This is a genomic window from Bradyrhizobium arachidis, from assembly GCF_024758505.1.
GTDB classification, from domain to species: domain Bacteria; phylum Pseudomonadota; class Alphaproteobacteria; order Rhizobiales; family Xanthobacteraceae; genus Bradyrhizobium; species Bradyrhizobium manausense_C.
In genome coordinates, this window is the sequence record NZ_CP077970.1 from 5,621,074 (window position 1) to 5,734,235 (window position 113,162).

105 protein-coding genes, 1 tRNA gene and 1 pseudogene (2 of these 107 only partly in view) are annotated in these 113,162 nt (G+C 63.0%); 43 read left to right on the top strand and 64 right to left on the bottom strand.

Annotated elements, in window-relative coordinates:
- A protein-coding gene (locus KUF59_RS26105; protein WP_212458969.1) for a PaaI family thioesterase crosses the window boundary here: on the bottom strand, positions 1-171 show its 5' end (the start). It extends 357 nt beyond the left edge of the window; only the first 171 of its 528 coding nucleotides appear in the window; the start codon lies at positions 169-171; the stop codon falls past the left edge of the window.
- A gap of 155 nt (positions 172-326) precedes the next feature.
- Here KUF59_RS26105 and KUF59_RS26110 point away from each other — a divergent pair, with 155 nt between their 5' ends.
- The 3 genes from KUF59_RS26110 (at position 327) to KUF59_RS26120 (ending at position 4,083) form a co-directional block, all read left to right on the top strand.
- Positions 327-1,097, top strand: a complete 771-nt coding sequence (locus tag KUF59_RS26110) for an enoyl-CoA hydratase (RefSeq protein ID WP_212458970.1) — start codon at positions 327-329, stop codon at positions 1,095-1,097.
- A 289-nt stretch (positions 1,098-1,386) separates the two neighbouring features.
- Positions 1,387-2,577, top strand: a complete 1,191-nt coding sequence (locus KUF59_RS26115) for an acetyl-CoA C-acyltransferase (protein ID WP_212458971.1) — start codon at positions 1,387-1,389, stop codon at positions 2,575-2,577.
- Between the two features lie 222 nt (positions 2,578-2,799).
- Positions 2,800-4,083, top strand: coding sequence for an MFS transporter (locus tag KUF59_RS26120; RefSeq protein WP_212458972.1), 1,284 nt, complete (start codon positions 2,800-2,802; stop codon positions 4,081-4,083).
- Positions 4,084-4,125: 42 nt separating this feature from the next.
- Here KUF59_RS26120 and KUF59_RS26125 read toward each other — a convergent pair whose 3' ends face one another.
- The 3 genes from KUF59_RS26125 to KUF59_RS44390 form a co-directional block, all read right to left on the bottom strand.
- Complete coding sequence (locus KUF59_RS26125) at positions 4,126-6,162, bottom strand: molybdopterin-containing oxidoreductase family protein (RefSeq protein WP_212458973.1); 2,037 nt, start codon at positions 6,160-6,162, stop codon at positions 4,126-4,128.
- Positions 6,163-6,261: 99 nt separating this feature from the next.
- On the bottom strand, positions 6,262-7,344 hold the full coding sequence (locus tag KUF59_RS26130) for a transporter (RefSeq protein WP_212458974.1): 1,083 nt from the start codon (positions 7,342-7,344) through the stop codon (positions 6,262-6,264).
- 129 nt (positions 7,345-7,473) lie between these two features.
- Positions 7,474-7,920, bottom strand: a complete 447-nt coding sequence (locus KUF59_RS44390; RefSeq protein WP_408918123.1) for a DUF2946 family protein — start codon at positions 7,918-7,920, stop codon at positions 7,474-7,476.
- Between the two features lie 163 nt (positions 7,921-8,083).
- On the opposite strand from KUF59_RS44390, the gene KUF59_RS26135 reads away from it, so the two are divergent.
- On the top strand, positions 8,084-9,559 hold the full coding sequence (locus KUF59_RS26135; protein ID WP_212458976.1) for an FAD-binding oxidoreductase: 1,476 nt from the start codon (positions 8,084-8,086) through the stop codon (positions 9,557-9,559).
- A 31-nt stretch (positions 9,560-9,590) separates the two neighbouring features.
- Here KUF59_RS26135 and KUF59_RS26140 read toward each other — a convergent pair whose 3' ends face one another.
- Positions 9,591-11,150, bottom strand: a complete 1,560-nt coding sequence (locus KUF59_RS26140) for an acyl-CoA carboxylase subunit beta (RefSeq protein WP_212458977.1) — start codon at positions 11,148-11,150, stop codon at positions 9,591-9,593.
- Positions 11,080-12,057 carry an IclR family transcriptional regulator gene (locus KUF59_RS26145; RefSeq protein ID WP_212458978.1) on the bottom strand — a complete coding sequence of 326 codons (978 nt, stop codon included), beginning with the start codon at positions 12,055-12,057 and terminating at the stop codon, positions 11,080-11,082. The genes KUF59_RS26140 and KUF59_RS26145 overlap by 71 nt, the downstream gene beginning before the upstream one ends.
- Before the next feature lie 96 nt (positions 12,058-12,153).
- Here KUF59_RS26145 and KUF59_RS26150 point away from each other — a divergent pair, with 96 nt between their 5' ends.
- The 4 genes from KUF59_RS26150 to glsA all read left to right on the top strand — a co-directional run bounded on the left by KUF59_RS26150 (position 12,154) and on the right by glsA (position 17,831).
- Positions 12,154-12,375 (top strand): acyl-CoA carboxylase biotin carboxyl carrier protein subunit, encoded by a 222-nt coding sequence (locus tag KUF59_RS26150; protein ID WP_212458979.1) that lies wholly within the window; start codon positions 12,154-12,156, stop codon positions 12,373-12,375.
- A gap of 170 nt (positions 12,376-12,545) precedes the next feature.
- Complete coding sequence (locus tag KUF59_RS26155) at positions 12,546-13,709, top strand: TAXI family TRAP transporter solute-binding subunit (protein ID WP_212458980.1); 1,164 nt, start codon at positions 12,546-12,548, stop codon at positions 13,707-13,709.
- Positions 13,710-13,758: 49 nt separating this feature from the next.
- Positions 13,759-15,987: a TRAP transporter permease gene (locus KUF59_RS26160; protein WP_212458981.1), complete on the top strand. Its 2,229-nt coding sequence runs from the start codon at positions 13,759-13,761 to the stop codon at positions 15,985-15,987.
- Entirely contained in the window at positions 15,984-17,831 is a 1,848-nt protein-coding gene (gene glsA / locus KUF59_RS26165) for a glutaminase A (RefSeq protein WP_212458982.1), read from the top strand. The genes KUF59_RS26160 and glsA overlap by 4 nt, the downstream gene beginning before the upstream one ends.
- A 6-nt stretch (positions 17,832-17,837) precedes the next feature.
- Here the strand turns inward: glsA and KUF59_RS26170 are convergent, their stop codons facing one another.
- From KUF59_RS26170 to KUF59_RS26230, 13 genes are all read right to left on the bottom strand, one after another.
- Positions 17,838-18,365: a carboxymuconolactone decarboxylase family protein gene (locus KUF59_RS26170; protein ID WP_212458983.1), complete on the bottom strand. Its 528-nt coding sequence runs from the start codon at positions 18,363-18,365 to the stop codon at positions 17,838-17,840.
- 470 nt (positions 18,366-18,835) lie between these two features.
- A complete protein-coding gene (locus KUF59_RS26175; protein ID WP_212458984.1) occupies positions 18,836-19,195 on the bottom strand; it encodes a Zn-ribbon domain-containing OB-fold protein in 360 nt (119 codons plus the stop codon).
- The gene (locus KUF59_RS26180) at positions 19,192-20,328 is read right to left on the bottom strand and encodes a thiolase family protein (protein WP_212458985.1); all 1,137 of its coding nucleotides are present in this window, start codon (positions 20,326-20,328) and stop codon (positions 19,192-19,194) included. Before KUF59_RS26180 ends, KUF59_RS26175 begins: the two co-directional genes overlap by 4 nt.
- 125 nt (positions 20,329-20,453) lie before the next feature.
- A complete protein-coding gene (locus tag KUF59_RS26185; protein ID WP_212458986.1) occupies positions 20,454-21,653 on the bottom strand; it encodes a CaiB/BaiF CoA transferase family protein in 1,200 nt (399 codons plus the stop codon).
- 131 nt (positions 21,654-21,784) lie between these two features.
- Entirely contained in the window at positions 21,785-21,985 is a 201-nt protein-coding gene (locus tag KUF59_RS26190; protein ID WP_212458987.1) for a hypothetical protein, read from the bottom strand.
- 125 nt (positions 21,986-22,110) lie between these two features.
- Entirely contained in the window at positions 22,111-23,280 is a 1,170-nt protein-coding gene (locus KUF59_RS26195) for an acetyl-CoA acetyltransferase (protein ID WP_212458988.1), read from the bottom strand.
- Positions 23,281-23,335: 55 nt separating this feature from the next.
- Positions 23,336-23,986 (bottom strand): bifunctional 4-hydroxy-2-oxoglutarate aldolase/2-dehydro-3-deoxy-phosphogluconate aldolase, encoded by a 651-nt coding sequence (gene eda / locus KUF59_RS26200; protein WP_212458989.1) that lies wholly within the window; start codon positions 23,984-23,986, stop codon positions 23,336-23,338.
- Positions 23,987-24,011: 25 nt separating this feature from the next.
- A complete protein-coding gene (locus tag KUF59_RS26205; protein WP_212458990.1) occupies positions 24,012-24,992 on the bottom strand; it encodes a sugar kinase in 981 nt (326 codons plus the stop codon).
- Positions 24,993-25,022: 30 nt separating this feature from the next.
- Complete coding sequence (denD, locus tag KUF59_RS26210) at positions 25,023-26,009, bottom strand: D-erythronate dehydrogenase (protein ID WP_212458991.1); 987 nt, start codon at positions 26,007-26,009, stop codon at positions 25,023-25,025.
- Positions 26,010-26,074: 65 nt separating this feature from the next.
- Complete coding sequence (locus tag KUF59_RS26215) at positions 26,075-26,995, bottom strand: carbohydrate ABC transporter permease (RefSeq protein ID WP_212458992.1); 921 nt, start codon at positions 26,993-26,995, stop codon at positions 26,075-26,077.
- 75 nt (positions 26,996-27,070) lie between these two features.
- On the bottom strand, positions 27,071-28,027 hold the full coding sequence (locus tag KUF59_RS26220) for a carbohydrate ABC transporter permease (protein ID WP_212458993.1): 957 nt from the start codon (positions 28,025-28,027) through the stop codon (positions 27,071-27,073).
- Between the two features lie 56 nt (positions 28,028-28,083).
- Positions 28,084-29,403 (bottom strand): ABC transporter substrate-binding protein, encoded by a 1,320-nt coding sequence (locus KUF59_RS26225; RefSeq protein WP_212458994.1) that lies wholly within the window; start codon positions 29,401-29,403, stop codon positions 28,084-28,086.
- 32 nt (positions 29,404-29,435) lie between these two features.
- Entirely contained in the window at positions 29,436-30,503 is a 1,068-nt protein-coding gene (locus tag KUF59_RS26230) for an ABC transporter ATP-binding protein (RefSeq protein WP_212458995.1), read from the bottom strand.
- 203 nt (positions 30,504-30,706) lie between these two features.
- Between KUF59_RS26230 and gntR the strand changes: the two genes are divergently transcribed.
- The 7 genes from gntR (at position 30,707) to KUF59_RS26265 (ending at position 37,133) form a co-directional block, all read left to right on the top strand.
- Positions 30,707-31,774 carry an HTH-type transcriptional regulator GntR gene (gene gntR, locus KUF59_RS26235; protein WP_212458996.1) on the top strand — a complete coding sequence of 356 codons (1,068 nt, stop codon included), beginning with the start codon at positions 30,707-30,709 and terminating at the stop codon, positions 31,772-31,774.
- Between the two features lie 195 nt (positions 31,775-31,969).
- Positions 31,970-33,796, top strand: coding sequence for an IlvD/Edd family dehydratase (locus KUF59_RS26240; RefSeq protein ID WP_212458997.1), 1,827 nt, complete (start codon positions 31,970-31,972; stop codon positions 33,794-33,796).
- Positions 33,797-34,017: 221 nt separating this feature from the next.
- Positions 34,018-34,749, top strand: coding sequence for an SDR family oxidoreductase (locus KUF59_RS26245; RefSeq protein WP_212458998.1), 732 nt, complete (start codon positions 34,018-34,020; stop codon positions 34,747-34,749).
- 19 nt (positions 34,750-34,768) lie between these two features.
- Positions 34,769-35,515 (top strand): SDR family NAD(P)-dependent oxidoreductase, encoded by a 747-nt coding sequence (locus KUF59_RS26250; RefSeq protein ID WP_212458999.1) that lies wholly within the window; start codon positions 34,769-34,771, stop codon positions 35,513-35,515.
- A gap of 7 nt (positions 35,516-35,522) precedes the next feature.
- On the top strand, positions 35,523-35,915 hold the full coding sequence (locus KUF59_RS26255) for a GFA family protein (RefSeq protein WP_212459000.1): 393 nt from the start codon (positions 35,523-35,525) through the stop codon (positions 35,913-35,915).
- Positions 35,916-35,957: 42 nt separating this feature from the next.
- Positions 35,958-36,638, top strand: a complete 681-nt coding sequence (locus KUF59_RS26260) for a site-2 protease family protein (protein WP_212459001.1) — start codon at positions 35,958-35,960, stop codon at positions 36,636-36,638.
- Positions 36,639-36,704: 66 nt separating this feature from the next.
- Positions 36,705-37,133 carry a hypothetical protein gene (locus tag KUF59_RS26265; RefSeq protein ID WP_212459293.1) on the top strand — a complete coding sequence of 143 codons (429 nt, stop codon included), beginning with the start codon at positions 36,705-36,707 and terminating at the stop codon, positions 37,131-37,133.
- 24 nt (positions 37,134-37,157) lie between these two features.
- Here the strand turns inward: KUF59_RS26265 and tolA are convergent, their stop codons facing one another.
- The 6 genes from tolA to KUF59_RS26295 form a co-directional block, all read right to left on the bottom strand.
- Complete coding sequence (tolA, locus tag KUF59_RS26270; protein WP_212459002.1) at positions 37,158-37,961, bottom strand: cell envelope integrity protein TolA; 804 nt, start codon at positions 37,959-37,961, stop codon at positions 37,158-37,160.
- A 13-nt stretch (positions 37,962-37,974) separates the two neighbouring features.
- Positions 37,975-38,448, bottom strand: coding sequence for a TonB system transport protein ExbD (gene exbD / locus KUF59_RS26275; protein ID WP_212459003.1), 474 nt, complete (start codon positions 38,446-38,448; stop codon positions 37,975-37,977).
- A 3-nt stretch (positions 38,449-38,451) separates the two neighbouring features.
- On the bottom strand, positions 38,452-39,381 hold the full coding sequence (gene exbB, locus KUF59_RS26280) for a tonB-system energizer ExbB (protein ID WP_212459004.1): 930 nt from the start codon (positions 39,379-39,381) through the stop codon (positions 38,452-38,454).
- On the bottom strand, positions 39,378-40,067 hold the full coding sequence (locus KUF59_RS26285) for a Fe2+-dependent dioxygenase (protein WP_212459005.1): 690 nt from the start codon (positions 40,065-40,067) through the stop codon (positions 39,378-39,380). Before KUF59_RS26285 ends, exbB begins: the two co-directional genes overlap by 4 nt.
- Before the next feature lie 2 nt (positions 40,068-40,069).
- On the bottom strand, positions 40,070-42,493 hold the full coding sequence (locus KUF59_RS26290; protein WP_212459006.1) for a TonB-dependent receptor: 2,424 nt from the start codon (positions 42,491-42,493) through the stop codon (positions 40,070-40,072).
- A 235-nt stretch (positions 42,494-42,728) separates the two neighbouring features.
- Entirely contained in the window at positions 42,729-42,968 is a 240-nt protein-coding gene (locus KUF59_RS26295) for a hypothetical protein (protein ID WP_140977170.1), read from the bottom strand.
- A gap of 347 nt (positions 42,969-43,315) precedes the next feature.
- On the opposite strand from KUF59_RS26295, the gene KUF59_RS26300 reads away from it, so the two are divergent.
- The 3 genes from KUF59_RS26300 to KUF59_RS26310 are packed head-to-tail and all read left to right on the top strand — an operon-like array spanning position 43,316 to position 48,240.
- Entirely contained in the window at positions 43,316-44,488 is a 1,173-nt protein-coding gene (locus KUF59_RS26300; RefSeq protein WP_212459007.1) for an efflux RND transporter periplasmic adaptor subunit, read from the top strand.
- Positions 44,485-47,631, top strand: coding sequence for a multidrug efflux RND transporter permease subunit (locus KUF59_RS26305; RefSeq protein ID WP_212459008.1), 3,147 nt, complete (start codon positions 44,485-44,487; stop codon positions 47,629-47,631). Before KUF59_RS26300 ends, KUF59_RS26305 begins: the two co-directional genes overlap by 4 nt.
- 51 nt (positions 47,632-47,682) lie before the next feature.
- Complete coding sequence (locus KUF59_RS26310; protein WP_408918033.1) at positions 47,683-48,240, top strand: invasion associated locus B family protein; 558 nt, start codon at positions 47,683-47,685, stop codon at positions 48,238-48,240.
- A 63-nt stretch (positions 48,241-48,303) separates the two neighbouring features.
- On the opposite strand, the gene KUF59_RS26315 is transcribed toward KUF59_RS26310, so the two are convergent.
- Positions 48,304-48,660: a DUF1428 domain-containing protein gene (locus KUF59_RS26315; protein ID WP_212459010.1), complete on the bottom strand. Its 357-nt coding sequence runs from the start codon at positions 48,658-48,660 to the stop codon at positions 48,304-48,306.
- A 294-nt stretch (positions 48,661-48,954) separates the two neighbouring features.
- Here KUF59_RS26315 and KUF59_RS26320 point away from each other — a divergent pair.
- The 3 genes from KUF59_RS26320 (at position 48,955) to KUF59_RS26330 (ending at position 50,783) form a co-directional block, all read left to right on the top strand.
- A tRNA-Gln gene (locus KUF59_RS26320) sits at positions 48,955-49,028 on the top strand.
- Positions 49,029-49,223: 195 nt separating this feature from the next.
- Positions 49,224-49,856: a DUF2939 domain-containing protein gene (locus KUF59_RS26325; protein ID WP_249140398.1), complete on the top strand. Its 633-nt coding sequence runs from the start codon at positions 49,224-49,226 to the stop codon at positions 49,854-49,856.
- 150 nt (positions 49,857-50,006) lie between these two features.
- Positions 50,007-50,783, top strand: a complete 777-nt coding sequence (locus tag KUF59_RS26330) for a hypothetical protein (RefSeq protein ID WP_212459011.1) — start codon at positions 50,007-50,009, stop codon at positions 50,781-50,783.
- A 304-nt stretch (positions 50,784-51,087) separates the two neighbouring features.
- Here the strand turns inward: KUF59_RS26330 and iolE are convergent, their stop codons facing one another.
- The 5 genes and pseudogenes from iolE to KUF59_RS26355 form a co-directional block, all read right to left on the bottom strand.
- A complete protein-coding gene (gene iolE / locus KUF59_RS26335) occupies positions 51,088-51,984 on the bottom strand; it encodes a myo-inosose-2 dehydratase (RefSeq protein WP_212459012.1) in 897 nt (298 codons plus the stop codon).
- Positions 51,985-51,993: 9 nt separating this feature from the next.
- Positions 51,994-53,825 (bottom strand): annotated as a pseudogene (gene iolD / locus KUF59_RS26340) (3D-(3,5/4)-trihydroxycyclohexane-1,2-dione acylhydrolase (decyclizing)).
- Between the two features lie 124 nt (positions 53,826-53,949).
- The gene (iolG, locus tag KUF59_RS26345; protein WP_212459014.1) at positions 53,950-54,936 is read right to left on the bottom strand and encodes an inositol 2-dehydrogenase; all 987 of its coding nucleotides are present in this window, start codon (positions 54,934-54,936) and stop codon (positions 53,950-53,952) included.
- Positions 54,937-55,137: 201 nt separating this feature from the next.
- Complete coding sequence (locus tag KUF59_RS26350) at positions 55,138-55,842, bottom strand: hypothetical protein (RefSeq protein WP_212459015.1); 705 nt, start codon at positions 55,840-55,842, stop codon at positions 55,138-55,140.
- Positions 55,843-55,858: 16 nt separating this feature from the next.
- On the bottom strand, positions 55,859-56,230 hold the full coding sequence (locus KUF59_RS26355) for a hypothetical protein (protein ID WP_212459016.1): 372 nt from the start codon (positions 56,228-56,230) through the stop codon (positions 55,859-55,861).
- Positions 56,231-56,760: 530 nt separating this feature from the next.
- Between KUF59_RS26355 and KUF59_RS26360 the strand changes: the two genes are divergently transcribed.
- The 3 genes from KUF59_RS26360 to KUF59_RS26370 are packed head-to-tail and all read left to right on the top strand — an operon-like array spanning position 56,761 to position 60,806.
- Positions 56,761-58,785 (top strand): BTAD domain-containing putative transcriptional regulator, encoded by a 2,025-nt coding sequence (locus KUF59_RS26360; RefSeq protein ID WP_212459017.1) that lies wholly within the window; start codon positions 56,761-56,763, stop codon positions 58,783-58,785.
- Positions 58,786-58,827: 42 nt separating this feature from the next.
- Positions 58,828-59,787, top strand: a complete 960-nt coding sequence (locus KUF59_RS26365; RefSeq protein WP_212459018.1) for a phosphatase PAP2 family protein — start codon at positions 58,828-58,830, stop codon at positions 59,785-59,787.
- 32 nt (positions 59,788-59,819) lie between these two features.
- The gene (locus KUF59_RS26370) at positions 59,820-60,806 is read left to right on the top strand and encodes a G1 family glutamic endopeptidase (protein WP_212459019.1); all 987 of its coding nucleotides are present in this window, start codon (positions 59,820-59,822) and stop codon (positions 60,804-60,806) included.
- Between the two features lie 77 nt (positions 60,807-60,883).
- On the opposite strand, the gene KUF59_RS26375 is transcribed toward KUF59_RS26370, so the two are convergent.
- From KUF59_RS26375 to KUF59_RS26410, 8 genes are all read right to left on the bottom strand, one after another.
- Complete coding sequence (locus KUF59_RS26375) at positions 60,884-61,348, bottom strand: hypothetical protein (protein ID WP_212459020.1); 465 nt, start codon at positions 61,346-61,348, stop codon at positions 60,884-60,886.
- Positions 61,332-62,261, bottom strand: coding sequence for a DUF2950 domain-containing protein (locus tag KUF59_RS26380; protein ID WP_212459021.1), 930 nt, complete (start codon positions 62,259-62,261; stop codon positions 61,332-61,334). The genes KUF59_RS26375 and KUF59_RS26380 overlap by 17 nt, the downstream gene beginning before the upstream one ends.
- Entirely contained in the window at positions 62,258-63,982 is a 1,725-nt protein-coding gene (locus tag KUF59_RS26385; RefSeq protein ID WP_212459022.1) for a DUF3300 domain-containing protein, read from the bottom strand. Before KUF59_RS26385 ends, KUF59_RS26380 begins: the two co-directional genes overlap by 4 nt.
- A gap of 124 nt (positions 63,983-64,106) precedes the next feature.
- Positions 64,107-65,996: a sensor histidine kinase gene (locus KUF59_RS26390; protein WP_212459023.1), complete on the bottom strand. Its 1,890-nt coding sequence runs from the start codon at positions 65,994-65,996 to the stop codon at positions 64,107-64,109.
- Between the two features lie 88 nt (positions 65,997-66,084).
- Positions 66,085-66,381, bottom strand: a complete 297-nt coding sequence (locus KUF59_RS26395) for a hypothetical protein (RefSeq protein ID WP_212459024.1) — start codon at positions 66,379-66,381, stop codon at positions 66,085-66,087.
- The gene (locus tag KUF59_RS26400; RefSeq protein ID WP_212459025.1) at positions 66,378-67,163 is read right to left on the bottom strand and encodes a DUF2092 domain-containing protein; all 786 of its coding nucleotides are present in this window, start codon (positions 67,161-67,163) and stop codon (positions 66,378-66,380) included. The genes KUF59_RS26395 and KUF59_RS26400 overlap by 4 nt, the downstream gene beginning before the upstream one ends.
- 127 nt (positions 67,164-67,290) lie before the next feature.
- A complete protein-coding gene (locus tag KUF59_RS26405) occupies positions 67,291-68,526 on the bottom strand; it encodes an HlyD family secretion protein (RefSeq protein WP_212459294.1) in 1,236 nt (411 codons plus the stop codon).
- Positions 68,519-68,935 carry a hypothetical protein gene (locus KUF59_RS26410; protein ID WP_212459295.1) on the bottom strand — a complete coding sequence of 139 codons (417 nt, stop codon included), beginning with the start codon at positions 68,933-68,935 and terminating at the stop codon, positions 68,519-68,521. Before KUF59_RS26410 ends, KUF59_RS26405 begins: the two co-directional genes overlap by 8 nt.
- A 179-nt stretch (positions 68,936-69,114) precedes the next feature.
- Here KUF59_RS26410 and KUF59_RS26415 point away from each other — a divergent pair, with 179 nt between their 5' ends.
- Both KUF59_RS26415 and ppk2 read left to right on the top strand, forming a co-directional pair.
- Positions 69,115-69,567 (top strand): hypothetical protein, encoded by a 453-nt coding sequence (locus KUF59_RS26415; RefSeq protein WP_212459026.1) that lies wholly within the window; start codon positions 69,115-69,117, stop codon positions 69,565-69,567.
- 45 nt (positions 69,568-69,612) lie between these two features.
- On the top strand, positions 69,613-70,413 hold the full coding sequence (gene ppk2, locus KUF59_RS26420; protein WP_212459027.1) for a polyphosphate kinase 2: 801 nt from the start codon (positions 69,613-69,615) through the stop codon (positions 70,411-70,413).
- A gap of 42 nt (positions 70,414-70,455) precedes the next feature.
- Here the strand turns inward: ppk2 and KUF59_RS26425 are convergent, their stop codons facing one another.
- From KUF59_RS26425 to KUF59_RS26450, 6 genes are all read right to left on the bottom strand, one after another.
- Positions 70,456-70,890, bottom strand: a complete 435-nt coding sequence (locus tag KUF59_RS26425) for a hypothetical protein (RefSeq protein ID WP_212459028.1) — start codon at positions 70,888-70,890, stop codon at positions 70,456-70,458.
- Positions 70,891-70,921: 31 nt separating this feature from the next.
- Positions 70,922-71,587, bottom strand: coding sequence for an aspartate-alanine antiporter-like transporter (locus KUF59_RS26430; protein ID WP_258767227.1), 666 nt, complete (start codon positions 71,585-71,587; stop codon positions 70,922-70,924).
- Positions 71,505-72,620, bottom strand: a complete 1,116-nt coding sequence (locus KUF59_RS26435) for an aspartate-alanine antiporter-like transporter (RefSeq protein ID WP_258767228.1) — start codon at positions 72,618-72,620, stop codon at positions 71,505-71,507. Before KUF59_RS26435 ends, KUF59_RS26430 begins: the two co-directional genes overlap by 83 nt.
- 16 nt (positions 72,621-72,636) lie before the next feature.
- Positions 72,637-75,387, bottom strand: coding sequence for a decarboxylase (locus KUF59_RS26440; RefSeq protein ID WP_212459030.1), 2,751 nt, complete (start codon positions 75,385-75,387; stop codon positions 72,637-72,639).
- Between the two features lie 189 nt (positions 75,388-75,576).
- On the bottom strand, positions 75,577-77,268 hold the full coding sequence (locus KUF59_RS26445; RefSeq protein WP_212459031.1) for a SulP family inorganic anion transporter: 1,692 nt from the start codon (positions 77,266-77,268) through the stop codon (positions 75,577-75,579).
- The gene (locus KUF59_RS26450) at positions 77,265-77,948 is read right to left on the bottom strand and encodes a YoaK family protein (RefSeq protein WP_212459032.1); all 684 of its coding nucleotides are present in this window, start codon (positions 77,946-77,948) and stop codon (positions 77,265-77,267) included. The genes KUF59_RS26445 and KUF59_RS26450 overlap by 4 nt, the downstream gene beginning before the upstream one ends.
- A gap of 136 nt (positions 77,949-78,084) precedes the next feature.
- On the opposite strand from KUF59_RS26450, the gene KUF59_RS26455 reads away from it, so the two are divergent.
- From KUF59_RS26455 to KUF59_RS26465, 3 genes are read left to right on the top strand one after another with little or no spacing between them, the layout of a single operon-like run.
- On the top strand, positions 78,085-79,773 hold the full coding sequence (locus KUF59_RS26455; RefSeq protein ID WP_212459033.1) for an aspartate:alanine exchanger family transporter: 1,689 nt from the start codon (positions 78,085-78,087) through the stop codon (positions 79,771-79,773).
- Between the two features lie 11 nt (positions 79,774-79,784).
- On the top strand, positions 79,785-80,666 hold the full coding sequence (locus tag KUF59_RS26460) for an alpha/beta hydrolase family protein (protein ID WP_212459034.1): 882 nt from the start codon (positions 79,785-79,787) through the stop codon (positions 80,664-80,666).
- A 24-nt stretch (positions 80,667-80,690) separates the two neighbouring features.
- Positions 80,691-81,275, top strand: coding sequence for an invasion associated locus B family protein (locus tag KUF59_RS26465; protein WP_212459035.1), 585 nt, complete (start codon positions 80,691-80,693; stop codon positions 81,273-81,275).
- Between the two features lie 13 nt (positions 81,276-81,288).
- On the opposite strand, the gene KUF59_RS26470 is transcribed toward KUF59_RS26465, so the two are convergent.
- A complete protein-coding gene (locus KUF59_RS26470; protein WP_212459036.1) occupies positions 81,289-81,663 on the bottom strand; it encodes a response regulator in 375 nt (124 codons plus the stop codon).
- Positions 81,664-81,826: 163 nt separating this feature from the next.
- Positions 81,827-82,459 carry a response regulator transcription factor gene (locus tag KUF59_RS26475; RefSeq protein ID WP_212459296.1) on the bottom strand — a complete coding sequence of 211 codons (633 nt, stop codon included), beginning with the start codon at positions 82,457-82,459 and terminating at the stop codon, positions 81,827-81,829.
- Between the two features lie 339 nt (positions 82,460-82,798).
- Here KUF59_RS26475 and KUF59_RS26480 point away from each other — a divergent pair, with 339 nt between their 5' ends.
- Entirely contained in the window at positions 82,799-83,482 is a 684-nt protein-coding gene (locus KUF59_RS26480; protein ID WP_212459037.1) for a helix-turn-helix domain-containing protein, read from the top strand.
- Here KUF59_RS26480 and KUF59_RS26485 read toward each other — a convergent pair.
- From KUF59_RS26485 to KUF59_RS26505, 5 genes are all read right to left on the bottom strand, one after another.
- Positions 83,460-83,918, bottom strand: a complete 459-nt coding sequence (locus tag KUF59_RS26485) for a potassium channel family protein (protein ID WP_212459038.1) — start codon at positions 83,916-83,918, stop codon at positions 83,460-83,462. The genes KUF59_RS26480 and KUF59_RS26485 overlap by 23 nt on opposite strands.
- A 120-nt stretch (positions 83,919-84,038) precedes the next feature.
- Positions 84,039-84,206 (bottom strand): hypothetical protein, encoded by a 168-nt coding sequence (locus KUF59_RS26490; RefSeq protein WP_212459039.1) that lies wholly within the window; start codon positions 84,204-84,206, stop codon positions 84,039-84,041.
- Positions 84,207-84,215: 9 nt separating this feature from the next.
- Positions 84,216-84,566, bottom strand: a complete 351-nt coding sequence (locus KUF59_RS26495; RefSeq protein WP_212459040.1) for a phasin — start codon at positions 84,564-84,566, stop codon at positions 84,216-84,218.
- A gap of 18 nt (positions 84,567-84,584) precedes the next feature.
- Positions 84,585-85,448, bottom strand: a complete 864-nt coding sequence (locus tag KUF59_RS26500; RefSeq protein WP_212459041.1) for an alpha/beta fold hydrolase — start codon at positions 85,446-85,448, stop codon at positions 84,585-84,587.
- 9 nt (positions 85,449-85,457) lie between these two features.
- Positions 85,458-87,965, bottom strand: coding sequence for an alpha/beta hydrolase (locus KUF59_RS26505; protein WP_212459042.1), 2,508 nt, complete (start codon positions 87,963-87,965; stop codon positions 85,458-85,460).
- Positions 87,966-88,096: 131 nt separating this feature from the next.
- Here KUF59_RS26505 and KUF59_RS26510 point away from each other — a divergent pair, with 131 nt between their 5' ends.
- From KUF59_RS26510 to KUF59_RS26530, 5 genes are all read left to right on the top strand, one after another.
- Positions 88,097-89,020 carry an alpha/beta fold hydrolase gene (locus KUF59_RS26510; protein WP_212459043.1) on the top strand — a complete coding sequence of 308 codons (924 nt, stop codon included), beginning with the start codon at positions 88,097-88,099 and terminating at the stop codon, positions 89,018-89,020.
- Positions 89,020-89,622 (top strand): hypothetical protein, encoded by a 603-nt coding sequence (locus KUF59_RS26515; RefSeq protein ID WP_212459044.1) that lies wholly within the window; start codon positions 89,020-89,022, stop codon positions 89,620-89,622. Before KUF59_RS26510 ends, KUF59_RS26515 begins: the two co-directional genes overlap by 1 nt.
- A gap of 112 nt (positions 89,623-89,734) precedes the next feature.
- Entirely contained in the window at positions 89,735-90,382 is a 648-nt protein-coding gene (locus tag KUF59_RS26520) for a CoA transferase subunit A (protein WP_212459045.1), read from the top strand.
- A 4-nt stretch (positions 90,383-90,386) separates the two neighbouring features.
- Positions 90,387-91,037 (top strand): 3-oxoacid CoA-transferase subunit B, encoded by a 651-nt coding sequence (locus KUF59_RS26525; protein ID WP_212459046.1) that lies wholly within the window; start codon positions 90,387-90,389, stop codon positions 91,035-91,037.
- Between the two features lie 13 nt (positions 91,038-91,050).
- Positions 91,051-91,509: a MaoC family dehydratase gene (locus tag KUF59_RS26530; RefSeq protein WP_212459047.1), complete on the top strand. Its 459-nt coding sequence runs from the start codon at positions 91,051-91,053 to the stop codon at positions 91,507-91,509.
- A gap of 107 nt (positions 91,510-91,616) precedes the next feature.
- Here the strand turns inward: KUF59_RS26530 and fabI are convergent, their stop codons facing one another.
- The 5 genes from fabI to KUF59_RS26555 all read right to left on the bottom strand — a co-directional run bounded on the left by fabI (position 91,617) and on the right by KUF59_RS26555 (position 97,998).
- A complete protein-coding gene (fabI, locus tag KUF59_RS26535; RefSeq protein ID WP_212459048.1) occupies positions 91,617-92,405 on the bottom strand; it encodes an enoyl-ACP reductase FabI in 789 nt (262 codons plus the stop codon).
- Positions 92,402-93,616: an acetate/propionate family kinase gene (locus KUF59_RS26540; RefSeq protein ID WP_212459049.1), complete on the bottom strand. Its 1,215-nt coding sequence runs from the start codon at positions 93,614-93,616 to the stop codon at positions 92,402-92,404. The genes fabI and KUF59_RS26540 overlap by 4 nt, the downstream gene beginning before the upstream one ends.
- Positions 93,617-93,621: 5 nt before the next feature.
- Positions 93,622-94,584 (bottom strand): phosphate acetyltransferase, encoded by a 963-nt coding sequence (locus tag KUF59_RS26545; RefSeq protein WP_212459050.1) that lies wholly within the window; start codon positions 94,582-94,584, stop codon positions 93,622-93,624.
- Positions 94,585-94,613: 29 nt separating this feature from the next.
- The gene (locus KUF59_RS26550; RefSeq protein ID WP_212459051.1) at positions 94,614-96,842 is read right to left on the bottom strand and encodes a DUF3141 domain-containing protein; all 2,229 of its coding nucleotides are present in this window, start codon (positions 96,840-96,842) and stop codon (positions 94,614-94,616) included.
- Between the two features lie 64 nt (positions 96,843-96,906).
- Positions 96,907-97,998, bottom strand: coding sequence for an AI-2E family transporter (locus KUF59_RS26555; protein WP_212459052.1), 1,092 nt, complete (start codon positions 97,996-97,998; stop codon positions 96,907-96,909).
- A gap of 156 nt (positions 97,999-98,154) precedes the next feature.
- Here KUF59_RS26555 and KUF59_RS26560 point away from each other — a divergent pair, with 156 nt between their 5' ends.
- Positions 98,155-98,676 (top strand): GNAT family N-acetyltransferase, encoded by a 522-nt coding sequence (locus KUF59_RS26560; protein WP_212459053.1) that lies wholly within the window; start codon positions 98,155-98,157, stop codon positions 98,674-98,676.
- Positions 98,677-98,681: 5 nt separating this feature from the next.
- On the opposite strand, the gene KUF59_RS26565 is transcribed toward KUF59_RS26560, so the two are convergent.
- The 5 genes from KUF59_RS26565 to KUF59_RS26585 form a co-directional block, all read right to left on the bottom strand.
- Positions 98,682-99,176 carry a hypothetical protein gene (locus KUF59_RS26565; RefSeq protein ID WP_212459054.1) on the bottom strand — a complete coding sequence of 165 codons (495 nt, stop codon included), beginning with the start codon at positions 99,174-99,176 and terminating at the stop codon, positions 98,682-98,684.
- 116 nt (positions 99,177-99,292) lie between these two features.
- On the bottom strand, positions 99,293-99,748 hold the full coding sequence (locus KUF59_RS26570; protein WP_212459055.1) for a MaoC family dehydratase: 456 nt from the start codon (positions 99,746-99,748) through the stop codon (positions 99,293-99,295).
- A 373-nt stretch (positions 99,749-100,121) separates the two neighbouring features.
- Positions 100,122-100,937 (bottom strand): lytic murein transglycosylase, encoded by an 816-nt coding sequence (locus KUF59_RS26575; RefSeq protein ID WP_212459056.1) that lies wholly within the window; start codon positions 100,935-100,937, stop codon positions 100,122-100,124.
- 112 nt (positions 100,938-101,049) lie between these two features.
- A complete protein-coding gene (locus KUF59_RS26580) occupies positions 101,050-101,853 on the bottom strand; it encodes a shikimate dehydrogenase family protein (RefSeq protein ID WP_212459297.1) in 804 nt (267 codons plus the stop codon).
- Positions 101,853-103,703, bottom strand: coding sequence for a flavin-containing monooxygenase (locus KUF59_RS26585; RefSeq protein WP_212459057.1), 1,851 nt, complete (start codon positions 103,701-103,703; stop codon positions 101,853-101,855). The genes KUF59_RS26580 and KUF59_RS26585 overlap by 1 nt, the downstream gene beginning before the upstream one ends.
- Positions 103,704-103,866: 163 nt before the next feature.
- Between KUF59_RS26585 and KUF59_RS26590 the strand changes: the two genes are divergently transcribed.
- From KUF59_RS26590 to KUF59_RS26610, 5 genes are all read left to right on the top strand, one after another.
- Positions 103,867-105,492 (top strand): long-chain fatty acid--CoA ligase, encoded by a 1,626-nt coding sequence (locus KUF59_RS26590; protein ID WP_212459058.1) that lies wholly within the window; start codon positions 103,867-103,869, stop codon positions 105,490-105,492.
- A gap of 123 nt (positions 105,493-105,615) precedes the next feature.
- The gene (locus KUF59_RS26595) at positions 105,616-106,746 is read left to right on the top strand and encodes a glycoside hydrolase family 172 protein (RefSeq protein ID WP_212459059.1); all 1,131 of its coding nucleotides are present in this window, start codon (positions 105,616-105,618) and stop codon (positions 106,744-106,746) included.
- 118 nt (positions 106,747-106,864) lie between these two features.
- A complete protein-coding gene (locus tag KUF59_RS26600) occupies positions 106,865-108,076 on the top strand; it encodes an acyl-CoA dehydrogenase family protein (RefSeq protein WP_212459060.1) in 1,212 nt (403 codons plus the stop codon).
- A gap of 123 nt (positions 108,077-108,199) precedes the next feature.
- Positions 108,200-109,342 (top strand): asparaginase, encoded by a 1,143-nt coding sequence (locus tag KUF59_RS26605; protein ID WP_212459061.1) that lies wholly within the window; start codon positions 108,200-108,202, stop codon positions 109,340-109,342.
- Between the two features lie 383 nt (positions 109,343-109,725).
- A complete protein-coding gene (locus KUF59_RS26610; protein ID WP_258767229.1) occupies positions 109,726-110,070 on the top strand; it encodes a hypothetical protein in 345 nt (114 codons plus the stop codon).
- A gap of 60 nt (positions 110,071-110,130) precedes the next feature.
- Here the strand turns inward: KUF59_RS26610 and KUF59_RS26615 are convergent, their stop codons facing one another.
- Positions 110,131-111,042: an amino acid ABC transporter substrate-binding protein gene (locus KUF59_RS26615; RefSeq protein ID WP_212459063.1), complete on the bottom strand. Its 912-nt coding sequence runs from the start codon at positions 111,040-111,042 to the stop codon at positions 110,131-110,133.
- Positions 111,043-111,156: 114 nt separating this feature from the next.
- A complete protein-coding gene (locus KUF59_RS26620) occupies positions 111,157-112,080 on the bottom strand; it encodes a LysR family transcriptional regulator (RefSeq protein WP_212459064.1) in 924 nt (307 codons plus the stop codon).
- A gap of 105 nt (positions 112,081-112,185) precedes the next feature.
- Here KUF59_RS26620 and KUF59_RS26625 point away from each other — a divergent pair, with 105 nt between their 5' ends.
- Both KUF59_RS26625 and KUF59_RS26630 read left to right on the top strand, forming a co-directional pair.
- Positions 112,186-112,509 (top strand): Dabb family protein, encoded by a 324-nt coding sequence (locus tag KUF59_RS26625; RefSeq protein WP_212459298.1) that lies wholly within the window; start codon positions 112,186-112,188, stop codon positions 112,507-112,509.
- Positions 112,506-113,162, top strand: partial view of a maleylacetate reductase gene (locus tag KUF59_RS26630; protein ID WP_212459065.1) — the 5' portion only. The gene runs 423 nt beyond the window's last position; the window shows 657 of its 1,080 coding nt (coding positions 1-657); the start codon lies at positions 112,506-112,508; its stop codon lies beyond the right edge, outside the window. Before KUF59_RS26625 ends, KUF59_RS26630 begins: the two co-directional genes overlap by 4 nt.

A 113,162-nucleotide genomic window follows, 5' to 3' on the forward strand; every position in this document is an offset into this window, starting at 1 on the left:
CAGCATCGCCATCGGCGGCGGCGGCAGTCGTCCGTCGCGGATCGCCTGCATGGCCTCCATGCCCGACAGGCCCCGAGCGGCCTTGACCACCGGGCCAGGCGCCTGCCAGTCCACCACCCGCTCGCGGCGGAGCGCTGATGAAAACAGGTCGAGCGTGTCTGTCACGGTCATGTCAGCCTCTTTTATATGATGATAATCATACTATACGACGCACTTCATGCCGGCAACCCGATAACCTCCGAGGCTTGACAAGGGTCCGGTTTCGGTCCGGAAGTGGCGCGACTTCCGCGCCCGCCGGGCGCACAAAAATGTCGGGACGAAGCGCGATGGACATGCTCAATCATCACTGCGGCGTGACGCGCGATGTGCGCGGCGTCGTCCATGTCACGATCTGCAACGCGGGCTCGCTCAACATTCTGGGCTCGCCAGTCACCGACGCGATGCGCGAGGGACTGACGCGGCTCGCCGCCGACCGCAGCATCCGCGTGGTGGTGCTGCGCGGCCAGAGCGAGAAGAGCATGATCGGCGGCGCCGATATCAAGGAGATGGCAAAACTCGACCAAAAGTCGGCGGAGGCGTTCATCTCGCGCCTGCGCGATCTCTGCGAAGCCGTGCGCGCCTTCCCTGCCCCCGTGATCGCGCGCATGCCGGGCTGGTGCCTCGGCGGCGGGCTCGAAGTGGCAGCAGCCTGCGATTTCCGGATCGCGGCGCATGATGCAATGTTCGGCATGCCCGAGGTCCGCGTCGGCATTCCCTCGGTGATCCACGCTGCGCTGTTGCCGCGCCTGATCGGCTGGGGCCGCGCACGCTGGCTGGTGATGACGGCGGAAAATATCGATGCGCCGACTGCGCTGGCCTGGGGCCTGGTCGACAAAGTCGCGCCCGCGGGCGGGCTCGACGACGCGGTCGAGCACACGGTGAAGGCGCTGCTCGAATGCGGTCCCGAAGCGCTGCGGTCGCAGAAGGCGCTGTTGCGGCAATGGGAGGAACTGCCGCTGACCGAGTCGGTCAATCTCAGCGTCAAGGTGTTTGGTGAGTCGTTTTTGACGGACGAGCCGACGCGGCTGATGCAGGGGTTTGTGAACAGGAAGCGCTGAGGACTGCTCTCGGGCAACGAGGCCCTCACCTCCCTGCAGGTGTCATGCCCCGGCTTGACCGGGGCATCCAGTACGCCGCGACTTAGCCGTATCCCTTCACGGCCTCTGGGATACTGGATCGCCCGCCTGCGCGGGCGATGACAGTTGTGGATACGGCACGACTTCCCTATCGGCACTCGTAAATCTCATCCCACACACGACAATTTATCATGACGGGCGCGGTTGCATTTTTTGCGGCGCATCATATGATGATCATAATCTTACAATCTTCATTGCAGGGAACCCCGCCATGGCCGCCGATCCCGTCGTCATCGTCTCCGCCGCCCGCACCCCGCTCGGCCGTTTCATGGGCGAGCTGTCGCCGCTTCCTGCCCACAAGCTCGGCTCTCACGTGATTCGCGCGGCGCTGGAGCGGGCAAAGCTCGCACCGGAGAAGGTGGACGAGGTTTTCATGGGTTGCGTGCTGCCGGCAGGACAAGGCCAGGCGCCTGCCCGTCAGGCGGCGCGCGCGGCCGGCCTGCCCGACGCCACCGGAGCGACGACGGTCAACAAGGTCTGCGGCTCCGGGATGAAGGCGACCATGCTGGCACATGACATCATCCGCGCCGGCTCCGCGGACATCGTCGTCTCCGGCGGCATGGAGAGCATGAGCAATGCGCCCTATCTGTTGGCGAAGGCGCGCGGCGGCTACCGCGCCGGGCACGACCGCATCCTCGACCACATGATGATGGACGGCCTCGAAGACGCCTACGAGACCGGTCGCTCCATGGGCGATTTCGGCGAAGCGACCGCGGAAGCCTATCAGTTCACCCGCAAGGATCAGGACGCCTATGCGATGGAAACCCTGAGCCGCGCGCGCAAAGCGGTGGAGAGCGGCGCGTTCAAGGCAGAGATCGCGCCGATCACGCTCACCGAAAAGGCCGGACCGCGAATCATTGGCAACGACGAGCATCCGCTGAGGGTCGATCCGGCGAAGATCCCCGGACTGAAGCCGGCGTTCCGCGCCAACGGCACCATCACGCCCGCGGCCTCTTCGGCGAACGCCGACGGCGCGGCTGCGCTGGTCTTGACGCGGCGCGCGCTGGCCGACCGCAACGGCCTGCCCGTGCTGGCGGAGATCAAGGGCCATGCGACGCACAGTCAGGAACCGCAATGGTTCACGACCGCGCCGATCCCGGCGATCCGCAAGCTGCTCGACAAGGTCGGCTGGAGTGCCGGCGACGTGGACCTGTTCGAGATCAACGAAGCCTTTGCGGTGGTCGCGATGGCCGCGCAGCGCGATCTCGGCATCAACAGGGAGAAGCTGAACGTGAACGGCGGCGCCTGCGCGCTCGGCCATCCCATCGGCGCCACCGGCGCGCGGCTGATCGTGACGCTGTTGCATGCGCTGGAAGCGCAGAACCTCAAGCGCGGCGTCGCCGCGCTCTGCATCGGCGGCGGCGAAGCTACCGCGATCGCCGTCGAACGCGTCGCGCATTAGCTCTTTGTTTGAGCATGATCTCCGCGCAAATGCGTTCCGCGTTTGTCGCGAGGGGAAAACCGCTGCACACTTTGCGCTCACGCGGCCCTTCGGGTCCGGATCATGCTCTGGGCGAATGTCCGAAAATGAGGGAACTTTGCCATTTCGGCCGTGACGCCGGCATGGCATAGAGTGAAGCTCGATCAGGTCTATCAAGATCTCCCAATCAAGGTTGACGCACAGATGATTTCGAACTGGCTTTCGGTCGCCCTCACCCGCCGCAACATACATTACGGCTGGGTGATGGTCGGCGTGACCTTCCTTGCTGCGCTGATCAGCGCAGGCACGGTCGGCGCGCCCGGCGTGTTCATCGTTCCCCTGCAAAAGGAATTTGGCTGGACCACCGCGGAGATTTCGTCGGCACTGTCGATCCGCTTCATCCTGTTCGGACTGATGGCGCCGTTCGCGGCCGCCCTGCTCAACCGCTACGGCCTGCGCAACGTCACGCTGACGGCGCAACTGATCGTGGTGTCGGCGCTGGTGGCCTCGCTTGCGATGACGCAGGTCTGGCAGCTCATGCTGCTGTGGGGTGTGGTGATCGGCATCGGCACCGGCATGACCGCGCTGGTGCTAGGGGCCACCATCGCCACACGCTGGTTCGCCGCCCGGCGCGGCCTCGTCGTCGGCATCATGACCGCCAGCGTCGCAACGGGTCAGCTCGTGTTCCTGCCGCTGCTCGCGGCCGTCACCGAGCGTTTTGGTTGGCGCCTTGCGCTCACCTTCGTCTGCATCATGCTCGGCGTCTCCGCGATCGTCGTGGCGCTCGCGATGTGCGACCGCCCGAGCGACGTCGGCCTGCGGCCCTTCGGTGACGAAGGCAGCGAGCCCCTGCCCGTCCCGCCGCAAAGCACCGCGCCGATCACGGCCGTGGCACTCGGCACGCTGCGCGATGCATCGAAGAGCGGCGCGTTCTGGATCCTGTTTGCGACCTTCTTCGTCTGCGGCGCTTCGACCAACGGCCTCGTCCAGGTGCATCTGATCCCGATGTGCCTCGATTTCGGCATCCCGCAAGTGCAGGCAGCGAGCCTGCTCGCCGCGATGGGCATTTTCGACTTCTTCGGCACCATCATGTCGGGCTGGCTGTCGGACCGCTACGACAATCGCTACCTCCTGTTCTGGTACTATGGCCTGCGGGGACTCTCGCTGATCTTCCTCCCCTTCAGCGACTTCTCGTTCTACGGCCTTTCGCTGTTTGCGATGTTCTATGGCCTCGACTGGATCGCGACCGTGCCGCCGACGGTGCGGTTGACAGCGCAAAAGTTCGGCCCGGAGCGCGCCAATTTGGTGTTCGGCTGGATCTTTGCCGGCCACCAGCTCGGCGCCGGCACTGCGGCGTTCGGCGCTGGCCTGTCGCGCACGCTGCTGGCGAGCTACCTGCCCGCCTTCTTCGTCGCCGGCGCGCTTTGCGTCTTCGCGGCGCTGATCGTGCTTGCGATCTCGCGGCAGGCGAAGCCGGCGATGGCGTAGGTCCGCCGTCCCGGAGAAAGCGCGAGGCCTGGCGTGGCCCCGCTATGGCGACGCTTGCCTTCGCGCGATCTCCACGCGGGCGCCATAGTCCGACTGGCCAACGGAAAAATGAAAAAGACTGAGAGCGTCTCCGCTCAGGACCGCGCCTCCAGATGTGAGATGGTTCAGGCCAACCCAGCCATCGCGCATCCAGACCACCCCGGGCTTGACGTCGCCGGTGACACAGGCCTTTGCCGCGAACTCACCCCGCTCATTGTAGATCCTGATCGCATCCCCGTTGGCGACCTGGCGCGCCTCGGCATCAACGGGCGATATCAGGAGTTGCGGGGCGACATTGTGCTTTGCCAATGATGGAAGCGCCTGACCCTCGTCATAGAACGCATGAAAGTGCGTCAGCGTCCTTCCGAAGCTCAGCGATAGCGGATAGGGCGAAGCCTGGTTGTCGCTGTGCACCGGGAGCGGCGGAAGTCCGACCCTTGCCGCTTGCGGCGAGCTGAATTCGATCTTGCCGGACGGTGAATCGAATTTCCGGTCCGCATACGCGATCGCTGATACGTTCAGAGGCAGGAAGCCACCCGCAGCGCGCAGAGACCCAACGGTCGCATGGCCGGTTGTCGCATCATTCAAGATGGCATCGATCACCTCTTCCATCGAAGCCCACGGAAAGAAGTCGGCAACCCCAACAGACTCTGCCAGGGATTTCAGAATTTCGTGGATCGGACGGGTCTCGCCCTCGCGCTCAAGTGCACGTTCCATCAGATAGAGGTGCGTGTTCGTCACCTTGAATCCCAGCTCCTCGAGCCAGGCGGTTCCAGGCAGCACGACATCCGCGAAACGCCGCGCAGTCTCATTCATGAACAGATCAACGCAAACGACCAGATCCGTCTTGTCGAGGCCATGCGAGATTTGACCGGCGTCCGCGAAAGACGACAGCATGTTGGTGCCCAGAAGGAGCAAGACTTTGAGCCGCCCGTCGGACAAGGCCTTCGCAATATCGGGCATTTGGTCGGGAACATAGTTGCCCGGCGGTCGCGCCATACCCGCGTTCAGATTGCGCAAGGTCGCGCTGTGGGCGCCATGACGTGGGCCGAGACCGCCCCCAGCGATCCCAAAATTGCCGGTCAAAGCCGGCAGACAACTGATCGCACGCGCCGCGTTCCAACCATTGGCACTCTTGTGCATCGAGCTGCCGCCGAGGAGGATCATGGCCGGTCGCGTGGACGCGTAGGCTCTCGCGAACGAAGCAATCTGGCCTTCCTCAAGGCCGGTCTGTGTTGCTGCCCAAGCGGGCGTAAAGGGCAGAACGTGCGACGACAATTCCTCGAACCCAACGGTATGTGCTTCGACAAACGCGGCGTCGTAGAGTTTTTCGGTAACGATGACGTGCATCACGGCCAGGGCGAGCGCCGCGTCCGACCCGGGTCGGATCAGGAGTGCTTCGTCCGATTGAGCTGCGGCTTCCGTTCTCCTCACATCGATCGCGACGACCTTGGCCCCGCGCCGACGCGCCGCGACGATGTAGCGGGCGGTATTGGGCTGGCTCGCAATGTTCGCGCCCCAGAGGACGATCATGCGCGAGTTCTCAGCCATATCCTCCTTGGTATTGACCTTGAGTGCGCCTGACAAACCCACGCCAAAACCGCCAAGCCCCCAACAGACCATCGCGGGGTGCCAATTCTGACATCCATACATATTCGCAAAACGCTGCATCAACTGGACTGTCATGGCACTGCCCGCCGTGAAGCCGCCATGTCCTGCCCATAGACCCACCGCCTCGGGTCCGGCCGACCGCATCCGCTTCGCCATGAAATCCAGCGCCTCGTCCCAGCTTACGCGGCGCCAAGTGTCGGTGCGGCGATCGTCGCGAATCTGGGGGTAGAGCAGCCGTTTCGAATTGCCAAATATCTCGGCGGTCGCGCGCCCGCGAACGCAGAGAAACCCGGCACTGTCCGGATTGTCCTTGTCTCCGCTCAGCGACTTCAGCCGACCGCCTTCGACCTCAACCTGCATTCCGCAGAACGTCGGGTGGCAATTCATCGGACACATGGTGCGGACGATCTTCGCATCGACAGCCGACATGAGCGAACCCTCCCGGTCTCATTCTCGCGACGATCCTATCAGAGACGGAATAGAGCGGCAGCCCCAATGAGGCCGCGTTCTCGTCTCTGGGACCTTGCGTCAGGGACCAAAGACGGCGGACACTCCGCCCAGAACCCGCCATGAGGGCGTTGCCTGGACGCCGTTGTAATTGTTGGTGACGGGCAAGCCGACCAGCACATAGCCTGACCAGTTTTCGACGGTGACCCGCAGTCCCGGCGAAACGTAGATCGTATTGCCGCCGGAGTTCGGATCAGCCACGCCTGCTATTCGCTGCTTGTCGTGCCATTCGCCGTTGATCTCGAGGATTGCGTCGAGTGCAACGTGCTTATGGGGGGCAGCCACCGGCTGAGCCTTGGTTGCCAGTCGATGATCGTGGCCAGCATGTGCATACGCATCCGGAGGGCCGTGCGAATGCGGCTCGGTCGCGGTTTCGCCGAACAACCGGTAGGAAAGTGCCGCATTGTAGAGAAGGCGATTGCCCAGGTTGGTATCCTGCGTGCCGGTCCCGGTCACGATTGCAAGCAGGTTGGCATGGAAACTCAATGCTGGGGTCAATCGCTGGCTGAAGGCGGCTCCAAACAGGCCATCCCAGGAACCTGATCCCGGCTGAAATTCAGCCTCAAACGTTTCACCGAACGGGTCCACCAGGTTGGTTCTTCCCGTCGGAGCTTTGAATCCGAACAGCACTGCCGCTTGCGTTCCTCTCACCGAGTCATTCAAGAAGCGGTATTGACCAAGCACGGTGACATCTCCGAACCCGGAGGTATCGCCACGGTCCCGCACCGTCGCGGGGTCGGCCGGGTCTTCCTGTACGCCTTCGAGAATGCCGGTGCGGCGTACCCATGGCAGGCGCAGCGACACGGTCAGATCATTAGTGACGCCGTAGGACAGCGCCAGAACCCGGCTCTCTACGGTTTGCAAGCCGTGGACATCGTTGCCGATGTTGGCCAGCAAAGTCTGATCGCTGAGCTGCTTGAGCCGGAGATATTCGACGTACGCAGAAACAGCAAATTGTCCCTGATCCAATGTCCCTGCACCGATCGTGAAAATGCCGCCGGCCCCACCGACGCCGCCAACGCCTGGATGATGTGCCGATGCAGCAGTCGCAGTGATCGCGGTCGATGCGACCAAAGCCGCGGTGAAAAGGCGTCGATAGATCATGTCTGCCCCCTACTGACCTTGCCGGCACACACCTGCCGCGAGTCCTGCGCGCTGTGTGGTTGCAATACGTCGGGTACGAAGTCGTCCGGACCGACCACCACGACAGGCAGCCTTAAGGACGTCGCCGGATCAGACAGCAATTGCTGGTGGAGCGCGACTCTGGGGGCGGGTCAGAAAGCGATCAACGTGACGATCGTTCCGAAGTTCGAAAGCGAGAGTTCGAGCCAACATGAACGCAGAACCCAGGGCCACCCGTTCCACGACGGCAAAATGGCTGCCTGCCCAGTTCGAGCATATTGGACACAATCTGCAGGCAGGGTTCTGGTCGCCAGGCGTCTCGTCAGCGGGGGCTTCGGTCGCGCCGTGACTGGAGCAGATTATGCTCAGGACAACGTCGATCGCATCGTCATGTTGCGCGATCGGGATCGAAAGCGGCGGCCCGGCCAGAGCGGGTTGCAGCAGACCTGCTATCGCAAGTCCCACAAGCAGGGCTCTGAGTATCCAGCGCGGAGTCACCTTGGTTAACCCCCAATACGCATACGTCCACGATCCGATGCTCGATCCGGGACTAACCATCGTCAATACCAGCGTCGCAATTTTGGGGATATGTAGCCTGGAGGACACGCGCGTGTCAGGCAGGTCCGGGGCATATTGCCGTTAGACTCCACGGCACAAACGTGGACAATACTGAAGCGTTTCACGCGCTCAGTACACGCCAAGATGTGCCCAGGGGAAACAAATGCCGGCTTCCGTACCGTCGTCCATACCCACCATCCCGACCGTTCCTTTGACTGCCGAAATGCGCGATTCGCTGCGCGCGATCGTGGGCGAGAAGGGCCTCATCGAGGACGAACATGGCAAGCAGCCGTTCGTGACGGATTGGCGTGGATTGACGGTCGGACGTGCCGGGGCCGTTGTTCGTCCCGCCAGCACCGAGGAAGTCTCTGATGTGGTCCGGCTTTGCCATGAGCACGGCATCGCGATCGTGCCGCAGGGTGGAAACACCGGGCTGATGGCCGGGGCCACGCCCTGGCCGTCACATACGGGCATCGTGTTGTCGCTTGGCCGCATGAACCGCGTCCTTGGCGTCGATGCCGTCGGCTACACGATGACGGTCGAGGCCGGCTGCGTCCTGCAGACTCTCCAGGAGATTGCGGCCGACCACGACAGGTTTTTGCCGCTCAGCCTTGGCGCCCAGGGCTCCTGCATGATCGGTGGCAATTTGTCGACCAACGCCGGCGGCGTGCAGGTGCTCCGCTATGGCAATGCGCGCAATCTCGTCCTGGGGCTCGAGGTCGTATTGGCCAACGGCGAGGTCTGGGACGGATTGCGCGCGCTCAAGAAGGACAACACGGGCTACGACCTCAAGCACCTCTTCATGGGCGCCGAAGGTACGCTAGGTATCATCACCAAGGCCGTCCTCAAGCTATGGCCGGCGCCCAAGGACGTGTGCACGGCGTGGCTGGCGATCCGCGATCCGCAGGCGGCCGTGGAGATACTGTCCGAGGCGCATGCGGCGTCCGAGGACAATGTCGGCTCCTGCGAGATATTGAGCCGCGCCGCCGTTGACCTGGTGCTCCGCCATATTCCCGGCACCCAGGATCCAATCAAGGCGGACATGCCATGGTACCTGCTGCTTGAATGGGCGTCTTCGCGCCCACGCCAGGACGGGGCTGACGGCATGTCCGAGAAGATGGAGCAGTTTCTCGAAGGTCAGCTCGAGGCCGGCCGCGTGCTCGATGCGGTGATCGCCCAGACGGTCAGCCAATCGCGCAACATGTGGCGCATCCGGGAATCCATGGCCGAGGCCCACCGAGCCGAGGGGCCGGGGCTGAGCTTTGACGTCTCGGTGGCGATCTCCAAAATTCCTGAGTTCATCGACAAGGGGTTGAAGGCTGTGCTCGACATTCTTCCGACGATCAGACCCTATCCGTTGGGACACATTGGCGACGGCAATCTGCATTTTTCGTTCATGGGGCCCAAGGGCATGGATCAGCAGACGCTGACCCAATACAAGGCCGCCATCACGCGTGCCGTGAACGATCTCGTCACCTCCATGGGCGGCTCGATCTCGGCGGAACACGGAATCGGCATGGACAAGCTCGACGAGCTCAGTCACTACCGATCGAAGACCGAGCTCGACATCATGCGAACGATCAAGCGAGCGCTGGATCCGCAAAACATCATGAATCCCGGCAAGGTGCTGCGGCTCTGATCGACGCCGGGGCAGAACACGCGCCTCACGCTTACGGCCGGATCGTCATGTTCTCCGGCGGCCCTACCTTGCGCAGCGGCTCGGCCAGGCGCGCGAACTCGCACAGCAGCGAGCGCGTCTTGCGGGGGTCGATGATCTCCTCGACCCAGAATTTTTCAGCGGAGCGGAACGGCGAGCGCAGCTTGTTGAGGCGATCCTCGATCTCCTTCAGCTTCGCAGCCGGGTCCTCCGCCGCATCGATGTCGGCGCGGTAGGCGGCTTCGATGCCGCCTTCGAGCGGCAGCGAGCCCCAATAGGCCGACGGCCAGGCGTAGCGGATCGAGAAGCGGTCGGCTGGCTGATGCACCACGCCGGCGACGCCAAAGGCGTTGCGCAGGATCACCGTGCACCATGGCACCGTGGTCTGGTTGACGGCGGCCATGGCGCGGACGCCGTGGCGGATGGTTGCGGCCTTCTCGGCGTCGAGGCCGATCATGAAGCCCGGGCAGTCCATGAGATAGACGATCGGCAGATGAAAGGTTTCGGCAAAGTCGACCCAGCGCACCACCTTCTGGCAGGCGTCCGCCGTCCATGAGCCGCCATAGTGGAAGGGATCGCTGGCGAGCACCATCACCGCCCTGCCCTCGAGCCGCGCGAGGCCAACGATGATCGGCTTGCCAAAGTTGCTGGCGACCTCGAAGAACGAACCCTTGTCGACGACGGCATCGATGATCGGCCGCATCTTGTAGACCTGGCGGCGGCCGCGCGGCACCGCTTTCATCAGGGCTTCCTCGGTGCGCTCCGGATCATCCTGGCATGGCAGCGTCGGCGGCAATTCGTAGACCGACGACGGCAGGTAGGACAAAAAGCGCCGTGCGCAGACAAACGCCTCTTCCTCGGTCTCGACCGCATGGTCGATCGCGCCGGCCTTCGTCTGGATGTCAGCGCCGCCGAGATCCTGTTTTGACAAATCCTGCCCGAGCCGTTTCACGACCGGGGGACCTGCGACAAACATCGCGGACGTCTTGGTCATGATGGAGTAATGGCTCGCCGCAAGGCGCGCCGCGCCAAGCCCGGCCACGGAGCCGAGGCCGAGTGCGACGACCGGCACGCGGGACAGATTCTCCGTCGTGAAGCGATACCAGCGGGTGCCGCCGATGCCGCCAGGCAGATTGGCCGCGCCCTTGGTCTCGATCGTCTTGACCGAACCACCGCCACCCGAGCCTTCGATGATGCGGATGATGGGCAGGCGGAAATCGTGCGCCATCTCCTCGGCCATCAACGGCTTTGCCGAGATCGAGGCGTCGGCCGAGCCGCCGCGCACGGTAAAATCGTCGCCGACTACGACGATTGTGCGGCCGTCGACGCGCGCGCGGCCGAACACGCAGTTCGCCGGCGTCACATGCTTGAGGTCGCCTTTCTGGTCGTATTCGCCGATGCCGGAGACCGCACCGATCTCGTGAAAGCTGCTCTTGTCGACCAGTTTTCCGATGCGCTCCCGAACCGTCAGCCGGCCCTGGTCATGCTGTCGCTTGACCTTGTCAACGCCTCCCATCTCGCGCGCGAACGCTTCGCGCCGAGCGAGCTCGTCGAGTTCCGGCTTCCAGGTCATTCACTCCCTCCGACGTGATGGGCTTGTTATTGTTATGAACCGCCACCGCAATCGGCTTCCGTTCGAGGCGAGAGTTGAGGAAATCGCCTTCGGCACCTTCGAGCAGGCCACCCACGGCACGGCCGAGCTCGATCATCAGCGGCGCGACTTCGCGATGCAGCCGCTCTTCGTCATACATCGCCGCCAGCAGGCCGATCGTGACCACGACGACGGTCTGGTATTGCGGCGACCACAGCGGCACCGCGAGGCCGTTGATGTGCGGGCTCCACAGCCCGCAGGTCACGACATAGCCATGCTCGCGCAAAAACTGGCGATTGGCCTCGATGCGCGGCTTCAACAGCTTTGCGGAATCTGGGACCTCGCGCTCCATCTCTGCAATCAAGGCATCACCGATCTCCGGCTGAAGCGCCGCCGTGTAGGCCGCGCCCGCCGCGGTGGAGGCCATCGAGATGCGGCTGCCCGTGACCTCGTGCAGGCCGAGCGCGCTCGCCGAGCGTGCGAACTCGAAATAGACCAGATGGAAACGATCGGGGATGACGAAGCCGACGGTGCCGGGCAATTGCTCGGCGACGTCAGCCAAGCGCTGGCGGATCAGGTTGCGAAGCTGAAGGCCCTTCATCATCGAGGAGCTCATCGCCACCGCGCTCGGGCCGATGCGGTATTTCTGATCGCGCGGCAGATAAACGAGCTGGCCCATCCGGGTCAGCGTGTGGGTCAGGCGCGATACGGTCGATCGCGGCAGGCCGCAGCGATTTGAGATTTCGAGATTGCCGAGCCGGGCTTCGTGGCCCTCGAAGCATCGCAACACATCGAATGCGCGCGATACGACCTGGATGACATCACCCTCGCCTGATCCATCACCGGCGAGCATTCCTTGCTTACTCAAGCGCTCCGAACGTCGTCCCATGTTCCCTACCAGTTGTTCCGCTGTGCGGAATTAAATTCCGCTTGAAGGACACGCTACATCAGGCATTTTGCGACCACAAACAAAAAGGCGAATGGCATGCCAGATATCAAGATTGTCACGGAGGTCGCAGGACGCGTCTGCGCGCTTCCCGTTGAGGTTGGAGGAAGCGTCGCAGATGGCGACGAAATTGCATTCGTCGAAGCCATGAAGATGGAGATCCCGGTTCCCTCGCCTGCGGCGGGCACGCTCACATCGCTTCTCGTCCAGCTCGACGATGTCGTTGCCGAAGGTCAGGCGATCGCGATCCTGAGGCGCTGATCAAATATCGTCTTGCGAGCAGACGCCGCGACAAACTGTCTGCGGGATTGGGGTCGCGGTACGGCGTTGCCATCGCCTGATCGCGGTGACATGATCGATCCAAGCAAAAAATCCTCGTGAAAAAGCGAGGAACTTCGCTGCGAAATGCGAAGGACACTGGAGGGAGAAACATGCTTCGTGGGCTGTTCGTGCTTGCGCCTGCCTTGGTGGCAGGCATTTCTTTTGCGTCTACACGCTATGCCGTCGCTGACGACGTCAAGCTTCCGCCGACACTGACATTCACGGCCTACGACACTGGCACCGCCGGCTTCAACATCGCCGTCGGCGTCGGCAAGATGATGAAGGACAAATACGCGACCGACGTCCGCGTGCTGCCGGCCGGCAATGACGTCGCGCGGCTCGCGCCACTGCGCGCCAAGCGCGCGGCCTCCGCGGCGATGGGATCCGGCACTTACTTTGCGCAGGAAGGCGTGTTCGAGTTCGGCGCTAGGGAATGGGGACCGCAGGCGCTGCAGCTCATGCTGTCCTCGGTCGACTGCAATTGCGGCTCGCTCGCCGTTGCGGCCGATGCCGGCGTCAAGGAGCTGAAGGACCTGAAGGGCAAGCGCGTCGGCTTCGTCGTCGGCTCGCCTGCGCTGAACCAAAACTCGCTCGCCGTGCTCGCTTTTGCAGGACTGACGCAAAGCGACGTCAAGGTCGTCGAGTTCGCAAGCTATGGCGCGATGTGGAAGGGCCTGATCAACAACGACACCGACGCCGCCTTCGGCACCACCATTACCGGCCCCGCCAAGGAAGCCGAGACCTCGCCGCGCGGCCTGGTCTGGCCGCCGCTGCCCGCCAGCGACAAGGAAGGCTGGGCGCGCATGCTCAAGGTCGGCTCGTTCTTCTTCCCGCAGCTTGCGACCTGCGGCGCCGGCATCTCGAAGGAGAAGCCGGTCGAGCTCGGCAACTACCCCTACCCGATCTTCGTCGCCTACGCGGCGCAACCCGCCGACCAGGTCTACGCCATGACCAAGGCGATGATCGTCAACTACGACACCTACAAGGACTCCGCACCCGGCGCCGGTGGTCTGGCCGCCGACCGCCAGACCAAGAACTGGGTGGTGCCGGTGCACCCGGGTGCCGTGAAGGCGCTGAAGGAAGCCGGGCAATGGAGCGACGCGCAAGAAGCCCATAACAACGCGCTCTACAAGCGCCAGGACGTGCTGGCGACGGCATGGGCTGACTACGGCAAGTCCAATCCGCCCGCCGACGAGAAGGCTTTTCTCGACGGCTGGATGAAGGCGCGCGCCTCTGCACTCGCCAAGGCCAACATGCCGAACGGCTTTGATTGACAACGGCTAGCTTGCGGCGAAACTCGGTCAGGATGCGGGGGAAACGGTGATGTCCGAAAACACGGCAGCGCCGGCGAAGAAGATCGAGTTCGAGGACCCGCATCTCTCCGCCGCCGCCGACTTGCAGGAAGCCGAGGTCACGCGCGTGCGCGCCTTGCGCGGCGCGTGGCGCTGGGCGCTGATCGTGCTGACGGCGGCGACCATCCTGCTCTGCGTCAACCAGCAATTCTCGCTGCGCTTCTTCATCGACTACACCCAGCTCAACACCGAATATTTCTACCTGCTGATCGCGCTAATGCTGCCGTTCACGTTCCTGATGTTCCCGGGATCGCAGACCGCGCCGCTCGACCGCATCCCCTGGTACGACCTGCTGCTGTTCGCGCTGACATTCGGCTCGGCGATCTGGCTGATGCTCAACATCCGCAAGGCGGCGCAATTCGGCTGGGAGTTCGACGGTGCTCCGACCAACGTCATCGTCGCCGGCCTCATCATGTGGTTTGTGCTGATGGAGGCGCTGCGCCGCACCGGCGGCTGGAGCCTTTTGCTCAGCGTTCTGCCGTTCACCCTCTATCCAATGTTTGCGGACGCCAAATGGCTCGGACCGTTCCGCGGCACGCAGTCGACGCTGCAGCAGACCACCGCCTATCACATGCTTTCGGGCGAGAGCCTGCTGGGAATCCCGATCCAGGCGTTTGCCGACACCGTCATCGGCTTCCTGGTGTTCGGCACCGCGCTGATGATGACGGGTGCCGGAAAATTCTTCATCAACATCGCCTTTGCGATGTGCGGCACGTTCCGTGGCGGCGCGGCAAAGGTCTGCGTGTTCGCCTCCGGCCTGCTCGGCACCGTGGGCGGCAGCATCGTCTCCAACGTGCTGACCGCCGGTACCATGACCATCCCGGCCATGAAGAAGACGGGGTTCACCCCGTCCTATTCCGGCGCGATCGAGGCTTGTGCATCGACCGGCGCGGTGCTGGCACCGCCGGTGCTTGGGGCCACCGCCTTCGTGATGGCGCAGTTCATGAACACGGGTTATGCGGATGTCGCACTCGCCGCGACCATTCCGTCGGTGCTGTATTATGTCGGCCTGTTCGCGCAGGTCGACGCCTACGCCGCCCGCCACAAGCTGAAGGGCATACCGCGCGCCGAGCTGCCGCGCTTCTGGGACGCGTTCAAGGATGGCTGGTACTACCTCTTCGTCATCGTCGTGCTCGTGGTCATGCTGCTCTATTTCAAGCGCGAGAGCCACGCACCGTTCTACGCATCGGTGCTGCTGGTGATTTTGCACCAGTGGTCGGGACCTGCGCCGTGGAAGCTCGGCAATACGGCCGTGTTGATCCTCTCGATCGTCGCGACCGCCGCCATGTTCTGGTTCGGCGTTCTCAATGCCGCGCTCTGGGGCATGTGCCTGCTCGCAGCGCTCAACGAGTTCTTTCCGGGCAAGAACTGGGGCGGCGCGCGCTGGCTGCACTTCCTTGAGCTGAACGGCAAGACCTTCGTCGAGCTGATCGCGATCCTGGCCGGCTGCGGCCTCCTGATCGGCGCCTTTTCGCTCACCGGCGTGATCTCGAGCCTCGCGAACGACCTCCTCAACATCGCCGGCGGCGACGCTTTCCTGCTGCTCATCATGTGTGCCGTCACCAGCCTGATCCTCGGCCTCGGGCTGACCACGACGTCCTGCTACATCTTCCTCGCCATTTTGGTGGCGCCGGCGCTGGAGAAGCTCGGGCTCAACAAGATGGCCGTGCACATGTTCATCTTCTACTGGGGCATGCTGTCCTCGATCACGCCGCCGGTCGCGATCGCTTCCTTCGCGGCGGCCGGCATCGCCGGTGCGCCTGCGATGAAGACGGGCTGGGAGAGCATGTGGGTCGGCAGCATCATCTACTTCATTCCGTTCTTCTTCGTGCTGAACCCGGCGCTGCTGCTCCAGGGCAGCAACCCTTACCCTGAGGCGCTCGGGCTCACGGCGCTGGCGTGTTTCGGTATCGTCTTCATCTGCGGGGGCATCCAGGGCTACCAGGCCTATGTCGGCGATCTCCGCAACGCCGGGTTCATGGAATGGCCGATCCGCATTCTACTGGTCATCGGCGGCTTCGTGATCGCGACACCCGGCGGCGGGATCATGCCGCTGTCGCAGATGCAGGTGACGTTGCTCGGGCTCGCAATCCTGCTGCCGACGCTTCTGATCGCGCTGCTGCTGGTTCGGCGGCAGGCTGCCTGCCCTACCGGACGGGTTGCGCGTGCGCTGATTGCGTTGCACAACAGGAGGCGATGAAACCGCAATCGCCCGCCGCCGACGCCTGGACCCGCTCGAACCCGCCCTTGCTGCGGTTTCTCAACACTTGCCTCAATGAATTCTCGGCGGAGACGTCCGGCACCGTGGCCGACTACATCCCCGAGCTCGGCAAGGCCGACCCTGCCCATTTTGGCATCAGCCTCGCGACCCTGGACGGTCATGTCTACGAGGTCGGCGACAGCCGGGTCCCCTTCACCATCCAGTCGATGTCAAAACCGTTCGTGTTCGCCCTGGCGCTGGACATGCTGGGCGCCACCAAGGTGGAAAGCGCGATCGGCGTCGAGCCCTCGGGCGACCCCTTCAACTCGATCCGCCTCAACGCCGACAATCATCCCTTCAATCCGATGGTGAACGCCGGCGCGATCGCCTGCACCGGGCTGATCCACGGCAGCAAGGGCGATGCCGCGTTCGAGGAGATCCGCAAGGCGCTCGGACGCTTCGCCGGGCGCGAGCTCGACGTCGACGAGGCCGTCTACACCTCGGAAAGCCAGACCGGCGACCGCAACCGCGCCATCGCTTATCTCCTGAAGACCAATTCGGTCATCGCCGACAATGTGGCTGCCGTGCTCGACGTCTATTTCCGGCAATGCGCCGTTTTGGTCACGGCGCGCGACATTGCCGTGATGGCCGCAACCCTCGCCAATCGTGGCATCAATCCCGTCACCGGCGAACAGGTGATGACGCCCTACGCTATCTCGCGCACGCTGTCGGTAATGACCTCGTCGGGCATGTACGACTACGCCGGCGAGTGGATCTACCGCATCGGCATTCCCGCCAAGAGCGGCGTCGGCGGCGGCATTTTGGCCGCGCTCCCCGCCCGGCTCGGGCTCGGCAGCTATTCGCCAAAGCTCGACAAGCACGGCAACAGCGTGCGCGGCATCAAGGTCTGCGAGGCCCTGTCCTCGCACTACGACCTTCACATGCTCAATCGCAGCGACGACGCGCGCAACGCCGTTATCGCCGACTACGACATCGGCAAGAGTCCGTCACGGCGCGTCCGCCGCCCGCAGGAGCGCGAAATCATCGCCGCGCATGACCAGGATGTGCGGATCATCGAGCTGGTCGGCACGCTGTCGCTCTCCGCGGTAGATTATGTTTCGCGGCGACTCGCGGCCCGGCCGCGGCCGCAATTCGTGATCTTCGACCTTCACCGCGTCACCTCTACCACCCGCGCCGGCGCGCGGCTCATCGCCGAAGCCTTTGCGGAGCTCGCAGCGCTTAACATCACCGTCGTCATATCAGGTGTCAAACGCGCATCGAGGGAATGGGATAGCTTGCGGGAATGGACGGCAGAGCTGAGGAACGTCCGCGACTTCTATTTGCTCGATACCGCCATCGAATGGGTCGAAGACCAGATCGTCTACCGCTACGGCGGCTCGATCGATTTTCACGAGACCACCGAGCTTGCCGAACAGCCGCTGCTCGCCGGCCTTACCGACGAAGAGCTGACCGACCTCGCCTCGCTCTGCACGATCAGGAACTATCAGGCCGGCGAGAAGATCGTCGCCACCGGCGATCCCGCCAATTCCCTGTTCTTCCTGCGCTCGGGTGCCGTGCATGTCACGCTGACGGACGGCGTGCGGCTGGCGACGCTGACCGCGGGCATGGCCTTTGGCGAAATGGCGCTACTCGAATCCACCCGCTCCGCCGACGTGCTGGCTGATATATCGGCCACCGCTTACGAAGTCGCGCTCGGGGACTTTGAGCGCTTCCGCAAGCAGCATCCACGCGCCGGCGAGCGCATCATGCGCAACCTCGCGCAACTGCTCGCCGACCGCCTGATCGTAGCGAATGCGAGGGTGGATATCCTGACGTCGATGTAGCCTCGCCTAGCCGACGACCTCCGTCACCGGCTGGAGGTCGATCTCAAACGTCTCGAGGAATTTCGATGTCATGATGTAGAAGCCGACCGAGAGCTGCAATTCGACCAGTGCGCCGGGCGTCAGCTTTGCCGCGATCGCCTTGAACGTCGCGTCAGTCGTCTTGTTCAATTTGACGATCTCATCGGTGAAGGCGAGTGCTGCGCGCTGCGTTTCGGTAAAGCAGGTCGCGGACTGCCAGTTTACAAGCGCCTCGTTCTGCTCGTCGGTGACGCCGACATTCTTGCCGATGCGCTTGTGGGCGATGACCTCGTAGGGCGCCTCGCAGAGGATCCCGGTGCGGGTGATAGCAAGTTCCCGCACGATCGGGTCAAGCTCGCCCCTGCTGCGGATCGCGCCGCCGAGCCGGCAATACTGCACGAAGTAGTCGGGCGAATGCGACATCATGCGAAAGATGTTGGCATTGCGATTCTTGGCGAGAATCTCGCGTGTTCGGTCGGATGCTATCGCGGGATCGGCGTAGTCGATACGAGCCATCAGTCACCTTGGGTCTTGGTTTTATTGTCGTTTTGTCCTCGAATTCCCGAGACTATTCGTGCGTAGACGCAAGAGCAACATCATCTCTCCAAATTGCCGCCGCATTACTGATCGACCTTGAGACAGTGCAGTGTTCGCTGAGTGGGGACTCATCGAAGCGAATGCTCGCCGTGGGGTGTTCCGAGTAAAAAAACTTGACCGTCGGCTGCGCAGCGCGCGCAACGATGAGTCACGCCCAGGTTTAGGGAGAGAACGGCATGAAGGAAGCCACCAGGAGGGCGGCCTCGGAAGCGCTCGCGCATATGCTGGCGGTGACGGCGATGCTCGTCATCGCCAGCATATTGTTCTACGGGCGTTAGTAGGCGTTTGGGAGTATTCGTCATTCAGGGGTGGCGCCTCGCACAGCGCCAGACCCAGAATTCCCGTTCCAGGCTCGGTCCCTTGGACCGCCCCCGAATGACGAAATCCCGCTAATTCTTCTTGGTGAAGAACGGCACGAGCCTTCCGGCGAACGGCACAAAGCTCGCGGTGACTTCGTCGCCGATGGCGAGATCCTTCTCGCCATGCGCCATCATCCGAAAGCCCTCGGCGCAATCGACCAACAGGATGTTGTAGGGCGCGTGCGCCTTCGTTTCCGGCGTCGCGGCCCGGCACACCAGCGAAGTCGCGTAGACCCTGCCCTTGCCGCTCGCACGCTGTTCGCTTGGATCGGCCGCACCGCAGGCCGCGCAGAAGGCGCGATGGAAGTATTGTACGCGGCCGCAGGCGCGGCAGGCCTGATAGACGATCACCTGCTCGCCTTTGGTCCAGTCAGCTGGCCGCTCGCTCATCGCACCCGCTCCAGAAACATGGTGACGTGAGAGGACAACACACCGCCGTCGCCATGCAGCAGCGCCATCGAGGCATCGCGCACCTGGCGACTTTGCGCGCGTTCCGTCATCTGCAAATGCGTTTCGACCAGATGTGCCATCGCACCGCCGACGCCGCAATGGCCATAGCTCAACAGGCCACCATGGGTGTTGAGCGGCATGGCGCCGTCGCGGCTGAAATGTCCGGAGCGCACACGCGCCGCCGCCTCGCCCCGCCCCGCGAGACCGAGATCCTCGAGCAGCATCGCGAGCGTGATGGTAAAGCTGTCGTAGACCGCGGCGTAACGCACATCCGATATCGCGACACCAGCGGCCTGCTTGGCGCGCGCAATCGAGATCTCGGCGCCGAGCTCGCTCAGCGCCGGCGCAGCCGTAACGTGCTGATGGGTGTGAGCCTGCGCGCAGCCACGCACCTTCACGCCAGCGCCGCCGGTTCGCTCACGACTGATCACGAACGCCGCACCGCCGTCGGAGACCGGGCAGCAGTCGAGCAGTTTGAGCGGCATCGCGACCGGTTTAGACGCCATGACATCTGCAACCGTGATCGGCTCGCGGAATTGCGCACCGGGATGGGTGCAGGCGTACGCCCGCATCAATACCGCGAATTCGGCGAGGTCCTCTTCAGTCACGCCGTATTCGTGCATGTAGCGCGAGGCAACGAGGCCGTAATAGGCGGGGATGGTCGGGCCCAGTGGCACCTCATAGTCGGGATGGCCGACCTGCGCCAGCGCCTGGATGGAGGCGTCGCGGCTCTGACCGGTCAGGCGGTTCTCGCCGGCAACGACCAGCACATGCCTGACGACGCCGGCTTCGACGAGTTGATGCGCCAGCATGGTCATCGCAAGCCCGGTGGCGCCGCCGACCTGTACCGCATGGGCATAGCTCGGGCGGATGCCAAAATGCTCGGCGAAGACGGTCGCCAGCATGATGTGCGGCGAGACGGTCGAGTAGCCGCAGAGGATTGCGTCGATGTCAGCGCGCTTCAGCCCGGCATCGTCGATCGCAAGCTGCGCGGCCTTGCTCATCAGGTCGAGCGACGACGAGCCTTCATGCTTGCCGTAAGGTGTCAGCCCGACGCCGGTGACGAAGCTCATGATGTTCCCTCCACGTCGTCATTCCGGGGCGATGCGCCAGCATCGAACCCGGAATCTCGAGATTCCGGGTTCGGTCCTGCGGACCGCCCCGGAATGACGGATGAGAGAGTCATCGTGCTTCCCCCCTATTCCGGCGGCGAGCGGGTGACGCCGTCGCGGATCAGCGCCGCGATCTCGTCAGCGGTATAGCCGATCTCGCGCAAGATCTCATCGCCGTGCTCGTTGAGCCGCGGCGCCAGCCGCACTGGCTCGGCCTCGGTCTCCGACCAGGCAGCGGTCACCTTCATGCTGCGGATCGGCCCTTCGGTCGGATGATTGACGACAGGAAAGAAGTCGGTGGCGACCAGATGCTCGTCGCCCAGAATGGTCTGGAGATCGTGCATGGGCATGACCGGCACGTCGGCCTTGGTGAGCAGATCGATCCACTCCGCCGTCGAACGGGTCTCGAAGATCCGCGCGAGCTCGGCGTAGACGAAGTCGATATTGGCGGCGCGGCCGGCGAAGCTGGCGAACCGCTTGTCCGCCCGCAGGTCATCGCGGCCGGTGGCCTCAAAGAAGTTCTCCCACTGCTTGTCGTTGTAGACGATGACGCTGAGATGGCCGTCTGATGTCTTGTAGGGCCTGCGGTCGCGCGACAGATGGCGGGCATAGCCGCCCTTGTCGAGCGGCGGCTCGAAGGTGAGCCCGCCCATGTGATCGCCCATGACGAAGCCAGCCATGGTCTCGAACATCGGGATATCCACGCGCTGGCCGCGTCCGGTGCGGTCGCGGTGCACGATGCTCGCGCAGATCGCGCCGACCGCGGTCAGGCCGACGATGCGATCGACCAGCGCATTCGGCACGTAGCGCGGCACGCCGTCGCCGGTTTGCGCCATCAAGGCGGGAAGCGCGGTCGCGCCCTGGATCAGATCGTCATAGGCGGGCTTTGCGGCGTAGGGACCGTCCTGGCCGAAGCCGAACACGCCGGCATAGACCAGGCGCGGATTGATCGCGGAGACGACGTCATAGCCGAGCTGGAGCCGCGCCATCGCCTGGGGGCGGACGTTGTAGACCAGCACGTCGGCATCCCTGATCAGGCGCAGCACGGCCTCGCGCCCCGCCGGCTTCTTCAGGTCGAGGCAGATGCAGCGCTTGCTGCGGTTGGTGTTGAGGAACACCGGGCCCATGCCGGTGTGCCGCATCGGGCCGATCAGGCGGGTTACGTCACCATCAAGCGACTCCACCTTGATGACGTCGGCGCCGTAGTCGCCGAGCATCTGGGTGGCATAGGGCCCCATCAGCACGGTCGTCATGTCGATGACCTTGATGCCCTGTAGCGGCCCCATCGTTCTCTCCCGATTGCGCGGGCTCACAAGCGAGCCTTGCGATTTCGGTCAGCTAACGGCAGCGCTCTGTCGCAAGCAAGGGCGGCCGGCGTATGGCCGCATGCGCGGCGCGGACCGCCGCGATCGCCCGCTTATTTCTTCTGGCGGGCTTCGCGGATCTTGAGCAGCCGGTCGAGCTCGTCGTTCTGCTGGTTGATGCGGTCGGCGATGCGCGCCTCGTTCTGCTCGCCCGAAGCGGCCGCGGCCTGCTCGATGAGCTGCCTGATGTTGCTTTCGAGGATCGCGATGCGATCGTTGATTTCGTCCAGTGATAGCGAGCTGTCATTGCTCATGATGCATTCCCTGCAAATCAATCAAGAGCAGCAGGGTGGGCAAAGCGAAGTGTGCCCACCTTGATTTAACGCAAAGCGGAAGGTGGGCACGGCGCTATGCGCGCCTTTGCCCGTCCTACGCAACCTTACTTCAGCGGCTCCAGGATGGAGACGTAGTTGGCAACGGCCGCACCGCCCATGTTGAAGATGCCGCCGAGCCTGGCGTTTTTGAGCTGCATGCCCTCGGGCGCCTGTCCCGCAAGCTGCATCGCGGTCATCACGTGCATCGAGACGCCGGTGGCACCGATCGGATGTCCCTTGGCCTTCAGCCCGCCGGACGGATTGACCGGCAGCTTGCCTTCCTTGAGCGTCCAGCCTTCCTTGATGGCGCGGGCGCCCTGCCCCTTCGGCGTCAGGCCCATCGCTTCATATTCGATCAGTTCGGCGACCGTGAAGCAGTCATGGGTCTCGACGAAGGAGAGGTCGGACAGCGTGACGCCCGCCTTCGCCAGCGCGCGCTGCCAGGCAACCGTGCAGCCCTCGAACTGGAGGATGTCGCGCTTGGACATCGGCAAGAAGTCCTGGGCGTGCGCGGTGGCGCGGAAGCCGATCGACTTCGTCATGCCCTTCGCGGTCTCGGCATCAGCCAACACCAGCGCCGCGGCGCCGTCGGACACCAGCGAGCAATCCGTGCGCTTCAGGGGACCCGCAACATAGGGGTTCTTCTCGCTCTCGGAGCGGCAAAAATCGAAGCCAAAATCCTTGCGCATCTGGGCAAAGGGATTGGCAACGCCGTTCTTGTGGTTCTTGGCGGCGATCAGCGCCAGCGCATCGGACTGGTCGCCATATTTCTGGAAATAGCCACTCGCGATCTTGCCGAACACACCGGCGAAGCCGCCGACCGTATCGCCATCTTCCGGCAGATAGGATGCCTTGAGCAGGTTCTTGCCGATCTCGGGACCCGGGGTGCGCGTCATCTGCTCGACGCCAACGACCAGCACGATCTTGGCCGCACCGGCCGCGATCGCACGGATGCCCTGGTGGACGGCGGCCGAACCCGTCGCGCAGGCGTTTTCCACCCTCGTCGCCGGCTTGAAGCGCAGATGCGGATCGGCCTGGAGCACCAGCGAGGCGGTAAAATCCTGCGGGGAGAAGCCGGCGTTGAAATGGCCAAGCACGATCTCGTCGACGTCGGAGGCGGCAATGCCGGCATCCGCGAGCGCCTCATTGGCGACGCGCGTGACGAGGCTCTCCACTGTTTCGGTGTCGAATTTGCCGAACGGCGTATGCGCCCACCCGACGATGCTGGCGGTCATGGTTGTTCTCCCTAGTCTTGCCTGGACCGATTCTTAGCCCATCGATGGCAAGACTTCACCCGGCTTTGAGGCTTTTCAGGGTGCGCTGGCAGATGGCAGTTATGCCGGCCCAGTTCCCGGCCTTAACTTCCGCCGTCGGGCATAGCCAGGAACCGCCAACCGCCAGCACGTTGGGTTCGGCGAGCCAGGTTGCCGCGTTGGCTTCGCCGACCCCGCCGGTCGGGCAGAACCGCACGTTCGGAAACGGACCGCCAAGGGCACGCAAGCCCTTGATGCCGCCCGCCTGCTCGGCCGGGAAGAATTTTGCCAGATCAAAGCCGAAGGCCAGTGCCTGCATCAGCTCGGACGCCGTTGCAATGCCCGGCGCGAACGGCAAGGCACTGCCGGCCGCAGCCTTCAGGAGGTCGGGCGTGCCGCCGGGGCTGATACCGAATTTTGCGCCCAGCGCCTCGGCCCGCGCGAGATCGGCCGGATTGAGGATCGTCCCGATGCCGACGATTGCCTCGGGCACCTCCGAAATCATCGCCTTCGCCGCATCAGCCGCGACCGGGGTACGCAGCGTCACCTCGAGCGTACGGACGCCGCCCGCGACCAGCGCACGCGCCAGCGGCACCGCATCCTCGAGGCGCTCGATGGTGAGCACGGGAATGACGGTCGCGGCCTTGAACAGTGCGGCGAGTTTTTCCTGCTTGGCGGTCATGGTCATGGTGCAGCAATCTTATTTGGAAGTTTTACTTAGATGCTTGGCGCGAATTGGCCGAACGGTGCCGCCGCTTCGGCGGCATGGCATAGGGCGGGATGATGGCGCCGGGATAGCAGATCACGAGACCGGCGAGACGATGGCCGGCATGCGCGGCCTCGACCGGGTCGGCATCGGCAAGCCGGGCGGCGATATAGGCCGCCGCAAAACTGTCGCCGGCAGCCGTGGTGTCGACCACAGGCTTCGTCACCGGCTCGGCCCTCACCTCGCTGGAGCCGCCGGGAAAGCGCAACAGGCTGACGGGCTCGGCGAGCCGCAGCACCAGCTCAGGCGCGGGAATGCGCGCCATGAGTTGGGTGTGGCTTTCGCCGGGGTAGAGCGTGGTCATGTCTTCGGTCGAGCACAGGACGATGTCGGCCGTCTCGAAGGCGGCAGCAAACGCCCGGCGCGCGACGTCGAGGTCGGGCCAGCCACGCGCGCGGAAATTGGTGTCGAACACGAAGCGGGTGCCGAGCAGGCGCGCGCGCTTCACCGCGGCCAGCAGGCGCTCGCGGCCGCTCTCGGTGTAGATCGAGAGCGTGATGGCCGAGAGGTAGACGATGTCGTAGCCCATCAGCGAATTCAGGATCTCGTCCGTCTCCGGCACGTCCATCAGCCGGCGCGCGGCGGAGTTCTCGCGCCAGTGAAAGAACTGCCGCTCGCCCCTCGCATCGGTCTGGATCATGTAGAGGCCGGGCAGCTTGCCGGGCAGCCGCAGCACCCGCCGCGTGCCGACGTTCTCCGCGGTCCAGGCCGCGATCATCTCGTCGCTCAGGGCGTCGTCACCGAGCGCTGTGAGATAGTCGACCTTGACCTCGAGGCGCGCGAGATAGACGGCGGTGTTGAGCGTGTCGCCGCCAAAGCCGCGCGAATACAGGCCGCCGCCCTGCCCGGCGGACTGTCCTGATGACTGTCCGCCTTGAGCCTGCCGGAGCTCGATCATGCATTCGCCGATGCAGGCTACGTTCGCCATGGCTTCACCTGCGCCATTCAACAGTTCGAGCTAAGCAACGAAATTACCGCCGAGCTCGTCTTCGATGTGAATGCGGATGATGTCGTCGAAGGTCTTTTCGGCGGTGGTGAAGCCGAGCTCGCGCGACCGCCGCGCATCGAAGTTGCGCGGCCAGCCGCCGACGATGCCGACGATGAAGGGGTCCGGTTCGCGCTTGATGCGCGCGGCGACCTTGTCGCCCGCGACCCGCTTCAACGCCGCGATCTGCTCGCCGACGGTCGCCGACAGGCCCGGCATGGTGAGGTTGCGGCGCGGGCCGACCGCGGCGAGATCCATCGTGCCGGCATGCAGCAGAAAGCCGACGGCCGAGCGTGGCGTCGCATGCCAATGACGGACGTCCTCGGACACCGGCAGCACCGCTTCATTGCCCGCGAGCGGCTCGCGCAAGATGTTGGAGAAGAAGCCGGATGCCGCCTTGTTGGGCAGGCCCGGCCGGATGCAGATGGTCGGCAGGCGGATGCCGATGCCGTCGAGGAAGCCGCGGCGGGAATAATCGGCCAGCAGCAATTCGCCGATCGCCTTCTGCGTGCCGTAGCTGAGCAGCGGCGTGTGGAAGAATTCATCGCCGATCGCATCGGGGAACGGCGCGCCGAACACTGCGATCGACGAGGTGAACACCACGCGCGGCTTGTAGCCGCCCCCAGTGAGCCTTATGGCGTCGAGCAGCATCCGCGTGCCGTCGAGATTGATGCGGTAGCCCTTGTCGAAATCGAGCTCGGCTTCACCGGAGACGATCGCGGCGAGATGGAAGATCACATCGGGGCGGCCGGCGATCAGCTTCTCGGCTGCGCCCGGAACGGCGAAATCGCCCGACACGGTGTCGACGGGGAAGCCGGCCTTCTCCGGCTTCTTCGGCTCGACCACGTCATGCATGGTCAGGCGGGTGATGTCGCCCTTGCCGAGGCGGCCGTCGCGCAGCAAACGTTCGCACAATTTGCGGCCGACCATGCCGGCAGCGCCGAGAACCAGAATGTGCAAGAGCCAGACTCCTTCTTATTGGTCTTGAGCGCGCCGCCTCGACGCGAACTGTATCCGGCCCGCCATCATTCCTTCACCGCGCCGGTCATCGCCGACACATAGTGCTCCACGAAGAAGGCGTAAAGGATAACCAGCGGCAGCGAGCCCGCCAGCGCACCGGCCATCAGCGAGCCCCAGCGGTAGATGTCGCCGTCGACGAACTCGTTGACGATCGCGACCGGGACCGTCTTGTTGCTGACCGATTGCAGAAACGTCAGCGCGTAGATGAACTCGTTCCAGCACAGCGTGAAGCAGAAGATGAAGGCCGAGATCAGGCCGGGGATCGCCAGCGGCAGCACGATCTTGACCAGGATCTGCCAGCGGCTGGCGCCGTCGATCAGCGCGCATTCCTCGAGCTCGAACGGGATGGTCTTGAAGTAGCCCATCAGCAGCCAGGTCGAGAATGGGATCAGGATGGTCGGATAGGTCAGGATCAGCGCCATCGGCGAGTCGAACAGGCCGTACTGGAACACGACCGTGGCGAGCGGAATGAACAGGATCGAAGGCGGCACCAGATAGGCGAGGAAGATCAACCCGCCGACGAGGTTCGCGCCCTTGTAGCGCAAGCGCACGATGGCATAGGCCGCCAGCACCGAGGCGATGATCGAAAGCACGGTCGCGCAAACCGCCACATACATCGTGTTCCAGAGCCAATGCGGATAATAGCTTTCGAACAGGAGCTTGTAGAAGTGCTTGAACGTGGGATTCCAGGTCCAGAATGGATTGTACTTGTCGAGGTCGAGCAACTGCTCGTCCGGCTTAACCGAGGTCAGCGCCATCCAGTAGAACGGAAACAGCAGGACGACGACGATGATGGTCAGCGGCAGGTACAGCGTCACAATTCGGCGCGGCACCGACTGAAGATAGCTCATGCCTTCGCTGTGATCGACAGCGGGCGTCGACAGGATCGATTTGAGGTCAGTTTTCGCGGCAGGAAGATCAGTCATTGCTTTCCTCCCGTTGCCAGTTGCGAGCGCGGGGCTTGCCCCGTCCGCGCAAAGTAAGCCGAGACAATCTGGGGATCAGTCATTGCTCTCCCCCTGTTGCCACTTGCGGCGCTGTAGGCCAAACCAGGACACCATGATCGCGGCGAGCAGGAACGGGATCATGGCGCTGGAGATCGCAGCGCCCTCGCCTAGCTGACCTGCGATGATCGCGCGCTGATAGGACAAGGTCGCCATCAGATGCGTCGCGTTGACCGGACCGCCGCGAGTCATCGCCCAGATGAGCTGGAAGTCGGTGAAGGTGAATAGGACCGAGAACGTCATGACGACGGCGATGATCGGCGTCAACAAGGGATAGGTGATGTACCGGAAGTTCTGCCAGCGCGTCGCGCCGTCCAGCGTTGCGGCTTCATAGAGCGAGGGCGACACGGTCTGGAGGCCGGCGAGCAGCGTGATCGCCACGAACGGCACGCCGCGCCAGATGTTGGCGAAGATCACGCAGATCCGCGCCCACGTGGTGTCGCCGAGGAAGTTGATGTTCTGGCTGATCAGGCCGAGATGCTTCAGCGACCAGGAGATAATCGAGAACTGGGAGTCGAAGATCCACCAGAAGGCCAGCGCGGAGAGCACCGTCGGCACGATGAAAGGGATCAAGACCATCGCGCGCAACATCGCCTTGAACGGCATGTTCTCGTTGAGGAGCAGCGCGAGATAGAGCCCGATCGCGAATTTGATGGCGCTCGCGAGGAACGTGTAGAGTAGCGTGTTGAAGACCGACAGCCAGAAGATGGCGTCGTCCCATAGCCATTCGTAGTTCTCGGTCGCGACGAAATGCCCGACCCGGCCGATGCGGGTGTCGGTGAAGGACAGCCAGATGCCCAGGCCCAGCGGATAGGCCAGGAAGAAGATCAGGAATCCCATAGCCGGCAGCATGAACCAGAGGCCAAGCCAGTTGCGGTTGTGCTTGAGCTGGTCCCAGGCGCTCGCCTCGCGAAACTGAGGCTTGGCCCGGGGAGCAACTGCGATATCAGCCATGCCCGACATCCCTAAGTGTTGATGAGCGGGCGGCCGAAACCGCCCGCCTCGTGATGTTAGCGGTAGATGCGCTTCAACTGCCGTTCGGCCTCAGCCATTGCGCCCTTTGCGTCCTTCGAACCGGTGCAATAGTTGGCGAACATGTCAACGACGATGAAGTCGGCGATCGCGGTGGCTGCCTTCTCGCCGGGCGTGCCGATGCCGGACGCCGGCAGCGTGCGCTTGGAGGCTTGTGCGAACACGGCGTTCTTGGGATCCGCACTCCAGACCGGCGCATTTTCGTAGGCGTTCAGCGTCTGCGTCAGATAGCCTTGCGCGCCGTCCAGCCACTTGTCGAAGTTTTCCTTCTCCAGCATGAACGCGACGAAAGCCTTCGCTGCGTTCGGATACTTGGTGAAGTTGAACGCCAGGATCGGTACGGCGAGCTGAAGTTCGGTCGGCTTGCCGACCGGCCCGACCGGATGCAGCGCGTGGTAGGTGTCCGCGGTGAGTTCTTTCTTGGTGGGGTCCGTTTTGGCGGCGACATAAATCGAAATGCCGTTGAGGGTGCAATAGAGCTCACCGGCCAGGTACGCCTTGTTGTTGGAGGAATCGTTCCAGGACGGGGTTCCCGGGATGAAGGTTTCGGAGAGCGCCTTGCAGTACTCCAGCGCCTTCGCCGTTTCGGGCGAATTGATGATGACTTTGTCGTTCTGGTCGACGGTATAGGCCCCGTGCCCCCAGAGCAGCCAGTGCAGCCATCCGTTGGCATCGCCGCTGGCATGGCCGAGCGCAAATCCGGCCGGTGTGTTATTCGCCTTCAGCGCCTTGCACATTTCGAGGAAGCTGGGGAAGTCCTTCGGAAATTCCTTGAAGCCAGCCTTGTCGGTCGCCGACTTTCGGTAGGTCATGTAGCCGCCGTTCGTCGCGACCGGGATGCCCAGCCAGTCGTTGCCGAGCTTGCAGGTCTTGGCGGCCGCATCCGTCCACCCGCCGTACTTCTTGCCGAGATAGTCGGCAACGTCGTTCATCTTCAGGACCTTGGTCGGGAAGAGCTGCGGCAGCGTGTGCAGACCCCAGGCAAGATCGAGACCCGAGCCGGTGTTGGCGGCGACCGACGCCTTCGGCTGCACGTCCTCGAAGGACTCGCTGAACACATTCATTTCGACGCCAGTCGCAGTCTTGAATGCCGCCACGATGGCGTTGAACGCCTCGTCTTCCGCCGGCACGAAGCGCTTCCAGCGCATCACCGTGAGCTTGGCGCCGGCTTCCGGTTTCCAGGGCGATTCCTGCGCCCAGGCTTTTGCGAATTCGAACAGTGCCGGCCCAGTCAGTGCGCCGGTGGCAGCCAGCGCCGTTCCGCCTTGAAGCAAAGCCCGGCGGGTAAAGTCGTGCATGTCATCCTCCCTGTGATGCTTTTTAGTCTGCTTTATGCATTGAGCCGTTTGCCCGTCGCATCGTCGAAGAGATGGACGAGCGACGGATCTGGCTTCAACCGGATCTTTTCGCCCGGATTGAACTGGTGGCGTTCGCGGAAGACGGCGACGACCTGCTCGCCGCCGAGCTTGGCAAACACCTGCGTTTCCGAACCGGTCGGCTCGACCACGATGATTTCGGCCTCGGCGCCGTCATCGGCGATGGTGAAGTGCTCGGGCCGGACGCCGTAGACCGCGGGCCGGCCGTCGGACGCCGCCGGCGCGCTCTTCAGCGGCAGCTTCACGCCGTTCGGCCCCTCGAAGGTGGCGACGCCGTTCGAACGCACATTGCCTTTCAGGAAATTCATCGCCGGCGAACCGATGAAGCCCGCGACGAACTGGTTGTCCGGCTTGTCGTAGAGCTCGAGCGGCGAGCCCATCTGCTCGACGATGCCGTCATGCATGACGACGATCTTGTCGGCCATGGTCATGGCCTCGATCTGGTCGTGGGTGACGTAGACGGTGGTCGTCTTGAGCCGCTGATGCAGCTCCTTGATTTCGGTGCGCATGGCAACGCGCAGTTTGGCGTCGAGGTTCGACAGCGGCTCGTCGAACAAGAACACCTGCGGATCGCGCACGATCGCGCGGCCCATGGCGACGCGCTGGCGCTGACCGCCCGAAAGCTGACGCGGATAACGCTCGAGCAAGGGCGCCAGCGCGAGGATTTCGGCGGCGCGCTTCACGCGCTTGCCGATCTCGTCCTGGCTTGCGCCGCGCAGCTTGAGCGAGAAGCCCATGTTGTCGGCGACGGTCATGTGCGGATAGAGCGCGTAGTTCTGGAACACCATCGCAATGTCCCGCTCCTTGGGCTGGACATTGTTGACCACGCGGTCGCCGATCGAGATGGTGCCGGAGGTGATGTTCTCGAGACCGGCGAGCATGCGCAGCAGGGTCGACTTGCCGCAGCCGGATGGACCGACCAGCACGACAAATTCGCCATCCTCGATCGGAACGGTCACGCCGTGCAGGACTTCAAAGTTGCCGAACGATTTCCGCACGTCGCGGATTTGCACAGACGACATCTAGCTCCCTCCTCATGGGTCGCGACGCCAGTCGAGCGCCGCTACCGTCTTGTTTTTCTGAAACTTCGCCGAGCGAAGCCCGAACTATCGGGCGGCATTGTCGGCAGTTTGTGCGGTTTTTGCAATTTGTCTTTGGTTAGTCTGGTCTGGTAGCGCTGTCAATGTTCCTTTGTTTGCACAGACGCCTGTGGTAAGAGCAACACATGGGACGAAAGCGCACCAAGTCTGGCAAGATCCGGCTGGCGGAAGTCGCTGAGCTCGCTGGCGTAAGCCCCATCACTGCGTCCCGCTTTTTCAGAAATCCGGAGGCGCTGTCGGTCGCCAAGCGCGCGCGGGTCGAGAGTGCCGCCAAGGAACTGGGCTACGTGCCGAATCTCGCGGCGCGTGCGCTTGCATCGCAGCGCACGGAAGTGATCGGCGTTCTCATCCCCTCCTTGACCAACAATGTGTTCTCCGACGTGCTGCGTGGCATCTACGATGCGTCCGAAGGCAGCCGCTACTCGATCCAGCTCTCCAATACCCGCTACAGCATCCTCCAGGAGGAAAAGCTCCTGCGCCTATTTCTTGCGCAGAAGCCGGCCGGGCTGATCGTCACCGGAATCGACCAGACCGCGGAATCGCGCCTGATGCTGGAGGCCGCCGATTGTCCGATCGTGCAGATCATGGAGATCGGCCCCAATCCCGTCGACATGATGATCGGCTTTTCCCACTATGACGCAGCGCGTGCAGCCGTTGCGCATCTCTACGCGCAAGGCTGCCGTAAAATCGGATTCGTCGGCGCGCGGATGGACCCGCGGGTACAGCGGCGGCTGGACGGCTATGTGTCCGCCGTGAAGGACGCGGGGCTGTTCGACCAGCGGCTGATCGTAACGACGGGGACGCCCACCTCGGTCACGCTCGGCGGGACATTGTTCACCGACCTGCTGGCGCGCCAGCCCGACATCGACGCGGTGTTCTGCGCCAATGACGACCTTGCGCTCGGCGTGCTGTTCGAGTGCCGCAGGCGGGAGATCGCGGTGCCCGAGCAGATCGCGATCGTGGGCTTCAACGATCTCGAATTCATGGCCTCCTCCGTCCCGACTCTAACCAGCGTGCGTACCAATCGCTACGAGATGGGCAAGACCGCTGCCACAATGCTGATCGAGGCCATCGACGGACGGCGTCCCGAGCAGGCGGTTCTCGATCTCGGATTCAAGGTGATCGAGCGCCAGAGCTCGGTGTTGCGGCGTGCGGACAGCCAGCCGGCGGTTTCCGGAATGGTTGCCGGATGAACAAAATGATAGCGTTACCAAGCGGCCATGACTAATATCGAACTTATGAGGAAACGGTCCGCCGACAGGCCCGTCGCAGACACGCGCTGGCGCTGTTGGGCATCGCATAAGCCGATCGCCTGAGAGCCGAGAGCCGTTAGAGCGCAGAGCCCTTGGAGCCCAACTGTCCGCGCGTTTGCATTGCAGGAGACACCAATGACAAAAAACAAAACCAACGGGCAGCACCCCGCCGCCCCCGGCAAGCGTCGGCTTCGCTCCCAGGAATGGTTCGACAATCCACATAATCCGGGCATGACCGCGCTCTATATGGAGCGCTACCTCAATTTCGGGCTCACCCGCGAGGAATTGCAGTCCGGCAAGCCGATCATCGGCATCGCGCAGACCGGCAACGACCTCTCCCCCTGCAACCGCCACCATATCGAGCTGGCCCACCGGGTCCGCGAGGGCATCCGGATGGCCGGCGGCATCGCGATGGAATTCCCGACCCACCCGATCCAGGAGACCGGCAAGCGGCCTACCGCGGCGCTCGACCGCAACCTCGCCTATCTCGGCCTGGTCGAGATCCTGTTCGGCTATCCCCTCGACGGCGTGGTGCTGACGACCGGCTGCGACAAGACGACGCCCGCCCTCATGATGGCGGCCGCGACCGTCAACCTGCCGGCGATCGTGCTGTCGGGTGGCCCGATGCTCAACGGCTGGCATGGCGGCGAGCGCACCGGCTCGGGCACCATCGTCTGGAAATCCCGCGAGCGGCTCGCCGCGGGCGAGATCGACTACGAAGAGTTCATGGAGATCGTGGCCTCATCGGCGCCGTCGGTCGGCCATTGCAACACCATGGGCACCGCCTCGACCATGAACTCGCTTGCGGAGGCGCTCGGCTTCTCCCTGCCCGGCTGCGCGGCTATCCCGGCGCCGTATCGCGAGCGCGGCCAGATCGCCTATGAGACGGGCAAGCGCATCGTCGAGATGGTCTGGGAGGATCTGAAACCTTCGGACATCCTGACCCGCAAGGCGTTCGAGAACTGCATCGTGGTGAACTCGGCCATCGGCGGCTCGACCAACGCGCCGATCCACATCAACGCGCTGGCGCGCCATATCGGCGTCGAGTTGACGATCGACGACTGGCAGAAGTACGGCCATGACGTGCCGCTGCTCGTCAACCTCCAACCGGCCGGCTTCTATCTCGGCGAGGAATTCCATCGCTCCGGCGGCGTGCCGACCGTGGTGCGCGAGCTGATGAAGCACAAGCGCATCCACGAGGACGCGCTCACCGTCAACGGCCGCGGCATCGGCGAGAACTGCGCCAACGCGTCCCAGCCCGATCAGGACGTGATCTGGGCCTACGACAAGCCGATGGTGAAGGATGCCGGCTTCCTGGTGCTGCGCGGCAATCTATTCGATTCCGCGATCATGAAGACCTCTGTGATCTCCAAGGAGTTTCGCGACCGCTATTTGAGCAATCCCAAGGACCTCAACGCGTTCGAGGGACGCGCCATCGTATTCGAGGGACCGGAGGATTATCACGAGCGGATCGACGATCCCTCGCTCGACATCGACGAGCGCTGCGTGCTGTTCATCCGCGGCACCGGTCCGATCGGCTATCCCGGCGGCGCCGAGGTCGTGAACATGCAGCCGCCGGCGGCGCTGATCAAACGCGGCATCCTGTCCCTGCCCTGCATCGGCGACGGCCGGCAGTCCGGCACCTCCGGCTCGCCCTCGATCCTCAACGCCTCGCCGGAGGCCGCCGCCGATGGCGGGCTTGCGATACTCAGGACCGGCGACAAGGTACGCGTCGACCTCAACAAGGGCAGCGCCAACATCCTGATTTCGGACGACGAGGTGAAGAAGCGCCATGCCGAGCTCAAGGCCAATGGCGGCTTCAAGCATCCGCCGAACCAGACGCCGTGGCAGGAACTCTACCGCAACACCGTCGGCCAGCAGTCGACCGGCGCCTGCATGGAGCTCGCCACGCGCTACCAGAACGTCGCCGGCACGTTTGGCGTCGCGCGGGATAACCACTGACACTGTCATTCCGGGGCGCGACGCAGTCGCGAGCCCGGAATCCATAACCACGCCCGCGCTTGCGGCTTGCCGCATTCGCGGCAAAACAATAGAGCGGAGCGTCTGCTCATATCATTTGCGCGAATGGCCCAAGGGCCAAGCGCGCCGGGAGTATGGATTCCGGGCCTGCGCCTTACGGCGCATCCCGAAATGACGACAGCAATTCAAAGGAGAACAAGAAAATGGCAGATCGCCTCAAGGGAAAGCGCGCCGTCGTTACCGCGGCTGCGGCGGGCATCGGGCGCGCGTGCGCAATCGCATTCGCGCGTGAAGGCGCGACGGTGATCGCCACCGATATCAATGAAGGCGGAATCGCCGCGCTCGCCAAGGAAGGTATCGCCGAGACGGCAAAGCTCGACGTTCGCAGCACCGCCGATGTCAACGCCTTCGCCAAGCGCATCGGCAAGATCGACATCCTGCTCAACGCGGCCGGCTTCGTGCACCACGGCACCATCCTGGAGTGCTCGGAAGAGGATTTTGATTTTTCGTTCGACCTCAACGTCAAATCCATGCACCGGACCATCAAGGCGTTTCTGCCGGCGATGATCGCGGGCGGCGGTGGCAGCATCGTCAACATCTCGTCCTGCGCGGCGCTGCGGCCGCCGGCCAACCGCTATGTCTACAGCTCCTCAAAGGCAGCCGTTTCGCTGCTCTCGCGCGCGGTCGCGCTCGACTTCATTACCAAGGGCATCCGCTGCAACAGCATCTGCCCCGGCACCGTGGAGACGCCCTCGATGCTCGACCGCGCCGCCGCCCAGGGACCGCAGGGCAAGGAGATGTTCATCTCCCGCCAGAAGATGGGCCGGCTGGGCACCGCGGACGAAATCGCCAACATGGCCATTTACCTGGCGAGCGACGAAAGCGCGTTCACCACAGGCGTCGACCTCGTCGTTGACGGCGGCTACATGCTCTGACGCGAAGGGATCGAAGGCCATGAACAAGATCGATCTCAACGGTCGCGCGGCGGTCGTCACCGGCGGAGCCCAAGGTTTTGGCCGCGCCATCGCCGAACGTTTCGTCGCCTCGGGTGCCAAGGTCGCGATCTGGGATTTTGATACCGCGCTTGCCGAGAAGACGGCGAAGGAAATCGGCGGTGACATCCGCGCGGTCAAGGTCGACGTCAGCGACACTGCGGCGGTCGAGCAGGCGCGCGATGCGACGCTGGCCGCCTTCGGCAAGATCGACATCCTCGTCAACAATGCCGGCATCGCCGGCATCAACAAGACCGTTTGGGAGACCGATCTCGAGGAATGGCGCAAGGTGCTGCGCATCAATCTCGACGGCCCGTTCATCTGCTGCAAGGCGATCGTACCCGTCATGCTGAAGCAGAAATACGGGCGCATCGTGAACATCGCCTCCATCGCCGGCAAGGAAGGCAATCCGAATGCGGCGCATTACTCGGCGTCAAAGGCCGGCTTGATCGCGCTGACGAAATCGCTCGGCAAGGAGCTCGCCCAGCACGACATCCTGGTCAACGCGGTGACGCCGGCCGCGGCGAAGACCGCGATCTTCGAGCAGCTCACGCAGCAGCACATCGACTTCATGCTGTCGAAGATTCCGAAGGGCCGCTTCGTGCTGGTCGAGGAACTCGCCGCGATGGTCGCATGGCTGTCGTCCGAGGATTGCGGCTTTTCAACCGGCGCCGTGTTCGACATTTCCGGCGGCCGCGCCACCTATTGAGGGCGTCATGATCAGTGAAGGCGGATGTCTGTGCGGTGCCGTCAGGTACAAGGCGCAAGGTGAGCCGCTCAACGTCCGCGTCTGCCATTGCCGCAACTGCCAGAAGGCGATGGGCTCGCCGTTCTTCGCCCGCGCGCTGTTCCCGCAGACGGCGCTGACCGTCGAGGGCGAGACCGGCCGCTATCCGACGTCGGAGCGCATCGACCGCGTGTTCTGCAAGCAATGCGGCACGCGGCTGTTCTCCTGGCGGCGCGATGGCTCCGCCGCCGGTGTTGCGCTGGCAACCTTCGACGACCGCAACGCCTTTGCACCCTCCGAGCACATCTGGGTGCAGGAAAAGCTCGAGTGGCTGAAGTTCGACGACGGCCTGCCGCAGCACCCGACGACCATTCCCTCGTGACCGGGCCGTGCTAAGGTGCCGGCGTCCGGGAATCCTTATCGCGTGAATATCACCCTTTACGATCTGTCCGTCTGGGTCTTGCCGCTGGTGATTGCCATCACCTTCCACGAGGCCGCGCACGGCTTTGTGGCGCATCAACTCGGCGACAACACAGCCTGGCAGCTCGGCCGTGTCAGCTTCAATCCCCTGCGGCATATCGACCCCTTCGGCACCGTGCTGCTGCCGGCGATGCTGCTGTTCGCGCATTCGCCGTTCCTGTTCGGCTACGCCAAGCCGGTGCCGGTCAATTTCCGCAACCTCAACAATCCCAAGCTCGACATGGTCTGGGTGGCGCTCGCCGGTCCCGCCACCAACATCCTGCTGGCGCTCGCGGTCGCTCTCGCCTTCCACGCCCTGCCCTTCGCGCCGGCGACTTCGGCAAAATGGATCGCCGACAATCTCAAGAACGCGCTCGTGATCAACGCGGTGCTGGCGGTCTTCAACATGATGCCGATACCGCCGCTCGACGGCGGACGGGTTGCGGTCGGCCTCTTGCCCCGATCGCTTGCCCTGCCGCTGGCGCGGCTCGAGCCGTTCGGAATGCTGATCCTGATCGGGCTCCTGATCCTGCTGCCGCTGGCGGGTTCCCAGTTCGGTCTAAATCTTGATGTTATTTCTGCAATACTACGAACGTTGACCGGATATGTGATTCAGATGGTTCTCCTCATGACCGGCAATGCGTAGTTGAAGAGACTGGATTTCGACGCCAAACCCGAAGGGCCCGAGGCCAACTTGGTCAAAGCTGCCGACATGCTGATCGCGCGACGGGCCGACACCCGCGCCCGCGCCGATTTTGCCACCTGGAAGATGATGGCGAAGCTCAACGGCTTTTCGGCATTACCTCCAGAAGCCCAGAATTTCCTCTCCGGCTACAAGACGCTGCTGGAACAGATGGGCGAGGACGACGCGACCGAGGCGACGATCACCGAGGTCTACAAGGCCTACTATGCCGAGATGGGCGGCGGCGGAACCCCGCCCGACGTCCGCCCGCGGACCAGCGAGCCGGTGACGGACAATGTTACCGCCTTCCGGCGGCCGGCGCCCAAGCCGAAGGCCAAGACGTCGAACCGGTTCGCGGGCACCTCGATCGGGAGTTCCGGGAAGCGGCCGCTTCCGGTGGCGCTGATTTTTGCCTGCCTGGTCGTGGTCTACGTCGCGATCCGCATGCTCTGGAAATAGCCCGCGGGAGCGAGCACCCGCCGCTCAACCGTTCTTTTTCTTCTGCTCGTCCCTGAAGATCACCGGCAGGCGGAAGCTGAAGGTCTCCTCGGTCAGGGCGGCCGGCGGCTGGGGCACCGGGTCGGAGCGCCGGACCATCGAGATCGCCTCGCGGTCGTAGGCCTGATCGCCGGAGGATTCCGCGATCTCGACCGAAACGATATTGCCGCGGCGGTTGAGGACCACGCTCACGGTCACCGTCGCCTTGCCTTTCTTCTCCTTGGGATAGCGCAGGTGCTGCTGGAAGTAGGCGCTGATCTTGCGGCCCCATTCGGCGGTGAGCTGCAACGCGTCCTTGCCGATCCCGATCACCGGCGCCTTGGCCTTGTCGGACTCGCGCGCATCCTCGTCGAGCGATTGCCGCGCCGTCTCGAGCTGCGCATGGGACTCGTCCGAGGCCGGGGTCTCGATCGCCGCGACCTTCGGCTCCTCCTCCTGCGGCTTCTTGGAGTCGTTCTGGGTGACGATCCGGTCCGGATCCTCCGCCTCGTTCGGCCGATCCTTCGGAAGCTCGGTTTCCTTCACCTCCGCCTTCTGCTCGGTCAGTTGCGGCGATTCCTGCGCGGCCTCGGTGTCGGGTCCGGGCGGCAGGTCGTAATCGACCACCTTGGGTGACGCCATCTCGACGGCGAACTCGGCGCCGCTCGCTCCGAGACCTTCGTTGCCATCATTGGACGGCAAATGGGCGATCGCGAGCGCCGCACCCCCGAGATGCAGCCCAAGTGCGACCACGGCGGCGGCGATCCATAGCCGCTTGGGTGCCTTTGACTCGTGGTCGAGGTCGGTCATGACAGCACGTTCTCTAGGGCTTTGCGGCTTCCGCCGCCGGGGCCGTCGGAGCCCCTCCCGGAACTCCTTCGAGAGTGACCAGCTTGACCTTAGAATAGCCCCCCGAACGCAGAATCTCCATGACGCCCATCAACTCGCCATAGGGCACAGACTTGTCGGCGCGCAGGAAGACGTATTTGTCCTTGGTCATGTCAGCCAGACCGTCGAGCGCGGTGACCAGCTCGGCGCGCCGGACCGTATCCTCGCCGATCGCCAGCGTCAGATCGGACTTGATGCTGACATAGGTCGGCTTGTCCGGCTTCTTCTGCGGCGTCGCGCTGGAGGTCGGCAGGTCCACGGGCAGATCGACGGTCGAGAGCGGTGCGGCGACCATGAAGATGATCAGCAGCACCAGCATGACGTCGATGAAGGGCGTGACGTTGATCTCGTGCGTCTCTGCGAAGTCCGCATCGTCGTCGAGATCGTTGTCGGCGATCGAAGCGCCCATCGCCTACTCCGCCGCCGCGCGCGAATGCACGCTACCATGACTGCGGTCGAGATCCCTCGACAACAGGCGCGCCGACACGCCCGAGGCACGATTGACGAGCTCGAGATAGCCCTTCGTCAGGCGCGAGAAGTGATTGTAGATGATGACGGCCGGGATCGCCGCGACGAGACCGATTGCGGTGGCGAGCAAGGCTTCGGCGATGCCAGGCGCAACGACCGCGAGGTTCGTCGTCTGCGACTTCGAGATGCCGATGAAGCTGTTCATGATGCCCCAGACGGTGCCGAACAGGCCGACGAAGGGCGACGTCGCGCCGATGGTCGCAAGCACGCCCATGCCGATGCGGATGCGTCGCGACTCCGCGCGCACGATCTCGGCAAAGCTCGAGGCCGCGCGTTCCTTGATGCCGGCATCGCTGGAGATGCCCGCCGACATCCGCGCCTCGCGCATGGCGGCCGCGAGCAAGGACGGCAGAATGCCCTCCTTGGTGCCGAGCGCAAACTGCGCCTCCGCGAGCGACCTCGACTCCGCGATCTTCTTCAGCGCCGAACGCAGCTTGCGCTGCATGATCGACAGCTCGATCGACTTCGCAATGAAGACGGTCCAGGTCACGAGCGAAGCGAAGGCGAGCCCGATCATAACGGCCTTCACGACGACGTCCGCCGACATGAACATCGACCAGGGCGACAGCTCCTTCATAAGGGGCGCCGTACTCGATTTCACCGATGTCGCTTCAGCCGCCGGAACCGCTGACGCGGCGACGGTCGGAGCCGGAGACGCCGCAGGCGCCGGCGCCGGATTGGCCACCGGCTGCGAGGTCACCGGCGGCGAGGCCGGAGCCGTCGTCTGCTGCTGCGCCGCAACCGGCTGCGCCAGCCACGCGGCTGCCAGCGTGATGGCTGCGACAAGGCTCGCTCGGAGGAAAATCGACTTCATACTTCGGCCCAGGTGCGAATGAGGTTGTGATAGATACCCGTCAATTTGACCGTTTCGGGGTCGTCGCGTCCAAGACGCCCCGCCAGCGCCTGAATGGCGGTGTCGAGGTCGAAGATCAGGCTGCGGGCTTGGTCATCCCGTATCATGCTCTGCAACCAGAAGAAAGACGCGACCCTTGCGCCCCGCGTCACCGGCGTGACGAGGTGCAGGCTGGTCGAGGGATAAAGCACGCAGTCGCCGGCCGGCAACTTCACTTCGTGCGAACCGTAGGTGTCCTCGATCACAAGTTCGCCACCGTCGTACTCCTCCGGCTCCGCCAGGAACAGCGTGACCGAGAGGTCCGTGCGGATGCGAAGGCCGGTCAGCCGGTCACCGCGGATCGCATTGTCGACATGGAGGCCGAAATGGTGCCCGCCGCTCGCCACGTAGCGGTTGAACAGCGGCGGGAAGATCTGCAGCGGGATCGCCGCCGACAGGAACTGCGGGTTCGACGTCAGCGCCGAGATGATGCGATTGCCGAGTTTTCGCGCGACCTCGCCATCGGGCGGCAACTGCTCGTTCCGTTTGACCATGGCCGACTGCGCGCCGGCCGTGGAACGGCCGTCCTCCCACTCGCTCGCATCCATGATGCGGCGGAACTCCGCCACATCTTGTTTGCTCAGGACGCCGGGCACGCAGGTCAGCATGATCAGAACTTCGCGGTGGTGACGACGTAGAACGCCCGCCCCGGCGCGACCGCGACGAACGGCGTCGCGCTGCGATAGAGCGTGTCGTAGTACAGCTTGTTGGTGAGGTTCTGCGCGTAGAACTTGATCGCCCAGTGCTGGTCGATCTTCTTCTCGAGGAACGCATCGAAGCGCCAGTAGCTCGGAATCAGCGTACCGGTGTTGGCGCCGAACGTGCCGCCGAACACCTTGGAGCGGAACACCGCCTGGCCGCCAAGTTCCCAGTCGCCATCGAACTTGTACTTGGAGAGCAAGCTGAACGACTGATGGGCGACGTTGGCCAGCGGCAGGCCGATATTGGACGGGACGAGGCTCTTCGTCACCTGCGACTGCATCAGCACGATGCCGCCGAACATGCTCCAGCGATCGGTGAGATTGCCGCTGGCCTCGATGTCGATGCCCCGGATTCGGTAGGCCGCCCCCGACGTCAGCGTGTTCACACCGTTGATGGGCACCGTCTCACGGGCATTGTCCTTGTCGGTCTGGAACAGCGCACCGCTCACCAGCAGGTGGCGATCGAACAACTCCCACTTGGTGCCGACTTCGGCGGCCTTGTTGCGCTCGGGCCCGAGGATTGTGCCGCCTAGAACGACTGCACCATAGTCGGTGCTCGTACCGTCGAGTTCGGAGCCGAACGGATTTGTCGAGGTTGCGTAGGCAGCATAAAGGCTTCCGATCGGTACCGGCTTGAAGACAATGCCGCCGTTGTAATTGATGAAGTCCGAATTGACCCTGCTCGATAGCGTATTGTTCCACCCGGTCATGTCATATCCGTCATAGCGCAGGCCGCCATTGACGATGATCTTGTCCTCCCAGTTCGCGGTATCAAGGACATACAGCGCTTTGCTGTCGACATTGTACCGGGTGGGATTGCCGGTCAGCGACGGCACGGTGGTGAACGGAATGAACGTATAGCTCGGCGCATAGATCGACTGGCCCGACAACGCACCGTTGCTCGAGAACGCGCCCGATCCGTTGAATTCCGACGCCAGCCCGGTGTAGCGGTCGATCCCGACGCGTTCGTTGGAGACTTCCAGACCGACCACGGCGGTGTGCTTGACCGATCCGGTATTGAACTTGAACGTGGCGTCTTCCTGGTTCGCCCAGACGTCGACGTACTGGTTGCGGCTCTGCGCGCTCGCGGTGAACGTCCATTTCGTCGGATCGGGATTCGTCGTGATGGGCGACTGCGGCAGCGTGCCGATATAGGCCAGCAGCGAGTGCTCGCCGCGGGTCCGGCTGGTCAGGGTGATGTTGTCGGTGGGCTTGTACTCGAGCGTGAGCGTGCCGAAATCCTGGCGCGCGGTCTGCCAGTCGCGGTTAATGAAGCCGTACCAGTTCTGGCGCGGGATGCCGGCCTCGGTGACGGGCACGTTGCCCTGCTTGTAGTAGGGCACGCCGAAATCAGGCAGGCCGCTGAGGTCGGTGTGGACGTAGTTGGTGGTGAGCTTGAAGTCGGTGGTCGGCGAGTACTTCGTGGAGATGAAGGTGCCCCAGCGATTGTCGGTGACGTAGTTGCGCCCCGCCACGTTGGCATCCTGGAACATGCCGCCGGTGCGCACCGAGAAGGTCGGATTGATCACCTGGTTGGTGTCGATCGTGACGCGCTTGGTCCTATCGGTACCGAACGTGGTCTCGGCATTGGTGAAATTGTAGTCGGCCGCCTGCTTGGTCACGATGTTGATGGCGCCGCCGGCAGTGCCGCGGCCCGCATAGGATGAGGCCGGGCCGCGCAGAATCTCGATCTGCTCGGTGAAGAAGTTTTCGCGAATGCTGACCGCCGGATCGCGAATGCCGTCGATGAACACGTCGTTGCGCGCGTCGAAGCCGCGGATGAAGAAGCGGTCGCCGAACGCGTTGCCGCCCTCACCCGAGCCCAGCGTCACGCCGGCGGTGGAGCGCCCGACTTCCTTCAGCGAGGTGATGTTCTTGTCCGCCAGCACTTCCTTGCTGAGCACGGTGATGGTCTTCGGCGTGTTGAGCAGCGGCTCGGGAAACTTTCCCGAAGCCTGCACGCGATCGACCTTGTAGGGCGCAACCGGATCGGCATACGGATTGCGATCGGCCGGCAAGCCGCCGGCGTTGGGGAACGGCACCGGCGCCTGCGTCGTCTGCTGACGCTGGGCGGCGCGCCGGAGCGCGTTGCGCGCGCGAATCTGCTCCGCAGACGGCTTTGAGGCAGCGGGACGCGGACGTTCGACCGGTGCGTCGACTGCAACAGGCGGCAGATTCGATTGCTGCGCCTCCGCAGCGCCCGAGAACGATGCTACTGCGATCAGGCCGGCGACTGCCGATACGGCCTTTGCGGACCCCACATCAAACTTTTCATCCGCCAATTCGAACGTCGCGATCGAACGCAGCGACTTCGGTGCAACTGCCTGCCCCATTTCAACACGCCCCAATTTTCAAGTCGCTCGTGCGTCCCACTGGCAACGAGCGTTGCGCGTTGGTTATCGGCCGCAAAAAGTCGGGTCAACGCAAAGGGGCTGCGATTACTCTTGAATCGATCCAGATCAAAACGATTCTAAAATGGAGTTTGAAACTGTTCTAAACTGTCGTTTGTAAGCGTTCTAAACTTCCTGCAAAACAGCGCTCTGCTACGCGCGGCCTATTCGCGGCCGGTCAATCGCTGCTCGGCGGCTTCATCAGCGAAAACAACTCGTCAACGGTCTGCCGCGCCACCGATCGCACGCGATCGCTGTTGTCGAGGCCCGCGATGTTGACGCCGTTGACGACGGCCCTGATCTCGTCGCGGAAGTCGGTGAGAAAAGCGAGAGGATCGCGCTGCTCGTTGGCGACGCGCGCGATCAGTCCCGTGATCAGAATCTGACACGCGATCATCTTGCCGTTCAGTTCGTCCATCATGCGCTCCCCAATTTGCGGGCGCTGATATGGACGACGCCTAATCCCCTGACAACCGAAACGCCGGTCCTGCAATTTAGAACCGTTCGCGACAGGGCGATCCGCGCGACCTCTGCCATGCTCGGTCAGCGGGCATCCCAAAGCTTATGCACGCTGATCGATCCGCGCGCCGCGGTGCCCTTCCGGAGGGGCTTCCGGAATGGCCGCAAAGCTTTCCAATTGTTTAGGATTCTCAACTGATAGTGCTGTTTACACTGGAACTTGGCGTGTATTATACAAGCTCGCGCTGAACGCTTTCAAAGCCATAATATTATCCCTTTGGGCAGGCGAGCCAATACGAAGCCGACATGAAGAAGTCACGGCCGATCCTCTGGATTTTGATCATCGCAGCCGTGGCCCTGGCGGGCTATTTTGGCTGGCAGCGGTTCCTCTCCCCTGAAGCGGCAAAGACCCAGACCGCGCAAAAGGGTCCGCCCCGGGCACCCGCGGTGCCGGTCAGCGTGGCGCCGGTCCAGAAGACTGATTTCCCGGTCTATCTGACCGGACTCGGCACCGTCCAAGGCTTCAACACCGTCCAGGTCCGGACCCGGGTCGACGGCCAGATCGACAAGATCGCCTTTACCGAAGGCCAGATCGTCAAGCAGGGCGAGCTTCTGGTATCGATCGATCCCCGGCCCTATCAGGCCGCGCTCGACCAGGCCAAGGCCAAGAAGGCGCAGGACGAGGCGAATCTCGCCAACGCCAATCTCGAGCTCCAGCGCGCCATGAAGCTCGGCGAATTCGCGACCGCGCAGCGGGTCGATACCCAGCGCTCGACCGTCGCCCAGCTCACCGCCCAGATCGCGGCCGACGAAGCCGCCATCACAAACGCCCAGACCCAGCTCGACTACACCCAGATCACGGCGCCGATCGCCGGCGTCGCCGGTCTGCGCCAGGTCGATATCGGCAACATCGTCAATGCTTCCAGCCAGACGGCGATGGTGACCATCGCGCAGATCGAGCCCATTGCGGTGATCTTCACGGCGCCCGAGGACCAGTTGCCCTATATCAGCGAGGCCCAGAAGATCGCTCCGCTCAAGGTCATCGCCTTGACCACCGACGGCAAGAAGACGCTCGCCGAGGGCCAGCTCGCCGTCGTCAACAATCAGGTCGACACGACAAGCGGGACTATTCGGCTCAAGGCGGTGTTCGACAACAAGGACCGCAATTTGTGGCCGGGCCAGTCGGTATCGACGCGGCTCTTGATGCGAACGATCAAGGATGCGGTCGTGGTCCCGGATGACGCGGTCCAGCATTCGACCAACGGTCTCTATGCCTATACCGTCAATCAGGAGAACAAGGCCGAGCTTCGCAAGGTCAAGGTCAGTTACTCCATCGACGGCCGCTCGGTGATCGAGGAAGGGCTTAGTCCGGGACAACAGGTGATCACGGGCGGTCAGTTCCGGGTGCAGCCCGGCAGCCTCGTCTCGACGGCGGTCGCAAGCTCCGAACCGGGGCAGAGCAAGGTCCGACAGGAATGAACGGCGGCGGAATTTCGGCACCTTTCATTCGCTATCCCATCGGCACCTCGCTGCTGATGGCCGGCATCCTCTTTGTCGGTCTGGTTGCCTACCCGCTGCTGCCCGTCGCGCCCCTGCCCCAGGTCGACTTCCCGACCATCCAGATCACCGCGAACCTGCCCGGCGGCAGTCCCGAGACCATGGCCTCCTCGGTGGCGCAACCGCTCGAGCGCCAGTTCGCCCAGATTCCCGGCATCGCCCAGATGACCTCGACGAGCTATCTGGGCACCGCGTCGATCACCATTCAGTTCGACCTCAACCGCAACATCGACGGCGCAGCCAACGACGTTCAGGGCGCGATCAACGCGGCCAGCGGCCAGTTGCCGAAGAACCTGCCGTCGCCGCCGACCTATCGCAAGGTCAACCCGGCGGACTCGCCGATCCTGTTGCTGTCGGCCACCTCGGAAACGCTGCCGCTGACCAGCGTCAGCGACGCCGTGGACGCCCAGCTCGCGCAGCAGATCAGCCAGATCTCAGGCGTGGCGCAGGTCTTCATCGGCGGCCAGCAGAAGCCGGCCATCCGCGTTCAGGTCGATCCGGCCAAGCTCGTCGCCAAGGGCCTGTCGCTGGAGGACGTGCGCAGCCAGATCGCCATCACCACCGTCGACAGCCCCAAGGGTAATATCGATGGCGAGCGGCGGGCCTACACGATCTACGCCAACGACCAGCTCACCCAGTCCAAGGACTGGAACGACGTCATCATCGCCTACCGCAACGGCGGCCCCTTGCGCATCCGCGACATCGGTCAGGCGGTCACCGGCCCCGAGGACGCCAAGCAGGCGGCCTGGGCCAATGGCAAGCGCGGCGTCTTCCTGGTGATCTTCAAGCAGCCCGGCGCCAACGTCATCGAGACCGTCGACCGGATCAAAGCCACCCTGCCCCGGCTGGTGGCCGCTATCCCGCCCGCGATCAAGATCGAGCTGATCAGCGACCGCACCCAGACCATCCGCGCCGCGGTCGAGGACGTCCAGTTCACGCTGCTGCTGACCATCTTGCTCGTGGTCATGGTGATCTTCATCTTCCTGCGCAGCTTCTGGGCGACCGTGATTCCGACGGTGACCGTACCGCTCGCGCTGCTCGGCGCCTGCGCCCTGATGTGGCTCGTCGGCTATACGCTGGACAATCTGTCGCTGATGGCACTCACGATCGCGGTTGGTTTCGTGGTCGACGATGCCATCGTCATGCTCGAAAACATCACGCGCTATGTCGAACAGGGCGAATCGCCGATGGCCGCCGCCTACAAGGGCGCCAAGGAAATCGGTTTCACGATCGTCTCCATCAGCGTGTCGCTGGTGGCTGTGCTGATTCCGCTGCTCCTGATGGGCGGCATCATCGGGCGCCTGTTCCGCGAATTCGCTGTCGTGCTGGCGATGACCATCTTCGTCTCGATGATCGTCTCCCTCACCCTGACCCCGATGATGGCCTCGCGCTTCCTGCGCGCCCATGGCGAGGTCAGGCATGGCCGCTTCTATGCATGGAGCGAACGCGGCTTCGACGCGATGCTGCGCGGCTATGAATATGTCCTCGACATCGCGCTGAGCTGGCGGCGCACCACGCTGCTCATCTTCTTTGCGACGCTCGCCCTGTCGGTCTACCTCTTCGTCCTGATCCCCAAGGGCTTCTTCCCCCAGCAGGACAACGGCCTGATCACCGCGACCGCCGAGGCTTCGCAAGACATCTCTTTTGCGGCGATGCAGAAGCGGCAGGAGGAGCTCGGCAAGATCGTGATGGCCGATCCTGATGTCGCCACCGTCGCGATGGCGATCGGCGGCAGCGGCCGTGCCGGCAACAACGGCAATCTGTTCATCACCCTGAAGCCGCGCAATGAGCGCGAGGCCTCCGCGCAGCAGATCATTGCACGGCTGCGTCCCAAGCTCGAGAAGGTCGAAGGCGCCCGCCTCTTCATGCAGGCCGCGCAGGACGTCCGCCTCGGCGGCCGTCCGACCCGCACCCAGTTCGAATTCACGCTCCAGGATTCGGATCTCGCCGAGCTCAACGAGTGGGCACCGAAGATACTGGCCAAGATGCAGACGCTGCCGCAATTGCGCGACGTCGCCACCGACCAGCAGACCCAGGGCACGACGCTGCAGCTCAGGATCAACCGCGACACCGCCGCGCGCTACGGCATCCAGCCGCAGGTGATCGACGACACGCTCTACGACGCCTTCGGCCAGCGTCAGGTCACGCAGTATTTCACCCAGCTCAACACCTACAAGATCATCCTGGAGATCCTGCCCGAGCTGCAGGGCAATCTCGACACGCTGAACAAGCTCTACGTGAAGTCGCCGCTGACCGGCGAACAGGTCCCACTGTCGACGTTCGCGACCTGGACGACCGATCCGGTGCGCCCGCTCTCGATCAGCCACCAGGGTCAATTCCCGGCGATCACCATCAGCTTCAACCTCGCGCAGGGCGTCGCCCTCGGCCAAGCCACCGAGGCTGTGCAGAAGGCGATGGCCGATCTCGGCGCGCCGGCCACGCTCAATTCGAGCTTCCAGGGCACCGCGCAGGCGTTCCAGCAGTCGCTCGGCACCGTACCGCTGTTGATCCTGGCCGCGCTGGTCGTGGTCTATCTGATCCTCGGCATCCTCTATGAGAGCTACATCCACCCGATCACGATTCTCTCGACGCTGCCCTCGGCCGGTGTCGGCGCGCTCGCGATCCTGATGGCGGCGGGCTTCGACTTCAGCCTGATCGCATTGATCGGCATCATCCTGTTGATCGGCATCGTGAAGAAGAACGGCATCATGATGGTCGACTTCGCCATCGCCGCCGAACGCGACGAGCACAAATCGCCGGAAGAATCGATCCGTCAGGCGGCGATCCTGCGCTTCCGCCCGATCATGATGACGACGATGGCCGCGCTGCTCGGCGGCGTGCCGCTGATGCTCGGTCACGGCACCGGCGCGGAAATCCGCCAGCCGCTCGGCTACGCCATGGTCGGCGGCCTAATCGTCAGCCAGGCGCTGACGCTGTTCACGACGCCGGTGGTTTATCTCTATCTCGACAAGCTCAACAACTGGTTCTCGGGCTGGGGCCGTTCGGGTGACGGCGAAAGCCACGAGACGCCCGAGCACCGCACAGTCAAGGAAGCCGCCGAGTAAGGTGGCGACGATCCCGCAGTCATTCCCGCAATCAACATTCAGTCCATGCACATGCGATCCAAATCTGCAGCTCTCATAGCGGCCGTCCTGCTCGTGAGCGGAGCCGCGCACGCCCAGCAGGGTGCGAAGCAGAAGGCGGCGCCCGCGCCGGCCGCGACGGCCGCCCCGGCCCCGCAGCAACAGGGCGAGGCGCCCGCACCGCAGCCGGGCTGGGCCGCGCGCTGCTCCAGCGTCAGCCGCGACGCGCCGCTCGAATGCGCGATCGAGCAGAATGCGGTGCTGACCAAGACCGGGCAGCTCATCGTGCTCATCAACATCCGCGTCCCCGCCGACACCCGCGTGCCCGTCGCGCTGGTCCAGTTGCCGCTCGGGCTCAACCTGCCGGCTGGCGCAAAACTCCAGGTCGACGAGGGCAAGGCGATCGATCTCCAGGTCCAGACCTGCGAGAACCGCGGCTGCTACGCCTCGACGCCGATCTCGGCGGACCTGCTCGCGAGCCTGAAGTCGGGCAAGCAGTTGAAAGTCTCCTTCCAGAACATGTCCAAGGAGACGATCGCCATTCCGATGCCGCTGACCGATTTCGCGGCGGCCTACGACAAGATCAAGTAGCGCGCTTTGCGCGGACCCGTTGGCTCGCAATGACGGCGTGGAAGATCGACCCGCGCCGTCACGCTACGACGCACGCGCCTGGAGGAACGTGTCGAAGCCGCCAAAGATCATGCGCTTGCCGTCGAACGGCATGTCGCCTCCCTTCAGGCGCGGGTCATCCATCACCTTCTTGTTGATGGCGTCGCGACTCGCGCGGTCGCGGTAGACGATCCAGGAAAACACCACGACTTCATTCTCGGCGGCCATCACGGCGCGCGGAAAGGAGGTCAGGTCGCCATAGGGAACGTCGTCGCCGATGCACTCGACATAGTCGAGCGCGCCGTACTCCATCCAGACATCGCAGGCCTTGCGCGCGAGCGCCTTGTAGGCATCGATCTTGTCCTTGGGAACGGCCAGCACGAAACCATCGACATAGGGCATAGGGATCTCCTTGGGGTCATGTCTCGCACCAAGGACGATGCAGGCGGCGTGGGCCCGACGTCGGCTTACGGTTTGGAGCTGAGGCAAACCGTCGCTGAAGCGCTGGCCGTCGTCGCTCGGGCGGACATCCGCCCTGCCCCATGGACCGCAAAAATCCCGCCCACCGCGACGCTTGCAAGGCTGGGGGCGAGCGGGTAGAAACCCCTCCACGCCCGAGCCGTGATTTGCGCCAAAAGCGCCGCCGGCCGACGCCGATCACATCAATAAGATATTGATTTCGTTCGGCAATTCCGTTGGGGAATGGTGTAACGGTAGCACAACAGACTCTGACTCTGTTTGTCTTGGTTCGAATCCAGGTTCCCCAGCCAGCTTCGTAGTTTGCACCTAAAATTTTGAAATGATTGCATCTTATTGCGCTGGGTAACTGACGTACCCAACGCTGCTGCCCCTAACGCACTTTCCCGAACCCCACCCATTCGTCGCCAACGTTGCCAGTTCGCAAGATTCACCAGTAGAACCTGTGGAAGACATCGCTCGGGAGTTGCCCCCTAGAAAGCGTACCCATGCGCCGTGTACTTACGATGATCGGACTTCTCGTCCTGCTCTTGTTGGTCTATTTCGCCTATCCGTTTCTCGCGCTCTGGCGTATCGACTCTGCCCTCAAGAGCGGGGACCAACTTGCATTGGACGCGATGGTGGACTGGGGACGAGTGCACGAAAGCCTCAGGAAGGACGCCTTAAGTTACGTGGTTCTTGACAGCCTCACGAAAACGGATGCGAACGATAGCAAGCTTGCCACGCTCGGTGGGGTGCTGGGCACGACTCTCGGCGCGACCTTGATTGAAAAGCTGATCGACGGACTCGTCAACGGACGTACTGCGATAGAGTTATACAAGAAGCGTCCCAATCCCGAGCGGGCCGATATCGAATGGATACGAGAGGTGAGGTTTCTCTCCCCGACCCAATTCCATTTCGCGCTCCAGCATCCCAATGAGACAACGCCACCTATCAAGTTCGTCATGTCTTTCTCGGGCGTGGAATGGAAGGTCACCCGCATCGCCTTTGACATGAAGCAACTGCCGCAGTCTCCACCATCTCCTGCCGAGGGAGAGCAACTCTCGGGCGGCGGTGATGGATATAGTAAGCCCGCTCGGGAAAGCTTGAAGAAACTGATCGAGAAGCCCGCGACGCGCTAGGTCGCGCGGATCATGTTTACGACCTGCGCATGCCAACAAGGATAGCGTTGGCCACGATTGTGGCAAAGGTTTCTCCATTAAGCCTTTTGCGATGGCACGGATAGAGGCTCCGGTGGATTTGTCGGGGTTGGATTGGAGGAGGGCCGCAGAATGTCTGACCTAGAGGAGACCGAACACGAATCTTTCAAATTGCCCACGAACAAAAACATTCCAATTTGGAGGTACATGGATCTCGCTAAGTTTCTGTCCATGCTGAATAGCCGCGCCCTCTTTTTTCCGAGAGCAACTTCATTCGATGACCCATTTGAGGGATCAGCTCCCAAGCCTTTAGTTTTGGAACGCGAATACATCCGGACCAACCGCACGACAGACCCATCGCTTGAACTTTGGAAGGATGTGCCCGACGATTTCTTTGATCAGATGCGAACAATGAGGAAGGATTCGGTTCAACAGTATTTGATCAATTGTTGGCACATGAGTGAATTCGAATCAGCGGCGATGTGGAAGCTCTATTCTACAACCAACGAGTCAGTTTGCGTGCGTTCTACGTATCGTCGGCTCCGAAGTTGCCTTCCGCAAAGCGTATTCATCGGTGAGGTCAACTATATCGACTACGACAAGCAGTCCTTTCCAGGATACCAAGCGCTAAACTACATAATGCACAAGCGCATCTCGTTTTCCCATGAACGAGAACTGAGGGCTGTTTTTTGGGAGTGGCTAGGAACTCCCGAAGCTCAACCGTACAAGCGTAGGATTGGGGCGTCAGGCTTATCCATCGAGATCGACCTATCGTCACTGATTGAGCAGGTCTATGTGAGTCCAACCGCTGCGCCTTGGTTTGCAAAGCTTGTTGAAGACATGACAGCAAAATGTGGCTTCGCGTTTCCCGTTGGGCAGTCCGCTCTTGCAACAGCTCCCCTGTATTGAACGACCTTTGCCCTTACAATTGGCAACCACCATCATCTCATGGTTTGATGGGTGACGTTCGATGAAGTCACAGCGCTACTAGCCTTCTGACGCGTCCGAAGGTGATACGATGTGCACCTCACGCCACACAGCTCCGTGCAATTCGCTCACCGATACGCCGGATGTCGTCGGACTTCAGCGAACGCACTAAGCGCTTCTCGCCGAGCACGTGATGCAACGACCGGGGCACCTCCACGGCCGCGTACCAGTTGGTCCCCGAACCAGGAAGGGCGCGAGTTATATCCAGGTTCCCCAGCCAGACCCGTCAGACGAGGCCGGCTTCGACGGCCGCGGCCTTGAGGGTTTTCAGGCCGAGTGACTGGTATTTGAAGGGATTACGGATCGCCGGGTCCTGCTCAGCCTCGATGACGATCCATCCATCATAGCCGGCCGCCTTGAGTATCCTCAGGAGCGGCGCGAAATCGACGCCGCCCTCGTCATCACCCGGAACGGTGAAGACGCCGGCGCGTACGCCGTCCATGAAGGACATGCCACCTGTTCGGACCTGCTGCATGACTGCGGGCCGTACGTTCTTGGCGTGGAAGTGGCTGACCCGGTCGACATGCTTTGCCAGGACCGGCGCAGGGTCCCGACCGTTTCCGCCGAAATAGCAGTGTCCGGCATCGAAGAGCAGCCGCGTCGCAGGACCGGTCGCTGCCATGAAGGCGTCTATCTCCTCGGGTGTTTCGACCACAGTCCCCATGTGGTGATGGTAGACGAGGCTGATGCCCTGCGAAGCTGTGTAGACCGAGAGCGCCTCGACTTTGGCGCCAAAGGCCTTCATGTCGGCTGGCGACAGGACTGGGCTTTGGGACAGCGGCTTCTGATGTCCCTGAATGCTGTTCGACGTCTCGCAGGCAATGCAGACCGTGCAACCGTTGTATTTCAGCTTGTCGAGATGCCGCTGGATTGCCCTCTTCTCGTACTCAACGGACTGCGCAAGCAGATTGAGGGAATACCAGCCGGATACGAAGGCCAGACCATGAGAGCCGAGCAACTGCTTTAGCGCTGCCGGATCGTCCGGCCAGCGGTGTCCGTTTTCGATGCCATCAAAACCGATCTCGGCGGCCTCGCGCAGGATCTGCTCAGTCGGGATATCAGCGCCGAGCGTCTGGTCGTCATCGTTGGCCCAGGCGATGGGATTGGTGCCGAAGCGGATCATGTCTTGCCCTCAGTTCACGAGTCTCTGCTTTGCCGCAACTTCGAGGTAGCGCGCGTAAGCTTCTTTCAACTTGTCGGTGGAGCCCACCTGCGGAACGGCGACGTCCCACCAGTGCCCGGCATCGCCGAAGCCGGGGCCATCGGTCGGGTCGGTTTCAATGACGATGACGGTAGGAACGTCGCGCCCGCGCGCCGCGCCGATCTGCCTTTCTAGATCGCCAATGTCCTTCGCCTTGACCGCGACCGCGCCCATGGATGCGGCATGGGCGACGAAGTCGATCCGAGGTTGCTGTTCGACGTTGCAATCCCGGTAGAGGTTGTTGAACGGCTCACCGCCGCTTGCCTGCTGAAGGCGGTTGATGCAGCCAAAGCCGCTGTTATCGGTGAGCACGACGGTAAATGGCACCTTGCGCATGACCGCGGTCGCGAGCTCCGAATTGGCCATCATGTAGGAGCCATCGCCAACGAAGCAGATCACCTCCCGCTCTGGACGCGCGAGTTTCAGGCCCATGGCGCCGGCGATCTCGTAACCCATGCAGGAATAGCCGTACTCCATGTGATAGCCACCCTGGCTTGGCTGCCAGAGAAGCTTGAGCGCCCCGGGCATGGTGCCGGCCGCGCACATCGCAATGGCGTTTTCACCGGTCGCGCGCTGCACGGCGCCGATGACCTGCGCATCCGTGGGCAGCCCCTCGCCCTTTGGCGCTGCGCAGTGGCGATTGACGGCGGCAAGCCATTCGGTTCGCGACCCCGCATCGAGCGCCGGAGCGCGATGCCCGCCGAGGACTTCGCTCAACGCAACGAGAGCAACCCTTGCATCGGCGACGAGACCAGCCGCGCCGTGCTTGTCTGCGTCGTAACCCTGCACGTTGATGGAGACTAGTCGGCGATCCTTCGCTTCGAAGAGCGACCATGAGCCGGTCGTAAAATCCTGAAAACGCGTGCCGATGCCGATAACCAGGTCCGCCTTGCGTGCAAGTGCGTTGGCGGCGGCAGAACCGTCGACGCCGGCAGCGCCGAAGTTCATTGGGTGGTCCTGTGCCAGTGCGGACTTGCCAGCCTGGGTTTCGATCACCGGGATCGCATGACGGGTCGCGAAATCGGCGAGTTCCTGCTCCGCATCGCTGTAAATCACGCCACCACCGGCCACAATCACCGGACTCTTGGCCGTGCGGATCAGAACCGCCACGTCCTCAAGATCGCGGCGATCGGGGGCGGCCTACGGATGCGCCAGACCTTGGGTTCGAAAAAAGCGTCGGGCCAATCATAAGCCTCCGCCTGCACGTCCTGGCAGAAGGAGAGCGTCACCGGGCCGCAACTCGCCGGATCGACCATCACGCGCAGCGCCCGCGGCAGCGCCGAAAGCAATTGCTCGGGTCGCATGATGCGGTCGAAGTAACGACTTACAGGACGGAAGCAATCATTGGCCGACACGGTAGCGTCGTCGAAATCCTCGACCTGCTGCAGCACAGGATCGGGCCTACGATTGGCGAACATGTCGCCGGGAATGAAAAGTATCGGTAGTCGGTTCACATGGGCGAGCGCCGCCGCGGTGACCATGTTGGTCGCGCCAGGCCCGATGGAGGACGTGACGGCCTGTATTCGTCGGCGCTTATTGGCCTTGGCGTAAGCAATCGCAGCATGTGCCATCGTCTGTTCGTTCTGGCCGCGCCAGGTTGGCAAGCTGTTGCCCGCCTTCTGAAGCGCCTCGCCGAGGCCGGCGACATTGCCGTGGCCAAAAATTGCCCAAACACCATCGACGAAACGCTGGCCATCTTCCGTCATCTGCGAGGAAAGCCATTTCACCATGGCCTGTGCCGCTGTCAGCCGAATCGTACTCATGCAGCCTGCTCCCGTGCCATTTCCCGCAACTGCCAATCGAAAATGCCTACGCAAGGCACCGGTGAGATTTAGGGCGTGGCAAACGTCCGAAATCTGCCACCGCGCATATCTTCAACCCACCTCGTCAGATGGGCACCGGAGTTCCGGCCTTGAGCGATGCCGTTGCAGCTTCCGCGACGGCCAGAGCGTCGACGCCATCTTGCAGCGTGATGGGCACGGCCTTGTTGTCAATCACCGCCGAAACAAACGCATCCCACTCGGCGACGTATGCCCGCATGTAGCGTTCGAGGAAGAAGAGCTCCGGTTTGGCGCTGGTCACGCCCCCTCTTGTGGATTTAGAGACGGTGTTCTCCAGAACATTTGCGGCCGACAACAGCCCATCAGAACCAAGCAATTCAACACGCTGATCGTAACCGTAAACTGCACGACGGCTATTCTTGATCACCGCGATGCGGCCATTGCCGTAAGTCAGCGTCACGACCGCCGTATCGACATCGCCGGCTGCGCCGATATCCGGATCGACGATGGAGCTTCCTGATGCATAGACAGTCTTCGGAAGCTCACCCATGATGAAATTCGCCATATCGAAATCATGGATCATCATGTCGCGGAACAGGCCGCCCGACACCTTTACGTAGGGGATCGGCGGCGGAGCCGGATCGAAAGACGTGATCGACAGGAGTTCGGTCTTGCCGATCTCACCGCGGTCCGCCGCGGCCTTGAGCGCAGCGAAGTTCGGATCGAAGCGACGATTGAACCCGATCATCACGGGACGTCCGGTTGCGCCCACCGCCTTCAGGCATGCTCGAGCTCGCGCGAGGCTCAAATCAACGGGCTTTTCGCATAGAACCGCTTTGCCGGCCCTGGTCGCCGCTTCGATCAGATCCGAATGCGTGTTCGTTGAAGTGGCGACGAGAACGGCGTCGATGGAGACGTCATCGAGTATTTCATGATTGCTGGATGCCCTGGCGCCGTATTTGGCGGCGAGCATCGAGGCCGCATCGGCATTGACGTCGGAGACCGCCACGAGCCGGCTCCCCGGATGTGACGAGATGGCCTTGGCATGGACAGCCCCGATTCGGCCGGCGCCGAGAAGTCCAACTTTGAGCATTTTTTTCTCCGAAAATTTCGAGCAGAGTGTAACGGCGACGCGGAATGCCTCAAGTGCTCGACCTCCCCCCGAGTTGAGCGTTTCCACCGCCTATCACGTCCCCTGGCCGGAGCCAAATGGCCCATGCCGTCCTATCTCCGCCGTTGAGGTTGCGCTCTGGCGTCCTCTGAGACCTCTCTCCCGATTCCCATCCGCCTCACTTCAGCGAGATCGTGATCGCGCTGAGGTTTGCGGTGATTTCCATTCCCGCCTTCGGGCCCTGGAGGACGATGGCAACGCCCTTCTCGTTGCGCAAATGGCAGGGCGATTCAGACCACCGCCGCTCTCTCTCAGTCGCTTTGGCGTTTGCCTGCTCAGTCCGCCATTGGTCCGGCACCTGGCGTAGAACGGCAGCTGGTTCGCCGTGCCGGACTGCAAAAGGAGTTTTCTTGTCAGGCACTGGTCAGCGCCGTGTTCGAAAGTGAACGGTGAGCTGCGCATTTGCGCGACAGTTCGGCGCACGCAGTCTGGTATGCGCGCGACGGAATGCAGGGATCCGCGAATTCGCCGCTCCAGCTCCTTAAGGCCCTGTACGTTCTGGAGCACAACCAGCGCCAGGGCAGCCGCCAACGGAAGCCCTTCGATCGTCTTTGACGGATCGCCTTTCGCTGCGATGGCGGTAATGGTGTTGAAGAGTTCGGGAACGAGCGAAAATGCCACGTAGATGACGATCATCGCCCCGACATGTGCCCACTTGGCCCGGGCGTACCGTGCGTAGGAGGTGAAGAATCGAGGCTTGTAGCGCGAAAAATATTCCGGCTGGCTATCGCAACTCGGTTCGTCGAAGCGGGACCACGAGTACATCCAGACCATCACGGCGCCGAAGGCCAACGCTATGATCCATTTCCCGGCGCTATCGAGCATCATGGCGAGTCCTCCTGTTTCAGGAGATGTGGCTCCGCCATGGCGGAGGGAGCATCATCTGAGTCTCACCTAGCCGGGAGCCCCCGATGCGAACGACGATTTCGCCCTTGCCGTTTGCGATCATCACCTGACCGTAGTCGTCCTGGGGTGGGCTCTCCTCGTAGCGGAGCGGGATCGTGGTGATCTCTTCCCGTGCTTCGCTGCCCAGCTCCTGCGCCTTCACGTCCAGGATCAGTATCTTCGGATTGATGCCCTGCGGAGAGCGTTTGGTCAGCCGGGCGCGCCAGCCATTAGTCGGCACCCGCACGTCACCGGTCATGATCAGCCTGGGCGGCGCACCCGGCGCACGGTCGATCCAGGCCTTGAAGGTGTGTCTCAGCAGGACAGGCATGACCCGTCTCCCCTTGGCCAAGTCGCGCGATCCTCGACGCTGATCGTGAAAGGCGCGTGAATTCGATGCGAGTTCAGGACGTCACTGCGACGGACCGCCGGGCTAGCCCCCCAACCGATACCGGCAGCGGCGATCGTCCGCCCCTACCCGACCTCGTGCCACGTACCGCGGCATGTCGGCGAACCCTCGCGAACAGGTCGAACCGACTGCCCCTCTTTCCCCGGCACAGGCACAACCGGCGACCGAGGAGCCCCGTTCACGATCATTTCACGCTGGTCGGCTCGAAATGGGGGAGCAACCTCGCCGCGCCCAAAGACTGCATTTCGGCTATTTCGCAACCATTGACCGCGTCGCAACCCAAGATGTACCATTCAGGACGTTTGCCAGATCCGACGGGCTGTACTCCCGGGCCGACATATCGTTGGCTTCGCGGACCGCGCGAACCGCTGGCCTGCATGCCACCAAGTCTGGCGTCCCGGAATCTGCCCTCCTACACTGGCGTCGATGATGTCGACGGGAGATGGGACGGGATGTCTGGGGTCGACGGCGATAAGGCGGTTGGCAAAGGCGAAAACGGCCGTCTGAGACTGAATATTATCGGAACATTTTCTGCGTCCGTGGACGGACACGAGCTCGATCTCAGCCGAAAGGCGCAAGCACTTCTCGGCTATATGATGCTCTCCTCCTCAAGGCAGTTGCCGAGAACCAAGTTGGTCGGGCTGCTCTGGAGCGAGAAGGAAGATCCGCTCGCGAAGGGTTCGCTGCGCCAATCGCTGAGTCAGATCCAGCGCGAACTGAAGGCTCGCGGCTGCAAGCATTTTCATGCCGATCAGCTCAACGTGGCACTTGAGCTCGAACAGGTGGCGTGTGACGTGACGGAGATCGTCTCGGATGCCGAGCACGGTATCGTCCATCCACTCCTGCTCGCGCACGAACGCCTGACCGATATTATTCTCGACGACCTGGAAGCAATCGATCCGGCATTCTCGGACTGGCTTGCGGAGACGCGACCGTTGATCCACGAACGGCTGATCGATGCCCTGACAAGGTTGCTGCCAGATGAAGCCCAAACAGCCGTTTCTGCCGCCGGCGAAGCTGCAGCCAAGGCAATCTACCGGCTGGATTGTGAAAACGAGCGGGCTGTGCGTGTTCTTATCAAGAGCCACGTCGCAGCCGGAAGTATCGGCGCGGCGCTCGCGCTCTATGCGCGGCTCTGGCGTCAGCTCGAAGATGCCTACGACATCGAACCGCATAAACTCACACAGGATCTGATTGCCAGCTTGCGACAGCAACAACCCGAGACCGTCGCACGGCCGATTCCATCCTCCCCGGTGGCACAAGCGGCCAGCGCGGGCGGACTTGCCGCCAGCCGTCCATCTGTCGCCGTTCTCCCCTTCCGCACATTGTCACCAAATCTGGAGCCTCAATTCACGATCGGGATCGTCGACAGCGTCGTTCAAGCCTTGTCCAGTCTGAAAGAACTCTTCGTCATTTCCCGCGGCTCGACGATGATCCCGATGTTGCAGACACTGGATCTGCGCGCGATCGGCCGCGATCTCAATGCGCAATATCTGCTTCATGGAAGTATTCAGCGCGCCGGCGACCAGATCCGGATCTCGACCGAGCTCGTTGCCACCGAGTCGGTCGAAGTAGTTCGTGCCGACCGTCTCAGCGGAACCGCCGCCGACGTCTTCGACTTGCAGGATCGCATCGCCGTCGAGGTCATACGCTCCTTGGCACCGCAAGTTCGCGATCGGGAGCTTCATCGCGCAATGCAGAAAAGACCAGACGATCTCGACGCCTATCAGTTGGCACTGGTCGGCTACGACCAGATGTTCAGTCCGGACTACACGACGTTCGTCACGGCGCGAACCAATTTCGAGCGGGCGCACGTCCTCAACCCGGCCTGGGCGCCACCCCTGTCCTACAGCGCCATCTGGCACATGCAACGCGTGGCGCGCGGATGGTCTGCGAATGCATTGAGCGAACTCGACACGGCTCGCGCGCTTGCCGAACGAGCGCTGGAACGCAACTCGGCCGATCCGCTCGCCAACGTCGTCAGCGGCTACACCTTATCGCAATGCAAACACGATCATGTCGGCGCACTCAAGCAGCTCAACCGCGCGATCGAGCTCACGCCGAACCTGGCGCTCGCATTCGCATACCGGGCCGCCGTGCATGTTCGCTGCGAACTCTACCAGGACGCACTTCGCGATGCGGCGATCAATCTGCGCCTATCACCGAGAGATCGGCACGCGTGGTTCGCGGAGATGATTTCGGCCCAGGCACACTTTGCGATGGAAGATCTCGACGTGGCCATCGAGCACGCGACGCGGGTCGCTACGCTCCTGCCCAACAACCAGGTGAACCTGCGCATTCTGATCGCCGCACTCATGGAGAGCGGACGCCTTGACGATGCGCAGGCCTATGCCCAGCCGCTCATGAGTGAGGGCGAGATCGATCTGAAATGGATCGCGATATCACCATGGCCGAAAGCAATCCTGGTGCGCATCGAGGCGGCGTTCTCACGGCTGGCGCGCATGCTTAGGCACTGAAACACGAGGACAGGCAGGCAGATCGTAACGGAGGAGGTTCACATGGCGGGCGGATACGGTGGCTACGGTGGCTATGGAGGGTATGGCGGCTATGGTGGGTATGGAGGCTATGGTGGATATGGAGGATATGGCGGCTCCGGCGGATCGGGAGGCGCAATGTTCAGCGATCGCGCCGATCTCCCGTTCGCTAGCGACCCCGAAATCGAGCTCGCCAAGTTCAATGCCATCGGCTTTGGCACCAGGCTCTGGTCAACCCGGTGGTACGCGTGGGTCGTGATGTCCGATCTTGCCCTTAAGGCGGATTGGCTCGAGAGGCTCGGCGGATTTGCACTACTCGGCAGGGGTCCAACCCCATGGGAGCGGCATCTTGATAAAGACATTGAGATACTGAAGACCATGACAATCCATGAGCGCGCCGGCGCGCTCGATGAGATCGTGTCCGAGGCTGAGGAATTCATCAGCAAATTCCTGCACCTCCTGTCCGCAACGGCGACAACGCACCCGGCGACTTCGCGCATGCTGATCGTTGCCGACGCGCTGACAGCGCTGATCACGATGCATTACAAGGCGCATTTCAATCGCCCGCGTCCCTCGCAGGTAATCCCCGGGCTGTTGACGCCGATCCAGCACAGCGGACACGCATCGTTTCCGAGCGGTCACTCCACCCAGGCTCACGTCTTCGCGGCGCTTCTCACGGAGGTCCTTCCGCAGTCGCTCGGCATTAGGGCTCCGACGCTGGCAGCCCCCACGAGGACCACGATCGGACAATCGCTCGTCGCCCTTGCTGACAGAGTTGCGCGAAATCGCGAAATCGCCGGCCTTCACTATCCATCGGATTCCAGCGCCGGCGTGACACTCGCGGCGGCAATCACCGAAAAGATTCTCCTGGACCGGGAATATCTGCCGAAGTTCCAGGGGCTCGTCGAGTTCGCGAGGGCCGAATGGGCCAACTCTGGTGAATTCCTGATTGCGCCGCCATCGAAGGATGCAAAGGCTCGGTAACAGCGCCCGTTGGCGCCGCAAGGGAGCTCGAAATGTCCGAGAATGCTCACTATAGCCTCTACAAGGAGGTGCCCGAAGGGTTCAATCTCCTGACTGCGTCACGCGACGAGCTCGATGCCTACGGCATTCCGCGAAGACCGGATGCCGATGCCGAGCCGAGCCTGTTCGAGTTCTGGAAAACACTCGTTTCGTCACCCTTCTCCGCGAAGCGACCGACCTTTCGTGACATCCATCCCCCATCGCTCGGAAGTCCGCTTCAATCGATGCTGAACTGGTCGGGGGCGCTCGTTTCGACACCCTGGCCAAAGCGATTCTTTTTCGCGGCTGCCGGGTGGACTGCGCCGAACGTGAGTCTGCCGTCCGGGCATTTCACACACTCGGACGATCCGAAATCGTTGTTGTGGGTGGGCCTCGACGGCCACAATGGCATGTTACCGAAGACTTCCCTTCCTCAAATCGGCACCGGCCACTGGCCCAATGGCAAGCCCGCGCACTTTGCGTGGTGGGACTGGTGGCGTAATCCTCCAGAGCAGGAGGAACTCACGAAGCATTCGCCAAAGCAAGTGATCACGATGATCGACAACCTCGCCATCGATGCTGGCGATAAGATCCTCGCTGGTCTTGCGGTTTTGGCCAGCGAAGACGTTCTGTACTTCATCAAGAACCAGAGCACCGGCGAGTTCCGTTCGTTTCTTGCCAAACGACAGCCGCTCGGGGACATCCGGCAGCTCGGATCATCGGTGGAATGGGTGATGGAGCGGCCGACAGACCCGGACAGCGGCAAGCTATTTCCGCTTCCGGCCTATGAGCCTGTGAACTTCCGGTATTGCCTGGCGCGGGCGGCCGACGGATCGGACGTACCAGGGCGCGTGATGACGCTCGCGGACAACGCACTCTTGATGCAGATGCGCGAGACCCTCGCAGATCCCTACAGTACCGTCTATGTCTCGCACGCCGCGTTGCGGAAAGATCCGGACGGTTCGATCGGCGTCACATGCACCTTCCATGACCCAACGTGAACGCCCATCGCGCATTCCGCGTGATCATCCGACCTGCGCTATACCACACGCTGCGCCAAGCCGAATCACAAACGGAATCACTTCATGGAAATCGTGATCGCACTGAGATTGGCGGCGACTTCCATACCGGCCTTCGGTCCCTGCAGCACGATGGTGACGCCCTTCTCGTTGCGCAAATGGACGCCGTTGACGCCGCCGACCAGCGCAAAGCCGCCGCCGACGGAGCTGTAGGTACCGGCGAAATCGCCGACCTCGCGGAGCCCTGAGGCCCAGCCGTCGAGGCGGCCGATGGTTGCGCCGGCGGTGATGCCAAAGCTGACGCCGGAGACGCGGAACGGATAGTTGCGGCCGCGATAGCTGAGGACGCCGCTGCCGGCGCCGCCGCCGACCAGAAGGCCTGCCTTGAGGATCTTGACCCGGACTTGGCCGGAGGCTTGCGCAAAGCCCGGCGCTGGCGCGGCCGCGGCGAGCAGCGCGACGACCGTCAGGAGGATGGCAAGCGCGCGCGGCACGGCGCCCTTCGCCTCACGGTTTGGCTGCATCGGCCTTCTTCCAGGTCTGGTCGGGATCGAACAGCATGAGGCGCTTGGCGACGAAGTCGGTCCGCGGTCCCAGATCCTTCTGGTAGACGACGCCGTTGTGATTGACGAGGAAGGTCATCACGCCGGAATTGCCGTATTCGGCAGGCCAGGCGATCAGCGCAAAGCCGCCGATCATCTTGCCCTTGACGACGTAGTTGAGCGCGCCGCCCGCCGCATCCGGCCCCTGCCCTTTGAGGATGCGGAAGTAATAGCCGTGATAAGGCGCGGGCTCGATGTCGCCGGCTCGGTAGCCTTCGCGCGACGCCTCAGCCGCCAACGCGCCGAGCGGGCTCGGGTCGGCGTCGTCGCGCCAGAACAGGCCGTCCTTCTTGCCGGGCGTCGAGACAATACGCTGCGCATAGACGCCGACACCCTCGCCACGATCCTTGTCTGCATACTCGTTCTGGGCATCGACAAAGGCGAGAGAGGTCTGGATTGCATCGATCTCGTTGCGGCCGATGCGGCGGCGCAGCACCTCGATGCGACCTTCGGCGGTGTCGAACTCCCAGCCGGCCTTGGAGTTCTCCAACGGAATCGGGAACGGGAAATCATCCGGACCGAGCAGCAGCGTGGCCTTCTTGTTGCCTTCCGCCTTGATCGAATGCTTCTGGTCATACAGGGAGGTGAAGCGTTGACGGATGTCGGCATCCGCGACCTCGTCGCCGGACGAGACGATGTCGTCGGCGGCCCTGCCCAGCACCTTCAATATGTCGCTCGGGCCGCTTTTCACGGCGGCGGCGAGCGCGGCAGCCGCATCCTCCGGCGATTTGTAGGATTGTTGCGCCAGCGACGGCGATGACAGCAGCGCCAGCGCCAGGAGACTCGGCACGAGAGCGGGCAACGCTGCACGTTGAAGCGATCTCAGAGCGATCATGGCGTCACCTCCGCGGGAATCCTTGCACCGCCTGCGAGCCAGTCGCCATACGTGCGGAATTTCAGACCGAGCTTCTCGTAAGAGACGCGCAGATACCCGTCGCTGCCGCGGGTCACGGCTTCCGGCTTCACGGTCTCGACTTCCTGAGCCATCACGCCGACATAGGCCTTGTCGCTCCCGATATAGCTGAAGCGGTAGTAGCCGAGGCCGTTACCGAGATGACCGAGCAGCGTGATGTCGTGCTTCAGCGCGATGTCCGAACGCCGGCCACCGCCGCCGCCACCGCGACCACCTCCGCCACCAAAGCCGCCGCCACCACGGCCGCCGCCACCCATCGACATGCCGCCTCCACCGCCACGACCGGCAAAGGCCGCTCCTCCACCGCCGCCGCGGGGCATGCTCGCCATGCTCGAGCGTCCGCGCGCAGAAGCCGCGGCCGCCGACCGGCCGGACGACACGTTCATGGCGCCACCGCGATTGCCGCCCCCTGCCGCGGCGCGATTGCCCGCGCCAGCGCCGCCACGGTTAGCGGCCTTCGCGCCGCCACCGCCCTTGGCGCCTGCACGATCCCCGCCGCCCTTGGCGCGATCACCGCCGCCCTTGGCACGGTCACCGGCTCCCGCGCGATCGCCGCCACCTTTGGCACGATCACCTGCACCTGCACGATCGCCGCCGCGGTCGCCGCCACGATCTCCTGCACGATCTCCCGCGCGATCTCCGGCTCGATCACCCGCACGATCTCCAGCACGGTCGCCCGCCCGGTCTCCTGCACCCTGATCGGGACGCAGCACCTGATTCCCGTCACGGCCGCGAAAATCCATGCGGTCGGCAGCGCCGGCCTTGATGTTGGTGTTGCCGAAGCGGTTCTGAACATTGACGTTGTTGTAGCGTACGCCCCCGCGATGCGCCGGATTGTGCTGCCAGCCGTTTCCGATGTTGGTGGTGCGGTGATTGACGTAGACGTTGCGGTTGCCCCAGTTGCAGCCGCCGCCCCAGTAGTTGCCCCAGCGGCCGATGGCCCAGGCAGTGCCGAAGGCAAGGCCCGCCGCGACCATTCCGGCGCCGATATAGGACGGATAGCCGAAATAATACGGCGGATACTCGGCGTAGGGCCAGTCGCCGTAGACGGTCGCCGGCTCGTAATAGGGCACGTACATCTGCCCCGCCTCTGCCGGCTCGATCATGACCACCTGTCTGTTCTCCTGGGTCTGGACCGTGACCTTCTGCTGCTTGGTCGTTACCAGCTTCTTGTTGTCATAGGCCTTGGTGCGCAGGCGCTGAATTGCATCCATGACGTCAGGCTGCTGCGCAAGAAAGGCGTCTCCGAGATTCTTGGTCCAGTCGAGCTTGTCGCTCATCATGGTCAAAACCTCGGCGGTGCTCGCCAGTGCCTTGATGCTGTCGTCCCAAGACTGCTTCTCGACCTCGGTCCTGAGCGCATCGCCCTTCAGCTTCTTCTCTTTCAGCCAGCGATCGGCCTGCACGACTTCGAGAGGATAGGTCGAGGCCGCCAGCACGTTGGCCAGCAGTTCGTCGGGATAGAGCGCGATCGGCGCAACCAGCGCCTCGAGTTGCTCCGGCTTGAGCAACTCCGCAGCGGGCGGCGCCTGAGTTGCGGCCGGCGCCGGCGTCGCTGGCGCAGCCGGGGTCTGCGCCGTCGCAGCGACGGGGATCGTCATCACCAGCGCAAGCGCGATCAGGGTTTTGCCGCAGCGAAACATCACACCCTCCATTGGCATTTCGGCAGCGAGCATCGGGCCGGGGACGGCGCGTTCTTTGACAAAGATCAAAGGAAGCGGAGCGGGTCGCCATCACCGGGGCGCGTCCTGCTGCGATGCAAGAGGACTATTCCGCGATCGGCAGCCTGATCGTGAACAGCGCACCGCCGGTCGGCTTGTTCTCGGCAATGATCTGTCCACGATGCGCCTCGACGATGGTCCGGCAAATCGTCAGGCCCATGCCCATGCCTTGCGGCTTGGTGGTGAAGAACGGATTGAAGACGTCCTTGAGATTGCTGTTCGCAATGCCGGGGCCGCTGTCCTCGATCCGGATCTCAGCGAACGCGCCGGCCCGCACCGTCGTCACGACAACCTCGCGCGCCCTCGCCTCCGTCTCCGCAAGGGCTTCGATCGCGTTGATGATCAGATTGAGAATGACCTGCTGAAGCTGGACGGTGTCGCCCTTGACGTCCAACGCGTTTCCGGCCGGCACGTATCTCAGGGCGATCTTGCGCCGGTCGGCAACGGCCCTGAGAAATCCGATCGCCTCGCCTACCGTCTCGTTCAGGTCGATCTCGGCAGTCTCGAACGGCGTCTTTCGCAAGATGCTGCGCAACCTTCGGATCACTTCGCTGGCGCGCTGGTCGTCGCGCCTGATGTCCGCGAGGATTTCCCTGATCTCGTCGAGATCGGGCGAAGCACCTTTCAGCATGAGCTCCGCCGTCTCGGCATTGGTGAGAATGGAGCCGAGCGGCTGGTTCAATTCGTGTGCGATCGAGGTCGTCAGCTCGCCGACCGCGGCATAACGATTGACATGCGCGAGCTCGGCAAGTCGCTGGCGCGACTCTACTTCGGCGAGGCGGCGCCGACGATGTTGATGGAGCAATCCGCTGATCAGGCCCGCCTGCATCAGGATCACCGCGGCGATGAGCACCATCTGCCAGCGGTAGGTCTCCCATATGTTCGGCTCGCGATAGAGGACCTCGCTGCCCTGTGGCAAATTCCTCTCATTGATCCCCCAACGCTGCATTTCGCGCCAGTCATATCGTGGCACTGCAAACTGAATCGATTCGACACTGACGCTGCGGGGCTTTTCACCCGCGAGAATGCGGAGCACCGCGTCTGCCGTCCTTCGGCCGGATTCAGCAGTCGAATGCATGGGGCCGCCGACGGTCTGTCCGCCGAAGAAGGCGTCCTGATAGGAAAAGATCGGCGCGTTCGCGATCGCGCGCAATCTTCGCAACGCGGCATCGCCTTCATGCGTAACGCCTGCGCCGTCGACCGACATCAATCCCCAGAACAGAACCGTATGCTGCGGAAGGGCCGATGCGCGCGTGAGGATCTCCTGGAACGAAAGCCCCGAATACCATTCGAACAAGACCCGGTGCTCGAACAGCTTCGCTTCTCTCTTGATCTCATCCAGCCAAAACTTTTCCAGAGGAGACACGCCCAGCACAACGGCAATCGTCCGCGTGTCGGGAAGGACCTGAAGGATGCTGCTGAATGACGCGGCAAAGTCGTTATGCACCGAGATGACCGCGTCCCTATCCGTCAGCTCGGCGCGGTTCACCAGACGCTGCTCGACCGCTGTCAGGACCATCGGCGTCTCAGGAAAGAGCTGCGTGCGATACTTCTGGCCGAACCGGGCCGCCGGAGCCCCCACGCTGATGACGATGTCGGGCGGACAGCCTTCGTAAAGGGAGCGCAGATAATCGACGAAGGGTTGCTCCGGCCCCGGATTGTTGAACCGCGCGCTGAGCAGCGTGTGCTCCTGGATGTCGAGAGGCCACGGCGCCTGTTGCTCGAGCTCGGCCTTGACGCTGCGCGCATATTCGCTCCAGGGACGAAAATCCCGGCCGAACGAATGCAGCACGACTATCCGCTTCGGTTCGGTCCGATCGGCGGCAATCGCCGATCCGGACCTAACGGCGATCCCGAGGCACAAACAAAGCCACAACCGCGCGACCATCATCGGCCAGCCCGGCTTGACCGCAGCAACGGCGATGCGCCCGCTCATCCTCTCTCCCGCAGCTTCGATGGGCTGCTCCTGACCGCAACTCTAGCGGGAATCGCGCGATAGCCAAGCGTCTCGCAGGGGTTCCGTCTCAGCAGCGCGTCACGACCCGACCATAGGCATCGACGACCTGCACGCAGGACGACCCATAGTAAGCCCCCGCAGCGCCCGCTGCGGCGCCGACCGCGACCGCCCGCCGCGTCGTCCGCCGCGCGACGCCCGCATAACTCATGGGCGTGAGGGGCCGCCCGACCCGCGCCTGCGCTTCCGAGAAGAAGGCGCCGTCGGCTACGCGGCTCGTCTCATTCCAGGACAGACCGGCGGCAAAGGCGAATACTGCCGCCGCCCCGATGAACATTTTTCGCGACGAGATCTTTGCTCGAGTCATTGCTTGGCTCCTTGCGGCGTCCCCGGGGGAAGTTCGTCGAAATCCGCGATGGCAGCGGACTCCAGGTCGATCTTGCTGGCGCCGGCCGGCGCCTTGAACACGAAAGTGTCCGCGTCTGCGAAGGCGTCGGTCTTCCAGTCCCTGATCCGCAGCGTGTATTGCGGCGCGCCGGTCATCGTCTTGCTGGTGATGACGTATTTGCGGGGCACCGGCTTTTCGCCTGGCTCGATCCAGATCTGCCAATCGGTCTCCGGCGTGCGGAACGCGAGATGTTCGCATTCGACGCCGTCGATCACGCCCTGCCCGACATGCTTGCTTTCTGTCGTCGTCGCCATCAGCTCGTCATACGCGTTGGACAGGATGAGATCGGTGCCGGGCATGCCGAGGCCCGAGCGCGCCTGCATCGCGGCGATCATCTGATCGACCGTGCCCGGCGCGTCCGCCTGCACATAGGTTTTGGCGTCGTTGCCGTAAAGCGAGATCGTCTTGCCGTCGTAAACCAGATCAATGTCGGTATAGCCACCGGTCCGGCGTACCCGCAGCTTGTCCGGCCGGCTCAACTTCATCTGACCGGAGCTCGTGAACTGGATCTTCTGCAACTCGGGCGTGATGATCTCGATGTCGCTCTCGAAGGAGGCCGACAGCGTCTTCTGGCTGCCGAGATAATCCGTCATCGATTTGAGGATTTTTGCCGGATCGTCGGCGCGCGCCGGAGAGGCCACAAGCAGCAGAACCGCCGCGGTCGCGCCCCATGTCGCGCAAAGGAAGTTTGCTCGTTTCATGTCAATCCTCCTGGGATGAAGCGCCATTCAGGAGGATCGGGCGCCGGCGTGTTTGATATGAATCAAACCCTGGATTGTTCCTGGCCGCCGACAACACCGCGGCGGCCATGCGGTCGCTCCTGTCAATTCAATGGCCGCTCAGAACCAGGGTCTTGATCGGCAATAACAGCGCCTGGATCCGCAGGAGCATGGCGTGCACGAGGCCGACACCGTCGACGACGTGCAGCGCGATCTTGCGGCTTGTCGGGGTATCCGTTTTGGAAATTTCCTCATGATTGCTGGTGTAGGCGTTGACGATGCAGCTGCTGCCTGGCGTCACGCCTTCGAGCCCGCCCTTGTGGAGCGGTTCCAGAAACGCGAGGATCGTGCCGGGCTTCACGGTCGTCTGCGCTTCGAGGAGTTGCTGTCCGCCCTGGAACTGTCCCGCGGCAATGTAGTCCTGCACCGTCGTGACCACCATCGGAATGATAACCCACGGCCTTGATATGCAGGTCGCTTCGGCCACCATGCCTTCCTTCATCACGCCCGCCTCGATCTGGCCAAAGCCGGCCTGGAGGCCTGCTCTGCCGGCGCCGTCGGGAATGAGCACGCCTGCCGGCCGCAACAGTTGATTGACGACATCGCCGACGCGAAGAAGGAACTGCTCGACGCGGCCGTCGACGCCGGCACGAATGATCGTCTGGTCCAAAACCACCTGCGCCTCCGCCAGTGCAGCCTCGGCGCTGGCCTTCTCCGCCGGCAAAAGTGTGGAAACGCGCAAAGCTGCGGATTGTTTGACGGCGGTCGCAGCGTCGACACCTGCCTTCCGCTGGTCGACCAGCACCTGCAGCTTCTCGATGTCCCGTTGCGGCACGATGCCGGGATTGCGGCGTTGCAATTCACTCTTGACGTCCAGTTCGTCCTGGGCCTGCTGAAGATTCGCTTGGGCTTCACCGATCTGCGCTTCGGCCTTGACCACGTCTGCCTGCGCTGACGACATCGATGCTTCAATCTCGGCAACCTTCCGCTTGGCGGTTTCGACCGCAGCTTCCTGCTTTGCGCTGTCGAGCCTGAACAGAACGTCACCCTTTTTCACCGCCGCGCTGAAACCGACATTCACCTCGGCGACCCGGCCGGCGACACCTACGGGCATGACCGGCACGGTGCGGAAATAGAGCGTCGCCGAGTCGGTCGAAGGATGGAAATAGAAGATCATCGTGATCAGGGACACGGTCAGCATCAGACAGCCCGTGATGCCCCATCTGAGCTCATACCAGACCGAGAAGAACGTGATCTCCTTGCCGAAGCGCTTGCCCTGAACATAGCGGCGGTAGAGGTAGTCGGGCACGATGGTCAGGAGGGAGCAGAACATGAGCTCAAACATGGCTGTGCTCCTTCTCCTTGACGGTGTCCGGCTTGTCTGCCGACGGCGGGCTGGCTTGCGGCGCAGCACCCTCCTGTTCCGGCGTCGTTGCATCGGCGATCCGCTCGACGGAATCGGCAATGCTGCGCATCGGCGTGCCGAAATCGGGTAGATCAATCAGCGCGAGCAACAGGCCCGCCACCCAGAAAATGTGCATGTGGGTAAAGAGCGAGATCAGGCCGAGCACGGCGACGAACTCGAATTGCAGCTTCTGCGACTTGTGCGCCATCCGCTCAGGCAGGCTGTGCAGCTTCCAGTAAAGCGTGCCAACCCAAAATATGGTGCCAATGAGGAAAATGCCCATCACCACCATCAGCGTGTCGGTGCCGCTTCCAGGCGCGAGATAGAACGGCAGATGGTGCGGCGCCATCGGATGAAGCTGCTCGCTCAATGATCTCTCCTACGCAGGGCCCGCCGTGCACGGCGCTCCTGCGGCACGGTGCCCACGCCGGTTGCCCGTGGCTTGATTTGAATCAAGGGATTGCCGCCGGCCGGACCTAGCGTTGCCGGGAACGCCGAACTGCAAACAGCCATTTGGGAGCAACAGCCATGGCCGGCCTCGATGATCTCATTCCCAACGCCGCGCAGATCCGCAAAGAAGCTGCGCTCAAGGAGGCCCAAAAGGCCGAGGAATATGCCCGCGTCGCTGCAGCGGCCGAAGCCGAGAAGGATGCCCTGATCGAGCGGCTCACCAAGCCTTCGGGCAAGACCGAGGAGGAGAAGATCAAGCTCGCCTCCACCATCATCGCGCGTGCGGTGCGAAACGGCCTGACCGAAGTCCAAGTGTACCGCTTTCCGAACACGCTCTGCACCGACAAGGGCCGCGCCATCAACCAGATGGAAAAGGGCTGGGAAAACACCCTGACCGGCATCCCCAAGGAAATCTTCCAGCTCTGGACCGACCATCTGAAACCGCGTGGCTATCGGATCGCCTACCAGATCATCGATTTCCCAGGCGGCGTCCCCGGCGACGTCGGCGTCACGATCTCCTGGGGCGACTGACGGCCGTTCGGGCGGAGTTGAGCTTAACGCAGCAAAGAGGTGAGCATGGCCAACGACGAGCCCGCCGAGCGCATGAAGCGCAAGGATTACGAGAAGGAGCTGGAGAAGCTCCAGGTCGAGCTTTGCCACCTCCAGGAATGGGTCAGATCCGAAAAGCTGAAGGTGATTGTCATTTTTGAGGGCCGCGACGCCGCTGGCAAGGGCGGCACCATCAAGGCATTGACCGAGAAGGTGAGCCCGCGGGTGTTTCGTGTCTGCGCCCTGCCCGCGCCATCCGACCGACAAAAATCGCAGCTATTCCTGCAGCGCTATATCGAGCAATACCCGGCCGGCGGCGAAATCGTGATCTTCGACCGCAGCTGGTACAACCGCGCGGGCGTTGAATATGTCATGGGCTTCTGCTCCCCCGCCGAGCACAAGCGCTTCCTCGAATTATGCCCGCTGGTCGAGAAATTCGCCGTAGACGCGGGCATCATTCTGATCAAGCTGTGGCTCGAGGTCGGGATGGAGGAGCAGGAGCTCCGCTTCAAGGCACGTATCGAGGATCCGCTACGGCAGTGGAAGCTAAGCCCGATGGACACCGAGTCTTTCGGGCGCTGGTACGATTACTCACGGGCGCGCGATATGATGTTCGAGGCGACCGACACAAAACATGCGCCATGGCGCCTGATCCGCTCCGACGACAAGCGGCGAGCACGGCTCAACGTCATCGCGCACATCCTCAACACGATCCCCTACAAGAAGATTGCGCGAAAGAAGATCAAGCTGCCGAAGCGATCGCACAAAGGCCGCTACAACGATCAAGCGAGCCTGCGCGGGAGGAGCTTCGTCGAAGAGCGATATTGAGACGCAAGCGGGCCGCGATGATGCGGCCCGCTTTGCTTCAGCCTATTTCAGCCGAATCGTGACGCCGCCGACCGCGGCCGAAACTTCCGCGCCGACCTTCGGCCCGGAGAGCTGCAGGATCACGCCGTTGGCGTTTTGCAGTTGAACGGCACCGGCGCCCGCAGCCACGGCGCCGCCGGCGCCGCCCGCCGCGTAAGAGCCTTCGATCGACGCCGGGCTCTTCAGGTTGAGCGCGCGGCCGACCAGCTTTGTGGTCGACGCGCCAACGGTGAAGCCGACACTCATCCCGGAAACGGTGAACGGATATTTTTTGCCCCGGAACAGCAGGACGCCCTCCCCGCCGCCGACGCCAACGATGAATCCGCCCTTGGTGAAGACGACGGCGACGTCGCCGGTTTCAGCACGCGAGGGCGTGCTGAAACCGATCCCACCCGCGATCAACGCAACCAGGGCGGCACTGACAGCAAACTTTCTCATAACTTTCGTTCCCCTTTGATATGGCGCCGCGCTACTGGGCCAGAAGCATTGCGAAGTAACCAAACACCGTGAGCAGGACGCCCGACACCGCATAGGCTACTGGGAAACCGATCCAGGGCACAGTGCTCTTGATTTCGACCGCTGCCTCACGGCAGGGACCGGAATGCGACCGCGCGCCGGCAACGCCGCCCATCAGCACCGCCGGGTTGATCTTGAAGAAGTGGAAGCCGATCGCCCAGACGATGAACGGTGGGATGGTGCAGGCGACGAAGCCGATAAGGAAGATCTTCAGCGCGATCGCACCACTGAGCTGCGACACCAGCCCGGCGCCCGCATTGACGCCGACGATGGCGACAAAGACAACGAGACCGAGATCTTCCAGCACGTTCCGCGCCGCGTTCGGTGTGCTGCCGAAGAAGCGCAGCCGCGACACGATCGATGAGACGAGCACACCCGACAGCAACAGGCCGCCGGCATTGCCGAGACCAACCTTCGCACCGAAGGCGGGGAATTGGATCCAACCGATCAGGAATCCAATGATCATACCGACCGACAGCGTCAACAGGTCGGTCGACGTGTTGTAGCGCGCGATGCGGCCCCACATCTGACCGAGTTCATTGACGGCCGGTTTCAAGCCGACGACCGAAATGATGTCGAACCGCTCCAGTTCGGTCTTCAGACCGGCAGGAATCGGCACGCCACCACGCTCGACCTTGCCGATCTGCAACTGCGGCAATTGCCTCACCCCGGAACGATTCGAATGTGCGGCCCACCATCTCCTTGTTGGTGACGATAATATCCGCCTGGTCCAGAGTGACGCCAAGCGCCTTGGCGTCGGCCACTTCGGGACCGATCAGACCCATCTTGTCGGTGAGATGCTCGGTCGAGCCGCCCAGCGCGATGATGTCGCCCTTCTGGAGCACGAGACCGGGATCGGCCCCCAATGACTCGCCGCTGCGCAAGACGTTGGCTACACGATATTCCGGGTTGTCCTTGCGGAAGCCCGCGATGCTCTTGCCGACCTGGGCGGAATTCTCCAACCGGTAAGCGCGCAGACCGAACTGGCGATAGCCGGTGAGAGCGCCGCCTTCGAGATCCTTGACACCGAAATCCTCCTCATACTTCTTCGCCGCCGCCTGGGCGTCGATGCCCCACCAGCGCGGCAGATATTTGCAGATCAGGATGATGCCGACGGTACCCCAGATATAGGTGATGCCGTAGGACAGTGCGATCATGGCGGTCGCTTCCTCGGGCTTCATGCCCGCAGGCAGCTTGACCACGCCATCCGTAATTGCCTGCTCTGCCGAACCGATTGCAGCCGACATGGTCTGCGAGCCCGCCAGCATGCCGCCGGCCGCGCCGGGCGGCAGCGCGAACAGTTTTGCACCGACGACGACGAGGGCGAGGCCGACGACGCACGACACCACCGCGAGGAAGATGAACTTGATTCCGTCGCCTCTCAAGCTGTTAACGAAGGACGGACCGACCCGGAGCCCCACGCCGTACATGAAGAGGTAGTAGAACAGGCTCTTGGCAAAGTTGTTGAGCTCAAGTTTGACGCCATAGCTCGACGCCCAGACCGAGACGCCTGCGCCGACCACGATGGCGCCGGCGACCATGCCGAGGCCATAGCCCTTGATGCTGGCCCGCCCGATCCAGACCGCGAGACCGACGACGAGGAACAGCAGCAGATACGGATTCTGCTGCAGGAACGTGAAAAAGCCTTGCATTGCGGTATCCCCCTTATTACGCGCTCTTGAGCTTCGGCGCCGCACCCGGCTTGGGCCGCCCGATCTTCCCTAACGCTTCCACCCTCACGAGCTTCAACCCCTCCTTGGCGTCGTAGCCATGGATCTCCTTCACATCGAGCTTGCGCATGAAGTCGATGGTTTCCTGTGTGATGACCTGACCCGGCACCATGATCGGGAAGCCCGGCGGATACGGGATCACAAAATTGGCGGAGACGAGCTCTGGCCCGGCTTTCAGGCGACGATCGATCTCGGGATCCCTGAGCGGGATGAACTCACATCCCGCCGCATCATACGCAGCAAAGAAGCCGCTGCGGATGTCGCCTTCGTTGGTCTTGGTGCCGGCGTCGCCGCGGAAGCTCGGATGGAAATGCGAGAAGTTCGGCAGGTCAGGCACGTCGGTCATCAGGCTCTTGACCCGTGCTTCGAATGTCTTCTTTGCGTTTGGGCCGCCCTGGGCCAGGCCCCGATCGACCTCGCCGGCGATCTCGGCCAACACCCGGACGAGATGCGCGACATCGCTGCGCGTGTTGTTGATGTTCGACTGGAGCAACACCGAGTTGCGCGACGTCTTGTTGATCTGGATATTGTACTCGTTCGCCAAGATGCCCTTGAACTGGGTGCCGTCGAACCCGGCCGTGCCGCACACCAGCGTCATGCGAGTCGGATCGAGGCAAAACTCGTCGTCATCCAGGCTCTTCAGGATGTTGGCCCAGTTCACGCCGGCTGCGAGGTAGTCGGTAAAGCCGCTTTGTCGATATTGGCTGGGCACCATGGCGTCGGCGCCGAGCACGCGGAAATATTTCGAGATCAGCGGATTGTTGTTGACCGCCTGACGGATCGCGAGCGCGATCTCCATCGCGTTGGCGACGAGACCGTACCCTTCGAGCTCCATTTGGCGCCGCGAGACGTCGAGGCTCGCGATGAGCTGCTGGTTCGGGCTGGTCGAGGCGTGCGTGAACACCGCCTCCTTGAACTGCTGCTCGACGGTGTGGAATTCGACGTCCTTGACCGCGAGCATGGAGCCCTGGCGGATCGCTGACATCGACTTGTGGGTCGAGTTGGTCTGGTAAACGCGCAGGCGGATCTGACGCGGATCGGGAATCAGCCTGGTCTTGAGCAGAACTTCGTTCGACGGGTTCTTGCCGAGCTCGGCCTGCTGCTTCTCATAGGCCGCGACCGATTTCGGATCATGCATCCACGCTTCGATCTCGTTGGCCGCCCCCATCCCGGTGCGCCGTCGCAAGAACGGCGAGAAGCGCGCAAAGCCGAACCAGGCCTCGTCCCACAGGAAGATCAGGTCCGGCTTGATGGCAAGGCATTCCTCCATCACCCTGCGGGTGTTGTAGATGTGGCCGTCGAAGGTGCAGTTGGTGAGGTCGAGCAACTTGACGCGGTCGAGCCGGCCGTCGGCCTTGGCATTCAGCAGGGCCTGCTTGATCGTCTTCAGCGGCACCGCGCCGTACATCGAATATTCCGTCATCGGGAACGCTTCGACATAGAGCGGCTGCGCGCCCGAGAGCACCATTCCGTAGTGGTGCGACTTGTGGCAGTTGCGGTCGACGATCGCGATATCGCCCGGCGCAAGCAGCGCCTGCACGGCCATCTTGTTCGAGGTCGAAGTGCCGTTGGTGACAAAGAAGACGCGATCGGCGCCGAGCGCCCGGGCCGCCTTGTCCTGCGCCTTCTTGATGTTGCCAGTCGGCTCCAAGAGGCTGTCCAGACCGCCGGTGGTCGCGCTGCTTTCGGCCAAGAACAGGTTGAGGCCGTAGAATTCGCCCATGTCGCGGATCCAATCCGACTTGAAGACGGATTTCCCGCGCGCAATCGGTAGCGCGTGAAAGGTTCCGATCGGGCGCTGCGCGTACTTCTTGAGATTGTCGAAGAACGGCGTGTCATAGCGGTCCTGCACACCCTCGAGGATCGAGAGATGCAATTCGAGCAGGTCTTCGATGGAGTAGAAGATGCGGCGAGCGACATTGGCCTCAGGATTGCCGGCCATCGCCTCCACGTCTTGATTGGACATGAGATAGATGTCGAGCTCGGGACGGACCCGCTTGATGATGTGGGCGAGCCGGAGCGCCGAGGCGTCGGACTCATCATTCAGCCCTGCCGACGATGCCATCGCGCGAAGCACCGGAGCGTCGTGGCGCGAGCGCAGCCCAAAACCTTCGTTGACGACGACGGCTGCGAGGTTCGGATTGAGGAGCGTGGCGCAGAAGGCGTCTTCGAGGCTGCCGACGATGACCGGCTCATAGACGAAGGCATCGACCGGACGGCGCAACTTGCGCCATTCATTGGCAAGCACGGACCAACTGCCGGCCGGAACACCCGTGACGATCAGCGTTTCGAAATAAGGACGGCGCGCGGCGTGCGTCCCAAATACCTGCGGCACCAGATCGGGAGCCTCGCCGTTGCCTTCGTCCTTCGCACTCCAGTCGCCGGCATGCTGCCGGAAGGACCGCGTCGTCAGCGCCTGCGTCAGCCGCGTCGCGAGAGCGAGTGACGTTGCCGCATCGCCCGTCGCGGCCGCCTCCCGCAGGGCGCCCATCAGTTGCAGGCCCGGATAGCCGTGAAACTCTTCCGTCACCGAGAGGTCGGCCAGCACCGCATCGTATTTCGCGCGATCGCCGCCGCGAGCCCAGACCTTTGCGGCCTCGACCAGATCGCGCCAGTCGTCCGCCCTCCCCCCAGGCCCCGAAAAGAACTGGTCGATACGCTTCTGTACGGGCTTGGCGTCCTTGGACATGTTTCTCTCCCGATCCCAACTGGTCGTTTGAAGCAAAGGTGATGGCAGATCGTGAGTGGCGCGACGTGCACTCCATTGATCCAAGTCAACGGTCGCGCACGATGTAAGGCGACCCGCGGCGCCTCCGCACTTTGCGGTGCAACAGCGATAAGCGTTGATCGATCGGGAGGAACGCCCATCCCTCGGGCACTATCCGACCCGGCTGTCACCGAGCACGCTGTCGAGCGACCGCAGCCATTGGCCGCTGTCCGTCTTCTCGGCCAATCCCTCCGCCCGCAGCAGATCGCGCAATTGCGCATGGGCACCCACGATGCAGAAAGCCACTCGGCGAGAGGCGAGTTCGTCATAGAGGTCGCGCAGCATGCGCGCGCCCGCCAGATCGATATAGGGCGATGCCGAAAGGTCGCAGGCCACCAGACGGATGTCCGGCGACCTCCGGAGCGCGACCAATACCGTCTCGAGAATCGTCTCTGCATTGATGTAGAGCAGCGAAGCCTCGGGGCGGAACGCGATGACCCCGATGAGAGGTTCCACGCCTTCGTGCCTGGCACTGTCGGAATAACGGCCGCTGCCAGGCAGCCGGCCGAGGAATGCGACGTTCGGCTGCGAGGCGCGGGCGAGCAGCAGGAAGATCGACGCGATCGACGCCAGCAAAACGCCCTGCAAAATGCCGAGCAGTAGCACGGATACCAGCGCGATGGCCGCGGCATAGAAGTCGATGCGGCTGACCTGCCACATCCGCAGGAGCGCGCGAATGTCCACCAGCCTGTAGACAGCCGCAAAGACGATGGCCGCGAGCACTGCCTTGGGCAGATTGGTCAGGAGTCCCGTAAAGAAGAGAAGGCACAGTCCCAACGTCACCGAGCAGATCACCAGCGCCAGCGGCGACCGCGCGCCGGCGCTGTCATTGACGGCCGATTGCGACAAACCACCGGCAACGGGATAGCCGTGACCGAAGGCCGCAGCGAGGTTCGCGGCCCCGAGCCCCAGGAATTCCTGCCGCACGTCGAGGGCATAGCCATGCTTGGCGGCAAAGCTGCGCGCCGCCGAGACACCCTCGATATAGGCCAGCAGGACGACGCCGGCGGCGAGCGGAAAGAGATCATCGAACTCCAGCAGACCGAAGGTCGGCAGCCGAAGTGCCGGCAGCCCCTCCGGAATCTTTCCGGTGACGGGGACGCCAAGGGCCGGAAGGCCGAGAAGCGTTGCCACCGCGATCGACAGCGCCACGATGGTGATGCCGACCGGTTTTCCCGGCAAGAACCGCTCACCGAGCAGGAGGAGCAGCAGCGCGACCGCGCCGATCGCCAGGATGAGGAGATTGATGTCACCGAGTTGCCCAGCCAGCTTGATGACGCGGTCAAAAAAATTGTGGCCGCCGCCGGGAACGCCGAGCAAGCTCGGCAACTGGCTCATGATGATCGTGAGCCCTGCCCCGGCCTTGAAGCCGACCAGAATGCTGTCGCTGACCAGGCGAACGAGGACGCTGAGCTTGAACAGCCAGGCGATGAAGCACAGCACCGCGACCGCGAACGCCGCAAGGCTCGCGATCTGCGCGTAGCGCACCGCATCGCCGACGGCGAGCGCGCCGACCGTGCTGGCGATCATCAGGGAGATTGCCGAGGTCGGGCCGATCGCAAGCTGCCGCGAGGATCCGAGCAAGGCATAACCGATGCCGCCCAGCAAATAGCCGTAGACTCCAACCTGCGGTGGCAGGCCGGCCAGCGCGGCATAGGCGAGCGAGACCGGGATCGCGTAGGCGGCGAGCGTAACGCCGGCAATCGCATCCGATGGCAGCCATTCGCCGCGATAGGCGGCAAGCCAGCTGGCCGGCGGGAAGAACCGCATCCAGTTTGCGCGCGGCTCGGCCTGTCCGTTCATGCCCGCACCTCGCTTCGTCCCGCTTCGCAGCGCAACAGCACGACCAATAGCGCGATCACAGGAATGCCCAGCGCCAGATCGGGAATGTTCTTGGTCGCGAAGGCGCCGACGGCGGCGCCGAAGCCGAAGACGGCGCAGAGAGCAACAAGGATACCCGCGCGGCGCAGCGCCCCTCCCGGTGCGTCTCCGGTGGCAGACGTGAAGGCGGCCTCGATCGCCTGGCGCATATTACCGGTGATCATCACCGTGCTGCAAACCGCACCCTCGACCTTGGTGAAGACAGAGGCCTGCATGGCGGCCACGAACGAAATGCCAAGGGTGCCTGCGAGATCTGGGAGCCGATTGTGCAGGATGCCGACCCCGATCAGCAGCAGAATCTCGACCAGCGTGCTGATCGCGCTGGCTCGCTCTCCGGCAACGCGGCGCAACCATGCGGCGGTCACGATCCCGACCGCGAAGGCAAGGATCGGCGGTATGAAGTGCAGCGCCCTCGCCCAGTCGCCGGCCATCGCATAGACCCAGAGAAAGATCAGGTTGGCCGTCTGCGCGTTCGCCATCACGCCATGGATGATCCAGGTATAGGCGTCGATGTAGCCGCCGGCGAAGGCGAGCAGCAGAACGATCAAAACCGTTTCATCGCGGCGTATCGACGAACCGGCGGAGATGTCGAGAGAACTCATGTCCGGGATGTCGGCTGTCGCAGGTCCTGCATGATCCCATGGGCAACACTGTACCGCCGTCAGGCTTGACATGGATCAAGCAATCTCGGGATTTCCGACATCAGATCGCCGCAAAGCGCCCGGGGGAAGTACGACCATGGACACTCTCAGGTGGATCATCTCAACGGCTCCGGAAATCTTCCTGCTGCTGGCGGTCGCTATCGGCACGATCCTGGGCCGGATCAAGATTCACGGCTTTGCGATCGGGGTCACGGCGTGCATCCTGATTGTCTCCGTGCTGATCGGGCAGTTCGGAGGCTTCACGTTCCCACCAATCCTCAGAGCGATCCTGTTCAGCCTGTTCGTGTTCACGATCGGCTACCGGTCGGGACCGGAGTTCTTTGCCTCGCTGAGCATTCGCACGCTCGCCCAGGTCGCGATGGCGCTCGTGATGGGCGGCACAGGGCTCCTCATCGTGCTGGCGTTCGCCTTCAGCTTCAAGCTCGATCCCGGCACGGCGTCCGGCATCGCAGCGGGAGCCCTGACGCAGTCCTCCGTGATTGGCACGGCATCAGGCGCGCTGGCGCAGCTCAACCTGCCGAACGACGTGTTGAAGCAGCAGGAAGCCAACATCGCGGCCGGCTACGCCGTCACCTATGTGCTCGGCTATATCCTGACGCTTCTGTTCGTGCCGTTCGTCGCGCCAAAATTGATGCGGATCGATCTCAAGGCCGAAGCAAAGAAGCTGGAAGCGGAGCTCTCCGGTGGCGAAGCGCCGCAGACCGAAAACCTCGCCTACCGAAAATTCCAGGCGCGCGCCTATCTCGTGTCGGCGGCCGCCGGACGTAATGTCAAGTCGATCGAAGAGGAGATCGGCAGCCGCACGATCGTCGAACGCATCGTGCGCCAGGGGATCGACGTCGAACCGCATCTGGACACCGTGCTGAAGGCCGGCGACACCATCGTGATCGCCGGGCGCACCGCGGCCATCGTCGCTGCCAAGCCGGTCATCGGCACCGAGATCGACGCCGACGAGATCCTCAAAGCCATCCCGGGCAACGTCATCGAGGTGCTGGTCGACAACCGCAACCTCCACGGCCGCTCCATCAAGGATGTTGCCGAACGCGTCGGCGACAATGCGCGCGGCGTCTTCCTGCGGGCGCTGACGCGGATGGGCCGGGAGGTGCCATTGAGTGCGGACACGCGGGTCTATATCGGCGACGTCATGACCCTGGTCGGCAGCACCCGCCACATTGAGCGGGCCGCCGCGAATGTCGGCCAGATCCTGCGCGCCGGCGACCGTGCCGATATCGCCTTCCTCGCCGCCGGTATTGCCGTTGGCCTGCTCGCCGGTCTCGTCAGCGTCAAGGTCGGCGGCGTCGCGTTGACGCTCGGCGGCGGCGGCGGCGCGCTGATCGCGGGTCTCGTCTGCGGCTGGCTGCGCTCGCGCCGGCCGACCATAGGCGCGCTGCCGCCCGCCGCGCAGCAAACGCTGAGCGATCTCGGTCTCGGCGGCTTCATCGCGGCCATCGGGCTTGGCAACGGTGCCGCCGCCTGGGCCGCGATCCAGGCCCACGGCCTGTTGCTGGTCGGCATGGGTCTCGTCATCACCATCGTGCCGCTGATCGTCGCGACGCTGTTTGCCTATTACGTGCTGCGCATGAACCCGGTCGTGACTTGCGGCGCGCTGGCCGGCGCCATGACCGTCGATGCCGCCGTGACCGGCGCCTGCGAGGTCGCCGAAAGCCAGACCCCGGTGCTCGGCGTTGCCGTGCCCTATGCCGTCGGCAACGTGATTCTGACCGTGCTCGGCCCGATCATCGTGGCCGCCACGTATACCGGCTGAGGGAGGTGCCGATGCGGTTTGCTCACATTCTCCGCTTGCTGACCGCGTTTCTCGTCCTGATCGCCGTGCCGGCACGCGCCGAGGACAAGGCCGATACCACCCGTATCCAGGAGGAGATCTGGGCGCTGGCGCTGCCGTTGCCGATGTTCGGCTACGTGGTACGGCCCGTGGGCGACGGTCCGTTTCCGCTTGTCATCATGAACCACGGCGTCGCGCTCAATCCGACCGACCGCAGCTTCTTTCCGCTGGTGGAATTTCGCGACGCCGCCAAATGGTTCGCCAGTCGCGGATATTTCGTGGTGGCGCCACTCGGTACAGGCTATGGCGCAAGCGCGCTCGACATTCCCGAGCGCGGCCTCTACGGCCCGTTCTTTTCCAAGGTCGGCAAGTGCACCAACCCCAATTTCCACGACGCGGGCCGCGCCGTGGCGCAGGTCGATCTTTGGGTCATCGACTTTCTGGCCGCCGAGAAGCGAATCGTCCCGAACGACGTCATCGTCGTCGGGCAATCGGCGGGCGGCTGGGCGGCGATCGCGCTATCCAGCCTCAATCCGCCGCCAGTCAAGGCGATTATCATCTTCGCTGCCGGCCGCGGCGGCCGCGTCGGAGGCAAACCAAACAACAACTGCGCACCAGACAAGCTGGTCGAGGCAACCGCGGACTTCGGCCGAACCTCGCGCGTGCCGATGCTCTGGATCTACATCGGCAACGACACCTTCTTCGGCCCTGCCCTCTCCCAGCGCATGCATGCGGCCTTCACCGCCAGCGGCGGTAAGGCCGAATACCATCTGATGCCGCCGTTCGGCAATGAAGGGCATTTCTTCATCGGCTCGCCGGACGCAGTCCCCATCTGGTCCCCGCTGGTCACGAAGTTTCTCGACGCGTGGAAATGAGCAGTGGATCTCTGGAGGCTCATCATGATCGATGTTCGTCATTTCTTATCGGTCCTGTTGCTCGCAACCTTCTTCGGCCACACGTCGATCACGTATGGCGCTGGGCGCGAGAAGTCGAATACGGAAAAGCCCGCCGAGGTGACGACGCGCGGTCAGCGCGAAGCCAAGGACATCACCTACGGGGACTGGCAAAAGCTCTGCTTCAAGCCGGGCGGCGCCCCGACGCTGTGCCGCACATCAATCACCGGCCGCTTTCCGACAGGACAGATGGCGGTGCGCATCGATCTGATCGAACGTGAGGGCGGCGGTGCCGCCCGCCTGCAGCTCTTCGTGCCCGTCGGCATGTATCTGCACTACCCCGCCAAGCTGACCGTGGATCAGGGGAGCCCTTATCGGCTGCCGTACAACTGGTGCCTGACCAACGCCTGCATCGCCGCCGACGTCGCCGATCCCAAGCTGATCAAGGAGATGGAAGCGGGCAAGACGCTGGTCCTGGATGTCGTCGACTCCAGCCTATTGTCGCTGACAACCTCGCTTCCGCTGGCGCAATTCGCTTCGGCTCGCAAAGGCGCGCCAGCCAAAACGATGGAGCAGGATATCGACGAATGAAGGAAGGCGTGAACTACCCGACGCCGGCGCAAGCCCGTTCGATCGATCCGATCAGGGAATGCGCTGCGAACGGCTTGGTCAAATAAGCGATACATCCCGACTCGAGCGCGGCTGCGCGGTTCGCCGGACTGTCATTGCCAGTGATATAGATGACCGGCGCCGTGACGCCGTCATGCGCAAGCCGCCGGCGCAGCTCGATACCGGACTGGTTGTTCAAATTGATGTCGATGATGAGACAGACCGCCTCGTCGAGACTTCCATGATCGACGAGCGCAGTCGCCGAGCCGAACAGCAGCGCATTGAAACCGTGCTCGCGCAGCAGCCGCTTGATGCTCATGCGCATCGACGTATCGTCCTCCACGACGAAGACTGACCTGCGTGTCGACAAGATGGGCGGCCTTCTTGTTGACTGAACGGATTGACCGGGCAACGCGTCCGACAAGCTGAGGCGTCATTGCCGCCCTCTCATCAACGCTCTGTCAACCAAGTTTCATATTGTCCCTTCGGACAGGTCCAGCTTACGTGGAGCTGACAACGTAACGGCCTCCCAATCAGCGGCGCGTTCCGTCGTTTGCACCGAGTATCCCCAGACGCTCCGCGATCGAAACGAGCTCCGCAAGCGAACGGACCTGCATCTTCTCCATCACCTGGTGGCGGTGCGCCTTCACCGTGCGCTCGGTCGTTCCAAGCTCATAGGCGATCTGCTTGTTGATCCTGCCGCGCACGATCAGATCGAACACCTGCCGCTCGCGCGGCGTCAGGGAGGCCACGAGCGTGCGGAACGAGTCGAGCCTGTTGCGCTGGCTCAGCGATATCGCCTGGCGCGCCAATGCACGCTCGATCGCGTCGATCAACTGCTCCGACGACACCGGCTTGGTCAGAAAGTCCTCCGCGCCGGCCTTGATGACCCGCACGGTTGTCGGCGTATCGGCATGTCCGGTGAGAAAGACGATCGGGAGCGTCGAGCCGAGATCGATGAGAAGGCTCTGCAGTTCTGGGCCGCTCAGCCCCGGTATCTGCACGTCAAGCAGAATACATCCCGGCTTGTCATCGTCGGGCAACCCGTCGAGCAGCTCCTGTGCCGACGCGTAGGTCGCGACGTCATAGCCAGCGAGCTTGAGCCGGCGTTCCATCGCCGTCCGGAACGATGCATCGTCGTCGACGACGTGAATGAGGCCGGGCAATTTCATCTCTTCTGTCGCAGTGGATTCCGCAGGATTTTCGATGTCCGGGTCGGTCCGCGATGCCGGGGAACCCACCTTATGAATGGTACCGGGCATAACAAACACTCCGCAAATTGAAACAAGGGCAATACGAGGATGCATTCCAGCAGCGCGAAGGTCTTCTCACCCTGCGCAAGATATTCACGTCCTGTCCTTTGGTACAATGCCCCTGGAGGCAATAGTTAAAAATCCAGCCATCGTCCTACATCAACTTCGGCGAGAATGAGATAACGCGGCGCATTTCTCGCGATGAATATTCGCTCAAGACCAATTCAGCGATCAACGTTGAGGAGTTGGCCCATGTTCGTACGCATCACGACCGACCCGCTGCCCCGCCCAAACTCGCTCAATGACCTCGGCATGACCAGCGATTCAAATCCGTTGGTCAGCCTGAATGAATTTACCTACAAGAAAGGCAACGAGATCTACGGCGAGAAGGAGCCGGCCGAATACGTCTATCAGGTCAAGACCGGCGCGGTCAGGAGCTACAAGCTGCTCTCGGATGGACGCCGCCAGATCGGCGCGTTTCATCTCGCCGGCGACATCTTCGGGCTGGAGAACGGCAGCGTGCATCGCTTCACGGCGGAAGCCATCGTCGACACGACCGTTCGCCTGATCAGGCGGCAAAGCCTGGAGACCGTGGCCGAGAGCGATGCCATGGTCGCCAAGAACCTGCTCAGCATGACCACGATCAATCTCCAGCATGCCGAAGACCACATGCTGCTGCTGGGACGAAAGACGTCGCTGGAGCGGGTCGCCGCCTTCCTGCTCGAGATGGACAAGCGACTAACGGCCGCAGGCGTGATGGCGCTGCCGATGTCGCGGCGTGACATCGCCGACTACCTCGGGCTTACGCTGGAGACCGTCTCCCGCGCGATATCGCATTTGCACGAACTCGGCACCCTCGGCTTCATCGGCAACAACCAGCGCCAGATCGTGTTGCTGGACCGGCAGCAGCTCGCTAGCCTCGATCTTCAGAACTGAAGCCTGGCGCGTCGATCGCCGCGAGGTGCACCAGCGTCTTGCGCAAGACTTCGAACAGGACCGCGGTCGACCAGCCGAACAGCAGGATGCCGTTCATCGCGGCCATCGGTCCTGTCAGGCGCCATGCCGGCACCGGCGTGATGTCGCCGTAGCCGAGCGTGGTGTAGTTCACGAAAGCGAAATAGAGCACCTCACTGCCGGGTGGCGTCGCACCGATCGTCCAATAGGCCAGCGCCCAGACCAGGATCTCGAGCGTGTGCGCCACCATCAGTGCGGCGGCGGCCCCAACCATCACGGTCATCAGATGCAACCGCGGCCGTACCGTGTGGCGAAGCCCCGCCGCGCGGGCGACGCCGATGGCGCCGATCGTCACAAGCGCATGGATCATGATGTTGACGAGGCTGACGACGGTGCCGACCAGGAATTGAAGCGCCATCGTCCCCCCTCGCGAAAAATGCCGTCGTCGGTTGAGATCGACGACGGCTCCAGGTGTGAACTCGTTGCAATGGTCAACGCAAGTTCGGCGAAAACCGCTGCCTGCCTGAACGCGATCGGTTCAGTCACGCTTGCGATCGAGGCGAGTGCGTTGTGCCTTCATGCGCTTGATCTCTTCGTTCAGCGCATCCATCTTGTCGTCGCGCCGCTGGTCCTTGGACGTCTCCTGATCGCTGCTGCGGATCTTCTCGAGCGCCTTTTCGGCCGAAAGTTTCTTTATTTCAGCCATGCATCTCTCCTAGCTCTTTTGGCCGAACATGCCGGTCGCGGCCTTCATGGCCGACTCGCCCGCGTTCTTGGCCTGATCGGTGAGCGTGCGCATCTGGTCCTGGAAGAAGTCCGACTGAATCTTGAGGGCGTCCTGCATGTCCTTGGCCTGGATGAGCCTGTCGCCGAGATCGAATGTCGCGGTGACATTGCGCTGCATGTGGGCGCAAAACTCCTTGGCCTGACTGGCGATCGGCAAGGGCGAGGAGCTGAGGCCTTTCTCCAGCAGTTCGAAATATTCGGCATTGGCCTTGCGTATGCGCCCGAGCGCCTCGGCAAGCATGCTACGGATATTCTCGGCAGACGGGTTGGTGTCGACCATGGCGCTACTCCTTTGGATTTATGTCGCAAGTCCCCCGAACCACGCTCCGAAATAGCCGGCGTAGAGCGCCGGCAGCTCGAGATTCATCGAGTGTCCGACCCGGGGCACAATCACCAGCCGGCAGTCCGGCATCGCTTCGGCCATGGCGCGAAGGTCGGCCGGCGGAATCCAGCCGTCCCACTCGCCCCACAGCACCAGATGCGAGTGTCCGATGTCTGGCATACGCTGCTCGAGCTCGCGGCTTTCTCTTTCCCGGGTGAGGTTGACCGGCGTTCCGATCCAGACCCCTTCCGATACACCAAAAGTCTGCTCGATGATGCGGTCAAACAACGCCTGAATCTCCTCGAGCCCCTCACGAAATCGCGGGATCGTATTGGGCGCCATGCTCTCCGGGACGAATAGGGAGGAGGCCGCGGTCGCCATCACAGTCCGCGTCAGCTCCTTGCTGGCCATCATGGCCCTGAACAGCCCGATCTGATCGGCATTGAAGGCCATGCCGAGCGGGGTCACCGGATCGAGCGCGAACACGCGGCCGAAGCGCTGCGGCTGCATCAGCAGCATCCGAGCGGCGATGATGCCGCCGGTCGAATGCGTCGCGAGGTGGCAGTATTTGACGCCGAGCGTATCGAGCGCCGCCAGCATGTCCTCGGCATGCTGCTGCATGGAGTAGTTGGTGTAGTTGGGTGCAGGCTTGGGACGATCGCTGTCGCCACAGCCACGCCAATCGATCGCGACCACGCGAAGACCTGTGGGAAACAACGGTGCGGCGAGCTCGATCCAGTCCTTGCTGGCGAGATTGCCGTGGATGAAGACGACGGTGACGTCGCCTTGTCCCCACTCCCGCCAGCCCAGTTCGATCTCGCCCGCCCGCACTCTCGGCATGAGCCGGCCCTATTTGTTGAGACCGGCCGTCGGCGCGGCACCCGGCGGTGTCGGCGCCACCGGCAGAGCCGATACGACCGAGCCCTTGATCATGCGGTCGGTGCCGAGCGGCGATGAGGTGTCGACCGTTCCTTTGGTGACGAAGTCCACCACGTCGGCGGAAAACTCCACCGGATTGTCGGTGTGGATGAAGTGCCCGGTCTCCGGATAGATCTTGAGCATCGGCCGGTTGCCGGCATTGGTCATGCGCGTCATGAACGGCGTGATCACGTCACGCCCGACGTCCGTCAGCCCGTTGAACGCAGGCGTCGGGATGAACGGCTCCTTGTCGCCGAATGCCAGGAAGATCGGCACCTTGATCTTGGTGACCCGTTCATAGAGATTCTTCGGGTCATCTTGCTGGAGCTCTGCGCCGATGGTGTAGATGTCGAAGATGAAGACGTTGCACCACTGCTCGAGTTCCTTCGGATTGCCCTTGATCATTCCGACGCGCTGCTCGGTGTGAAAGCGGGCATATTCGCTGTCGCTGAAAAAGTAACCGCTCTTCGCCGCCGACACCGCGCCCGTGTTCGGGTCGCGCTTCTTGAAGTAGAAGAAGTCGCGCACGCTCTGCTCATCGCGCGCCTTCTCCGCGGCAAGGATGCCGGTCTGATCCCAGATCGACTTCCACTTGTCGAAATCGCGGCCAAGGTCCGGGTCGAACAGGCGCGCCTTCTTGTCCTTGGCGATGGTGATGTCGCGCGGATATTCCTCGAGGCCCGAGGGGGCTTCGAGCGCGAGCGCCTGCACCGCGTCGGGCCAGGTCAGGGCATAGCCCATCACGAATTGGCCACCGAGCGAATGGCCGAGATAGACTGCCTTTTTGACGCCGAGCTGGTTGACCACGAGGTCGTAGATGACCTCGCGCATGTCCTGCATGGTGCGCGCCGGGCTCTTGTCGAGATTGCCCGGACCCGACATGCCATAGTGCGGCAGATCCGGCACGATCACGCGCAGGCCGCTACGCAGCGCGTACTGCATGATGTTGCCGTAGTGCCCGCCGAACGCGCCCTTGCCGTGGATGATGACGAGCACCTTCGGATCCTTGTCGGTGCCGGCATATTCGTCCATGTAGCCGATTTCCCAGGAGTTGCCGCGGAGGTCCTTGGCGTTGGCAAATTTGACCGGATAGGGATAGGTCACAAAGGCTTTCCAGAAGGACTTCTTCGGGTCGATATTCTCCGCGACGTCGGGGACCCGGTAGTTCTTGTCGACGAACTTTTGCGCGCGATCGAGCGCCGCGACGTCGTCCATAAAGGCGACGAATTTCGGGTCGTTCTTGCGCTGGTTGATGATCGGGAACACGCCGTAATGGGCGACCGGGCTCTCCTGGGCGATCAGATCCGCGCCCGGCACGCGGTCGACGGCCTTCTGAGCCAGCTTGAAGTTCAGCCAGAGATCGTTGGTGATATGCATCACCAGCGTGCGGGACTGGATGCGGCCGAGATAGGGATTGATGTTGTGGGTCTCGCCGACGCGGTTGCGCCAGACGAGGTCGACGGCGTCATACAGCTTGGCGCGATTGGTGACGCTCAGTCCTGCCTTCTCGTTCGGCGTATCCCAGTAGAAAATTTCAGGCTGCACCGCGGCCCAGTTCTGCGTCGTGCGGAAGGCAAAGTCGTAGCCTGTCATGCCCAGGATCGACCAGCCGAACGCAACGCCCGGCATCGGATGTTTCTCCTTGGGCATCTTGTAATAGTCGCCCTTGGTGGCCTGCCAGACCGGGTCGGACTGGATCGCGGCCGTCATCATCTGGAAGGTCCAGTTGCCGACGGGGTCTTCGCCGTCCGACTGCGTCGTGCCGCCGATCGGCATCAGAGCGCTGACATATTCCGGATGCATGACGCCCCAGACATAGGTCTGGGTGCCGCCCATGGAGACGCCGGTCGCCAGTGCGACGCGCGAGACCTTCAGCCCGTCGCGCAGCAGGCGATAATTGGCCTGCACCATGTCATAGTAGCTGTATTGCGGGAACTTGATGCCGAGTCCGTCCGACGGCTTGCTGGCCCCCCAGGTGCCCAACGGATCGACCATGATGACGTAGTATTTGTCGGTATCGATCGGTCGGCCCGGGCCGACGATCGGCACGCCGCCGGACAGCGGGGCGCCAACGACCCACTGCTCGTACATGTCGGTCGAATCGCCGGAATAATAGGAACTGATCACGACGGCATTGGTGATCTCGCCGGCCGCGTTGCGCTTGGCGTTGCCAATCGCGATATAGGCCGTCTTCAGCTTGCCGGCACCGAGCGATTCCAGTGTGACGCCGCCCTCCCCGCCAAACTCGAATTTGGAGGGATCGGACAAGTCGTATTTGCCGCCGATCTTGAAGTTCGCGATCTCGTAGGTCTTCTTCAGACCGTCATGCTTCTCTTGCGACGATCGTCGCGTGAAGGGTTGTGCAACTGCGAGAGCCGTACCGACCAGCAGCACGATCAAACTGACGAAGCAACGCTTCAAGACATCTGTCCCGGTCATAACCGACTCCTCCCTGGGGCAATTTTCCGAAACGCTAGGAACAACGACCGCGGGAGCTTTGATCTAACTCAATGGAATCCGATTGCGGAGGTTGAGGATCGCAGGCATCAGAATGCCGGTAGTTTTGCGCGATGCCCTTCCTCAGCCACGGCTCATATCGGATACGCTATGAGCTCGACGGGCCGGCGGGCGCGCCTGCCTATGTGCTGGTGAACGGGCTTACGCAATATTCGGAGCTATGGGCCGCCTATCGCGAGGCCCTGCTCGCGCGCGGGCTTCGCATTGCGACCTTCGACCTGCTGGGACAGGGCGCGTCCGACAAGCCGACGCTCTTCATCAGCCAGGACGATCAGGTCACCGCCCTGCACCTCCTGGTCGGCGAGCTCGGCGATGGCCCGATCTTCCTGAGTGGCATCAGCTTCGGCGGCCTGATCGCACTGCGCTATGCCATCGAACACGGCGAGCGAATCTCCGGCCTGGTGCCGATGAGCTGCTTTGCCGAGCTTTCGCCTCAACTTCTACTGATCGGCAACGCGCTGCGGACCGGGTTGATCCTTGGCGGCACCAGCTACCTCCAGGATTTGCTGTTACCGATGAACCTGTCGGACGAATGGCTCAAACCGCTGCTCGACAAGCTCGACAGCGTCAAGCGGCAGGGCTGGCTGGTCAACGACGTCTATGCGCTCCAGAACCTGATGGAATCCTTCCTCGACTTCCAGCCGCTCACGCCGCGCCTGTCGTCGATCAGCGTGCCGACGATGATCCTCAACGGCGAGTTCGACTTCCTGACGCCGCGCCATCTGCACGAGACCCTGCGGGTCGAAATCCCCAACAGCTCGCTGGTGATCATTCCAAAAGCCTATCACGCCTTCACGCTGGAGAAGGGTGCACTCACGGCCGACCTGCTCGCCCGCTTTGCCGACGACGTGCTGGCCGGGCGTTGGCAAGGCAACAAGGCGGTCTGGATTGCGCCGGACGAGCCGGGCGGCGAGCTCACTCCCTTTCCTGAAGGGTACGACCATTTGCGTGCGGTTCCGGTCAAGAGGACTCCGTGATGAGCGGATTCCTCGGCCCGCTCGATTCCGACGGCCGTGTTCCGCGGCAGCAACAGACGCGGGTCGCAGCGTTCTTAATCTCGGCGCATGGCGCGCTCGCCCGGCAATTCGCATTCGCCCTGCCCGCCAGGTTCGAAGCCGCCTGGCAGACCGAATTGAATGCGCAGTTCTATCGCGAGAGCGAGATCGTCTCGCTCCTGATGCGCGCGACTTCGTGGGTGCCCGATATTGCCTTAGGCTATATGACCGCAACCTGGGAAACCGCCTGGCTACCCGCGCCGATCGAGGGGATCGCCGACCGCTCCCTTGCGCAGGCCATCCACCTCGCGACGCTTGCTCATGCCGTGCATGCCGGCATCCGGCCAGCCGCGCTGCTCCCGGTGGAAGCCAATGCGCAGGATCCTTTTGTCGTGGCGCTCCGCCGGATCGAATTCGAGAGCGGAAGGCTATTGCAGGCGCAAATCCTCTACCTCAAGGGCGCGGACTTGCTGCCGCATCGCGACGCCGTCAGTGCGGCTCTTGAGAAGCGCCACGCCGCCATACGCAAGCTCTGGCGCGAGACGCTCGAGAGTATCGGCATCGAGGCATCCCGATCGGAATGATCGGAGCCTTGATGCAAATCAAAGGAGCACTGATGCCAGCCGCCAACATTCCGGCGCTGACGCCCTTGCGTCGATCTACGGCTGAGCTGGAGTTTGACTCGGAGTTTCAATCATGAAGGCCGTTTCCGTCGAAGAAGCCGTTGCGATGATCCCACCGGGCGCCAGCGTGATGGTCGGCGGTTTCATGGGTGTCGGGACGCCGGAACGTCTGCTCGACGAAGTCGTCCGGCAGAAGAAGACCGGCCTGACCCTCATCTGCAATGACGCCGCCATTCCCGGCAAAGGCGTCGGCAAGCTGTTCGATGCGGCGCTGGTCTCGAAGCTGATCGCAACGCATATCGGCCTCAATCCGAACGCGCAGAAGCAGATGCTGGCGAACCAGATCGCCGTCGATCTCATCCCGCAAGGCACCTTTGTCGAACGTATCCGTGCCGGCGGATGCGGCCTCGGCGGCGTGCTGACGCCGACAGGCGTCGGCACGCTGGTCGCGGAAGGCAAGAAGCAGATCGAGGTCGACGGCAAGCCGTTCCTGTTGGAGACGGCCTTGCGGGCGCAGTTCGCGCTGGTGCACGCCTTCCTCGCCGACTATCTCGGCAACCTCGCTTACGCACTGACCTCACGCAATTTCAATCCTATCATGGCGATGGCCGCCGACACCGTCATCGTCACGGCCGAAAACATCGTGCCCGTCGGCGTGATAGCGCCGGACCACGTCGTGACGCCGGCGCCGCTCGTCGACTACCTCATTGCAAACGGGTGAGATCATGGATCCGCAGATCATCATCGCCCGGCGCGTCGCCAAGGAATTGAAGAGCGGCAACCTCGTCAACCTCGGCATCGGCATTCCGACCCTGGTCGCGAACTACGTGCCTGCAGATTTGAAAGTGTTCTTTCAATCCGAGAACGGGCTGATCGGCACCGGGCCTATCCCTGAGCAAGGCATGGCGCATCCGACGTTGACCGACGCGGGCGGCCGTCCGATCAGCGCGTTGCCGGGTGCCTCCACGTTCGACAGTGCGATGTCGTTCGGATTGATCCGCGGCGGTCATGTCGACGTCACCGTGCTCGGCGGTCTCCAGGTCGATGCGCACGGCCTCCTCGCCAACTGGATGATCCCCGGCAAGATGGTGCCAGGCATGGGCGGCGCGATGGACCTCGTCAGCGGCGCCAAGCGCGTGATCGTCGCGATGCAGCACGCGGCCAAGGGCAAGTCGAAGATCGTCGCCAAATGCTCGCTGCCGCTGACCTCGGCGCGGCCGGTCAATCTGGTCGTGACGGACATGGCTGTCATCGGGTTCCCCGACGGCAAGGCGACACTGCTGGAAACCGCGCCCGGCGTCAGCGTCGGCGAAGTCATGGCCGTGACGGAAGCCGAACTTGCGGTTCCCGACAATGTCCCGGAAATGAAACTCTGATCAGGTCACGACCATGCGGATTTTCAGCGATTTCAACGAAATCAAATCCGCCCTCGGGACCGAGATCGGCGCCAGCGACTGGATCGAGATCACACAGGACCGCATCAACAAGTTCGCCGATGCGACCTGCGACGAGCAATGGATCCATGTCGACCAGGCGCGCGCCAGCAAGGAGATGCCCGGCGGCAAGACGATCGCCCACGGATTGCTCTCGTTGGCGCTGGCGCCGATGTTCATCCGCTCGGTGATCGGCCTGAAAGGCTTGCGCAACACGCTGAACTACGGCGCTGATCGCATCCGCTATCTGGCACCGGTCCCCGCCGGTTCGAAGCTGCGCGGCCGCGTCACGATCGCGGAGGCCGAGGACGTGCCGCCCGACGGCCTGCGCGTCAACTACCACCTCGTGATCGAGATCGAAGGCGGCAAGAAGCCCGCCTGCGTCGCAGAGCTGATCGGCCTGCACTACCGTTAGGGCATGATCCGGAAAAGTGTGACGCGGTTTTCCGAAAAGATCATGCTCAAACAAAGACCCAAAGCGCGATGATGATTCAACCAAATCTCATCGCGCTTTAGGTGCACTCAGTCGATGATGTGATAGCCGCCGTCGATATAGAGCACACCGCCGGTGATCAGCTTGGCGCCATCGAGCGCCAGGAACGCGGTGGCGTTGCCGACATCGTCGATGCTGACGAGGCTGCGCGACGGTGCTTTCGACTGCGCCTTGTCCATCAGCTCGTCGAATTCGGGGATGCCTGACGCCGCACGGGTGGCAAGCGGCCCGGGCGAGATCGCGTGGACGCGGATGCCTTTCGGACCCAGTTCGGCGGCCGCATAGCGAACGGCGGCCTCGAGCGCCGCCTTCGCCACGCCCATCACGTTGTAGTTCTCGACCACCATCTGGCTGCCGTAATAGGTCATGGTGAACAGCGTGCCGCCGTTCTTCATCAGGGGTTCGGCAAGATGCGCCATCCGTAGGAACGACCAGCAGGAGACGTCCATCGTCTTGAGGAAGCCATCGCGGTTCACATCCACGACGCGGCCGTGCAGCGCTTCCTTCGGCGAAAAGGCAATGGAGTGGAGCATAAAATCGAGCTGTCCCCATTCTTTGGTAATGCGTTCGAACACCGCTTCCGTCTGGCCTTCGACCATGACGTCAAGCGGCATGAAGATCGGCGCTTCCAGCGCCTGCGCCAGCGGCTCGACGTGCTTCTTGGCGCGGTCGTTGAGATAGGTGACGGCGAGATCGGCACCAAGCGCGCGAAACGCCCTCGCACAGCCCCAGGCGATCGACTGGTCGTTCGCGATGCCGACGACCAGGCCTTTCTTCCCTTTCAGGGCGACTTTGCTATCCGGGAATACGGGGATCATGACACCCTCTCATGTTGGTAGCTGGGCGAATGGCCGTTCATCAGCAGCGCCAGCGTGTGCTGCGCGATCATCAGTTCCTCGTCGGTCGGCACGACGTAGACGGGAATGAGACTGTTCTGGCGCGATATCAGCCGGGAATGGCGTTCGTTCTCGGCCGCGTCGAGCACGACGCCGAGCCAGCCGAGCTGCTCCGCGACACGCGCGCGGATGCCCACAGAATTCTCGCCGATGCCGGCCGTGAAGACGAAGGCGTCGAGGCCCTGGAGCGCGGCCGCCAGCATGCCGGCGGCGAGGCCGATGCGATAAACGAAATAGTCGACCGCCAGCTTGGCCTGCGGATCGGCACTCGCGTCCAGTTCGCGCATGTCGTTGCTGACGCCGGAAAGGCCCTTCAAGCCGCAGTCGCGATAGAGGAAATCCTGCACTTTCGATGCCGACATGCCCTTCTCGGACATCAGATACAGAACGACGCCCGGATCGAGCTGACCGGGACGCGTGCCCATCGGCAAGCCGTCGAGCGCCGTAAAGCCCATGGTGCTCTCAACGCTCTGTCCGCCCTTCATCGCGCACATCGAGGCGCCGCTGCCGAGATGGGCGACGATCACCCGGCGCTTTGCAATTTCCGGCGCGATCTGCGGCAGGGTCTTGGAGATGTATTCATAGGAAAGGCCGTGAAAACCGTAGCGCCGTACACCTTCGGCGTGGAGCTGGTGCGGGATCGCGTAGTAGTCGGCAAGCGGGCCGTGCGTGCGATGGAACGCGGTGTCGAAGCAGGCGACCTGCGGCAGCGTCGGGAGACTGGCGAGGATCGAGCGGATCGGCGCCAGATTGTGCGGCTGGTGCAGCGGCGCCAGCGAAACGAAGCGCTCCAGCCGCGCCACCACGCCATGGTCGATCAGTACCGGGCGCTCATACTCGGGCCCGCCGTGCACGACCCGGTGCCCGACGGCGAGCGGATGAATGCGAGCCTCGTTCCTGAGCCATTCGCCCGCGACGTCCATTGCGGCCGGAACGTCCGGAATGGCTTCGATCGGGTAGGCCCGATCAGCCATGGGATCGCCGGTCGCCCCGTTCGCCCGCAAGCGCGGACGGCTGCCGATACCGTCCATCTGTCCCTTGATCAGCCGGCGTAGCCTGCCCTCCCCCTCGATCGCGAAGACCTGGAACTTGACGCTGGACGAGCCAGCGTTGATGACGAGGATGGTGTCCATGGCGTTCACGCAGCGACTGTCGGCGCTTTCTGGCGCCGGGCGTGGGCATAGAGCGCGGCAACCGCGCAAGACGCCATCCGCGCCCGCGGACTGTCGGCGCGCGAGGTCAGAACGACCGGAACGCGCGCGCCGAGCACGATGCCGGCACCGTCGGCCTTGGCGAAATAGGAGAGGTTCTTGGCGAGCATGTTGCCCGATTCCAGATCCGGCACGACGAGGATCTGCGCCCGCCCCGCAACCTCGGATTTGATACCCTTGATCCGCGCCGAGTCCACGTCGATCGCATTGTCGAAGGCCAGCGGTCCATCGAGCACGCCGCCCGTGATCTGCCCGCGGTCGGCCATCTTGCAGAGTGCCGCCGCCTCGATCGTGGATGGAATTTTTGACGTGACCGTCTCGACCGCGGACAGGATGGCGACACGCGGCGCCTTGCCGAAATCCGCCTGATTGTAGAGGTCGATCGCGTTCTGGATGATGTCCCGCTTGGCGTCGAGATCGGGAAAGATGTTGATGGCGGCATCCGTGACGAAGATGGTCTCGGCATAGGCCGGCACATCCATGACGAAGACATGGCTGATGCGGCGGTCGGTGCGCAGGCCGCCATCCTTCGCCGTGACGGCGCGCATCAGCTCATCCGTGTGCAGGCTGCCCTTCATCAGCAGTTCGCCCCGGGCGGCGTGGATCAGCTCGACGCCCTTTGCGGCAGCATCGTCGCTGTGTGCGGCATCGATGATCTCGTGGCCAGCGATGTCCAGTCCGAACTTGGCCGCGGTCTCCCTGATTTTCCGCTCGGGGCCGACCAGTAGAGGCCGGATGATGCCGGCACTTGCGCTGTCGACCGCGCCCCGCAGCGATGTCTCGTCACAGGGATGCACGACCACCGTCGGCGTCGGCGGGATCGCCTTGGCCGCGGCGATCAGACGATCATATTTGCTGGGAGACTGCGTGGTGGCCGCATCTGGTGACATGATGTTGCTCCCGATCCTTCCAAGCCGCGTTACGACGCCTTCGCCTTCGGGTCGAAAGGGGCGACGTTCGACACCCTCTCGGAACCCTCCGCAGCATCCAGGCCGAAAAGACCTGCGACCTGCCGCAGACGGCTCGCCCGCTCGCCCGTGATGTCCTCGCTCGCGGACAGCACTTCGCGTATCGCCTCAAAAGCGCCGCGGCGGAGATTGGCGTCATCAGGCAGCAACTTCGGAATGGCGGCCAGCGCCCCATCCCGATCGAGCAGCAGCATGAAGAACTGCTCGCGCACCAGCATTTTGAACTGGGGCAGCGTCATACGCGTGCCACCATGTTCGCGCCTGATCTGGCGCAAGGCCTCGATGCTTCGCTCGTCAACCATCCCTCGCGCCGACCCGACATAGAGCAGAGCACGCAGCGCCGCCTCGCGAAGACCGCCCTCGCCGATCCGCGCCTTCAAATCGGCTATGCGCTTTTCGAGCATGGCGCGGTGCTCGGCGGACATCTCGCGCCGGCGCGACGGCGCGGAATTCGGATCGATGCCCACCGCCGCCTGCAGCGCCGGCGAGCCATAGACATTGAGGAAGATCGCTTCGCTCAAGGCCTCCTGCGAATCGCGCCAGCTATCCAGGGCGTGAACGATCTGCTTCGACATCTGTTCCTGGAACGCCAGGAACGGATTATCCGTCGACACCGGCTTGCGATTCTCGTCGGCCTTCTCGGCCAAGGATTTTACCGTCGCCATGTACGGATTCTGGCTGCTGAAGACCTCGTATTGCAGCCGCAACGGATGCATGTTCTGGGTCCACTCGGCCATCTGCGGCGTCACCATGCCCCTGATCCAGGGCTGGACGAATTTTTGATAGGCCGCGAGATTGATCTCCGAGACGCGCTTGGCGGCGGCGAAGCGCCGCTCATCCTCGGGCGAATTGCCGCCCATGGCGCGGATGTCGTCGAGCGTCCGCGCCTCGCAGCGCATCACCCACTGGCCGACGACGAGATCGGAACTCGAGGTTTCGTCGCCCTTCGCTTCGAACGTCGCCTCATAGAGCCCGGGCGGCAGAACGTCGATCAGGTCGATATTGCTGGAGAATTCGGCATGCTCCTTCTTGGCGACGCCGCCGGATACGAAGATGCCGAGATGACCGATGCTCTGGTGCACGGTGTAGACGATGGTCTGCCCATAGGCCCTGATCTCGTCGACGTCGGCATAGCAATCGAGGATCCAGTTCAGGGCCTGCTGGGGTGGCGTGACGTTGTCGCCCTCGGAGCAAAATACGACGATCGGCGAGCGGATGTTGCGCAGGTCGACCTTCTTTCCGTCGGACATCTCGATCTTGCCGGCGGCGAGATTGTTGCCGACGAACAGCTCGTCGACGATGAACTGGATCTCCTCGGCGTTCAGGTTGACGTGGCCGCCCCACCAGCGCTCGAATTCGAGATAGCGGTCTGCTTCGGTGTCGACCTTCGAATAGACATTATATTGCTTGGTCCAGAGCGTGTTCGACGGGTTCTGGTTCTCGAAGTTTTGCACCAGCCAGGCGCCGTCGAACTTGCCGGCGCCGAGATCGGAGGTCAGCGCCGTGAGCCAGCTGCCGCCCAACAGCCCGCCCGAATAGCGCATCGGATATTTTCCGTGCACGCCTTCCCAGTACGCCAGCGGCGCGCCGGCGATGATCAGCGGCCCGAACAGTTCCGGGCGCAGCGACGCCAGGATCATCACCGCCCATCCGGCCTGGCAATTGCCGATCACGCAGGGTTTGCCGTCGGCATCGGGATGACGGCTGATCACCTTCTCGATGAACTGGGCTTCGGCGCGCGCGATGCGCTCAATGGTCTGGCCGGGCATCGGATCCGGCAGGAATCCGATGAAATAGCAGGGATGACCCGCCTTCATCGCCACGCCGATCTCGCTGTCGGCCTTGAAGCCGCCGATGCCGGGACCGTGGCCCGCGCGCGGATCGACCACGACGAACGGCCGCCGGTTCATGTCGATCTCGACATTCTCGGGTGGAATGATGCGCACCAGCGCGTAATTGACGGGCTCGTCGAGCTTGCGACCGTCCATGATCAGTTCGGCGGAATATTGCAGGACATGCGGCGCGGTTTGCGCGACATGGTCCCGGTACTGATCGCCGCGCCGGCGCATGATGTCCAGGAACAGCACGCTGCGCTGTCCTGCATCGACCATGTACTCCACCGCCGCCGCTACCAGGCCCGACATCGGGCTGTCCGGAATTTTCATGCTGTCCATCGACATTTTCTGACCTCGTCGTCACGCGAAATCATTCAAGGAGGCCCGAGGGTACCGACGTTGACATAGGTCAACGGTCGGCGATGACCTGCGGCGCGGGTCCCGCGCGATCGATGCGGATCCAGGCGACCGCCAGTTCCCAGGCGACCGACAGGATGATCGGACCGATGAAGAGACCGACGATTCCATGCGCCAACGTTCCGCCGATCACGCCGACCAGGATCACCAGCGTCGGCGTGGTCAGGCCGCGCCCCATGACCAGCGGTTTCAGGATGTTGTCGAGCAGGCCGACGATGACGAAAAAAACCGTGAACAGCAGCGCCGCGGTGACGTCCTTGTCCATCCAGATCCAGATGATCACGGGCAATAGCACGGGGGTCGGACCGATCTGCACGATCGACAGCAGAAGCACGATGAAGGCGACCAGACCGGCGCTCGGAACGCCGGCCAGCTTGAACCCGATACCGGCCAGCAGCGATTGGATGACGGCAACGCCGATCACGCCTTGAGCGACCGCACGAATCGTCGCGCCGGCGAGCTCAAGGAAGTGCTCGCTCTGCTCGGGGATGATGCGGAACAAAAAGCCTCGGCCGGCGGCCACCAGTTGCGGTCCGAACGGAAACAGGAAGCCCATCACGAGGACTGACACGAGAAATTGCAGCGTTCCGACGCCGGCATCACCGGCGAGCGAGAGCATGGTCCCCGCCAGCGGTTTCAGATACGGGGCTATTTCGCGCAGCGCCGCCCGGACGTTGGTGTAGGCCTGATCCCAGAGTTCGAAGAACTGCGGGCCGATCAGCGGCCAAGTCTTGATCCGCTCGGGCGGCGCCTGAAGCACGAGATCGCCGGTGCCGATCTGGCTCGCGAGATCCTTGACCCCCTCGACTGCGCTCAGACCGAGCCAGGTCGCCGGGCCGATCACAATCCCGAGCGTGACCAAGGTGAGAATGACCGCGGCCGTCCGAGGGCGGCCGCCAAGCTGTTTGGCGAGCCAGCTAAAGGCCGGATAGAAGGCAACCGCAAGCACCGCCGCCCAGGTCAGGATCGGCACGAACGGCTTGATGATAACGAAGGTCCACAGGATCAGCAGCGCGAGCAATCCGAGCCGGATCACCAGCTGGATGATGTCCTCTCCGGATATGAGCTGGCGAAGTGTCTTCACGGCGGCGCCTTCGTCTTGATCGCAACGAAGGTAGTTGCCGCCCTCCCGCCGCCGTCTTGATCCAAATCAAGCCGCGGGCGGCGGCTGGCGGCCTGATCGCACGATGCGGACCAGGACCGCAGGGTCGATCGTCAGCGCAACCACCGGGATGGATCCATGTCGGACCCCGCAAACTACGCGAAGCAGGAGTTATTGCGCGACGGTACCCCAGTCGATATCCGCTCGCTTCGGCCCGCGGACGAAGGCGACATGCTGGCCGCATTGGAGCGGACCAGCTCGCAATCGCTGCAGCGCCGCTTCTTCGCAATGAAGCGGCACTTCTCCGACAAGGAGCGCGCCTATTTCATGAATGTCGATTTCAAAAGCCACGTCGCGCTGGTCGTGGTCGCCGAGGACGCGGGCCGCCAAATCATCGTCGGCGGCGGTCGGTACGTCGTCGTCGAGCCCGGACAGGCCGAGATGGCCTTCGTCGTCATCGACGCCTGGCAGGGACGCGGCATCGGCTCGCTCCTGATGCGTCACCTGATCGAAATCGCCCGCGGTGCCGGACTGCACGAGCTCACTGCGGAGGTGCTGCCCGAGAACGCGTCAATGCTGAGCGTGTTCGGCAAGTTCGGTTTCAAGCCCGCCGCCCGCCGCGACCCCCAGACCGTGCACCTGGCGCTTAAGCTCGATTGAGCTGCCTACTTCCGGTTCTCCTCGCAGAATTTCAGCGCCGCGAGCGCCTCGCCGGCGCGGGGGACCTGCAGCTCGATGCTGTCGTCGTCGTCATCCTCGAAATCGAGCGTGATGCGTTTCGCCTTCGATAGCGCGTCCATGATCACCTGGTTGTACTCGAAGACGCCACGCACGGTGGTCTTGTCCATGACCTCCCATTTGGCCTTCGCCATGATGTCCTTGTCGTCGGTGCCGAAATCGGCGCGCAGGATGTCGCCGACCTTGTCCCACTCCCAGCCGTCGTAGATCAGCACGAGGACGATGGCCTCCTTGGAATAGGTGATGACAACAGCGTATTCGCGGTTCTCGTCGTCCTTGTCCTTGTAGCCGCGGCTGGCGTTGCAGTGTGTGTCCTGCGTGCGCTTCTCGACGGTCCAGTCGCCCACCTTGCTCTGTTGTGCAAGCGCCGGTGCCGAGACAAATCCCGCAAGCAGCACAGTGGCAAAAAGCAGTCGTTTCATTTGGTGAGCCTCCCAGCCTAGTTTTCAGCCGGGAGGACCATATCAGGCCGCGCGGACTTCAACCACCGCGCGTGGGGCGGTTATCCCGGAGCGCTGGGTCGAACATCCTGCACGGATCACGACACCTGCGGTCTGCGCGGCACGATCGCAATCGGGGTGAAGGTGTAGACCTCCTCGCCCCTCTGATTGAGCATGGTCCACTTCACCAATGCGATGCCTTGCGGCTTGGTCTTGGACGGGGTCAGGCTGATCACCTCGCCTTCGAGATGGAGAACGTCGTCGGCGCGCACGGGGAGGGTCCAGCGAAGGCCGTCCACGCCCATCCCGATCAGGGGATGCGGGCCGAACGGGCGGATCTGGACGGCCAGGTTCATCGCAATGGCGGCAGTGTGCCATCCTGACGCAGCAAGTCCCCCGAACAGGGTCTTTTTGGCGGCCTCGTCGTCGAGATGCATCGGCTGCGGGTCGAACTCGGCTGCAAACCTCTTGATATCGGCCTCGGTGACCTTCACCTCCGGGGACCTGAACCGCATCCCGATCGAGAGATCGTCGAACCATTCGACCGGCGCCATGAGCAACCTCGCAATATCAGCTGAAATCTGCTTGGCAACACCGTCACGCTAGCAGTCGGCCGGCTCGAACGCCCGCCCAAATCCTATGCCCAATCCTGCACCAGGGTTCCGACGAAACCCCTTTCCCAAATCCACGAAACATTCCTGAAACAGAGGGTCGGCTATCATCCCTGCAAAATCATACAGGGACGGCCACCATGGAATTCCTTTTCAGCCTGATCTCCGACTATGCCTGCGGCCAATGCCTCATCGCCCAGCCACTGCGGGAGGACGAGCTATGATCGAGCTGATCTCGGCCGTTCTTGCCCTTTGCAGCATCGGCGTTTTCGCGGCGCACGCGCTCGACGCCTATCGCACCACGCACTTCTGAAAGTTACCGGGCGGCCTGTCCGCCGCCCTCATCGATCTGCCGCCCCATCAGCGCGATCGCCTTCTGGTACACACCGGCGGCGTTCCAGGCTTCGATGGCCGCAAAATTCGGCTCGCCCGGCTGGTAGCCGGCACCCGCCCGCCAGCCATGGGCCTTCAGGAACGCAGCGGTTGAATTGAGCGCGTTGGCAGCATTCTCGAGATTGCCGGTACCATAGGCCAAAATGTTCTTCGGCATGAACTGGGTCTGGCCGACCTCGCCGTGCATCGAGCCGCGCGTTGCGCCCGTCAGCACGCCGCGGTCGATCAGCTTCAGCGCTGCATAGAGCTGGTCGGTGAAGAATTCTGGACGCCGGCAGTCGTACGCCAGCGTCGCAATCGACGACAGCATGTTCTGGTTGCCCCGCTGGCTGCCAAAGCCCGTCTCCATGCCCCAGATCGCGATCAACGGCCCCGGTGGCACGCCGTAGCGTTGCTGGATCGACGAAAACAGCGCCGCCTGCGACTGCTTGAGCTGCCGTCCCTTGGCCACAATGGTGGTGGCGCCGCGCTTGGCGAGGAACTGGTCGAGCGTCAGCGAAAAGCTGCGCTGGCTGCGGTCGGCGTTGATGGTGGCGCTGGCATAGTTTGCCTGCATCAAGGCAGCGATCGCAGTCTGGCCGATACCCTTGCCATGCGCCTCCGCGCTGAACTCGCGCTTCCAGCCCTCGAAGCCGGCCGGCGAACTGCCGCATTGCGCAGCCTCGGCGCGTAATCCGAAGCCGCCGAGCAGCGCCATCGTGCCGAGAAAAGCCGTCGCGATCGTCCTGCCCTTGGTCATCCGGGATTCCCTGTCTTGGAGTCGTGCTCGCATGATCCTACGGCAATGCGGAATTCTCAAGCCGCGGGCGTCACAATCGCGGCGCGCGGGAGGCTTGACACCTGATGAACGGTCACATCCCGTCGCCGCCATGCCCGAGCAGGAAATCCACCATGATGCCCTGGTGCTGCCGGTACATGTCAGTTCCGGTCGCCGTGACGCAGCCGATCCGTCGCGCGGCGGCGATGAAGGGCGGGATTTCGGGCACGGTGATGACGCAGCCGCAATAGGTCGACGGTGCGAGTCTCGTGACGTCGACGGGCAGCGGATCGCCGGCCTTCATTCCCGCAGGCGTGGCGTTGGCGACGAAATCGAAGCCGGTGGGGTCGTCGGACCCTCGCCGCGCGCGGCCCTTGCCGAGCCTGTTCAGCCGCTCGATCAGTGCGTCGCGGCGCTCGGTCGCGCTGTCGTGGATGGCGAGCTCGCTGACACCGGCCTCGATCAGGGCAAGTGCAATCGCGGACCCTGCCCCGCCCGCGCCGACCAGCAAGGCGCGCATGCCGTTGGGATCAATCCCCTTGGATCGCGCGGCGCCGAGGAAGCCGAGCCCGTCCACCATGTCGCCATGCCATGTGCGGTCCGCCTGGCGGCGCATCAGATTCACGGTCTGCAGAAAATGTGCGCGGTCGGTCGCGCTCGCGCAGGCCTGGTAGCAGGTGAATTTGTGCGGAATGGTCGCAACGATACCATCAAGATTCTTCAGCCGCCCTGCCACCGACAAGAAACCCGGCAAATCCGCTGACGCGACCTGGACGGGTACGAGGATGGCGTCATGGCCGCGCGCGGCAAAGGCCTCCGTCACGCCCGCCGGCGAGCGCACCTGTGCGATGGGATCGCCCACGATGACATAGAGTCGCGTTGCGCCTGTCGGGATCATCATTTGGCCAGGGCCGGCGATGCGACCGTCTCATACGTCAACTCCAGCCCCTCAAGCTGGCCGTCTTTGCGCCAGCGATCGAGAAGCCTGAGAAATGCGACGGGCCCGCGCCAATACTGGCTGTTGCGGGCGGCGATGGGATCGAACACGCCCTCATTGTTGTAATAGCCGGGCGTGCATTCCGCGAGATAGGTCTGGCGTCCCAGCGCAGCCTTGACGACCTCATCAACCCAGGCGTTCTCGGCCGCAAGCGTCGGCTCCAGTGTTTGGGCCCCACGCTTGCGCGCCTCCTTGATCACATAGGCGATGTGCTGCGACTGCTCGTCGATGATGTGCGGGAAATTTGCGCTCTGGCCCGCCTGCACCGTGACGATGAGGAAGCAGTTGGGGAAGCCGCGGCTGTAAAAGCCGTGCAGCGTCTGCACACCACCGCGCCAGCGCTCGCTGAGACTAAGGCCCTCGCGGCCGTAGACCTCAAAGCCCATGCGGCGGGCATAGTCGGTACCGACCTCAAAACCGCTGGCATAGATCAGACAGTCGAGTTCATAAGCCTTGCCGTCCGCGACGACCGCGTTCTCGGTGATACGCTCGACGCCCTGCCCCTTGGTGTCGACAAGATGCACGTTGGGCCGATTGAAGGTCTGGAGATACTCGTCGTGGAAGCAAGGCCGCTTGCAAAAGGCCTTGTACCAGGGCTTTAGCGCCTCCGCGGTCGCCGAATCCTCAACGAGAGCGTCCACGCGGGCGCGGATCTCTTCCATCTTCCGATAGTCCGCCTGCTCGATCACCTTCAGCGCCTGCTCGATGGAGGTCACCGGCTCCGGCTGGCGGCGCGGCGCGAGCAGAATTTCGCCGAGGAGGCCAGTCCAGCCGTCCTGCACGAGGTCCTGCTCGAACGGTTCGCCGGAAATGACGGCGGTAAAGTTGTCCATGCGCTCGCGCTGCCAGCCTCGCCGCAGGCTCTTCGCCCAGACGTCGTCGGTCGGACGATCGTCGCGCACGCCGATCGCGGACGGCGTGCGCTGGAAGACGTAGAGCTCCTTCGCGGAGTGGCCGAGATGTGGCACGCATTGCACGGCGGTGGCCCCGGTGCCGATGATGCCGACGCGCTTGTCGGCAACGCCGGTGAGATTCCCCTCCGCCGTGCCACCGGTGTAGCCGTAATCCCAGCGGCTGGTGTGGAAGCTGTGGCCTTTGAAACTTTCAATGCCTGGGATGCCCGGAAGTTTCGGCCGGCTCAACGGACCGCCGGCGAGGATCACGAAGCGCGCACGAATTTTGTCACCGCGATCGGTCTCGACCTGCCAGCGCGATTCCTTCTCCTGCCATGTCATGCGCGAGATGGTGGTCTGGAACAGCGTGCGCTCGTAGAGATCGAAATGACGGCCGATGCGGCGGGAGTGCTCGTAGATTTCTGGCGCGCGCGCATATTTGCGCACCGGCATGTAGCCGGTCTCTTCCAGCAGCGGCAGGTAGATGTAGCTCTCGGTGTCGCAGGCGGCACCCGGATAGCGATTCCAGTACCAGGTGCCGCCGAAGTCGGCAGCCTTTTCCACCATGCGGAAATCGTCGATGCCGGCCGCACGCAACCGCGCGCCGCACAAGAGACCGCCAAAACCGCCGCCGACAATGACGACTTCCGTCTCTTCGGTAATCGGTGAACGTGTAAAGCCCGGATCGGCCCAGGGGTCGTCGAGATAGCGACCGAAGCCGCCTGTCACCTCGACATACTGCGCCTTGCCTTCGCTGCGCAAACGACGGTCGCGCTCGCTACGATAGCGCGCGCGAAGTGCGGAGACATCGACGCTGGCTGTGCCTTCCGTGCCAGTCTTGTGTTTTTCCGCTGACATCGATTTTTCTCCCGTCAACGCGATCTCACGCCGCGCACGCCAGTTAACGCAAAACAGTCGATACGCGCAATCACATCGGCGGTTTTCAGGTGAACCTGGAATGATCCTCGGCTAACGTTCCGCCAACTGAGCCGCGCAATGATGCGGCCTTCCGGAGGATACGATGCAGGGATTGATGATGGATATGCCGCTCCTGATCAGCGGCCTGATCCAGTACGCCGCTGACAATCACGGCGAAGCGGAGATCGTCGCGCGCGAGATCGAAGGCGACATTCATCGTTACACCTATGCGGATGCACATCCGCGCATCAAGCGCATGGCGCTGGCCTTGAAGCGGCTCGGCATGAAGGAAAGCGACCGCGTCGGTACGCTCGCCTGGAATACGCATCGCCATTTCGAGATGTTCTATGCCGCGCCGGGCATGAGCTATGTGCTGCACACCATCAACCCGCGGCTGTTCCCGGAGCAGCTCGTCTACATCATCAACCACGCCGAAGACCGCCTGCTGTTCATCGATCGGGCGACGCTGCCGATCGTGGAGGCGATTGCGCCGCAGCTGAAGACCATCGAAGCTTACGTGGTGATGTCGTCGCGCGAGCGGATGCCGGAGACGAAGCTCGCCAATGTGCATTGCTATGAGGAATTGCTGGCCAAGGAGTCTGACGCGGGATTTGCCTGGCCGGTGTTCGACGAAAAGTCCGCATCCACGATCTGCTACACGTCCGGCACCACAGGCAATCCGAAGGGCGTGATCTACTCACATCGCGCCGCCTTGTTGCAGACCATGGTCTGCTCCGGCTTCGACTTCCTGCCCGGCCATTTGGAAGGCGTGCGCGAGGTGATGATGCCGATGGCGCCCCTGTTCCACGGCAATGGCTGGAACATGCCGTTCACCGCGCCCTATACCGGCTCGAAGCTGGTACTGCCCGGCCGCAACTACGAACCGGACAAGCTCTATGAGCTGCTCGAAGGCGAGAAGGTGACGCTGTCGGCGGGCGTGCCGAGCTTTTGGCTGATCCTGCTCGACTGGCTCGGTCGCACCGGCAACAAATTCTCGACACTCCGCGCGACGCTGTCATCCGGTTCGGCGCCGCCGCGCGCGATGGTCGAGAAGCTGAAACGTGACTACGGCGTCGACTACATCCAGGCCTGGGGCATGACGGAAGCACTGGGCTGCTCGATGCCTAGCTTGCGACCGGGCTCGGAGCAGCTCAGCGACACCGAAAAGTTCGACCGACGCATGGTGTCGGGCCGCGCCTGCTTCGGCACGGCGTTGCGCATCGTCGATGACGGCGAGAACGAGCTACCGCGCGACGGCAAGACCGTCGGCCATCTCCGCGCCAGGGGCCCCTGGGTTGCCTCCGGCTACATGAAGTTGAACGAAGGCGTCGATCGCGACGGCTGGCTGATCACCGGCGACATGGCGGTGATCGACGCGCAGGGGCACGTGACGCTGACCGATCGCTCCAAGGACGTGATCAAGTCCGGCGGCGAATGGATCTCCTCGATCCAGCTCGAGGACGTCGCGCTGTCGCACCCGGACGTGCTGCAGGCCGCCGTCGTCGCCATCGCGCATGAGAAGTGGCAGGAGCGTCCCCTGCTCCTGGTCGTGCGCAAGAAGGGCACGACGGTGGAGGCCAAGGCGCTGCTCGACCACATGCGCCCGAAGGTCGCGAGCTGGTGGATGCCTGATGCGGTCGAGTTTCTGGACGAGTTTCCGATGACCGGCACCGGAAAGGTGCTGAAATCGGCGCTGCGCGAGAAGTTCAGGGGATACCGCGCCGGATAGCTCCCTTGCCCAGAAAGGCTGCCGCCTCGCCGCGGCGGCCTTTCCCGTCCGCGATCGTCTTCACCTTTTGGTAGATTCGGCCGCGATATAGCTGGCCGGTCGCCCCTTGGGATCGAGGACAAAATGGTGTTTTCCGGATTGGGCCTGCATCTCGGCAATCTGTCGCGCCTGTCCAACGCACAGTCGCGCTCGATCAGCCCGGAGAACTTTTCGGGCGAGAAGGGCAAGGGCGGCATGGCCGTGGACGGCCCCGCGGCGCGCCAGGCGCGCGGCCTCGGCCAGGGCTGGAAAATCTCGCCTTATGTCGTGATCGAGCCCGGCGCGACCTTCACGCTCGCCGACATCGAGGGCCAGGGCGCGATCCAGCAGATATGGATGACGCTGGCGCGCGGCCGTCTCCGCCATTCCATTCTGCGCATCTACTGGGACGAGCAGGCGCAGCCGAGCGTCGAATGCCCCGCCGGCGATTTCTTCGCCTGCGGCTGGGAAGAATACGCGCAAGTCTCCTCGCTCGCGGTGTGCGTCAATCCCGGGCGCGGCTTCAACTGCTATTGGGAAATGCCCTTTCGCAAGCGCGCGCGCTTCACGTTGGAGAACCGCAGCGAAGAAGCGCTGACCATCTACTACCAGATCAACTACATGCTCACCGAGGTGCCGGAGGATTGCGCTTATTTCCATGCGCAGTTCCGCCGTACCAATCCCGTGCCCTACAAGGACGTCTACACCATTCTCGAAGGCGTCAGCGGCCGCGGCCACTATGTCGGCACGTATATGGCCTGGGGTACCAACAGCAACGGCTGGTGGGGCGAAGGCGAGATCAAGTTCTTCATGGATGGCGACGGCGACTTCCCGACCATCTGCGGCACCGGTACCGAGGACTATTTTTGCGGCGCCTACAATTTCGATCCCTATGTGCCGTGGATGCTGGCGCATCCCGGCCAGAGCGGCGGCCCGCAGTCGCGCTATCAGGAATTCACCACACCCTATGCCGGCCTGCCGCAGGTGATCCGGCCCGACGGCGTCTACCGCTCGCAACAGCGTTTTGGCATGTACCGCTGGCACATCACCGATCCCGTGCGCTTCCAGAGGGATTTTCGCGTCACGATCCAGGCGCTGGGCTGGCGCCATGGTGTCAAGGAGCCGAAATATCTGCCGCTCCAGGACGACATCGCCTCCGTCGCGTTCTGGTACCAGACGTTGCCGACGGCGCCATTCCCTCGATTGCCGGATGCGGACTATCTCGAAGTGGATTGAGTGCGCGGCTAGCCTCGTCTTGTGTCGAGTTGCTGATGTCAGCAACGTTTAGAACGCAACAGTCCCTGCGTTCTCCTCTACACTGACGGCCGCCTGATCGATTCAGCAGGAGGTCCCGATGCTCTATCCCATGTCGCCAAAAGTCGTCGAGCTCAAGCGCAAGCTCGAAAACTTCATGGACCGGCACATCTATCCGAACGAGGAGCGGTTCTATCGCGAAGCCGAGGAACTCGGGCCGTGGAAGGTCTATCCCGTCGTCGAGGAGCTAAAACCGCTGGCACGCGCCGAGGGGCTCTGGAACCTGTTCCTGCCGGAGAGCAAACACGGGGCGGGGCTGACCAATCTCGAATATGCACCGCTGTGCGAGGTGATGGGCCGCTCGCATCTGGCGCCCGAAGTCTTCAACTGCTCGGCGCCCGACACCGGCAATATGGAGGTGCTGGAGCGTTACGGCAGCGAGAAGGACAAGGAGCGTTGGCTGAAGCCGCTGCTCGCGGGCGAAATCCGTTCCTGTTTTGCCATGACCGAACCCGCGGTCGCCTCATCGGATGCGACCAACATCGAGAGCTCGATCGTGCGCGATGGCGACCATTACGTCATCAACGGACGCAAATGGTACACGACGAACGCGACCGATCCGCGCTGCAAGATCTGCATCTTCATGGGCAAGAGCGACCCCGACAATGCCGACCGCCACAAGCAGCAATCGATGATCCTGGTGCCGATGGATACGCCGGGCATCGAGGTCAAGCGTCCCCTGCCCGTGTTCGGCTTCTACGGCGTGCCGGATCGTGCCTCGGAAGTCATCTTCACCAACGTCAGGGTCCCCAGGGAGAACATGCTGCTCGGCGAAGGCCGCGGTTTCGAGATCGCGCAGGGACGGCTCGGCCCCGGCCGCATCCACCACTGCATGCGTCTCATTGGCCTTGCCGAACGCACGTTGGAGAAGATGTGCCGCCGCGTGCGCAGCCGCATCACCTTCGGCAAGCCGGTGTCGGAACAGACGGTGACGCAGGAGCGCATCGCCGAAGCCCGCATCATGATCGAGCAGGCGCGTTTGCTGACGCTAAACGCCGCGCACGCCATGGACACGGTCGGCAACAAGGTGGCGAAGGCCGAGATCGCCATGATCAAGGTCGCCGTGCCCAACATGGCCTGCCAGATCATCGACTGGGCGATCCAGGCCCATGGCGGCGGCGGCACCTCGAACGACTTTGGTCTGACCCAGGCCTACGCCACCGCCCGCCTGCTCAGGCTTGCCGACGGACCGGACGAGGTCCATCGCAACCAGATCGCGCGCATGGAGCTGAAGAAATACTCCAACGCATGAGCCGGCGGCGCCGCCGCGCGTCCTGATCACGGCCTACAATGGCAGGTTGACAAAATTACGCCATCAAAAATACCGACCGTCCGGAACCAGGCAATGATGCCAAGGGAACGGGAGGTCAGTTCGATGACGAAGGATACCCTCAGACCAGCAAGCCTTCGGCGAAGCGCGCTCCCGATGCTCTCCGTTCCCGTGATCGCCTTGGCGATCTCATCAATGGTGATCAGCACGACGGCATATGCCGAAGAAACAGCCAAAGGCACGACCACGGCTGCCAATCTGCCACGCATTCTCGTGCTCGCAACCGGCGGGACCATCGCAGGTCAGGCAGATCCCCGCGCGACAGGTGCATACAAATCCGGTCAGATCACGGGAGAGCAACTGGTCCAGTCGGTCCCGGGCCTGGACAAGGTGGCGAAGTTGAACGCCGAACAGATCTCGGCGATCGGATCCCAGGATATGAATGACAAGGTCTGGTTTGCCCTGGCTCAGCGCATTCAGCAAGCCTTTGACAAGAACGAAGCCGATGGCGTCGTCATAACGCACGGCACGGATACGCTCGAGGAGACGGCGTTTTTCCTCGACAACGTGGTCAAGGGCGACAAGCCGGTCGTGATCGTGGGTTCGATGCGTCCCGCCACGGCCGTCAGCGCGGACGGCCCGGGCAATCTGTACGAAGCCATCCAGGTCGCCTCCGATCCTCGCTCGCGCGGGCGCGGGGTCATGGCCGTGCTGAACGACAAGATCGAGGCGGCGCGTTCGATAACGAAGACCAACACCACGAGCATCGAGACGTTCGTGTCTCCGAACGGTGGACCCATCGGCTACGTCGATTCAGCCGGCGGCATTCGTTTCATGGCGCAGACTTCCGGGCTGAAGCGGGCGAACTATGCCTTGCCGGCGAGCGATCCCCTGCCGCGGGTCGAAATCATCTACTCCCACGCCAACATGGACGCCATTCCGATCGAGGACGCCATCTCGCACGGCGCCAAGGGCATTGTGCTGGCGGGCGTCGGAGATGGAAACACCTCCAAGCAGGCACTCGAAGCCCTCGAGGCCGCCGCCAAGAAGGGCGTCATCGTCGTTCGCTCCAGTCGCGTTCGATCCGGCTTCGTCACGCGCAACGTCGAGGTCGATGACGACAAGAACGGCTTCGTCGTCTCGGAGGATCTGAACCCGCAGAAGGCGCGGGTTCTGACCCAGCTTCTGATCGCGAGCGGCGTCACCGCTCCAGCTGAGCTACAGCGGGCTTTTACGGCGACCTGGTAGCCAAAGCACAGAAGTATTCCAATGCGCGGGCGGCCGCTCGGCCGCACGCGGCCCATACGCCCTTCTCAGCCAGGCCGGAAGGTGGGCACGCAGCTTTGCTGTGGCGCTATGATGTCGTGCCCCACCACACGATGTCGCAACCCACGCTACGGTCATCGCGTCATCTCCCACAATCTCGCCAGATTGACGGAACATTCGTTCGCCGCCGGCACATTGGTGCCCGGTCTCGCCTCCAACTGCTCAACGCTCGAACCGCCCAACATCCGAAACGCCGACCACTTGCCGGTGCGAGATGCTTGGAGCATCGATCGGGGAGATCCGGCGAAGCCGGACGCCTGCCGGCGCTTCGAAACTACTCAGATTGTCACATGGAAATAAGAGATATGCGTCAAGCAACATCGAAGGCCGCGGCAGGTTCGAATGCGAATCGGCGACGGATATTGTCGGGCATCACAAGTGTCGCCTTGTTCGCGGGTGTCACGGCGGCGCACGCGCAGAGCACTGGCATCGCTGCATGCGACGAGTTCCTGACCAAATACGACAGCTGCGTCGCGTCCAAGGTCCCCGCGGAGCAGCGCGCAACGTACAAGTCGCAGATCGACCAGACGCGCAAGGCGTGGATCGACCTCGCCAAGAATCCGTCGACGAAGGCGACTATGGAGGCGACGTGCAAGCAAACCATGGATGCGACGAAGGCCTCGCTCACCGCCTATGGCTGCTCGTTCTGATCGGGGCGTCCACCGTCGACAAGGGAGTGGCGTCGTGCAGGCGCCACTCTACTGGTCGCGCTACTTCGTGATGTCGTAGACATCAGGATCGAAGCTCGAGCTCGGCTTCTTGAAGGCATTCTTCAGCGCCGCCGACATCGGGACGTTGTAGTTGAGCCCGTTCGGCGGCGTCGGCGATTGCAGCCACTTCTTGTAGAGCACCTCGATCTCGGGGCTTGCATAGAGCTCCGTCGTCGCGCGATCGGCGAGCGCCTTGAACGGGGCGTCTTCCCGCCGCAGCATGATCCCGTAGGGCTCGGGCTTGGAGAAGGTCTCCTCGCTGATCATATAGAGCGACGGTTCTTTCGAGCGCGCAATGGCGACCGCGAGCTGGACGTCGTCGAGCGCGTAGGCCTGTGCGCGGTCGGTCTCGAGCAACAGGAAGGCCTCAGCCTGATCCTTTGCGGGCTGAATGTTGATGCCGAGATTGCGCTCGGTGTTGACCTTGGCGAGTTGCGTCAGGTTGACAGAACCGGCCACGGCCGTGACGGCCTTGCCCTTTAGATCGTCGATCGTGTTGATCTTTGCAGCCTTCTTGGCAGCAAAGCGGGTCGCGCTCAAAAAGTGCGTGTTTGTGAACGCGACCTGCTTCTGGCGATCGGCGTTGTTGGTGGTCGCCGAGCAGTGCAGGTCAAGCGTGCCGTTCACCATCAGGGGGATGCGGTTCGACGACGTTACGGGCAAGAACTCCACCGCGATGTCGGGCATGCTAAGCTGCTTCTTCGTGACGTCGACGATTCTGAGGCAGATATCGAGCGCAAAGCCGACCGGCTTCTGGTCGCCGTCGAGATAGCTGAACGGGACCGACGCTTCCTGATAGCCGAGCGTGATCCGCTTCGTTTCCTTGATCTTCTGCAGCGTGCCGGACAGCTCTTCGGCCGCAGCGGGGCTCGCGAGAACGGCGACGGACAAGATGGCGGCGGCAAATCGCATCAACGGCTCCTGTGCGGTGGTCGACTGCGGCTGATAGCGCAGGAGACGATGCCGCGAAAGCAGAGGATGCTTCTACCAGCTATCACGTTTTGATATGTCGGCGCCTCGCTCGCGCTAATCCTTGGCCTCCATCCAGATACCCGCATCCGAATGCTCGCGGATGTGCTTGACCAAAAAGTCAGAAAACACCCTGATCTTGGCCGGCAGCCGCACGCGGTTCTGGTAGGCGATGTTCATGGTGAGCAGCGGCAGCTCCCAGTCCATCAGGATCGGGACGAGCTTGCCGGCCACGATGTCGGCCTGCACGATATAGAGCGGCTGGATCAAAATGCCGAGGCCGGCAAGCGCGGCACCGCGGATCACCTGGCCGTCATTGCTGTCGAGCGTCGGCGCGATGCGGATAGTCTGCGCCGTATTGCTCCGCCGCAGTCGCAGCGAATAGGGATCGTTGGCGAGGTTGTAGATCAGCATGTTGTGGCGCGCGAGATCGGCGGGATGCTCCGGCCGGCCGTGGCTTGCGAGATAGGACGGTGCGGCCGCCAGCACGCGGCGCATCTGGCCGATGCGGCGCACGATGATGTTGGAGTCGGGCTCCTGCTCGCGCGTGCGGATCGCGACGTCGATGCCGGCCTCGATGAAATCGGGATAGCGGTTGGCGCTGATGATCTGGACGCTGAGGTTCGGATAGAGCGCGCGGAAGGCCGGCAGCATCGGTGCGAGATAGATCATCGCAAATGACAGCGAGCTGGTGACGCGCAGCATGCCCTTCGGCGACAGCGCGCGGTCGCTGACGGCATCCTCGGCCTCGGCGAGTTCGTTGAGCAGCGTACTGCAGCGTTGCAAGAGCTCCTGCCCCGCCTCCGTCAGCCACTGCCTGCGCGTGTTGCGCTCGATCAGCCGAACCGCGAGCCGATCCTCCAGCGCGCTGAGATGCCGGCTCGCCGCCGCGTTCGACATCCGCAATATCTCGGCGGCCTTGGAGAGGCTGCCGAGTTCGGCCGTCTTGGAGAAGACTTCGAGCTGAAGAAGCCGGTCCATTTTTGCTGAAATCGGAAAAGAGACTTACGATTTTTGACCTTTATTTCCGATTTCTGCAAGGCAAAAATAGCACCAACCAAGACGGCAGGCGAGGAAATCAGGGAAATGTCAGGCCCGATCAGGCACATCGTAATGTGGCGGCTGCGTGGGGAGACGCCTGCAGAGCGCGCCGCCGCCCGGTCCAAGGTCAAAACCCTGTTCGAGGGCCTGAAGGGCCGGATCGACGGCCTCACCCATATCGAAATCGGCGTCGACGTCAGTGATGTCGATTATGCCTGCGACGTGGTCCTGTTCTCGGAGTTCCGGGATGATGCCGCGCTAAAAGCCTACGCCACTCACCCGGAACATCTTCGCGTGCGCGAGGAATTGGGCGACTTGCGGATCGGGCGCTTCCAGGTCGATTATCCCATCAAAGAGACCGGCGCATGATCGGTTCGTTCACCTTTGAAAACCTGCCCTGCCGCGTCGTGTTCGGCAGCGGAACGCTGGCTGCGGCCAAGGCCGAGGTCGAGCGCCTCGGCGGCAAGCGCGCGCTGGTGCTGACGACACCGCAGCAGGAGGCGCAAGGCAAGCAACTCGGTGCTGCGCTCGGATCGCTCTATGCCGGCATCTTTCCCGGCGCCACCATGCACACCCCGGTCGAGGTGACAGCGCAGGCGCTCGCGGCGATGCAGGCCTGCGAAGCCGACTGCGTCGTCTCGCTCGGCGGCGGTTCGACCACCGGTCTCGGCAAGGCGCTGGCCTTACGTACGGGCGTCAACCAGCTCTGCATTCCGACCACCTATGCCGGCTCGGAGATGACACCGATCGTCGGCCAGACCGAGAATGGCCTGAAGACCACAGTGCGCGACGCGGCGATATTGCCGGAAACCGTGATCTACGATGTCGACCTGACGCTGACGCTTCCCGCGGGCCTCGCTGCGACGTCCGGCATCAACGCGATCGCGCATGCAGTCGAAGCACTCTATGCCCGCGACACCAATCCCGTGACCTCGCTGATGGCGGAGGAAGGCATCCGCGCGCTCGCGCGCGCCCTGCCCGCGATTGCCGCCAGAAGCGATGACCGCGAGGCCCGCACCGAG

Coding starts and splice junctions, on each gene's coding strand:
- KUF59_RS26110 (WP_212458970.1), top strand. CDS start 327: ATGGACATGCTCAATCATCACTGCGGCGTGACGCGCGATGTGCGCGGC.
- KUF59_RS26115 (WP_212458971.1), top strand. CDS start 1,387: ATGGCCGCCGATCCCGTCGTCATCGTCTCCGCCGCCCGCACCCCGCTC.
- KUF59_RS26120 (WP_212458972.1), top strand. CDS start 2,800: ATGATTTCGAACTGGCTTTCGGTCGCCCTCACCCGCCGCAACATACAT.
- KUF59_RS26125 (WP_212458973.1), bottom strand. CDS start 6,162: ATGTCGGCTGTCGATGCGAAGATCGTCCGCACCATGTGTCCGATGAAT.
- KUF59_RS26130 (WP_212458974.1), bottom strand. CDS start 7,344: ATGATCTATCGACGCCTTTTCACCGCGGCTTTGGTCGCATCGACCGCG.
- KUF59_RS44390 (WP_408918123.1), bottom strand. CDS start 7,920: ATGGTTAGTCCCGGATCGAGCATCGGATCGTGGACGTATGCGTATTGG.
- KUF59_RS26135 (WP_212458976.1), top strand. CDS start 8,084: ATGCCGGCTTCCGTACCGTCGTCCATACCCACCATCCCGACCGTTCCT.
- KUF59_RS26140 (WP_212458977.1), bottom strand. CDS start 11,150: ATGACCTGGAAGCCGGAACTCGACGAGCTCGCTCGGCGCGAAGCGTTC.
- KUF59_RS26145 (WP_212458978.1), bottom strand. CDS start 12,057: ATGGGACGACGTTCGGAGCGCTTGAGTAAGCAAGGAATGCTCGCCGGT.
- KUF59_RS26150 (WP_212458979.1), top strand. CDS start 12,154: ATGCCAGATATCAAGATTGTCACGGAGGTCGCAGGACGCGTCTGCGCG.
- KUF59_RS26155 (WP_212458980.1), top strand. CDS start 12,546: ATGCTTCGTGGGCTGTTCGTGCTTGCGCCTGCCTTGGTGGCAGGCATT.
- KUF59_RS26160 (WP_212458981.1), top strand. CDS start 13,759: ATGTCCGAAAACACGGCAGCGCCGGCGAAGAAGATCGAGTTCGAGGAC.
- glsA (WP_212458982.1), top strand. CDS start 15,984: ATGAAACCGCAATCGCCCGCCGCCGACGCCTGGACCCGCTCGAACCCG.
- KUF59_RS26170 (WP_212458983.1), bottom strand. CDS start 18,365: ATGGCTCGTATCGACTACGCCGATCCCGCGATAGCATCCGACCGAACA.
- KUF59_RS26175 (WP_212458984.1), bottom strand. CDS start 19,195: ATGAGCGAGCGGCCAGCTGACTGGACCAAAGGCGAGCAGGTGATCGTC.
- KUF59_RS26180 (WP_212458985.1), bottom strand. CDS start 20,328: ATGAGCTTCGTCACCGGCGTCGGGCTGACACCTTACGGCAAGCATGAA.
- KUF59_RS26185 (WP_212458986.1), bottom strand. CDS start 21,653: ATGGGGCCGCTACAGGGCATCAAGGTCATCGACATGACGACCGTGCTG.
- KUF59_RS26190 (WP_212458987.1), bottom strand. CDS start 21,985: ATGAGCAATGACAGCTCGCTATCACTGGACGAAATCAACGATCGCATC.
- KUF59_RS26195 (WP_212458988.1), bottom strand. CDS start 23,280: ATGACCGCCAGCATCGTCGGGTGGGCGCATACGCCGTTCGGCAAATTC.
- eda (WP_212458989.1), bottom strand. CDS start 23,986: ATGACCATGACCGCCAAGCAGGAAAAACTCGCCGCACTGTTCAAGGCC.
- KUF59_RS26205 (WP_212458990.1), bottom strand. CDS start 24,992: ATGGCGAACGTAGCCTGCATCGGCGAATGCATGATCGAGCTCCGGCAG.
- KUF59_RS26215 (WP_212458992.1), bottom strand. CDS start 26,995: ATGACTGATCTTCCTGCCGCGAAAACTGACCTCAAATCGATCCTGTCG.
- KUF59_RS26220 (WP_212458993.1), bottom strand. CDS start 28,027: ATGGCTGATATCGCAGTTGCTCCCCGGGCCAAGCCTCAGTTTCGCGAG.
- KUF59_RS26225 (WP_212458994.1), bottom strand. CDS start 29,403: ATGCACGACTTTACCCGCCGGGCTTTGCTTCAAGGCGGAACGGCGCTG.
- KUF59_RS26230 (WP_212458995.1), bottom strand. CDS start 30,503: ATGTCGTCTGTGCAAATCCGCGACGTGCGGAAATCGTTCGGCAACTTT.
- gntR (WP_212458996.1), top strand. CDS start 30,707: ATGGGACGAAAGCGCACCAAGTCTGGCAAGATCCGGCTGGCGGAAGTC.
- KUF59_RS26240 (WP_212458997.1), top strand. CDS start 31,970: ATGACAAAAAACAAAACCAACGGGCAGCACCCCGCCGCCCCCGGCAAG.
- KUF59_RS26245 (WP_212458998.1), top strand. CDS start 34,018: ATGGCAGATCGCCTCAAGGGAAAGCGCGCCGTCGTTACCGCGGCTGCG.
- KUF59_RS26250 (WP_212458999.1), top strand. CDS start 34,769: ATGAACAAGATCGATCTCAACGGTCGCGCGGCGGTCGTCACCGGCGGA.
- KUF59_RS26255 (WP_212459000.1), top strand. CDS start 35,523: ATGATCAGTGAAGGCGGATGTCTGTGCGGTGCCGTCAGGTACAAGGCG.
- KUF59_RS26265 (WP_212459293.1), top strand. CDS start 36,705: ATGCTGATCGCGCGACGGGCCGACACCCGCGCCCGCGCCGATTTTGCC.
- tolA (WP_212459002.1), bottom strand. CDS start 37,961: ATGACCGACCTCGACCACGAGTCAAAGGCACCCAAGCGGCTATGGATC.
- exbD (WP_212459003.1), bottom strand. CDS start 38,448: ATGGGCGCTTCGATCGCCGACAACGATCTCGACGACGATGCGGACTTC.
- exbB (WP_212459004.1), bottom strand. CDS start 39,381: ATGAAGTCGATTTTCCTCCGAGCGAGCCTTGTCGCAGCCATCACGCTG.
- KUF59_RS26285 (WP_212459005.1), bottom strand. CDS start 40,067: ATGCTGACCTGCGTGCCCGGCGTCCTGAGCAAACAAGATGTGGCGGAG.
- KUF59_RS26290 (WP_212459006.1), bottom strand. CDS start 42,493: ATGGGGCAGGCAGTTGCACCGAAGTCGCTGCGTTCGATCGCGACGTTC.
- KUF59_RS26295 (WP_140977170.1), bottom strand. CDS start 42,968: ATGGACGAACTGAACGGCAAGATGATCGCGTGTCAGATTCTGATCACG.
- KUF59_RS26300 (WP_212459007.1), top strand. CDS start 43,316: ATGAAGAAGTCACGGCCGATCCTCTGGATTTTGATCATCGCAGCCGTG.
- KUF59_RS26305 (WP_212459008.1), top strand. CDS start 44,485: ATGAACGGCGGCGGAATTTCGGCACCTTTCATTCGCTATCCCATCGGC.
- KUF59_RS26310 (WP_408918033.1), top strand. CDS start 47,683: ATGCGATCCAAATCTGCAGCTCTCATAGCGGCCGTCCTGCTCGTGAGC.
- KUF59_RS26315 (WP_212459010.1), bottom strand. CDS start 48,660: ATGCCCTATGTCGATGGTTTCGTGCTGGCCGTTCCCAAGGACAAGATC.
- KUF59_RS26325 (WP_249140398.1), top strand. CDS start 49,224: ATGCGCCGTGTACTTACGATGATCGGACTTCTCGTCCTGCTCTTGTTG.
- KUF59_RS26330 (WP_212459011.1), top strand. CDS start 50,007: ATGTCTGACCTAGAGGAGACCGAACACGAATCTTTCAAATTGCCCACG.
- iolE (WP_212459012.1), bottom strand. CDS start 51,984: ATGATCCGCTTCGGCACCAATCCCATCGCCTGGGCCAACGATGACGAC.
- iolG (WP_212459014.1), bottom strand. CDS start 54,936: ATGCTCAAAGTTGGACTTCTCGGCGCCGGCCGAATCGGGGCTGTCCAT.
- KUF59_RS26350 (WP_212459015.1), bottom strand. CDS start 55,842: ATGATGCTCGATAGCGCCGGGAAATGGATCATAGCGTTGGCCTTCGGC.
- KUF59_RS26355 (WP_212459016.1), bottom strand. CDS start 56,230: ATGCCTGTCCTGCTGAGACACACCTTCAAGGCCTGGATCGACCGTGCG.
- KUF59_RS26360 (WP_212459017.1), top strand. CDS start 56,761: ATGTCTGGGGTCGACGGCGATAAGGCGGTTGGCAAAGGCGAAAACGGC.
- KUF59_RS26365 (WP_212459018.1), top strand. CDS start 58,828: ATGGCGGGCGGATACGGTGGCTACGGTGGCTATGGAGGGTATGGCGGC.
- KUF59_RS26370 (WP_212459019.1), top strand. CDS start 59,820: ATGTCCGAGAATGCTCACTATAGCCTCTACAAGGAGGTGCCCGAAGGG.
- KUF59_RS26375 (WP_212459020.1), bottom strand. CDS start 61,348: ATGCAGCCAAACCGTGAGGCGAAGGGCGCCGTGCCGCGCGCGCTTGCC.
- KUF59_RS26380 (WP_212459021.1), bottom strand. CDS start 62,261: ATGATCGCTCTGAGATCGCTTCAACGTGCAGCGTTGCCCGCTCTCGTG.
- KUF59_RS26385 (WP_212459022.1), bottom strand. CDS start 63,982: ATGTTTCGCTGCGGCAAAACCCTGATCGCGCTTGCGCTGGTGATGACG.
- KUF59_RS26390 (WP_212459023.1), bottom strand. CDS start 65,996: ATGAGCGGGCGCATCGCCGTTGCTGCGGTCAAGCCGGGCTGGCCGATG.
- KUF59_RS26395 (WP_212459024.1), bottom strand. CDS start 66,381: ATGACTCGAGCAAAGATCTCGTCGCGAAAAATGTTCATCGGGGCGGCG.
- KUF59_RS26400 (WP_212459025.1), bottom strand. CDS start 67,163: ATGAAACGAGCAAACTTCCTTTGCGCGACATGGGGCGCGACCGCGGCG.
- KUF59_RS26405 (WP_212459294.1), bottom strand. CDS start 68,526: ATGTTTGAGCTCATGTTCTGCTCCCTCCTGACCATCGTGCCCGACTAC.
- KUF59_RS26410 (WP_212459295.1), bottom strand. CDS start 68,935: ATGGCGCCGCACCATCTGCCGTTCTATCTCGCGCCTGGAAGCGGCACC.
- KUF59_RS26415 (WP_212459026.1), top strand. CDS start 69,115: ATGGCCGGCCTCGATGATCTCATTCCCAACGCCGCGCAGATCCGCAAA.
- ppk2 (WP_212459027.1), top strand. CDS start 69,613: ATGGCCAACGACGAGCCCGCCGAGCGCATGAAGCGCAAGGATTACGAG.
- KUF59_RS26425 (WP_212459028.1), bottom strand. CDS start 70,890: ATGAGAAAGTTTGCTGTCAGTGCCGCCCTGGTTGCGTTGATCGCGGGT.
- KUF59_RS26435 (WP_258767228.1), bottom strand. CDS start 72,620: ATGCAAGGCTTTTTCACGTTCCTGCAGCAGAATCCGTATCTGCTGCTG.
- KUF59_RS26440 (WP_212459030.1), bottom strand. CDS start 75,387: ATGTCCAAGGACGCCAAGCCCGTACAGAAGCGTATCGACCAGTTCTTT.
- KUF59_RS26445 (WP_212459031.1), bottom strand. CDS start 77,268: ATGAACGGACAGGCCGAGCCGCGCGCAAACTGGATGCGGTTCTTCCCG.
- KUF59_RS26450 (WP_212459032.1), bottom strand. CDS start 77,948: ATGAGTTCTCTCGACATCTCCGCCGGTTCGTCGATACGCCGCGATGAA.
- KUF59_RS26455 (WP_212459033.1), top strand. CDS start 78,085: ATGGACACTCTCAGGTGGATCATCTCAACGGCTCCGGAAATCTTCCTG.
- KUF59_RS26460 (WP_212459034.1), top strand. CDS start 79,785: ATGCGGTTTGCTCACATTCTCCGCTTGCTGACCGCGTTTCTCGTCCTG.
- KUF59_RS26465 (WP_212459035.1), top strand. CDS start 80,691: ATGATCGATGTTCGTCATTTCTTATCGGTCCTGTTGCTCGCAACCTTC.
- KUF59_RS26480 (WP_212459037.1), top strand. CDS start 82,799: ATGTTCGTACGCATCACGACCGACCCGCTGCCCCGCCCAAACTCGCTC.
- KUF59_RS26485 (WP_212459038.1), bottom strand. CDS start 83,918: ATGGCGCTTCAATTCCTGGTCGGCACCGTCGTCAGCCTCGTCAACATC.
- KUF59_RS26490 (WP_212459039.1), bottom strand. CDS start 84,206: ATGGCTGAAATAAAGAAACTTTCGGCCGAAAAGGCGCTCGAGAAGATC.
- KUF59_RS26495 (WP_212459040.1), bottom strand. CDS start 84,566: ATGGTCGACACCAACCCGTCTGCCGAGAATATCCGTAGCATGCTTGCC.
- KUF59_RS26500 (WP_212459041.1), bottom strand. CDS start 85,448: ATGCCGAGAGTGCGGGCGGGCGAGATCGAACTGGGCTGGCGGGAGTGG.
- KUF59_RS26505 (WP_212459042.1), bottom strand. CDS start 87,965: ATGACCGGGACAGATGTCTTGAAGCGTTGCTTCGTCAGTTTGATCGTG.
- KUF59_RS26510 (WP_212459043.1), top strand. CDS start 88,097: ATGCCCTTCCTCAGCCACGGCTCATATCGGATACGCTATGAGCTCGAC.
- KUF59_RS26515 (WP_212459044.1), top strand. CDS start 89,020: ATGAGCGGATTCCTCGGCCCGCTCGATTCCGACGGCCGTGTTCCGCGG.
- KUF59_RS26520 (WP_212459045.1), top strand. CDS start 89,735: ATGAAGGCCGTTTCCGTCGAAGAAGCCGTTGCGATGATCCCACCGGGC.
- KUF59_RS26525 (WP_212459046.1), top strand. CDS start 90,387: ATGGATCCGCAGATCATCATCGCCCGGCGCGTCGCCAAGGAATTGAAG.
- KUF59_RS26530 (WP_212459047.1), top strand. CDS start 91,051: ATGCGGATTTTCAGCGATTTCAACGAAATCAAATCCGCCCTCGGGACC.
- fabI (WP_212459048.1), bottom strand. CDS start 92,405: ATGATCCCCGTATTCCCGGATAGCAAAGTCGCCCTGAAAGGGAAGAAA.
- KUF59_RS26540 (WP_212459049.1), bottom strand. CDS start 93,616: ATGGACACCATCCTCGTCATCAACGCTGGCTCGTCCAGCGTCAAGTTC.
- KUF59_RS26545 (WP_212459050.1), bottom strand. CDS start 94,584: ATGTCACCAGATGCGGCCACCACGCAGTCTCCCAGCAAATATGATCGT.
- KUF59_RS26550 (WP_212459051.1), bottom strand. CDS start 96,842: ATGTCGATGGACAGCATGAAAATTCCGGACAGCCCGATGTCGGGCCTG.
- KUF59_RS26560 (WP_212459053.1), top strand. CDS start 98,155: ATGTCGGACCCCGCAAACTACGCGAAGCAGGAGTTATTGCGCGACGGT.
- KUF59_RS26565 (WP_212459054.1), bottom strand. CDS start 99,176: ATGAAACGACTGCTTTTTGCCACTGTGCTGCTTGCGGGATTTGTCTCG.
- KUF59_RS26570 (WP_212459055.1), bottom strand. CDS start 99,748: ATGGCGCCGGTCGAATGGTTCGACGATCTCTCGATCGGGATGCGGTTC.
- KUF59_RS26575 (WP_212459056.1), bottom strand. CDS start 100,937: ATGACCAAGGGCAGGACGATCGCGACGGCTTTTCTCGGCACGATGGCG.
- KUF59_RS26580 (WP_212459297.1), bottom strand. CDS start 101,853: ATGATCCCGACAGGCGCAACGCGACTCTATGTCATCGTGGGCGATCCC.
- KUF59_RS26585 (WP_212459057.1), bottom strand. CDS start 103,703: ATGTCAGCGGAAAAACACAAGACTGGCACGGAAGGCACAGCCAGCGTC.
- KUF59_RS26590 (WP_212459058.1), top strand. CDS start 103,867: ATGCAGGGATTGATGATGGATATGCCGCTCCTGATCAGCGGCCTGATC.
- KUF59_RS26595 (WP_212459059.1), top strand. CDS start 105,616: ATGGTGTTTTCCGGATTGGGCCTGCATCTCGGCAATCTGTCGCGCCTG.
- KUF59_RS26600 (WP_212459060.1), top strand. CDS start 106,865: ATGCTCTATCCCATGTCGCCAAAAGTCGTCGAGCTCAAGCGCAAGCTC.
- KUF59_RS26605 (WP_212459061.1), top strand. CDS start 108,200: ATGACGAAGGATACCCTCAGACCAGCAAGCCTTCGGCGAAGCGCGCTC.
- KUF59_RS26610 (WP_258767229.1), top strand. CDS start 109,726: ATGCGTCAAGCAACATCGAAGGCCGCGGCAGGTTCGAATGCGAATCGG.
- KUF59_RS26615 (WP_212459063.1), bottom strand. CDS start 111,042: ATGCGATTTGCCGCCGCCATCTTGTCCGTCGCCGTTCTCGCGAGCCCC.
- KUF59_RS26620 (WP_212459064.1), bottom strand. CDS start 112,080: ATGGACCGGCTTCTTCAGCTCGAAGTCTTCTCCAAGACGGCCGAACTC.
- KUF59_RS26625 (WP_212459298.1), top strand. CDS start 112,186: ATGTCAGGCCCGATCAGGCACATCGTAATGTGGCGGCTGCGTGGGGAG.